At 39.5% G+C, this 115,343-nt stretch carries 101 protein-coding genes and 1 riboswitch (2 of these 102 cut by a window edge); of the genes, 65 read left to right on the forward strand and 36 right to left on the reverse strand.

The genetic code is table 11. The features are described from left to right. On the reverse strand, positions 1-1,053 hold the 5' portion of the coding sequence (locus tag LU635_RS13375) for a YncE family protein (protein WP_240099997.1). It extends 21 nt beyond the left edge of the window; 1,053 of the gene's 1,074 nt are visible here — the first part of the coding sequence; the start codon lies at positions 1,051-1,053; its stop codon lies off the left edge, out of view. A gap of 2 nt (positions 1,054-1,055) precedes the next feature. Next, entirely contained in the window at positions 1,056-2,885 is a 1,830-nt protein-coding gene (locus LU635_RS13380) for a TonB-dependent receptor (RefSeq protein ID WP_240099998.1), read from the reverse strand. A gap of 33 nt (positions 2,886-2,918) precedes the next feature. Then, positions 2,919-3,232, reverse strand: a riboswitch (cobalamin riboswitch). 70 nt (positions 3,233-3,302) lie between these two features. Here LU635_RS13380 and LU635_RS13385 point away from each other — a divergent pair. From LU635_RS13385 to LU635_RS13420, 8 genes are all read left to right on the forward strand, one after another. Continuing rightward, positions 3,303-4,436, forward strand: coding sequence for an ABC transporter substrate-binding protein (locus tag LU635_RS13385; RefSeq protein WP_240099999.1), 1,134 nt, complete (start codon positions 3,303-3,305; stop codon positions 4,434-4,436). After that, a complete protein-coding gene (locus tag LU635_RS13390; protein ID WP_240100000.1) occupies positions 4,436-5,467 on the forward strand; it encodes an iron ABC transporter permease in 1,032 nt (343 codons plus the stop codon). The genes LU635_RS13385 and LU635_RS13390 overlap by 1 nt, the downstream gene beginning before the upstream one ends. After that, positions 5,468-6,259: an ABC transporter ATP-binding protein gene (locus tag LU635_RS13395; protein ID WP_240100001.1), complete on the forward strand. Its 792-nt coding sequence runs from the start codon at positions 5,468-5,470 to the stop codon at positions 6,257-6,259. A 110-nt stretch (positions 6,260-6,369) separates the two neighbouring features. Next, positions 6,370-7,797: a DNA recombination protein RmuC gene (locus LU635_RS13400; protein ID WP_240100002.1), complete on the forward strand. Its 1,428-nt coding sequence runs from the start codon at positions 6,370-6,372 to the stop codon at positions 7,795-7,797. After that, a complete protein-coding gene (locus tag LU635_RS13405) occupies positions 7,794-8,936 on the forward strand; it encodes a serine hydrolase domain-containing protein (RefSeq protein ID WP_240100003.1) in 1,143 nt (380 codons plus the stop codon). Before LU635_RS13400 ends, LU635_RS13405 begins: the two co-directional genes overlap by 4 nt. Further along, a complete protein-coding gene (locus LU635_RS13410) occupies positions 8,937-9,302 on the forward strand; it encodes a 6-phosphogluconate dehydrogenase (protein ID WP_240100004.1) in 366 nt (121 codons plus the stop codon). It begins immediately after the preceding gene. A gap of 2 nt (positions 9,303-9,304) precedes the next feature. Beyond that, positions 9,305-9,856, forward strand: a complete 552-nt coding sequence (locus LU635_RS13415) for an acyl-CoA thioesterase (RefSeq protein WP_240100005.1) — start codon at positions 9,305-9,307, stop codon at positions 9,854-9,856. Then, the gene (locus LU635_RS13420; RefSeq protein ID WP_240100006.1) at positions 9,853-10,815 is read left to right on the forward strand and encodes a bile acid:sodium symporter family protein; all 963 of its coding nucleotides are present in this window, start codon (positions 9,853-9,855) and stop codon (positions 10,813-10,815) included. Before LU635_RS13415 ends, LU635_RS13420 begins: the two co-directional genes overlap by 4 nt. 13 nt (positions 10,816-10,828) lie before the next feature. Here the strand turns inward: LU635_RS13420 and LU635_RS13425 are convergent, their stop codons facing one another. The 3 genes from LU635_RS13425 to rpmH form a co-directional block, all read right to left on the reverse strand. Further along, positions 10,829-11,227, reverse strand: coding sequence for a DUF423 domain-containing protein (locus LU635_RS13425; RefSeq protein ID WP_240100007.1), 399 nt, complete (start codon positions 11,225-11,227; stop codon positions 10,829-10,831). A gap of 261 nt (positions 11,228-11,488) precedes the next feature. Continuing rightward, positions 11,489-14,341: a carbamoyl-phosphate synthase large subunit gene (gene carB, locus LU635_RS13430; protein ID WP_240100008.1), complete on the reverse strand. Its 2,853-nt coding sequence runs from the start codon at positions 14,339-14,341 to the stop codon at positions 11,489-11,491. Between the two features lie 101 nt (positions 14,342-14,442). Further along, positions 14,443-14,601: a 50S ribosomal protein L34 gene (gene rpmH, locus LU635_RS13435; protein WP_011708966.1), complete on the reverse strand. Its 159-nt coding sequence runs from the start codon at positions 14,599-14,601 to the stop codon at positions 14,443-14,445. 151 nt (positions 14,602-14,752) lie between these two features. Here rpmH and LU635_RS13440 point away from each other — a divergent pair, with 151 nt between their 5' ends. Then, positions 14,753-15,268, forward strand: coding sequence for a tetratricopeptide repeat protein (locus tag LU635_RS13440; RefSeq protein WP_240100009.1), 516 nt, complete (start codon positions 14,753-14,755; stop codon positions 15,266-15,268). Between the two features lie 119 nt (positions 15,269-15,387). Then, a complete protein-coding gene (locus LU635_RS13445) occupies positions 15,388-16,089 on the forward strand; it encodes a TlpA family protein disulfide reductase (RefSeq protein WP_240100010.1) in 702 nt (233 codons plus the stop codon). A 17-nt stretch (positions 16,090-16,106) separates the two neighbouring features. Here the strand turns inward: LU635_RS13445 and LU635_RS13450 are convergent, their stop codons facing one another. Together LU635_RS13450 and LU635_RS13455 are read right to left on the reverse strand one after the other, a co-directional pair. Beyond that, positions 16,107-17,072 carry a lytic transglycosylase domain-containing protein gene (locus LU635_RS13450; RefSeq protein ID WP_240100011.1) on the reverse strand — a complete coding sequence of 322 codons (966 nt, stop codon included), beginning with the start codon at positions 17,070-17,072 and terminating at the stop codon, positions 16,107-16,109. Positions 17,073-17,078: 6 nt separating this feature from the next. Next, the gene (locus tag LU635_RS13455; RefSeq protein ID WP_240100012.1) at positions 17,079-17,786 is read right to left on the reverse strand and encodes an alpha/beta hydrolase family protein; all 708 of its coding nucleotides are present in this window, start codon (positions 17,784-17,786) and stop codon (positions 17,079-17,081) included. 100 nt (positions 17,787-17,886) lie between these two features. Between LU635_RS13455 and LU635_RS13460 the strand changes: the two genes are divergently transcribed. After that, a complete protein-coding gene (locus tag LU635_RS13460) occupies positions 17,887-18,600 on the forward strand; it encodes a pirin family protein (protein WP_240100013.1) in 714 nt (237 codons plus the stop codon). A gap of 10 nt (positions 18,601-18,610) precedes the next feature. Then, positions 18,611-18,907 carry an N-acetyltransferase gene (locus LU635_RS13465; RefSeq protein WP_240100014.1) on the forward strand — a complete coding sequence of 99 codons (297 nt, stop codon included), beginning with the start codon at positions 18,611-18,613 and terminating at the stop codon, positions 18,905-18,907. Here the strand turns inward: LU635_RS13465 and mtaB are convergent. Next, a complete protein-coding gene (gene mtaB / locus LU635_RS13470) occupies positions 18,904-20,235 on the reverse strand; it encodes a tRNA (N(6)-L-threonylcarbamoyladenosine(37)-C(2))-methylthiotransferase MtaB (protein WP_240100015.1) in 1,332 nt (443 codons plus the stop codon). The two genes, LU635_RS13465 and mtaB, sit on opposite strands and share 4 nt — an antisense overlap. Positions 20,236-20,395: 160 nt before the next feature. Here mtaB and LU635_RS13475 point away from each other — a divergent pair, with 160 nt between their 5' ends. Beyond that, positions 20,396-20,656, forward strand: a complete 261-nt coding sequence (locus tag LU635_RS13475) for a hypothetical protein (RefSeq protein ID WP_240100016.1) — start codon at positions 20,396-20,398, stop codon at positions 20,654-20,656. On the opposite strand, the gene LU635_RS13480 is transcribed toward LU635_RS13475, so the two are convergent. Both LU635_RS13480 and LU635_RS13485 read right to left on the reverse strand, forming a co-directional pair. Next, positions 20,653-21,825: a GlmU family protein gene (locus LU635_RS13480; RefSeq protein ID WP_240100249.1), complete on the reverse strand. Its 1,173-nt coding sequence runs from the start codon at positions 21,823-21,825 to the stop codon at positions 20,653-20,655. The genes LU635_RS13475 and LU635_RS13480 overlap by 4 nt on opposite strands. Positions 21,826-21,950: 125 nt before the next feature. After that, on the reverse strand, positions 21,951-22,205 hold the full coding sequence (locus tag LU635_RS13485; protein ID WP_131395043.1) for a type B 50S ribosomal protein L31: 255 nt from the start codon (positions 22,203-22,205) through the stop codon (positions 21,951-21,953). Positions 22,206-22,354: 149 nt separating this feature from the next. Between LU635_RS13485 and LU635_RS13490 the strand changes: the two genes are divergently transcribed. From LU635_RS13490 to LU635_RS13505, 4 genes are read left to right on the forward strand one after another with little or no spacing between them, the layout of a single operon-like run. Continuing rightward, positions 22,355-22,885 carry a DUF4199 domain-containing protein gene (locus LU635_RS13490; RefSeq protein ID WP_240100017.1) on the forward strand — a complete coding sequence of 177 codons (531 nt, stop codon included), beginning with the start codon at positions 22,355-22,357 and terminating at the stop codon, positions 22,883-22,885. Between the two features lie 2 nt (positions 22,886-22,887). Then, complete coding sequence (locus tag LU635_RS13495) at positions 22,888-23,847, forward strand: glycosyltransferase family 2 protein (RefSeq protein WP_240100018.1); 960 nt, start codon at positions 22,888-22,890, stop codon at positions 23,845-23,847. Between the two features lie 50 nt (positions 23,848-23,897). Then, positions 23,898-25,628 carry a phospho-sugar mutase gene (locus tag LU635_RS13500; protein WP_240100250.1) on the forward strand — a complete coding sequence of 577 codons (1,731 nt, stop codon included), beginning with the start codon at positions 23,898-23,900 and terminating at the stop codon, positions 25,626-25,628. Between the two features lie 11 nt (positions 25,629-25,639). Then, positions 25,640-27,463 carry an ABC transporter ATP-binding protein gene (locus tag LU635_RS13505; protein ID WP_240100019.1) on the forward strand — a complete coding sequence of 608 codons (1,824 nt, stop codon included), beginning with the start codon at positions 25,640-25,642 and terminating at the stop codon, positions 27,461-27,463. A gap of 53 nt (positions 27,464-27,516) precedes the next feature. On the opposite strand, the gene LU635_RS13510 is transcribed toward LU635_RS13505, so the two are convergent. After that, complete coding sequence (locus LU635_RS13510) at positions 27,517-27,882, reverse strand: hypothetical protein (RefSeq protein WP_240100020.1); 366 nt, start codon at positions 27,880-27,882, stop codon at positions 27,517-27,519. Positions 27,883-28,276: 394 nt separating this feature from the next. Between LU635_RS13510 and LU635_RS13515 the strand changes: the two genes are divergently transcribed. The 3 genes from LU635_RS13515 to LU635_RS13525 are packed head-to-tail and all read left to right on the forward strand — an operon-like array spanning position 28,277 to position 29,846. Continuing rightward, the gene (locus tag LU635_RS13515; RefSeq protein ID WP_240100021.1) at positions 28,277-28,822 is read left to right on the forward strand and encodes an RNA polymerase sigma factor; all 546 of its coding nucleotides are present in this window, start codon (positions 28,277-28,279) and stop codon (positions 28,820-28,822) included. Positions 28,823-28,853: 31 nt separating this feature from the next. Continuing rightward, positions 28,854-29,390 (forward strand): hypothetical protein, encoded by a 537-nt coding sequence (locus tag LU635_RS13520; RefSeq protein WP_240100022.1) that lies wholly within the window; start codon positions 28,854-28,856, stop codon positions 29,388-29,390. Between the two features lie 3 nt (positions 29,391-29,393). Then, positions 29,394-29,846 (forward strand): hypothetical protein, encoded by a 453-nt coding sequence (locus LU635_RS13525; RefSeq protein ID WP_240100023.1) that lies wholly within the window; start codon positions 29,394-29,396, stop codon positions 29,844-29,846. A 79-nt stretch (positions 29,847-29,925) separates the two neighbouring features. Here the strand turns inward: LU635_RS13525 and LU635_RS13530 are convergent, their stop codons facing one another. After that, the gene (locus LU635_RS13530) at positions 29,926-30,993 is read right to left on the reverse strand and encodes a WD40/YVTN/BNR-like repeat-containing protein (RefSeq protein WP_240100024.1); all 1,068 of its coding nucleotides are present in this window, start codon (positions 30,991-30,993) and stop codon (positions 29,926-29,928) included. Positions 30,994-31,065: 72 nt separating this feature from the next. Here LU635_RS13530 and LU635_RS13535 point away from each other — a divergent pair, with 72 nt between their 5' ends. Beyond that, complete coding sequence (locus tag LU635_RS13535) at positions 31,066-32,277, forward strand: RsmB/NOP family class I SAM-dependent RNA methyltransferase (RefSeq protein WP_240100025.1); 1,212 nt, start codon at positions 31,066-31,068, stop codon at positions 32,275-32,277. Positions 32,278-32,301: 24 nt separating this feature from the next. On the opposite strand, the gene LU635_RS13540 is transcribed toward LU635_RS13535, so the two are convergent. Continuing rightward, positions 32,302-32,811 carry a DUF4377 domain-containing protein gene (locus tag LU635_RS13540; protein WP_240100026.1) on the reverse strand — a complete coding sequence of 170 codons (510 nt, stop codon included), beginning with the start codon at positions 32,809-32,811 and terminating at the stop codon, positions 32,302-32,304. 201 nt (positions 32,812-33,012) lie between these two features. Here LU635_RS13540 and purL point away from each other — a divergent pair, with 201 nt between their 5' ends. The 6 genes from purL to LU635_RS13570 all read left to right on the forward strand — a co-directional run bounded on the left by purL (position 33,013) and on the right by LU635_RS13570 (position 44,776). Beyond that, the gene (gene purL / locus LU635_RS13545) at positions 33,013-36,678 is read left to right on the forward strand and encodes a phosphoribosylformylglycinamidine synthase (protein WP_240100027.1); all 3,666 of its coding nucleotides are present in this window, start codon (positions 33,013-33,015) and stop codon (positions 36,676-36,678) included. A gap of 115 nt (positions 36,679-36,793) precedes the next feature. Then, the gene (locus LU635_RS13550) at positions 36,794-38,575 is read left to right on the forward strand and encodes an AMP-dependent synthetase/ligase (protein ID WP_240100028.1); all 1,782 of its coding nucleotides are present in this window, start codon (positions 36,794-36,796) and stop codon (positions 38,573-38,575) included. 161 nt (positions 38,576-38,736) lie between these two features. Continuing rightward, the gene (locus LU635_RS13555; protein WP_240100029.1) at positions 38,737-39,189 is read left to right on the forward strand and encodes a MarR family winged helix-turn-helix transcriptional regulator; all 453 of its coding nucleotides are present in this window, start codon (positions 38,737-38,739) and stop codon (positions 39,187-39,189) included. Between the two features lie 43 nt (positions 39,190-39,232). Continuing rightward, positions 39,233-41,638: a 3-hydroxyacyl-CoA dehydrogenase/enoyl-CoA hydratase family protein gene (locus LU635_RS13560; RefSeq protein ID WP_240100030.1), complete on the forward strand. Its 2,406-nt coding sequence runs from the start codon at positions 39,233-39,235 to the stop codon at positions 41,636-41,638. A 64-nt stretch (positions 41,639-41,702) separates the two neighbouring features. After that, positions 41,703-42,893 (forward strand): acetyl-CoA C-acyltransferase, encoded by a 1,191-nt coding sequence (locus LU635_RS13565; protein WP_240100031.1) that lies wholly within the window; start codon positions 41,703-41,705, stop codon positions 42,891-42,893. 68 nt (positions 42,894-42,961) lie between these two features. Beyond that, positions 42,962-44,776 (forward strand): acyl-CoA dehydrogenase family protein, encoded by a 1,815-nt coding sequence (locus tag LU635_RS13570; RefSeq protein ID WP_240100032.1) that lies wholly within the window; start codon positions 42,962-42,964, stop codon positions 44,774-44,776. Between the two features lie 98 nt (positions 44,777-44,874). On the opposite strand, the gene LU635_RS13575 is transcribed toward LU635_RS13570, so the two are convergent. Further along, a complete protein-coding gene (locus LU635_RS13575) occupies positions 44,875-45,768 on the reverse strand; it encodes an SMP-30/gluconolactonase/LRE family protein (RefSeq protein ID WP_240100033.1) in 894 nt (297 codons plus the stop codon). A 157-nt stretch (positions 45,769-45,925) separates the two neighbouring features. Here LU635_RS13575 and LU635_RS13580 point away from each other — a divergent pair, with 157 nt between their 5' ends. Further along, a complete protein-coding gene (locus LU635_RS13580; protein WP_240100034.1) occupies positions 45,926-46,972 on the forward strand; it encodes a mechanosensitive ion channel family protein in 1,047 nt (348 codons plus the stop codon). Here LU635_RS13580 and LU635_RS13585 read toward each other — a convergent pair whose 3' ends face one another. Continuing rightward, entirely contained in the window at positions 46,973-48,769 is a 1,797-nt protein-coding gene (locus LU635_RS13585; RefSeq protein ID WP_240100035.1) for a glycoside hydrolase family 15 protein, read from the reverse strand. 93 nt (positions 48,770-48,862) lie between these two features. On the opposite strand from LU635_RS13585, the gene LU635_RS13590 reads away from it, so the two are divergent. From LU635_RS13590 to LU635_RS13620, 7 genes are all read left to right on the forward strand, one after another. Further along, entirely contained in the window at positions 48,863-51,076 is a 2,214-nt protein-coding gene (locus LU635_RS13590) for a bifunctional alpha,alpha-trehalose-phosphate synthase (UDP-forming)/trehalose-phosphatase (RefSeq protein WP_240100036.1), read from the forward strand. Positions 51,077-51,214: 138 nt separating this feature from the next. Further along, a complete protein-coding gene (locus LU635_RS13595) occupies positions 51,215-51,502 on the forward strand; it encodes a YtxH domain-containing protein (RefSeq protein WP_240100037.1) in 288 nt (95 codons plus the stop codon). 107 nt (positions 51,503-51,609) lie between these two features. Then, a complete protein-coding gene (locus tag LU635_RS13600; protein ID WP_240100038.1) occupies positions 51,610-52,965 on the forward strand; it encodes a M28 family metallopeptidase in 1,356 nt (451 codons plus the stop codon). 15 nt (positions 52,966-52,980) lie between these two features. Continuing rightward, entirely contained in the window at positions 52,981-53,832 is an 852-nt protein-coding gene (locus tag LU635_RS13605; protein ID WP_240100039.1) for a dienelactone hydrolase family protein, read from the forward strand. 163 nt (positions 53,833-53,995) lie between these two features. Further along, entirely contained in the window at positions 53,996-54,205 is a 210-nt protein-coding gene (locus tag LU635_RS13610; RefSeq protein WP_240100040.1) for a hypothetical protein, read from the forward strand. 19 nt (positions 54,206-54,224) lie between these two features. Continuing rightward, positions 54,225-55,076 (forward strand): hypothetical protein, encoded by an 852-nt coding sequence (locus tag LU635_RS13615; RefSeq protein WP_240100041.1) that lies wholly within the window; start codon positions 54,225-54,227, stop codon positions 55,074-55,076. A gap of 142 nt (positions 55,077-55,218) precedes the next feature. Next, the gene (locus LU635_RS13620) at positions 55,219-58,509 is read left to right on the forward strand and encodes a VPS10 domain-containing protein (protein ID WP_240100042.1); all 3,291 of its coding nucleotides are present in this window, start codon (positions 55,219-55,221) and stop codon (positions 58,507-58,509) included. 51 nt (positions 58,510-58,560) lie between these two features. On the opposite strand, the gene LU635_RS13625 is transcribed toward LU635_RS13620, so the two are convergent. Beyond that, positions 58,561-59,526: an App1 family protein gene (locus tag LU635_RS13625; RefSeq protein WP_240100043.1), complete on the reverse strand. Its 966-nt coding sequence runs from the start codon at positions 59,524-59,526 to the stop codon at positions 58,561-58,563. Positions 59,527-59,597: 71 nt separating this feature from the next. Here LU635_RS13625 and LU635_RS13630 point away from each other — a divergent pair, with 71 nt between their 5' ends. Further along, positions 59,598-60,470 carry a diacylglycerol/lipid kinase family protein gene (locus tag LU635_RS13630; RefSeq protein ID WP_240100044.1) on the forward strand — a complete coding sequence of 291 codons (873 nt, stop codon included), beginning with the start codon at positions 59,598-59,600 and terminating at the stop codon, positions 60,468-60,470. Positions 60,471-60,476: 6 nt separating this feature from the next. Here the strand turns inward: LU635_RS13630 and LU635_RS13635 are convergent, their stop codons facing one another. From LU635_RS13635 to LU635_RS13675, 9 genes are all read right to left on the reverse strand, one after another. Further along, a complete protein-coding gene (locus LU635_RS13635; RefSeq protein ID WP_240100045.1) occupies positions 60,477-61,400 on the reverse strand; it encodes a GyrI-like domain-containing protein in 924 nt (307 codons plus the stop codon). Between the two features lie 3 nt (positions 61,401-61,403). Next, positions 61,404-62,750 (reverse strand): vanadium-dependent haloperoxidase, encoded by a 1,347-nt coding sequence (locus LU635_RS13640; protein ID WP_240100046.1) that lies wholly within the window; start codon positions 62,748-62,750, stop codon positions 61,404-61,406. Between the two features lies 1 nt (position 62,751). Next, entirely contained in the window at positions 62,752-66,033 is a 3,282-nt protein-coding gene (locus tag LU635_RS13645; RefSeq protein ID WP_341482139.1) for a VCBS repeat-containing protein, read from the reverse strand. Next, complete coding sequence (locus tag LU635_RS13650; RefSeq protein ID WP_240100048.1) at positions 66,014-69,379, reverse strand: VCBS repeat-containing protein; 3,366 nt, start codon at positions 69,377-69,379, stop codon at positions 66,014-66,016. The genes LU635_RS13645 and LU635_RS13650 overlap by 20 nt, the downstream gene beginning before the upstream one ends. Beyond that, positions 69,376-72,684, reverse strand: a complete 3,309-nt coding sequence (locus LU635_RS13655; RefSeq protein WP_240100049.1) for a VCBS repeat-containing protein — start codon at positions 72,682-72,684, stop codon at positions 69,376-69,378. The genes LU635_RS13650 and LU635_RS13655 overlap by 4 nt, the downstream gene beginning before the upstream one ends. Before the next feature lie 101 nt (positions 72,685-72,785). Further along, complete coding sequence (locus LU635_RS13660) at positions 72,786-74,384, reverse strand: RagB/SusD family nutrient uptake outer membrane protein (protein WP_240100050.1); 1,599 nt, start codon at positions 74,382-74,384, stop codon at positions 72,786-72,788. A 10-nt stretch (positions 74,385-74,394) separates the two neighbouring features. Next, the gene (locus LU635_RS13665; RefSeq protein ID WP_240100051.1) at positions 74,395-77,487 is read right to left on the reverse strand and encodes a SusC/RagA family TonB-linked outer membrane protein; all 3,093 of its coding nucleotides are present in this window, start codon (positions 77,485-77,487) and stop codon (positions 74,395-74,397) included. A gap of 360 nt (positions 77,488-77,847) precedes the next feature. Next, positions 77,848-78,492 (reverse strand): gluconate 2-dehydrogenase subunit 3 family protein, encoded by a 645-nt coding sequence (locus LU635_RS13670; RefSeq protein ID WP_240100052.1) that lies wholly within the window; start codon positions 78,490-78,492, stop codon positions 77,848-77,850. Positions 78,493-78,502: 10 nt separating this feature from the next. Next, positions 78,503-80,206 carry a GMC oxidoreductase gene (locus LU635_RS13675; protein WP_240100053.1) on the reverse strand — a complete coding sequence of 568 codons (1,704 nt, stop codon included), beginning with the start codon at positions 80,204-80,206 and terminating at the stop codon, positions 78,503-78,505. 180 nt (positions 80,207-80,386) lie between these two features. Between LU635_RS13675 and LU635_RS13680 the strand changes: the two genes are divergently transcribed. The 9 genes from LU635_RS13680 to LU635_RS13720 all read left to right on the forward strand — a co-directional run bounded on the left by LU635_RS13680 (position 80,387) and on the right by LU635_RS13720 (position 89,052). Beyond that, positions 80,387-81,358: a sugar phosphate isomerase/epimerase family protein gene (locus LU635_RS13680; RefSeq protein ID WP_240100054.1), complete on the forward strand. Its 972-nt coding sequence runs from the start codon at positions 80,387-80,389 to the stop codon at positions 81,356-81,358. Between the two features lie 22 nt (positions 81,359-81,380). Beyond that, positions 81,381-82,619 (forward strand): nucleoside permease, encoded by a 1,239-nt coding sequence (locus tag LU635_RS13685; RefSeq protein ID WP_240100055.1) that lies wholly within the window; start codon positions 81,381-81,383, stop codon positions 82,617-82,619. 14 nt (positions 82,620-82,633) lie between these two features. Next, positions 82,634-83,770, forward strand: coding sequence for a Gfo/Idh/MocA family protein (locus LU635_RS13690; RefSeq protein ID WP_240100056.1), 1,137 nt, complete (start codon positions 82,634-82,636; stop codon positions 83,768-83,770). Positions 83,771-83,786: 16 nt separating this feature from the next. Next, on the forward strand, positions 83,787-84,848 hold the full coding sequence (locus LU635_RS13695) for a sugar phosphate isomerase/epimerase family protein (protein ID WP_240100057.1): 1,062 nt from the start codon (positions 83,787-83,789) through the stop codon (positions 84,846-84,848). A gap of 4 nt (positions 84,849-84,852) precedes the next feature. Then, the gene (locus tag LU635_RS13700) at positions 84,853-85,608 is read left to right on the forward strand and encodes a 3-keto-disaccharide hydrolase (RefSeq protein WP_240100058.1); all 756 of its coding nucleotides are present in this window, start codon (positions 84,853-84,855) and stop codon (positions 85,606-85,608) included. Positions 85,609-85,704: 96 nt separating this feature from the next. Further along, positions 85,705-86,919: a bifunctional alpha/beta hydrolase/OsmC family protein gene (locus LU635_RS13705; protein WP_240100059.1), complete on the forward strand. Its 1,215-nt coding sequence runs from the start codon at positions 85,705-85,707 to the stop codon at positions 86,917-86,919. Positions 86,920-87,032: 113 nt separating this feature from the next. Then, positions 87,033-87,632 (forward strand): superoxide dismutase family protein, encoded by a 600-nt coding sequence (locus tag LU635_RS13710; RefSeq protein ID WP_240100060.1) that lies wholly within the window; start codon positions 87,033-87,035, stop codon positions 87,630-87,632. A 91-nt stretch (positions 87,633-87,723) separates the two neighbouring features. Then, on the forward strand, positions 87,724-88,254 hold the full coding sequence (locus LU635_RS13715; protein ID WP_240100061.1) for an RNA polymerase sigma factor: 531 nt from the start codon (positions 87,724-87,726) through the stop codon (positions 88,252-88,254). Positions 88,255-88,257: 3 nt separating this feature from the next. Further along, positions 88,258-89,052, forward strand: coding sequence for an anti-sigma factor (locus LU635_RS13720; RefSeq protein ID WP_240100062.1), 795 nt, complete (start codon positions 88,258-88,260; stop codon positions 89,050-89,052). Between the two features lie 242 nt (positions 89,053-89,294). On the opposite strand, the gene LU635_RS13725 is transcribed toward LU635_RS13720, so the two are convergent. The 3 genes from LU635_RS13725 to LU635_RS13735 are packed head-to-tail and all read right to left on the reverse strand — an operon-like array spanning position 89,295 to position 91,714. Further along, positions 89,295-90,047, reverse strand: a complete 753-nt coding sequence (locus LU635_RS13725) for a LytR/AlgR family response regulator transcription factor (protein WP_240100251.1) — start codon at positions 90,045-90,047, stop codon at positions 89,295-89,297. 27 nt (positions 90,048-90,074) lie between these two features. Next, a complete protein-coding gene (locus LU635_RS13730) occupies positions 90,075-90,389 on the reverse strand; it encodes a 2TM domain-containing protein (protein ID WP_240100063.1) in 315 nt (104 codons plus the stop codon). Then, entirely contained in the window at positions 90,389-91,714 is a 1,326-nt protein-coding gene (locus tag LU635_RS13735) for a 2TM domain-containing protein (RefSeq protein WP_240100064.1), read from the reverse strand. The genes LU635_RS13730 and LU635_RS13735 overlap by 1 nt, the downstream gene beginning before the upstream one ends. A 185-nt stretch (positions 91,715-91,899) precedes the next feature. Here LU635_RS13735 and LU635_RS13740 point away from each other — a divergent pair, with 185 nt between their 5' ends. Next, positions 91,900-92,334 carry a hemerythrin domain-containing protein gene (locus LU635_RS13740; RefSeq protein ID WP_240100065.1) on the forward strand — a complete coding sequence of 145 codons (435 nt, stop codon included), beginning with the start codon at positions 91,900-91,902 and terminating at the stop codon, positions 92,332-92,334. 49 nt (positions 92,335-92,383) lie between these two features. On the opposite strand, the gene LU635_RS13745 is transcribed toward LU635_RS13740, so the two are convergent. Then, positions 92,384-93,691 carry an NAD(P)/FAD-dependent oxidoreductase gene (locus LU635_RS13745; RefSeq protein WP_240100066.1) on the reverse strand — a complete coding sequence of 436 codons (1,308 nt, stop codon included), beginning with the start codon at positions 93,689-93,691 and terminating at the stop codon, positions 92,384-92,386. Positions 93,692-93,817: 126 nt separating this feature from the next. Between LU635_RS13745 and LU635_RS13750 the strand changes: the two genes are divergently transcribed. Next, positions 93,818-94,312, forward strand: coding sequence for an RNA polymerase sigma factor (locus LU635_RS13750; RefSeq protein WP_240100067.1), 495 nt, complete (start codon positions 93,818-93,820; stop codon positions 94,310-94,312). 6 nt (positions 94,313-94,318) lie between these two features. Beyond that, positions 94,319-94,954 carry a hypothetical protein gene (locus tag LU635_RS13755; protein WP_240100068.1) on the forward strand — a complete coding sequence of 212 codons (636 nt, stop codon included), beginning with the start codon at positions 94,319-94,321 and terminating at the stop codon, positions 94,952-94,954. Between the two features lie 36 nt (positions 94,955-94,990). On the opposite strand, the gene LU635_RS13760 is transcribed toward LU635_RS13755, so the two are convergent. Further along, complete coding sequence (locus LU635_RS13760; RefSeq protein ID WP_240100069.1) at positions 94,991-95,809, reverse strand: lysophospholipid acyltransferase family protein; 819 nt, start codon at positions 95,807-95,809, stop codon at positions 94,991-94,993. A 76-nt stretch (positions 95,810-95,885) separates the two neighbouring features. Further along, complete coding sequence (locus LU635_RS13765) at positions 95,886-96,524, reverse strand: NUDIX hydrolase (protein WP_240100070.1); 639 nt, start codon at positions 96,522-96,524, stop codon at positions 95,886-95,888. On the opposite strand from LU635_RS13765, the gene LU635_RS13770 reads away from it, so the two are divergent. Further along, positions 96,523-97,296, forward strand: a complete 774-nt coding sequence (locus LU635_RS13770; RefSeq protein ID WP_240100071.1) for a peptidylprolyl isomerase — start codon at positions 96,523-96,525, stop codon at positions 97,294-97,296. The two genes, LU635_RS13765 and LU635_RS13770, sit on opposite strands and share 2 nt — an antisense overlap. Here LU635_RS13770 and LU635_RS13775 read toward each other — a convergent pair whose 3' ends face one another. Continuing rightward, complete coding sequence (locus tag LU635_RS13775; protein ID WP_240100072.1) at positions 97,297-98,010, reverse strand: RDD family protein; 714 nt, start codon at positions 98,008-98,010, stop codon at positions 97,297-97,299. A gap of 33 nt (positions 98,011-98,043) precedes the next feature. Here LU635_RS13775 and LU635_RS13780 point away from each other — a divergent pair, with 33 nt between their 5' ends. From LU635_RS13780 to LU635_RS13815, 8 genes are all read left to right on the forward strand, one after another. Next, on the forward strand, positions 98,044-99,024 hold the full coding sequence (locus LU635_RS13780; RefSeq protein ID WP_240100073.1) for a stage II sporulation protein M: 981 nt from the start codon (positions 98,044-98,046) through the stop codon (positions 99,022-99,024). Further along, positions 98,999-99,859 carry a YciC family protein gene (locus LU635_RS13785; RefSeq protein ID WP_240100074.1) on the forward strand — a complete coding sequence of 287 codons (861 nt, stop codon included), beginning with the start codon at positions 98,999-99,001 and terminating at the stop codon, positions 99,857-99,859. Before LU635_RS13780 ends, LU635_RS13785 begins: the two co-directional genes overlap by 26 nt. A 2-nt stretch (positions 99,860-99,861) precedes the next feature. Beyond that, complete coding sequence (locus tag LU635_RS13790; protein WP_240100075.1) at positions 99,862-100,623, forward strand: DUF4129 domain-containing protein; 762 nt, start codon at positions 99,862-99,864, stop codon at positions 100,621-100,623. Then, entirely contained in the window at positions 100,616-101,830 is a 1,215-nt protein-coding gene (locus tag LU635_RS13795) for a DUF4350 domain-containing protein (protein WP_240100076.1), read from the forward strand. Before LU635_RS13790 ends, LU635_RS13795 begins: the two co-directional genes overlap by 8 nt. Further along, the gene (locus tag LU635_RS13800; protein ID WP_240100077.1) at positions 101,805-102,809 is read left to right on the forward strand and encodes an AAA family ATPase; all 1,005 of its coding nucleotides are present in this window, start codon (positions 101,805-101,807) and stop codon (positions 102,807-102,809) included. The genes LU635_RS13795 and LU635_RS13800 overlap by 26 nt, the downstream gene beginning before the upstream one ends. Further along, a complete protein-coding gene (locus LU635_RS13805) occupies positions 102,809-104,140 on the forward strand; it encodes a DUF58 domain-containing protein (RefSeq protein ID WP_240100078.1) in 1,332 nt (443 codons plus the stop codon). The genes LU635_RS13800 and LU635_RS13805 overlap by 1 nt, the downstream gene beginning before the upstream one ends. Positions 104,141-104,240: 100 nt before the next feature. Next, positions 104,241-104,657, forward strand: coding sequence for a DUF2141 domain-containing protein (locus LU635_RS13810; RefSeq protein ID WP_240100079.1), 417 nt, complete (start codon positions 104,241-104,243; stop codon positions 104,655-104,657). A 162-nt stretch (positions 104,658-104,819) separates the two neighbouring features. After that, positions 104,820-105,779, forward strand: coding sequence for a hydrogen peroxide-inducible genes activator (locus LU635_RS13815; protein ID WP_240100080.1), 960 nt, complete (start codon positions 104,820-104,822; stop codon positions 105,777-105,779). Between the two features lie 28 nt (positions 105,780-105,807). Here the strand turns inward: LU635_RS13815 and LU635_RS13820 are convergent, their stop codons facing one another. The 3 genes from LU635_RS13820 to LU635_RS13830 all read right to left on the reverse strand — a co-directional run bounded on the left by LU635_RS13820 (position 105,808) and on the right by LU635_RS13830 (position 107,483). Next, a complete protein-coding gene (locus LU635_RS13820) occupies positions 105,808-106,005 on the reverse strand; it encodes a hypothetical protein (protein ID WP_131394933.1) in 198 nt (65 codons plus the stop codon). Between the two features lie 134 nt (positions 106,006-106,139). Then, positions 106,140-106,940 carry a TIGR00266 family protein gene (locus LU635_RS13825; RefSeq protein ID WP_240100081.1) on the reverse strand — a complete coding sequence of 267 codons (801 nt, stop codon included), beginning with the start codon at positions 106,938-106,940 and terminating at the stop codon, positions 106,140-106,142. A gap of 72 nt (positions 106,941-107,012) precedes the next feature. After that, positions 107,013-107,483: a DUF4442 domain-containing protein gene (locus LU635_RS13830; protein WP_240100082.1), complete on the reverse strand. Its 471-nt coding sequence runs from the start codon at positions 107,481-107,483 to the stop codon at positions 107,013-107,015. A 308-nt stretch (positions 107,484-107,791) separates the two neighbouring features. Here LU635_RS13830 and LU635_RS13835 point away from each other — a divergent pair, with 308 nt between their 5' ends. The 5 genes from LU635_RS13835 to LU635_RS13855 all read left to right on the forward strand — a co-directional run bounded on the left by LU635_RS13835 (position 107,792) and on the right by LU635_RS13855 (position 111,872). Continuing rightward, the gene (locus LU635_RS13835; protein ID WP_240100083.1) at positions 107,792-108,331 is read left to right on the forward strand and encodes a DUF4870 domain-containing protein; all 540 of its coding nucleotides are present in this window, start codon (positions 107,792-107,794) and stop codon (positions 108,329-108,331) included. Continuing rightward, positions 108,328-108,672 (forward strand): PadR family transcriptional regulator, encoded by a 345-nt coding sequence (locus tag LU635_RS13840; protein ID WP_131394925.1) that lies wholly within the window; start codon positions 108,328-108,330, stop codon positions 108,670-108,672. The genes LU635_RS13835 and LU635_RS13840 overlap by 4 nt, the downstream gene beginning before the upstream one ends. Then, positions 108,665-110,425 (forward strand): PspC domain-containing protein, encoded by a 1,761-nt coding sequence (locus tag LU635_RS13845; RefSeq protein WP_240100084.1) that lies wholly within the window; start codon positions 108,665-108,667, stop codon positions 110,423-110,425. Before LU635_RS13840 ends, LU635_RS13845 begins: the two co-directional genes overlap by 8 nt. A gap of 223 nt (positions 110,426-110,648) precedes the next feature. Then, entirely contained in the window at positions 110,649-111,491 is an 843-nt protein-coding gene (locus tag LU635_RS13850; RefSeq protein ID WP_240100085.1) for a GIN domain-containing protein, read from the forward strand. 81 nt (positions 111,492-111,572) lie between these two features. After that, positions 111,573-111,872, forward strand: a complete 300-nt coding sequence (locus tag LU635_RS13855; protein WP_240100086.1) for a hypothetical protein — start codon at positions 111,573-111,575, stop codon at positions 111,870-111,872. A gap of 178 nt (positions 111,873-112,050) precedes the next feature. On the opposite strand, the gene trxB is transcribed toward LU635_RS13855, so the two are convergent. Next, positions 112,051-113,043 (reverse strand): thioredoxin-disulfide reductase, encoded by a 993-nt coding sequence (trxB, locus tag LU635_RS13860; RefSeq protein WP_240100087.1) that lies wholly within the window; start codon positions 113,041-113,043, stop codon positions 112,051-112,053. A 158-nt stretch (positions 113,044-113,201) separates the two neighbouring features. Here trxB and LU635_RS13865 point away from each other — a divergent pair, with 158 nt between their 5' ends. The 3 genes from LU635_RS13865 to LU635_RS13875 all read left to right on the forward strand — a co-directional run. Continuing rightward, entirely contained in the window at positions 113,202-113,834 is a 633-nt protein-coding gene (locus LU635_RS13865) for a trimeric intracellular cation channel family protein (protein WP_240100088.1), read from the forward strand. A gap of 72 nt (positions 113,835-113,906) precedes the next feature. Further along, positions 113,907-114,620, forward strand: a complete 714-nt coding sequence (locus tag LU635_RS13870; protein WP_240100089.1) for a LytR/AlgR family response regulator transcription factor — start codon at positions 113,907-113,909, stop codon at positions 114,618-114,620. 136 nt (positions 114,621-114,756) lie between these two features. Further along, a protein-coding gene (locus LU635_RS13875) for a hypothetical protein (RefSeq protein ID WP_240100090.1) crosses the window boundary here: on the forward strand, positions 114,757-115,343 show its 5' portion. Its footprint extends 181 nt past the window's final position; 587 of the gene's 768 nt are visible here — the first part of the coding sequence; the start codon lies at positions 114,757-114,759; its stop codon lies beyond the right edge, outside the window.

Below are 115,343 nucleotides of genomic sequence, written 5' to 3' on the forward strand. Positions count from 1 at the left end.
ATTCGGATTGATCCCCGCTGAAAACTGATCCGTTAAATTACCATCTGAAAGGTTGTAGACATAAAGCATCCCGTCCCCGGTAAAATCGGCATTCGGTGAGGCTACATATATTTTTCCGTTATGGATCTCAAAACCGTATAACAAAGCCGGTTCCTCAAGTTTAAATTCAGAAGATGGCTGCATGGTACTCATGTTATAACTATATACTGTTTTGCCTATGGTAAGATATACATCACTCCCTTCCAGGCTCAAATTATTTGGATGCATTGAACTATCCGGAAAATCGAATTCTTCCACGACCTGGTTATTGCTAACATCTATATTTGATAGTTTACCAGCAGTCTCTGTTTCGGCATATGAAGGCTTTCCTCCTGATAACACCCAAAGATTACTTCCATCAACTACCATAGAATTAGGAAGGTCTCCCACCTCTATTTCATCTTCTACTTCATTATTTCCGGTATTGATTACGGAAACGATATTATTAAATGAAAACCCACCTGTATGGGCCACAAAAAGTTTTTCATTTACAGCCAGGACTTTCTCAGGACCCTCTGCAACCGAAATCGATTTTATAAATGAAAAGTCTGCCAGATCGAAGACAGCCACAAAATCATCATCAGGGTCCATCCCGTCTCCCCAGTTACTAACATAGATCTTATTCCCCGTAACTTCAGCATAACGAGGATTCATTAATTCTGTGTCTATTGTGGCCAGGCTTTCAAAAGTATACCGGTTCACCACCTCGATCTTATTGGAAACATTTACCACTATAATGGCGAAATCTTCATATAATTCAATACTCTGAGCGGTATCTCCCAGTTCACTTCCATTGATGTTCATAAAAACCTTGCTTTCCATCTGCTCCATATCCTTGTCAATAAAGCTAACAGAAGCATTGCCGGAGCCAAAATTACCTTCGTTCAACACAAAAATTCCGGATTCGAATTCAGCTTCCTCTTCAGGCAGCGGCGGGCAACAATCGGTATCATCATCACAGGAATTAAAAAAGAAGACTAAAGAGAGTAACAGTAATAAGTGTTTGTAGTTCATAGTTAAAATTTGATTATTAGTGAGGTATTAAAGGACCTTCCAGGCATAATGCGGGAAGGCATACTTTGATATTCTTCGTTAAAAATGTTATGTAATTGGAGTCGCAGACTGGTTTCTGGACTTTTAGCAAAGGCATATTCGGCTCCCAGATTTACCAATTTGTATGAGTCCAGTTCATAATTATTATCGGAAGAGGTATATATACTCCCGTTATAAAGTGACTGAAAAGAGAAAACAAGGCTATCTAGCTCATAAGCTCCTGAAAAAGTAATCTTATGTTGCGGTGTATAGATCAGCTGCTTTTTGGTTTCCTGGTCTATAGACTTGGTAAAGGCATAATTCCCGCTTAGGCTTAAAATATTTCCTCCTATCGCTCCGGACCAGTTGGTAAATAGCTCTAGCCCATAATTATGCACATTGGAGGTGTTCACAGGTCGCCACGTCCCATTTTCCTGGGGAACCCAGCGAATCAGGTTATCAATATCCATGAAATATGCCGTAAGGTTGATCTGAAATTTCTGAAGCCTGATCTCATTCCCTATCTCTCCCTGTAATGAAGTTTCGGGATCCAGTTCTTTATTTCCTCCTGACTGCCAGAAAAGATCATTGAAAGTGGGGATCCTGAAATTCCGGGAAGTATTAATGCGAAGAAGATAGTTTTCAGAAAAGCGATAATTCCCCCCTGCAGAGAATAAAAGGGGAGGATTATAATTATCTGTGATCTCCTGCCTTAAACTGAATTCGTAAGTAAGTTTTTCCAAGTCATGATTCCACAATGCCGAAAATCCTCCGATTTTCCTTTCCGCATTATCAATTCCTGAACCATCTCCCCTGATAATGTTGTAATCTGCTATCAAATTCAGTTTCATCCCTGGTAAGAATTCGTAACCCAGATCATATTTAATGATTCCTGTTTCGGCCTCTCCAAAACTGAAATTTTCGGAATCCCTGTTCTCAAAATATTTGAATTCCTCTTTTATCCAGGCAAGCTTCAGACTGCTGGTGAGATTCGCAGTAAATGATTTCCACTCAAGTAGATTTCTCGAATTTCTATCCTCATATTTACTATTGGAAGGCAGATTCAAGGTTCCCGAAAATCCGCGATCTCCCTGGTAATAGTTGGAATAAAACTTTATAATATTGGCATCATTAAGCCATCTGGCCAGGGAGGCATTCAGCGAAATATTGTAAAAATCGCCATTTTCATTCTGCTTATCAGTTCCCAAATACTTATAATCATTCTCTGAACTTATCCCGGAAACACCAATATTCAAACTGGTTTTTTCACTGGAAAAATTTCCATTATAAGCCGCCTGATAGGTTTCAAAACTTCCATTACCAATCTGCAGATCATTATTCGAACCATCTTCAAAACTAAAGTCATTGTTCAGGTGAATAGTTCCTCCAATGGCGCCGCTGCCATAGACCACACTCCCTCCTCCCGGTCTAAGACTGATGTTGTCAAAAACCTGGGTGTTAATAGTATTAAAATCTGTTTGTCCTGTAAATTGTGAATTGATATTGATACCGTTCCAAACCACAGCTGTCTGGGCAGCTCCGGTACCACGAACCGAGGCCGAAGAAACCATTCCATAGCCATTTTCACGAAAAAAGAAAGGAGAATTGAATTTAAGCAAAGAAGTAAGCAATGGCTCATTTTGCTGAATTAAGGAATCGCCCAGTTCCTTTACAAATTGTCCTTCAGAATTCTGTTTCAGCTTCACGTCGCTCAAACGAACCTCCTCCAGCCAGTTTATGGAATCATTCTGTGCCTCCACACCCAGGCAGCCACAAAAAAAGATTAGAATAAGATGAAATAAGTTTCTGTTCATAATCTGCCGACCTTTATCCCGAAAGTCACTCGATATTAGTTTGAAACTCAGGCAGGTCTCCTGGCTCGCGTACTGCAATTCACCTTCCCATCTACCAAGGCAGACAGTGGTTTGAAGAATTATTGCAGCCATCCACCACAGGCGGACAAAGCTTACAGTTGCGGGAACAGCTCAGGCTTATGAAGTAAGAAATAAGAAGGTAGAATTACGAATTCCAATTTTCTTATAAGGGGCGATTCAGTTATTTGAAAAATTTGTACTTCCAAATTCGTAAATCGTACTTCCCTGATTCCCTTTTAATCCACGCAGAATTGAATCGGCGCTGAACCAAAATTTCAATGCGAAAATAAACAAATATGTTTAGCAATAAGATCAAAAAGTTAAATAATCTTACTTTTGATCTCCAAACAACCGATTTTGATAAGAGTAATTTCCATTTTTTTAGTACTGGGATTCCTGTCCTGCAAAAATTCAAAGAACACTGATTCGTCTGAAATTCAGAAGGGTGAAGAAGTTGAAATTGAAGATGCTAAAGGTTTCAGTATCATCAAATTTGAGAATTACAGTATTCTGAAGGTCAATACGCCCTGGCCCGAAGCTGAAGATCCTTTTATATATCTCCTGGCAGAAAAGGATGCTGAGATCCCGGAAGATCTGAAATACGATCAGAAAGTTGAAGTCCCGGTAGAAAGTATGGTTGTGACTTCCACTACTCACATTCCCGCTCTCGAAGCTTTGAATGAAGAAGAAAAGCTAGTAGGATTTCCAGGTCTTAATTATATATCTTCAGAAAAAACCCGGAAACTGATCGATGACGGAAAAGTTTCAGAATTAGGCCAGAACGAGAACATTAATACCGAAGTCCTGATAGATCTTTCGCCTGATGTAGTGATTGGTTTCTCCATAAATGCTTCTAATAAGAGTTTTGAGACCATTCAGAAAACCGGAATTCCGATGATTTACAATGGAGACTGGACAGAGGCCACCCCACTGGGAAAGGCGGAATGGATAAAATTTTTCGGTGCTTTATCTGGTAAAGAAAAAAAGGCTGAAATAATATTCAGTGAAATCAAGAACGAATATCTGAAAGCCAGGGAGCTGGCAAAAACCAGTGAAAAAAGACCTACTGTGATTGCGGGATCCATGTACAACGACAAATGGTATATGCCTTACGGTAATTCCTGGCAGGCCCAGTTCATAAAAGACGCGAACGCCGATTATCTTTATTCAGACACTAAGGGAGACGGAAGTTTATCCCTTGCATTTGAAAGTGTTCTGGAAAAAGCTGAGGCGGCTGAATACTGGGTAAGCTCAGGTCAATTCACCTCCTACGAACAACTTTTCAATGAAACCGAACATTATAAAAGGTTTAAAGCTGTTAGAGAAAAGAATGTTTATAGTGTAAGCCTTTCCACGGGAGAAACGGGCGGAGTCACGTTTTACGAGCTTGGTCCTCAAAGACCCGATCTTATTCTAAAAGATCTTATTTCCATATTTCACCCAACACTTATAGAAGATTACGAACCAGTATTCTATAAACCGCTAAAATAATGCTGAGTCAGAAAAAATATACTTTTTCCATCATTCTGCTTTTTCTGGCGGTAATACTTACAGCCTTGTTCAATATAAGTTTAGGGTCGGTGAATATCCCGGTTTCAGATGTTACCTCAGCCTTGCTTGGGTTTGAAGTAGATAAAGATACATGGAGGTATATCATTCTCAATTACCGACTTCCAAAGGCCATTACCGCCATTATCACGGGTTCCGGGCTGGCAGTAAGCGGACTTTTAATGCAGACCCTTTTCAGGAATCCTCTGGCAGGGCCTTATGTACTTGGCCTAAGTAGTGGTGCCAGCCTGGGTGTTGCAATTGTATTTATGGGCGCCTCTATATTTGGTGCGTCATTCGCAGCTATCCTTTTATCAGAATGGAGCCTGGTGATCGCATCCAGCCTTGGAAGTTTACTGGTCCTGTTTGCCGTTATCCTGGCTTCTATACGTCTAAGAGACACCATGGCTATACTTATCATTGGATTGATGTTTGCTAGCCTTACAGCGGCTATTGTGAGCGTACTGGCATATTTTAGTCCGGCATCTCAACTTCAGCAATACGTTTTCTGGTCCTACGGAAGTCTTGGAAATCTTAGCTGGAACGAAGTTTTAATACTCGGGCTGTTCTGGTTGATTGGAATCTTAATAAGCATTGGCAGTATAAAGAACCTCAATTCCCTGTTGCTCGGCGAACAATATGCCAGAAGTCTCGGTACAAATATCAAAAAGAACCGGTTAATGATCATAATCGCAACCAGCTTACTTGCCGGAAGCATAACAGCATTTGCAGGTCCTATAGCCTTTGTTGGGCTGGCTGTGCCTCACCTGGTAAGACAGGTAATTCCCTCGGCTAACCATGTAAGCCTGGTCCCTGCGGTGATTTTTGGTGGAGCCATTTTAATGCTGATCTGTGATATCATTGCCCAGCTTCCGGGAAGTGAATTCAGTTTACCTATAAATGCCATAACTTCGCTAATCGGAGCTCCGGTAGTGATCTGGTTACTGGTGAGAAAAAGAAAATTCAATTTTTAAGTGAGCCCTTCAACTTCAAATATCGTTCTGAGAACCGATGATCTTAGTATAGGTTATAAGAAGAAAAACAATGTTCAAATTGTGGCTTCTGGAATCGATATTGAAATTAAGGAAGGGGAACTTGTAGCGGTAATAGGAGTAAATGGCGCTGGAAAATCTACCTTGCTTAGAACTTTAAGTGGTATACAGCAAATAATTAAAGGTGAGGTTTTTATATCTGAAAATAATCTTTCAAATACAGATCCTTCTGAACTTTCAAAGAACATAAGCCTCGTATTAACTGAGCAATTAATTTCAAAGAATTTAAGTGTTCTCGAACTGGTAGCCCTCGGGAGACAACCTTATACTAACTGGATAGGAAGACTAACCAAAAATGACCTGAAAAAGGTGATGTATGCGATTAAACTGGTTAATATTGAAGATATAAAAAACAAAAAATGTCATGAATTAAGTGACGGCCAGTTTCAGAAGGTTTTGATAGCCCGCGCCTTAGCCCAGGACACTTCGCTCATTATTTTAGACGAACCCACCACTCATCTGGATCTTTATCATAAGGCTTATGTTCTGAAGCTACTTCAGCAGCTTAGCCGTGAGACCAACAAGGGGATCCTGTTTGCTTCGCATGAAATAAATCTCGCACTACAGCTTTGTGACAAACTTCTTATCCTGAAAGATAAAAAAGCTTTATTTGGAAAACCCCTCGAGCTAATTAACTCTGACGCTTTCAGTGACCTTTTCCCCAGCCATCTTATTCAATTTGATAAGGAATCTTCCAGCTTCAAAATAAAATAAGTTTACATCCCGACACGGCTCGATATAGCAATTGGTTCCTTTTATAAATTTTCACTGACTCCCTTCTCCAAAATTCTTAATTAAGTATCTTTGGAAAAATCGCCAGTTTCATGAACGAATATCTCCTCATTAGTCTAATCTTTATTATTGCTTTAGGAATCGGAATTTATTTAGGGAAGCTTATTTCAGGTCTTAAATCCAAAAATGAGACCGGAAGACTCGAGGAACGGAATTCTCAATTATCGCTCCAGATTGAAGATCTCAAAAATCAGATTAACAGTGAATTAGAAAATCACAAATTAGAGATCCAGCAACTTAAAAATGAGGCTCATGGCGACATCGAAAAGATCGAAAATGAAAGGGAAGAGATAAGGAAGGAAAAGGAAAATATCAGCCTGGAGCTTACCCGGAAAATTTCGGAATTCAATAATCTGAAAGAAAGAAACGAGGAGCAAAAAGCCGAAGTTGAAAAGCTTCAGGAAAAATTCACCAAGGAATTTGAAAATCTGGCAAACAAGATCCTCGATCAGAAATCGGAGAAATTCACAAATCTCAATAAACAGAATATTGAAAACATACTCGACCCGCTTCAAAAGAAGATCAAAGAATTCGAGGATAAAGTAAGTAAAAGTGATTCGGAATCTGTAAAAAGACATGCGGAACTAGGAGAAAAACTGAAATCACTTAATGAACAGAGTCTGAAAATAAGTGAAGATGCGACTAATCTTACCAAAGCTCTGAAAGGTGATACTAAGATGCAGGGGAACTGGGGGGAAATGGTTCTGGAAAGGGTGCTGGAACGAAGCGGACTTCAGAAAGACAGCGAGTATTTCGTTCAGCAAAGCTTCAATACCGATGAAGGCAAAAGAGTAATGCCCGATGTGATTATTCATCTTCCCGGCGATAAGAAAATGGTAGTGGATTCCAAGGTTTCCCTGAATGCCTACGAGCGCTACATCAATGAAACTGAAGAAGATGATAAGAGAGCACATCTTAAAAACCACCTGATTTCCGTTAGAAATCGTGTGAACGAGTTAAGCAATAAGAACTATCATTCGCTTTACGAGATGGATAGCCCGGATTTCGTGTTGCTCTTCATCCCGATAGAAGCAGCATTCGCTATTGCTTCCAACGAACATCCAGGCCTTTACAGTGATGCTTTTGAGAAGAATATTATCATAGTAACCCCTACTACTCTGCTTGCTGTATTAAAGACCATTGACAGTATGTGGCAGAATGAAAAACAAAAACAGAACGCAATACAGATCGCAACTCAGGCCGGAGCACTTTACGATTCATTCACAAATCTTACCGATGAACTACTGAAAATAGGCAGACAGATCGGGACCGTTCAAAACACCTATGAAGGTGCGATGAAAAAGCTCACCGGAAAGGGAAATCTTATAAGAAGGGTTGAAAAACTGAAAAAACTTGGTGCCAAGGCAAGCAAACAGATCGATCAAAAACTTATGAATCGGGCCGAAATTGAAGATGAAGAGGAAGAAGAATCCAAAAACGAAACTTTAAATCTTAGATGAGAAAAATTACATTTTTAACCACCCTATTATTAATCAGTTTTCTTTGTCAGTTAACCGCACAGAAGCTCTATTTCCCAAAAGCGGGAGAATGGCAGGAAAAACAGGCCTCAGAATATCAACTTGATCTTTCAGAAGCTGTTGAATTTGCCAAATCCAACGAATATTCCGGGTCAAGGGATCTGAGACAGGCCATTTTAAAAGGCTTTCAACACGAACCCTATCATAAATTGCTCGGTCCAACCAAAAGAAGGGGTGGTCCCGCAGGAATGATATTAAAAGATGGCTACTTGATCGCCAAATGGGGCGATACAAAAAGGGTTGATATGACCTTCAGCGTGACCAAAAGTTTCCTTTCAACCACAGCTCTGGTGGCCAGGGATAAAAATCTCATTACAGGATTCGATGAACCGGTAGTGGATTATATATGGGATGACACTTTTGAAGGTGAACATAATTCCAGAATTACCTGGACACATCTGCTCCAGCAGAATTCTGACTGGAGTGGTCAGCTTTGGGGTAGTTTTGACTGGGCCGACAGACCTCCGCAGGATCAGGGGATAGATGAATGGAGATCCAGGGAATTACACGAACCGGGAACTTATTTTAAATACAATGATGTTCGAGTGAACGTGCTGGCATATTCATTACTGAATGTATTTAGAATGCCCTTGCCAAAAGTCTTGAAACAGAATATCATGAATCCTATCAATGCTTCTCAAAGCTGGAGATGGTTTGGGTATGAAAATTCATGGACTACCATTGACGGGCTTAAAATGCAGTCAGTAAGCGGTGGAGGACATTCCGGTGGCGGAATGTTCATCAACACCGAAGATATGGCGAGATTTGGCCTTTTATTTATGAATAATGGAGAATGGAATGATAAGGAACTAATTTCCGAAGAATTGATAACCGAGGCTATGCAAGCTTCTGCACCTAATCCTAATTATGGTTATATGTGGTGGCTGAATTCTAAAGGTGACCGGCATATGGAAAATATCGATACCAGTATTTTCTATGCCGCTGGGTTTGGAGGGAACTTTATAATTGTAGACCAGAAGAATAATATGGTGATTGTGACCCGCTGGCTGGAACCTTCTAAACTGGAAGATTTCCTTAACCTTATCTACAGGAATATTTAAATGAAAAAGACCTTACTCTATATACTAGGTGGAATTTTCATTTTATGGCTGCTTTATTTCGCCTTCATCTATTTTGTGCCCTACAGCGAGGGTACCCGAAGTGGAGAACTTATTAAATTCAGCCGGAAAGGAGTGATCTCCAAGACCTGGGAAGGCGAAATAAGCCAGGGAATCAGTGGAGCACAGATATTTCAGTTCTCAGTCCTGGACAAAAACGACAAAGTGATTGAAAAGCTTCAGGAATACGAAGGCAATTATGTAAAGCTTACCTATATTGAACGATTCGATACGTTTTTCTTTTGGGGAGACACAAAATATTTTATAACCGATGTGGAAAAATCAGAAAGTCCGCATTTTAGAAGATAGACATGCAAAAAGATTTTAAGACCGTAGAAGAGAGCCATGTGATAATTTCAGAATTGATGCTTCCCTCCCATTCCAATTTTAACGGAAAGATACATGGGGGCTATATTCTTTCATTAATGGACCAGATCGCTTTTGCCTGTGCTTCTAAACACTCAGGAGCCTATTGTGTTACTGCCAGTGTTGATACGGTAGATTTCTTAAGACCTATCGAAATTGGAGAGCTTGTAACTATGAAAGCATCGGTTAATTATGTAGGCCACAGCTCCATGGTAATAGGCATTCGGGTAGAAGCTGAGAATATTCAGAATGGAAATGTAAAGCACTGTAACTCTTCCTATTTTACAATGGTAGCCAAGGATAAAGCAGGGAGATCAATAGAAGTACCGGGCCTAATTCTTAAAAATGATAACCAGATAAGGCGTTTTGCAAAAAGCATAAAAAAGAAAACCATGAAAAAGAAAAGGATACAGGAGTTCCTGATAACCGACTTCTCTTCAGACAGGTATTTGCACATTCTTGAAGAACATAAAGTAAAATTAGAAAAAGAAGCTTGAGGTCCCACGGATTTATATTAGCGATTTTCATAGCGATAGCAATCGCCTATTTTTATCCTGAAGGCACACAGTTACTGCCATTAAAAACGATAACCGATATTGGGATTGCCCTTATATTCTTCTTTTACGGATTAAAACTGGCACCAGCAGAATTTAAGGCAGGTTTGCTTAATTACCGGGTGCATATCATTATTCAGGTCACCACATTTGTAATTTTCCCTTTATTGTGTCTTCTTTGCATACCTCTTTTTGAAGAAGGGCTTAGATCTGATCTCTGGATCGCTTTGTTCTTTCTGGGAACGCTTCCATCCACGGTTTCTTCCTCGGTAGTGATGGTAGCCCTGGCGAAAGGAAATCTACCAACCGCCATCTTCAACGCTAGTCTTTCCGGACTGATAGGGATTGTAGCAACTCCTTTATGGATCGGTTTTATTTTGGAAAAAACCACCGATTTTGATTTTCTTGAAGTACTCCAAAAACTTTTCCTGCAAATAATCGTACCACTTGCGATAGGCTTGTTTCTTCAGAGGTATTTTGGAAAAATGGCCAGAAAATACGGGAAACAGCTGAGCCTGTTCGATAAAACAACAATTATTTTAATTATATACTCAAGTTTCAGCAATTCTTTTACCTCAGATCTCTTTAATACAGTGAATTTAGAAGAGCTGATTAAAATGGTGGCTATTGTGCTGGTACTTTTCTTTTCAGTCTTCTTCGGTTTGGCTTTTTTCAGTAATCTTATAGGTTTAAATACTGAAGACAAGATCGCAGCTCAGTTCTGCGGCACCAAAAAATCTCTGGTTCATGGTTCGGTAATGGTAAGGGTTATCTTCGGTAATGCTGCAAGTTCAGGTTTATTATTGCTCCCCATTATGCTCTACCATTCGGCGCAATTAATACTGGTGGCCTGGTTCGCAGAAAAATACCGGAAAAGAGATCTGGAAAAAACGGGAATTTAGAAACCTGAATTGATTAAGGCCTCAGGTAAAGAGCAATTTCCGTAATATTATAAGTGAATAGAATCCAGCCAATGATCAGAATAAGTCCGCCTACCGGAGTAACAGGTCCTAAAATCTTAATTTTCTTACCCCTGGAATCACTATAGGTTAATCCATAGATACTGAAAGAAAATAATATGGTTCCAATAATGAAGCACCAGGCGGTAAGGCTCTGACCGGTTTCTGCAAACGGAAAAACGATTCCGCAAATAATCAGCATGATGGCATGATACATTTGGTACCGCACTCCTACCTCATAACTTCTTAACTGATCATCATTGAAAGACCTTCTTAAAGCATGCGCCCCAAAGGCCCCAAGGATAACAGAAAGGGTTCCAAACACACCACCAAATATCAAAACCAGTTCCTTCATAACGAAATATATAATTTTGAGATTATAAAATAAAAAAACATGAATCTCTATTGAGACACACAAAACCAAAGTATTCGTCACCCTGGGCAGTCGAAAGGTTAAAAACGTCTCAACCCCGGTGGACGTGACAATTTAAACTCAGGCTAACAAAGAAAAATTTCCTGATCTAAAATAAAAAAAGTCATTTTGAATGAAAAAAGATTTCCGAAATTACAGATTTCAATTTTCAGTCAAAATGACTTTATGTTTATTTTAATGTTTCTATTTACTCAGATACATCTTTCTTCTGGAGTAAAGATCATAGAAATCATCATCTTTTAAGCTATCAATAAACAGGATGCTCTCTCCAGTACTCTTCATTTCAGGCCCTAACTGCTTGTTAACTTTATGGAACTTATTGAAAGAGAACACTGGTTGTTTGATCGCATAACCTTCCAGCTGAGGATTGAATTGGAAATCTTTAAGCTTTTTCTCACCGAGCATCACTTTTGTCGCGTAGTTCACATACGGTTCTTTGTATGCCTTTGCAATGAAAGGAACCGTTCTGGATGCTCTTGGATTCGCCTCAATGATATAAACCTTCTCATCCTTGATCGCAAACTGAATATTGATCAATCCTACAGTATTCAAAGCAAGAGCGATTTTCCTGGTGTGGTCTTTAATCTGCTGCATTACAAGATCCCCTAAATTGAAAGGAGGAAGCAAGGCATTAGAGTCTCCGGAGTGAATCCCACAAGGCTCTATATGTTCCATAATACCGATGATGTAAACATCTTCTCCATCACAGATAGCATCAGCTTCAGCCTCAATAGCACCGTCCAGATAATGATCCAGAAGAAGCTTATTGTTAGGTATCTTTCTAAGAAGATCCACTACATGCTCTTCTAATTCATCTTTGTTGATAACAATCTTCATCCCCTGCCCACCGAGTACGTACGAAGGTCTTACCAGGATTGGGAAATCAAGTTCATCAGCTAAAGCAAGTGCTTGTTCCGCATTTTCGGCAGTTCCAAATTCAGGATAAGGAATATCATTTGCCTGAAGAAGTTTTGAAAAGCTTCCACGATCTTCTGCAAGATCCAGAGCCTCAAAACTTGTCCCCATTATTTTGATCCCATATCTGTCGAGCTTTTCAGCAAGTTTAAGAGCGGTTTGCCCTCCAAGCTGAACGATTACACCTTCGGGCTTCTCATGCCTGATAATATCATAAATATGCTCCCAGAATACCGGTTCAAAGTATAGTTTATCGGCAACATCGAAATCAGTAGAAACGGTCTCCGGATTACAATTGATCATAATAGTCTCATAATCACATTCAGAGGCAGCTAAAACTCCGTGCACACAGCTATAATCGAATTCTATCCCCTGCCCTATTCTGTTTGGCCCTGAACCTAAAACAATGATCTTCCTGCGATCTGAAACCTTGCTTTCATTATCTAAATAAACTTTTCCATCCTTGGATCGTATCTCATCTTCAAAGGTGGAATAGTAGTAAGGCGTTTCCGCCTTAAATTCTGCCGCACAGGTGTCTACCAGTTTATAAACTCTGTTCACGCCCAGGTCTTCCCTCTTTTTATAAACTTCACTTTCCCAGCAATCAAGCATATGTGCTATCTGCCTGTCAGCAAATCCTTTTTGTTTTGCTTCAAGAAGAAGGTCTTTTGGCAATGAATGTATATCGTAAGTAGAGATTTCTTTATCCAGGGCATATAGCTCCTCATACTGTTTTAAGAACCACATATCTATCTTTGTGATCTCATGAATTCGGCTTAACGGAATACCAATCTCAATCGCATCATAGATCACAAAGACCCTATCCCAGCTTGGGTGTGTCAATTTATCAATGATCTGATCATAGTCTGTATAACCTTTTCCGTCAGCGCCAAGTCCATTCCTCTTGATCTCAAGGGATTGGGTCGCCTTATGCAGGGCTTCCTGAAAAGATCTTCCAATTCCCATAACTTCCCCAACAGACTTCATCTGGAGACCCAGGGTGCGATCTGCACCTTCGAATTTATCAAAATTCCATCTTGGGATCTTCACGATTACATAATCCAGGGATGGCTCAAATAAAGCTGAAGTAGATTTAGTTATCTGGTTATCAAGTTCGTCAAGGTGATATCCTAAAGCCAGTTTTGTAGCTATCTTGGCAATTGGATATCCGGTTGCTTTTGAAGCCAGTGCTGAAGACCTGGATACCCTTGGGTTGATTTCGATCGCAAATATATCTTCCTTTTCATCTGGACTTACCGCGAACTGTACATTACATCCGCCAGCAAAGTCTCCAATACTACGCATCATTTTGATAGCCATATCCCTCATTCTCTGGAAAGCACTATCGCTAAGCGTCATTGCAGGAGCCACAGTGATAGAATCACCAGTATGGATTCCCATAGGATCCATATTCTCCACGGTACAGATGATAACCACGTTATCATTCTTATCACGTAGCAGCTCTACCTCATACTCTTTCCAGCCCAAAAGAGCCTTATCGATCAACACCTCATGTATAGGCGAAGTTTCAAGGCCATAAGTAAGCATTTCATCAAAATCCTCAGCCCGGTGAACAAAACCTGCTCCACCTCCTCCGAGGGTAAAAGAAGCTCTTATCACTAGCGGATATCCAAACTCCTGAGCCACTTCTTTTCCCTGTAAATAAGAGGTGACAGTTTTCGCAGGAGCAACAGGCACACCTATTCTCCCCATCAACTGTTTGAACTGCTCACGATCTTCACAAATATTGATCGCATCGATATCAACACCAATAAGTTTTACTCCGAAGTCGTTCCAGATTCCTTTTTCATCTGCTTCAATGCAAAGGTTTAAAGCTGTTTGCCCTCCCATGGTTGGCAATACTGCATCAATCTCCGGGTGATCCTTTAATATTTCAACTATTGACTTTGTGGTAAGAGGTTTTAAGTATACATGATCGGCCATGGAAGGGTCGGTCATAATGGTTGCAGGGTTTGAATTTATCAGAACGGTCTTAATCCCGTCTTCCTTCAAAGAACGAAGGGATTGAGTTCCTGAATAATCGAATTCACAGGCCTGCCCTATAATAATGGGGCCCGAACCTATAATTAAAACGCACTTGATGTCTTTGTTTTTCGGCATGATATTATGTTGTGTTCGTTGTAAAAATAAGAAGCGTGTGGATATAAAAAAAGGCGTTACTTAAAAAGTAACACCTTTATTATTTCGAATAACGTGATTCATTAGTGTTTATGTCTGTTTTCAGAAGATACAGATAATTTCTTTCTTCCTTTAGCCCTTCTTCTAGCAAGGACCTTTCTTCCGTTTGCACTGGCCATACGCTCCCTAAAGCCGTGCTTATTTTTTCTTTTCCTTTTAGATGGTTGAAACGTTCTTTTCATTGTGAATATCTTTTATCTTCTGTAAATTCGTTTTTGGCTGTCTTTAAAACTGCGTGCAAATATACAAAGCTTTTTAAGTACTGCAAATACTAATTTAAAATAATTTTTAATTGTTTTTATTACCTTTGCCGCCTGGAAAATCAAGATAAAAATGTTCAATAAGAATATCAAGTTAGTTTTAGCCGGTTTAATAATCGCTGCAGCCATCTGGCAATTCATCGAAGGTAATATAGGCAACGGCATCTTTTTAATCCTGCTGTCAGGTATTTTCATCTTCCTTTATTTCAAAAATGAAATGATCTTACTGGCCTTTCTTCGTCTAAGAAAACAGGATTTTGAAGGCGCTAAAAAATGGCTCGATAAAATTAAGGACCCGGAGAAAGCCCTTACACAGAAACAACAGGGTTATTACTGGTACCTTCACGGACTTATGGTTTCCCAGACCAATATCACCCAGGCCGAAAAATTCTTCAAACGCGCTATTAGGTTAGGACTGTCCATGGACCATGATCTTGCTATGGCCAAACTTAATCTGGCGGGCATTGCCATGACCAAAAGAAGAAAAAGAGAGGCAACCATGCTGCTAAATGAAGCTAAAAAACTTGATAAGCATGGAATGATGAATGATCAGATACGAATGATGAAAGAACAAATGAAGAAGATCTAGTTTATAGCTCTTTTGAGAAAAGTCTATTTTATCTAATATATCGGCACTTAAACGATAATATTTTTCTGCAGCTTTAAGTCGCGTTACCTTTACAGGGTAACAGCCCCACTAGACGTTGCATGAAAAAACTATTATTAGTTTTACTACTTATCGGCCCCTCGGTATTTTCCCAGCAGAACCTGCAGGACAGGACATTCTTCTCTGAAGCTCTCTTTAATCACCTTTCAGATTATAACAAAAAAGCCGATCTCGCTTATCGATTTAACCAATATGATATAGCAAAGGAGCTTTTTGAAGATTTCACCAATAATCATCTTGAAGGCTCATATATGGATAATTTTAAATTCCATAATCTAAAAAAGAAAGAAGTCCAGCTATATGATTACAGTAAACCAGTTTTTCTCATCACTTATGCTTCCTGGTGTGTTCCCAGTAAAGGTGAGGTTCCGGCTTTAAATGAACTGGCTTCACAATTCAAAGAAAAGATTGATTTTGTAATACTTTTTTGGGATAAGAGAGAAAAAGCTAAAGAACTCGCTGAACAATTCTCGTCAGACATTTCTATTGTATATGTTGACGAAACCGAAAATAATGGAGCATATGTGGTAAGGCAGCTCAAACACTCCCTTGGCCTTCCAACCTGTTTCCTGCTATCTGATGACAAGAAGATAATGGAAATTAGAAGAAGCGTATTTCCATATCTAAATACTGAAGCCGAAACAGCTTACAGGGAAAATTACATCGCCCTGGAAACTTCCATCTCCAAAAACCTGATCAATCAGTACGAGGAAGTATACGCTGAAAATATCTCCCTCGAATAATACCGATTAATTTCAATCTATTTCGCAGGCGGATAATATCCTTCCTCAGGAATATCTATATAATAAGTCTTTCTCGAAGCATTCTTAAGATGATCATCTCTTAGCCAGGGATTATGAACTTTCAATATCTTGTAATTGATCCCAAATTTTTCAGCAAAATCGGGGAAATCCTTGACCACCGTATCAACTTTCACCTTGTTGACAGGGATTGGCTGGTAAAGATCATCTTCGTCAAAATTAAAACCATACTTTTCCGGATGATTCATTATTTCTTTTACCGCAAGTATTCTAAACACATATCTTCCAGTCTCCTCTCCCAGCAATAAATCGTAGTAATCTGACACCTTTTGTCTCTCCAGCTGCTTATCAATTCCATACTGCCCTGCATTGTAGGAGGCAGCGGCAAGAGTCCAGGATCCAAATCTCTCTTTAGCTTTTTTCAGATAATCACTGGCAACACGCGTAGATTTTTCAATATGATATCTTTCATCTACATTATCATTGATCTCCAGGCCATATTCCTTTCCAGTCCCTTCCATTATCTGCCAGAAGCCAATAGCCCTTGCAGGAGATACGGCCTGAGTTAAACCGCTTTCTATCACTGCCAGGTATTTAAAATCTTCAGGCACACCTTCCTCTTTAAGAACCTGCTCGATCAAAGGAAAATATTTGTGTGCGCGCTTCATTAAAAGCAAAGCATTAGACTGCCAATAGGTATTCACGAGTAATTCACGATCCATTCTTTCATGAACATCGGGATCTTCAAGAGGCACAGTCTCTCCTGCAAACTCCAGATTATCTGGCATTGGTAATGCTTCAATACGATAAGAAGCTGCCACGCTCTTATTAGAATTTCCTTTGGTAATTGTATTCTTCTTTTCTCCGTTCGACGCTCCTTCTTCATCCTGTTGAACCGCATTTATACTTACTGCACAAACCGTGATCAATCCAACAACCAATAATGCTCTTTTTAAAATCTTCATAGCTGATCAATTTACTTTTTCTTCTTGTTTCTTATTTTTAAGTTTACCCGAAACAATCAGTTTCGGTAAATTCTCATTAAACCAACGGAATCTATTTATAATCATTATATGGGTCCCTCCCTTTACGATTATCGCATTCCGAATATTTTTAATTGGAAACACTTCATCCTTGTCTCCATGAATATGTATCACTCTTTCGTCCGGTTTCTCACATTTCCAGTTTACCATGTTCTTAATAGCCCAGTCCAGATACTGTTTATCTTTGATAGTAATAAACTTCTTATAAAGCTTCGCTCTGGTTTTAAGAAAATCACCAATAGCAATCTTCTCGAAAAAGTCTACATAATCTGCCAGCCTGGTCGGGATAAGCTTAAACAATCCTGTTTTTGAAGCGAACCTCATACGGGGCGGCAATTCATCACTACATTTTACACTGGAAATAATAATAAGACGTTTCAGTGTTATGAACTTCGCCATTTCCTGCACAATTACCCCGCCAAAGGAAACACCAATTAGAACGGGGTTCTCATGTTTTACGTATTTGAGAATTCTTTTGGTGTAATTTTCAAGACTCTCATTCTTTTCCGGAATCTCCCATTTAAGATAATGGACCTTAAACCTCTCAGGAGGTAATGATATATTCTCAAAAATAGCCCCGTCAGTTGCCATTCCGGGCATTAGATATACATGTATAAGCCCTGAGTCCTGTTTCATTTTAACATGTATATAACAAATAATGCTGCCATTTAATCGTAAATTTAACAATCAAAATTACTGCTTAATACTCGACTTTCAAATTACCAAGTCACAAAAAATGGAGAAAGTAATACATCCCGCTAATTCACGGGGTACAGCAAATTTTGGATGGCTTAATGCCAATTATTCATTCAGTTTTGCAAATTTTTTCGATCCCAATAAAGTACAATTCGGTCAGTTAAGAGTACTAAATGACGATTTTATCAAAGGGGGCATGGGATTTGGCACCCATCCTCACGAAAATATGGAGATCATAACAATCCCGTTAAAAGGAGAATTGAGGCATAAGGATTCTATGGATAATTCAGGGGTTATCAAAGCCGGGGAAGTACAGGTAATGAGTGCTGGCACCGGTGTTGAGCATAGCGAGTTCAATTCTTCACAAGATGAGCTCAATATGCTGCAAATATGGATATTCCCGGAGGAAAATGGCTTGGACCCCAGGTATGAACAAAAAAGTTTCTCCGGTTTATTGGAAACAAATGAACTCACTACAGTAGTTGCTCCAAAATCTGATCAGTCTGAAGGCTCATTATGGATAAACCAGCAGGCATATCTACATCTGGGGGAATTTGAGACAGGCACGAAAATTGAATATCCACTTAAGAATGAGAGTGATGGAGTATATGCTTTTTTGATCGAAGGTGAAACTGAAGTTGCAGGAACAATTCTTAAAAAACGTGATGCTGTGGGAATTTGGAATACTTCCTCTATTTCTCTAGAATTTAAAAAACCCTCAAAGGTTCTTTTAATTGAAGTGCCTATGAACTAAATTTACAGGTATGAATGATGTAGAATTAATAATTACAGACAATGAGTTTCTAAGACAATTTGAAACCCGTATTAATGATGAACTGGCAACTATAGAATATTCTCAACAGGAACGAAAGATTTTCCTTACCAAATTAATAATGCCAGAGAACACTGAAGACCGCCAGGAAGATTTTATAAAGGCGGTTCTTGGTGAAATTAAAGAAAGAAATACCCGTGTTGTTCCAACTAGTCCCGAGATCGCAGGTTTTATGAGAAAAAACCGTAGAAAATATAAAGATCTTCTTCCTGTTGGAATAAATATTTAAACCACCTCGGCTTCTGGTACTGTTTCGAACCTTACCAGACCATCAACGTCAATTTCAGTGAGTTTTATTTTCTGAAGGGTATTAACTTTTGCCGGATCCCAGGGAGCTTTAACCTTCACGTAATTTTCGGTAAATCCATGGATATAACCCTCCTTGTTCTCACCTTCAAATAATACCGTACAGGTATTACCTATCTGGCTTTCGTAAAAAGCCCTTCTTTTCTTAGCCGAAAGACCTCGAAGCATTTTACTTCTTTTCTTTCTCACTTTTATCGGCACTACTCCATCCATTTCCGCTGCAGGTGTATTATCTCTTTCGGAGTAAGTAAATACATGCAGATAGGAAATATCAAGTTCATTCAGGAAATTATAGGTTTCAAGGAAATGCTCCTCAGTCTCTCCAGGAAATCCTACTATAACATCAACCCCAATACAGGCATCAGGCATCATCTTCCTTATCTGATTCACCCTGTCTACGTAAAGATCACTCAGATAACGACGACGCATCAGTTTCAGAATCTCATCGCTTCCGCTTTGCAATGGTATATGAAAGTGTGGCACAAAGGTTTGGCTTTGGGAAACGAAATCTATCGTCTCATTCTTAAGCAAATTAGGTTCAATTGAAGAAATTCTAAGACGTTCTATACCTTCTACATCATCCAGGGCCTTTACAAGATCTAAAAAGGTGTGCTCATGCTTTTTATTCCCGAATTCGCCTTTTCCATAATCCCCAATATTCACACCTGTAAGAACGATCTCCTTTATCCCCTGATCTGAAATTTCAGCAGCGTTTTTAAGAACGTTCTCCAGTTTATCACTTCGGGAGATACCACGTGCCAAAGGAATAGTACAATAAGTGCACTTATAATCACAACCGTCCTGAACTTTCAGGAATGCCCTTGTACGGTCTCCAATTGAATAGGAGCCCACATAAAAATCAGCTTCATTAATCTCACAGGAGTGCACCTCCCCGAAATCGTTCTTGGTAAGATCGTTGAGATAATCTGTAACCTTGAATTTCTCAGTAGCCCCCAGCACCAGATCCACCCCGTCAACTGAAGCGAGTTCTTCGGGTTTAAGCTGGGCGTAACAACCTACAGCAATAAGAAAAGCATTTTCATTAACCTTTTGAGCCTGCTTTACAATAGTCTTGAAACGCTTATCGGCATTTTCGGTAACCGAACAGGTATTAATCACATAGATATCAGCTTTTTCAGTAAACTCCACTCTCTCAAAGCCCTCATTTTCAAATGATCTGGCAATAGTGGATGTTTCTGAAAAATTGAGCTTACAACCCAAGGTATAAAAGGCAACTTTCTTCGCGTGCATAGGTCAACTTTTAATTTACAAACCCATTTTGGGGCTGCAAAGATACCAACTAAAAATGTTTCTATAAAATGTTCCTGGATTTGTAATTTACAGATTTGCTGAAGGTTATTAGATTATTGGCATTATTCGTATATTTCAATCCTTATATTATTTCATTGCTATGAATTTCGGGAACACCATGGGAACCACGGCAAATTATAATGAAAACCAGCGCCATAAACGAATAAGCGATCCCGATGGATCAAATTCAGGTAATAGCATTCGCAGAATTATGAATAGAACCCGCCTTACCGATGAAGATCTTGAGCAGTTGAGACTTAGCATTATTAAATCCCACAAAAAGAAGCATTACAGAGTACTTGTTATTTCAGCCTTACTTTTTATTATTCTGGGATTAGTTTTATATTATTTTGCTTTTTAGCCTCTTCTCCATTTGGCCGTATGATCAAATACATACTTCAGGATATTTTTGTCTTCCTGGGTAAGGTCCTTATTACGCCTTCTTAATACATGTTCTGCCGTCTCATAGACTTTTTCAAGTTTATAGGTGCTTGTACCGGCACTTCCTCCCCAACTGAAACTGGGAATAAAGTTTCTAGGGAAACCACTGCCAAATATATTTGCACTCACCCCCACCACGGTTCCCGTATTGAACATCGTATTGATCCCACATTTACTGTGGTCGCCCATTATCAGGCCACAAAACTGAAGTCCGGTTCTTGCAAAACTTTCAGAGTTATAATTCCAGATCCTTACCTCGGCATAATTGTTCTTCAGATTGGAATTATTTGTATCAGCGCCTATATTACACCATTCACCCAGCACGGCATTCCCAAGATAGCCATCATGGCCTTTACTGCTGTTTTCAAATAACACAGAATTGTTTATTTCTCCTCCAGCCTTGCAATGGGGGCCTATGGTAGTAGCTCCATAGATCTTGGCCCCCATTTTAATTACAGCATTATCACATACCGCCAAAGGACCTCGTACCAGAGTTCCCTCCATTACCAGGGCATCTTTACCTATATAAATAGGACCCGAAGAAGCATTTAAAGAACAGTTCTCTACTACAGCTCCCTCCTCTATGAAAATGTTCTCGCCAGCTTTTACAAAGTTTGAATCATGTATCTTCTGGGAAGTTCTTCCAGTGGTAAGAAGATCAAAGTCCAGTTGAATAGCCTCGGCATTCTTCGAAAAAATATCCCAGGTATGTGAAATTTTAAGAAGATCACCTTTTGCCTGTATCTCTTTTAATTCAGAAAAATCTGGTTCCGCATCTCCATTCTGAAAATAGGCCACCATTTCCTCACCGGAAAACAGGCTTTCATATTCATTTAGACCTTTAATTTGGTCAACCAGATTAGAACTAGGCAGGAATGATGAATTGATGATTACATTTTTATCTTTAAGATCTACCGGCCACTTGCCACTTAGGTAATCTTCGGTTTTAGTGGAAACTGTAGTACCCAGAACTTTTTCCCATTTCTCCCGGATGTTAAGAATACCGAATCTAATATCAGCGACAGGCCGTGTAAAAGTAAATGGCAGGAGATCATTTCGAGAGGGACCATCAAAAAGAATATAATTCATCATTTCGCAATTTGCATCAAAATTAATAGTTCCTGAATAACAGGAAAGTAATTATCATAAATTTCACATAATCAAAAGAGCCGCTAAAAAAGCGGCTCTCAATATATTTTAATAAACAGGAAAAATTATTTTTTCTTGAATTTTGAGTATTTGTTCTTGAATTTATCAATTCTACCCGCACTGTCAACAAGCTTGGTTTGACCAGTATAATAAGGGTGAGAAGTTCTGGAAATTTCCAGTTTCACCAACGGGTATTCAGTTCCGTCAACTTCAATAGTTTCTTTTGTTTTGGCAGTAGACTTGGTAATAAATACATCTTCGTTAGACATATCTTTAAATGCTACTAATCTATAATTTTCCGGATGGATTCCCTGCTTCATCGCTTTGATCTTTTAATTTTCGAGGTGCAAATTTAAGTAATAACTCTACAACTACAAACAAATTTCAAAAAAGTTTTTGTTATATATAGATGTAACGTTTTACTATATTTGTTAACTAACTGCTAAATTAATCAAACTTCTACTAACCAATGGAAAAACCAGCAAAAAAAATCTCCACATCTTACGGAGTGTATTTAGGATTATCACTCATCCTGATCGTAGTTTTGGCATACGCTTTTGATCTTTCTCTTTTTACAAAATGGTGGTTTGGGGTCTCATTACTAGCCTTTGTTGTCATCATGGCCAGTATGGCGACAAGCAAAGCTAAAAAAGTCAGCACCAGTTTATTTAAATTTAAGGATGCTTTCGGCGCTTATTTTTTAACTGTATTTCTTGGAACGCTTATCTCTTTGTTTTTCGGAATTATATTATTCAATGTGATAGACCCAGAAGCTGCAGAAACGCTTACCGAACTCACCATTGAAACCACGAGGGATATGATGGAAGGTTTTGGCGCTCCGGAAGCTCAGATTAATGAAGCTCTTCAAAAAATGCAGGAAGAAAATCAATATTCTTTAATTAATCAGCTAAAAGGATACGGATTCCAGTTAATTTTGTATGCTCTAATTGGATTAATCGTAGCTCTTATTTTTAAAGAAAAAGAGCCAACTAACGTTTAAAAATGCAGATATCGGTTGTAATACCCCTTCTTAACGAAGAACAATCTCTGGTAGAATTATATGATTGGATCGCAAAGGTATTGCGGTCCAATTCCTTTTCTTATGAGATCATATTTATTGATGATGGCAGTACTGACCATTCCTGGCAAACCATTGAGTCTCTTTCCAAAAATGATGAAGCCGTAAAGGGTATACGCTTCAATAGAAATTATGGAAAATCTCAGGCCCTCCATGCTGGCTTTCTCAGAGCACAGGGTGATGTGGTAATCACAATGGATGCAGACCTTCAGGATAACCCCGAGGAGATCCCGGAACTTTATGAAATGATCACAAAAGATGGGTATGATCTGGTTTCAGGCTGGAAGAAGAAACGTTATGATAATGTAATCACTAAAAATTTACCTTCAAAATTATTTAATGCAGCCGCCCGCAAAACATCTGGGGTGAAACTCCATGATTTTAATTGCGGACTTAAAGCTTATAGAAAAGAAGTGATTAAGAACATAGATGTATATGGGGAAATGCACCGTTATATTCCGGTACTCGCCAAAAATGCGGGGTATTACAGGATCACTGAAAAGGAAGTTCAGCATCAGGCAAGAAAATATGGCAACACCAAATTCGGTATAAACCGTTTTATACATGGTTTCCTGGATCTTCTTAGTATCTGGTTCCTTTCTAAATTCGGCCGCAGGCCTATGCACCTTTTCGGCGCATTGGGTGTTCTAATGTTTATTATAGGTTTTGTAGCGGCAGGGTGGATAGGTTTTGCCAAGCTCTATAAATTATATCATGGCATTCCTAACACTCTTGTGGCCCTTAATCCCTGGTTCTATATTTCGCTTACTGTAATGATAATAGGAACTCAATTCTTTTTAGCAGGATTCCTTGGAGAACTTATACTTAGGTCAAAAAGAGATAAGGAACGCTACCTTATAAAGAAAACCACTCCTAATATTTAGGCGCTTTCCCGGATTAATGTTTATTTTTGCTAAGCAAAAAAAATTAAATGATGGCGACTGTTAACCCTGATATTCTTAAAAAAGCTAAAACCTGGCTTACCGATATTTTTGATAATGAGACAAAGTCTGAAATCAACAGGCTAATAGAAGAAAACCCCAAAGAACTGGAGGAAAGCTTTTATAAGAATGTTGAATTCGGCACTGGAGGAATGCGAGGAGTTATGGGTGTGGGTACAAACCGCATCAATAAATACACCCTTGGAAAGAACACTCAGGGATTATCAGATTATCTTAAAAAGTCTTTTCCGGATAAGGAAATAAAAGTAGCGATCGCATACGATTGTCGAAATAACAGCCAGAAACTTGCGAAAGTGGTAGCTGATGTTTTTTCGGCTAATGGCATCAGGGTTTTCTTATTTTCTGAACTAAGGCCTACTCCGGAGCTTTCATTTGCAGTTAGAAAACTTGATTGCCAGTGTGGAATTGTTTTAACGGCAAGTCATAATCCTCCGGAATACAATGGTTATAAGGTATACTGGGAAGATGGCGGACAACTAGTACCGCCTCAGGATACTGAATTGGTAGACACCATCAATAACCTGGAGTACAGTGCGGTGAATTTCAACGCAAAAGAAGAACTGATAGAAAAAATAGATACCGAAGTAGATCAGGCTTTTGCAGAAGCTTCGGTAGAAAATGGAAGCTTTGATATATCAGCCAAGGCCAGGGAAAATTTGAAAGTCGTTTTCACTTCTCTTCACGGTACTTCAATAACCATGGTTCCTGAAGTTTTAAATAAAGCCGGATTCTCAAATGTTTTCTTAGTAGAGGAACAAAAGAAACCTGATGGAAATTTTCCGACAGTAAAATCTCCAAATCCTGAAGAACCTGAAGCCCTAAAAATGGCCCTGGAACTTGCAGAAAAACAAAATGCCGATATAGTTATAGGAACTGACCCGGATTGTGACCGCCTGGGAGTTGCTGTAAGAGACCTGGATGGAAAAATGATCCTTTTAAATGGAAATCAAACCATGCTGGTCATGACCTGGTTCCTTTTAGAGCAATGGAAAAAAGAACGCAAAATAAAAGGAAAGGAATTCGTCGCTTCTACTATAGTTTCAACTCCAATGCTCAAGAATCTTGTTGAAGATTATGGCGTGCAGTATATGGAGGTGCTTACAGGTTTCAAATGGATCGCCAAACTGATCAAAGATCACCCCGAACTTGATTTCATAGGTGGTGGCGAGGAAAGTTTCGGATATATGGTTGGCGATTTTGTAAGAGATAAGGATGCCGTTACTGCTACACTGCTTGCCTGTGAGATCGCTGCACAATTGAAGGCCGAGGGTAACTCCTTTTACAATAAGTTACTAGAACTTTACGCTAAATACGGGCTTTACAGAGAAGAACTAATCTCTTTAGTTAAGAAAGGAATTGAAGGCGAAAAGGAGATCAAACAAATGCTGATCGACCTAAGAGAAAATCCGTGGGAAGAGATTGATGGAGAAAAGGTTGTTCTGGTAGAAGATTATAAAACTTCTGTAGCCAAAAATGTCCAGGATCATAATGAACAAAGAATCGATATTCCTAAATCCAATGTGCTGATCTATTATACCGAGAACGGGACAAAGATAGCAGCAAGACCTAGTGGTACCGAGCCCAAGATAAAATTTTACATAAGTGTGAACACCGAGCTTTCTTCAGCAGAAGATTATACTGAAGAAAATAAGAAATTGAGTGATAAAATTGCCCGTATTAAACAGGAACTAAAACTGGGCTAACAGCTTTTTAAATGACCTATTTCCGGAAAATACTCCAGTTCGCGATTCCCTACAAGCAGTTCGCGATACTGAATATTATTTGCAATATTTTATATGCGATCTTCAGTACCCTTTCTTTTATCGCGCTGATCCCTGTAATTCAGGTTTTATTTGATAAAACAAAAAGGGTTGCAACAAAACCAAAATGGGACGGGATTGGCGGAATAAAGGATTATGCCGTAAATCATTTCAATTATTATGTTACACAAAGGGTAAATGAAGATGAAGTAGCTGCCCTTGTATTTATTTGCGGGATCGTAGTGCTACTGTTTTTCCTTAAGAACATGTTTGGGTACCTGAGTTCCTTTTTCCTTACATTTTTAAGGAATGGGGTGCTAAGGGATCTTAGGGATGCTGTCTATAAAAAGATTCTTGAACTGCCTATCTCCTACTTTTCAGAAAAAAGAAAGGGAGATACCATTTCCAGGATAACTGCCGATGTAAACGAGGTTCAAACCTCCTTTTTATCGATCCTGGAACTAATCGTAAGAGAGCCGCTGACTATTCTGTTTACCATCATAGCCATGCTTATGATGAGTGCCAAGCTCACCTTGTTTGTTTTTATATTTCTTCCTATCTCAGGTTTCATCATTTCACTTATTGGAAAACAGTTAAAAAAACAGTCAAATCTTGCACAGGAAGAGAACGGACATTTTTTAAGTATCGTAGAAGAAACCCTTTCCAGTCTTAAGATCGTTAAGGGCTTTAATGCTGAAAAGAAGTTCTATGCTCGTTTTCAGGAATCTACCAACCGACTCAACTCTATCCTGAACAAACTGGTTAACAGGCAAAATCTGGCATCCCCAACAAGTGAATTCCTGGGAATATTTGTAATAGTGATCATTTTATGGTTTGGAGGGAATATGGTGCTTGTCGAAGGAACACTGGACGCAGCCACCTTTATCGCATTTCTGGGCCTTGCATACAATATACTTACCCCGGCCAAGCAGATCTCCAAGGCCTCGTATAGCGTTAAAAAAGGAAATGCAGCAGCCGAACGCATCCTGGATGTTCTGGAGACTCCTTCTAATCTGACTGATGCCCCAAATGCAATTGAGAAAAAGGATTTTGAAAGAGAAATCAGCATCGAGAATGTAAGTTTCAGTTATGAAAAAGAAAGGGTGCTTAAGGATTTCAGTATTAGGGTTCCAAAGGGACAAACCGTTGCTTTAGTTGGACAGTCAGGCTCCGGAAAATCTACCATTGCCAATCTAATAACCCGTTTTTATGATGTAAATAACGGAAGTATTAAACTAGATGGTACAGATATAAGGGATATAAAAAAAGCTTCTCTACGAGACCTGATGGGTCTGGTGACACAGGATTCCATCCTTTTCAATGACACTATAAGGAACAATGTTGCCCTGGGAAAGAATAATGCATCTGATGAGGAGATTATAGAGGCTCTGAAGATTGCCAATGCCTGGGAATTTGTTAAAGAACTTCCACAACAACTGGATACCAATATTGGTGATAGTGGCAACAAATTAAGCGGCGGTCAAAAACAAAGACTTTCTATTGCAAGAGCAGTATTAAAGAATCCGCCGGTAATGATCCTGGACGAGGCAACTTCTGCTCTGGACACCGAAAGTGAGAAACTTGTGCAAAAGGCCCTGGAAAATATGATGAAAAATCGTACCTCGGTAGTTATCGCCCACCGCCTTTCTACTATCCAAAATGCTGATAATATTGTGGTAATGCAGCGCGGAGAAATTGTTGAACAGGGTAAACACCAGGAACTTATCTCGAAAGACGGTACGTACCGGAAACTGGTAGAAATGCAGTCTTTTGATTAATAGAAAAAAGGCTGACAAATCAGCCTTTTTTAAATATACCATACTTAACTTATTTATTTTATTCTCCTAAGCTCTCCCGATTGTAAAGCTTCTTCATAATTTGCGCTTATCGCCGGAAAGCTTCCAAAGAATTTTTTTCCGTCTATACGCTTCAAAATCACCTTTGATTCACCATTATCATTGGTTTTCACCTCTGTCACCTCAACCTTAATTCCTTTCACAAGCTTAAAATCCGGCCTGCCTCCGGTTTTGATAATAAAATTGGGACGGGGAAAATTCACATGGGAATATCCATAACTCACGGGTTCATGGATAATAAGCACTTCACCTTTAGTGGCATCACTGGTATCAGATTGTGCTAAGGTTGGGAAACCAAGTGCAATAATGAAAAAAAATGTAAGAAAATATACAGTTCTCATATAAATTACCATTTTAATTATTTTTGGATGCAAAATTAAAAATATCTTAAAATACCGGCAAGAAAAATGAGAATAAAAAAATGGATAATACTGAGTATCATCCATTTTTTATCAAAATTATTTCCACTTTGGGGCAAATGGAAACAATGAGATCTAATTCGATTTTTTGGGGCAAAAAAAGATTAAATCGTTTTGTTATTGTAAAGATACAATAAACTTTAATTCAAACAAGAAAAAAATGCTTTTTATCAATGAAAAAAGCATTTAGTCGATTGATTTATATCATATTGAAGTTTTTTTCCTACAATAGTAATATGAAAATTTTCCTTTTTGAAGCTTTAAGCTTTTCAATACCTTTACGCGATCAATTTTACAACGTAGTAATTTCTGAAGCTTGCAATACTCCGAAGATCAATTTATAGAAAGGTTAAAAGACAGTTCCTCCTCCCAGGAAGCTTTCAGGGAACTTATTGCCCTGTATAAGGAACGCCTGTACTGGCACATAAGAAATATAGTAAAAGATCATGATGATACAGATGATATTCTTCAGAATACATTTCTTAAGATTTTTCGTAATATCGATAAGTTTAAGGGAGATAGCAAACTATATAGCTGGATGTATCGCATAGCCACAAATGAGTCTATTACTTTTCTAAATAAAAAATCCAGAAGACTTCAAATAACTTCTGAAGACCTTCAGAACCAAATAATAGATAATCTGGAGAGTGATGTTTATTTTGAAGGAAGCGAGATCCAGTTGAAATTACAGAAAGCTATTAGCACCTTACCAGACAGACAACAACAGGTGTTTAATATGAAATATTTTCAGGAAATGAAGTACCGGGAAATGGCAGAGATTTTGAATACAAGTGAGGGAGCTTTAAAGGCATCCTACCATCATGCAGCTAAAAAAATTGAAGAATTTTTAAAAACTAATTAAACCATTACGAAAATTTATAGTCAAAGAAGTGATGAAAACCAATAAACCGAAATATTCAGAAAATTCTGGTTTCAAGGTTCCTAAAGATTATTTTGAGAACTTTGAGGATAGAATGATTCGCAGGCTCGAAGAGCAGGAAGCTGTAAAGCTCCCTGTAAATGAGAGTGGATTTAGCGTTCCTGATGGATATTTTGAATCATTGGATGAAAAGATTCTTAAGAGAACTAAAGACAACACGCCAACTCGCGTGATAAATCTGTTCAAAAAAGAATACCTTTTCTATGCTGCTGCAGTAGCAGCCATTTTTATTCTAATGCTGGGGAACTTCTTCCAGACTGAATCAGATCAGCCAATAGGCTGGGACGATGTTGAAATTTCGGCAATGGAGAACTATATTGATGAAGGCTATGACATGGGCTTTATAGACCTGAACACATCAGACTATTCTGAGTTTATCCTGAAAGATGGTAAGCTTATTGATGATTCAGACTTCTATAGTGTAAATTCTGAAGCCGTTATCGACTATATTGATGAAAATATTGAGGACCCTACCTATATTTTAGAATAAATTATGAAAAAATTAGTATTGATATTGTTTGTTCTTTGCACTACACCCCACATGGTGGCACAGGACTCTGGAAAAGACAAATGGGAGCGTATAAAAGCTCTTAAAGTAGCCTATTTCACTCAGGAACTTAATTTAACTGATAAAATAGCCGAGAAATTCTGGCCTATTTATAACAGATATGAAAAGGCCAGGCACGAGTTGCACAAGCGTGAACATATAGACCTGGAAAATGTGGAGTGCATCAATGAATCAGAAGCCAATGAACTTTTAAATGAGCTCCTCAGTGTGGAAAATGAGGAATACAATATAAAAAAGAAACTCTTTAGAGATCTTAGAGAGATCATATCAGCTAAAGATATTATCAAGCTACATAAGTTGGAAGATGAATTCCATAAAAAGCTTATAAAAGAATATCGTTCGAAAAGGGAACGTGAAGATTCAAACAGCAGTGAGTAGTTTTGCTATTCATATTTAGTTTTTTGGTTAGTTAGTAGTTAATAATCCGGCAGATACTGAATCTGTCGGATTATTTCTTTTAATGAAATACCAGTTTTGCAATCCTGCTCTTACCAGCAGCATAAGCCGTAGAATCATTTACAAACCTTAGCGTATAGAAACCTTCATCTGAAATCTTTTTCCAGGTTTTTCCACCATCCTTGGTATAATGTATACCGCTAAATCCAGTTGCCACAATTTGCCGGCCTTCAGAATTCGGCAAATATCTTACACTGCTCTTGTATCCGGGATCTTTACCGTCCCCTACTAATTGCCAGCTTTTTCCTCCATCCCTGGTCACTGCCTTATTACTTAAATTCCCTTCCGGATTTGTATAATCGCCCCCGATGATTATACCATTTTCTTCATCATAGAAATCAATACTATATCCTCCCGTAGTGGATTTTCCCTGTACCAGAGGCGTCTCAAAAACTTCCCAGGTCTTACCTTTATCCGGAGAATATAATACTCTGGATTTAACACCACCGGTCAGGATCCAGGTCTTATTCCCCACCAGTGCAATATTCGAATTACTGGCCGCGAAGGCAGCTTCTCCTTCAGCAGCAACGGGCAAATTCTCACAATCTAATTTACTCCAGCTTTTCCCTCCATTCCTGGTAATGATTATCGAGATGCAGCCATCTGTGGGATCTCCCATAGCTATACCTTCATTATCATTCCAGAATGCCATAGCATCATAAAATACCTTTTCATTCTCTTCTTTATAAACAAGCTCCATTTGTCCAGAATCTCCTGTTTTATACAAAAGTGCAGGATTAGCCACACTCAGCATAAAAAAGTCATTCGCAGTGCTTGCAACCGCCCTGAAATCAGGAGTTATCGTATCAAATCTCTGAACATTTGTTTTCCATGTATTGTTAGCCGAATTATAAAGGCCGTATTTGCCATTATTTCCCGCAAAAGCAAGGTTCTCCCCTATTACTTCAATCGCCCTCACACTCAGCGAATCATCCACCAAAAGAATCTCGGTTTCAACCGACTCATAATATTTTGGTTTAGATGTATCAATGTTTTCGGCCCCGTTTTTCTTAGGATCGTTTTTGCAGGAAAAAACCAGTAAAACCAGTAAAAAGCTTATTCTTTTCATAATCGGAATTTGCACCAAATATAAATTTTTCCCGTTCAAAAAACCGTAACTTTGCCGCTTTAAAGGAAATTTATGCGCCTACACAGAAATCTGGTTTTCGCCACTATTGATGCTCTTGCCGAAATTTTTAATGAGGGAAACTATGCCGATAAAGTAATCGAAAAGACCCTGAAAAGAGATAAACGCTGGGGTTCCAGGGATAGAAGTTTTATCGCAGAAACCACTTATGATATTGTAAGATGGAAAAGGCTTTATGCTGAGATCGCTGAAGTGAAAGAACCTTTTTCAAGAGAAGACCTTTTCAGGATGTTCTCCGTTTGGTGTGTGCTCCGCGGTATAAAATTACCGGACTGGCCTCAATTTGATGGAACACCTGAACGCCGAATCAAAGGGAGATTTGACGAATTAAGCAAAGTAAGAAAGTTCAGGGAATCTGTACCGGACTGGCTGGATGAACTTGGAGCAAGTGAACTTGGGGATAAAACCTGGACTAAAGAGCTTCATGCACTTAATAATCAGGCACCGGTCGTTATAAGGGCCAATAAACTTAAAACCACTCCCCAACAACTTGCAGAAATTCTGAAAGAAGAAGGTATTGAAACTTCTAATCTCAGAAATTATCCTGAAGCCCTGGAATTAAAAGAACGAGCCAATATTTTCAGAACAAAGGCCTTTAAAGATGGTTTATTTGAAGTCCAGGATGCGAGTTCACAGAGAGTTGCTGAATTTCTTAACGTTGAACCCGGAATGAGGGTGGTGGATACCTGTGCCGGCGCTGGTGGAAAAACTTTGCACCTGGCAGCCTTAATGGAAAACAAGGGCCAGATCATCGCTCTGGATATCTATGGAAATAAACTTAAAGAATTAAAACGCCGGGCGAAGCGTGCCGGTGCGCATAATATAGATACCAGAAGTATCGAATCCACTAAAGTCATCAAAAAATTATATAACACTGCAGACAGGGTTCTTATAGATGCTCCCTGTAGTGGATTGGGTGTCTTAAGCCGTAATCCCGATGCAAAATGGAAGTTACAGCCGGAGTTTATTGAAAATATCAGGAATACACAGATCGAGATCCTTCAAAAATATTCTAGAATGGTAAAAAAAGGAGGCCAGCTGGTATATGCCACCTGCTCTATCCTCCCTTCAGAAAACCAGCAACAGGTACAGAGATTTCTGAAATCTGAAGAAGGAGCTAAGTTCAAACTTAAAAAGGAAAAAAACATCCTTTCCAGCGAAAGTGGTTATGACGGATTTTATATGGCCCTGCTGGAAAAAAAATGAATTAATGGAAGTCTTACCTGATTTTTAAAATTTAGACTCATAGCTGATAGATTGAAGTAAAAGACTTTCGTTTGGACCGTGAGTGAAGCTTCCCGTGACGTTTTCCTGAGTCTCTAAATCTTCCGATAGGGTTTCACATATACTACCGCAATCTATCTTATATTCATTAAGAAGATAGAGCTCATCCCCGGATTTAGTTACAAAATTTTCACCAAAGGATTTTAGATAAATCTTAAAGTTTTCTCCTTCAGGAGCCTTTTGTTTAGACCTAACGCTTATGAGTATGTATCTTGCTGAAGAAGCATCCTGAGGCGGATTTTCGACAGTTTCTTTCCTTACTTTCAGATCATAGATATAACCTGGTTCGTATTCAAAACCCAGAATTTCATCATACATATACGTCCATTTTTCCCCTCCTATTGCCTCATCTTCCTGCACAAGGTAGACCAGCTGAAGAGCTTCACCTACCCCGGTTTGTTTAAAATGATTGATCCTCATATCAAGATTCTCAAAGTCTGCATTGACGTCAATCATTGAACAGGATTTAAAGGCAAAGAACGTAAGCAATGCCAAAAGGATGATATGAAATTTAAGATGCATAGGATGATTTTTGACTGACATACAAAAGATAATCATTAATCAAGTAAAATAAAATTTAACTTTCTTAAATTATTTACTCTACCCAAGAAAAAATCATAAATTTGTGCCTTTCAAAAACAACACAAAATATAATAGATGATCCTTTTCTTCGGAAACCAAACCACGAAGGTTTTTGCTGTAGAGACCCACTCAGAACTTTCAGCTCAGGAAATCGCTAAATTGAACTGGCTTTTCGGAAATACTCAACAAATAAATAAATCTGCCCTGGCAGATTTTTTTGTTGGTCCCCGTGCCGCCATGATTACTCCCTGGAGTACCAATGCTGTGGAAATAACCCAGAATATGGGGATTCACGGACTTATTCGGATAGAGGAGTTTCTGAGGGTAGATGAGCATTTTCATGATTACGACCCTATGCTTTCACAGAAATATGAGGGACTGGATCAGGATATTTTTGATATACATATCAACCCCGCTCCTATTATTGAAGTTAATGATATTGAGGCTTTCAACCAGCAGGAAGGTCTTGCATTGAATATTGAAGAAGTGGCTTACCTGCAGGGTCTGGCAGACAAACTGGGAAGAAAACTTACAGATTCTGAAGTTTTCGGGTTTTCTCAGGTAAATTCAGAGCATTGCCGACATAAAATATTCAATGGAACCTTTGTGATAGACGGTGAAGAAAAACCGGTGTCCCTATTTAAACTTATCAGAAAGACTTCCGAAGAGCATCCCAACGAAATAGTTTCAGCCTATAAAGATAATGTGGCCTTTGTAAAGGGACCAAAAGTGGAACAATTTGCCCCTAAATCGGCAGATATTCCGGACTATTACGAAAACAAGGATTTTGATTCCGTGATCTCCCTGAAAGCTGAAACACATAATTTCCCTACCACTGTTGAACCTTTCAACGGGGCGGCAACAGGTAGTGGTGGTGAGATACGCGACAGGCTTGCCGGAGGAAAAGGTTCCCTCCCACTTGCAGGAACCGCAGTGTATATGACTTCTTACTCCCGTCTTGAAAAAGACAGAAAATGGGAGAATGGGATGAAAGAAAGGGAATGGTTATATCAGACTCCTATGGATATTCTGATAAAAGCATCCAACGGGGCTTCCGATTTTGGAAATAAATTCGGGCAGCCACTTATTTCCGGTTCAGTTCTAACCTTCGAGCATTCTGAACATGATCGTGCCCTCGGATATGATAAGGTTATTATGCTTGCCGGCGGTATTGGATATGGAAAGGCCAGCCAGGCTAAAAAAGATGTTCCGAATAAAGGTGATAAAATAGTTGTACTTGGTGGTGAAAACTATCGTATCGGGATGGGTGGTGCTGCTGTTTCTTCAGCTGATACAGGAGAGTTCAGTAGCGGAATTGAACTTAACGCCATTCAGCGATCCAACCCTGAAATGCAGAAACGTGCCGCTAATGCCGTGCGCGGAATGGTAGAAGCCGATGTGAACCCAATTGTTTCCATTCACGATCACGGTGCAGGCGGACATTTGAACTGTCTTAGCGAACTGGTAGAAGAAAAAGGAGGAAAGATAGATCTTGATGCTCTTCCTGTTGGAGACCCTACCCTTTCAGCAAAAGAGATCATTGGGAACGAATCGCAGGAACGTATGGGACTCGTGATAGGTAAGGCCGAAATTGAAAAACTGAAACGAGTTGCCGACAGGGAGCGTTCTCCAATGTATGAGGTTGGTGACGTGACCGGGGATTACCGTTTTACTTTTGAAGGTAAGAAATCAGGTCAAAAACCTATGGATCTTGATCTATCAGACATGTTTGGTAGTTCTCCCAAAACGGTAATGACCGATAATACAATAAAAAGGAAGTATTCAGAGGTTGAATACCAGACCTCAAAAATACATGACTATCTGAATCAGGTGCTTCAACTGGAAGCCGTAGCCTGTAAAGACTGGCTTACCAATAAGGTAGACCGGTGTGTTTCGGGAAGAGTGGCAAAGCAGCAGACTGCAGGGCCGCTTCAATTACCGCTTAATAACTGTGGTGTTATGGCGCTTGATTATAAAGGAAAAGAAGGAGTTGCCACTTCAATTGGCCACTCCCCTGTATCGGCTCTTGTAGACCCGGTGGCCGGTTCAAAGAATTCAATTGCTGAATCTCTTTCAAATATCGTATGGGCACCGCTTGAAAAAGGATTAAAATCCATCTCACTTTCAGCCAACTGGATGTGGCCCTGTAATAATGAAGGGGAAGACGCCAGACTTTATGAAGCCGTTGAAGGAGTTTCCAAATTTGCAATTTCCCTTGGCATAAACGTTCCCACAGGAAAGGATTCACTTTCCATGAAACAGAGGTATAAGGATGGAGAGGTCATCTCCCCGGGTACAGTTATTATATCTGCGGCAGGACATTGTGATGATATTCGAAAAGTAGTAGAACCAGTTCTACAAAAGAAAGGTGGAGATATTTATTATATCAACCTGTCACAGGATAAATTTAAACTTGGAGGTTCTTCTTTCGCTCAGATCCTGAATAAAGTAGGAAACGAAGTTCCAACTATCCAGAATAACAAAAAGTTCGCTGAAACCTTCAATACCATCCAGGAGCTTATCAAAAAGGATTTGATCCTTGCCGGGCATGATGTTGCTTCGGGTGGCCTCATAACTACACTGCTGGAAATGTGCTTTGCCGATGTTGATCTTTCCGCAGACCTTGATCTTTCGGCATTGAATGAAAAAGATATTGTAAAACTTCTTTTCAATGAAAACTGCGGAATAGTTTTCCAGGCGAAAGATGCTTCAGTTGAAGATATCCTGAAAGAAAAGAATATCGAATTCTATAATATAGGTAAGGTTACTGAAGGAAAAGAACTGAAAATAAGAAATACAGGCGCTAATCTGAGCTTCAATATACCTGAACTCAGAGATACCTGGTATAAGACCTCGTTCTTGCTTGACGAAAGGCAAAGCGGGATAGATAAGGCTACTGAGCGCTATCATAATTATAAGGAGCAGCCGCTTGAATTTAAATTCCCTGAACATTTCACCGGAAAACTGCCACAGATAGATTCTTCTAAACCTCGTATAAAGGCAGCTATCATCCGTGAAAAAGGATCAAACTCCGAAAGGGAAATGGCCCGTGCGATGCACCTTGCCGGCTTCGATGTAAAGGATGTCCATATGACCGATCTGATTACTGGAAGGGAAACCCTGGAAGATATTCAGTTCATCGCTGCAGTTGGAGGCTTCTCGAACTCAGATGTACTTGGAAGTGCGAAGGGTTGGGCAGGCGCATTCCTGTATAACGAAAAGGCGAAAACTGCCCTGGATAATTTCTTTGCCAGAAAAGATACCCTCTCGTTAGGAGTTTGTAATGGCTGCCAGTTGTTCATTGAACTTGGGCTGATCAACCCGGATCATGACCAGAAACCAAAAATGCTACATAACGAATCACATAAATTCGAATGTAATTTCACTTCTGTTGAAATTCAGAAAAATGATTCAGTAATGCTCTCGACCCTTGCCGGAAGCAAGCTTGGTATCTGGGCAGCTCATGGTGAAGGTAAGTTCAGCTTCCCTTATGAAGAGGAGAAATATAAGATCGTTGGGAAATACGGATATGAAGGATATCCTGCCAACCCTAACGGATCTCATTATAATACGGCTATTCTCACCGATGATACCGGAAGACATCTGGTAATGATGCCTCATTTAGAGCGATCTACCTTCCAGTGGAACTGGGCTTATTATCCCAAAGGAAGAAAAGATGAAGTCTCGCCATGGCTGGAAGGATTTGTAAATGCCAGAAAATGGCTGGAAAAAAATAAGTGATATTTTATCTAATAAATTGAAGGGATGTTAAAAACATCCCTTCTTTTTTAAAAGATCGATTTGAAGTAGCCCTCTTTTTTGCTATTTTGCAAGGGATATTTAATTGATCAACTTCATGAACGATATAAAAAGACTCTTTGACTTTCCATATTTTCAACTTGAGAATCATCCTTTAGAGGAAGCATTCGGAACTAAATATAATGGAGAGTGGCAAACTATTTCCACACAACAATACATTGACCAGGCAAATACAATAAGCCGGGGGCTTTTGAGATTAGGTGTTAAACCTAATGATAAGATAGCGGTGATCTCCACAAACAACAGGACAGAATGGAATGTGATGGATATTGGGATCCTTCAGATAGGTGCTCAAAATGTTCCTATCTACCCTACTATTTCAGAAGAAGATTATGAGTATGTCTTAAATCACAGTGAGGCTATCTACTGTTTCGTTTCAGATGAAGAAGTACTTAAAAAAGTAAATAGTATCAAGGCGAATACGAAATTAAAAGAAATATACAGCTTTGATAGTTTGAACGATTGTAAAAACTGGACTGAAATACTGGATGAAGGAAAAGACAAGGCGAACCAGGATGAGGTAGAAAAGTTGAAAAAATCAGTGAAGCCAGATGATCTTGCTACGCTAATATATACTTCAGGAACAACAGGAAGACCAAAAGGGGTAATGCTTAGCCATGAAAATATCGTGAGCAATGTGCTTGGAAGTGCGCCCCGTGTTCCATTTGAAACTGGAACATACGTGTCCCTGAGTTTTCTACCCGTTTGCCATATCTTTGAAAGAATGATCCTTTATCTGTATCAGTATTATTCGGTTTCGGTCTATTTTGCCGAATCTATAGATAAGATAAGTGACAACCTTAAAGAGGTAAAACCCCATGTTATTACTGCAGTTCCGAGACTGCTGGAAAAGGTATATGATAAGATCGTGGCCAAAGGTTCTACCTTAAGCGGAATAAAACAAAAATTATTCTACTGGGCTATTGAACTGGGGCTGGAATATGAGCCTTATGGAGCGAATGGATGGTGGTATGAATTCAGACTGGGCATTGCGCGTAAGCTTATATTCTCCAAATGGAAAGAAGGCCTTGGAGGAAATATAGAGCTTATTGTATCTGGAAGTGCCGCTTTACAACCAAGACTCGCGAGGGTTTTCGCTGCGGCGGGAATTCCGGTTATGGAAGGCTACGGATTGACCGAAACTTCTCCCGTTATAGCTGTAAATGATGAACGTAATCATGGTTTCAGAATTGGAACAGTTGGAAAACCTCTTGACAATGTAGATGTCAAAATTGCCGAAGATGGTGAGATCCTGGCAAAGGGACCAAATATCATGAAGGGATATTATAAGGACAAAGAAAAGACTGATGAAGTCCTGGAGTCTGATGGTTTCTTTCATACCGGAGATATAGGTGAAGTTGATAAAGACGGTTTCCTTAGGATCACCGATCGAAAAAAAGAGATGTTCAAGACCTCGGGAGGTAAATATGTTGCCCCGCAGTTAATCGAAAATACTATGAAGCAGTCCCGTTTCATTGAACAGATCATGGTTGTGGGTGACGGGGAAAAAATGCCTGCGGCCCTCATACAGCCAAATTTTGAATTCATTGAAGAATGGGCCCGCCGTAAAAATATAGATCTGGGTGATGGTAGTGAAGAGAATATTGCCAGTAATGATCTGGTTAGAGAGCGCATTCAGGAAGAAGTTGACTTCTACAATCAGAAGTTCGGTAAATGGGAGCAGGTTAAAACATTTGCATTGACACCCGAAGCATGGACTGTTGAAGGAGAACACCTCACTCCTACTATGAAATTGAAACGGCGTAATATTCGGGATAAATATCACGACTTATATGAAAAGCTGTACGACCGCTTTTAATTGAAGCTTTGAAATTTTAATAATAAAAACTCCTCCCGACCAGAGGAGTTTTTTTGTTTTAACAAATTCTGAAGCATTAAATAGGAAAATTAATAATTTTAAATAATTTTATTATGCATGCATAATATTTTTTCATAACTTTGGATTCATTGATATTTAAAATGAAAGAAAAGACAATAGACTATGTGTTACGAGCCACCTGGATGGCCGTTTCAAAAATGTACAACGAAGAAGCCGGTAAGGCCGGGAGTACAATGGCAACAGGTTTTGCCCTTTTAAGCATAGATCCAGAAGAAGGAACACCTTCCACTTCACTTGGCCCTAAAATGGGGATGGAAGCTACAAGCCTGTCAAGGATCCTTAAGTCCATGGAAGAAAAAGGACTCATTATAAGGAAGAAGAATCCACATGATGGCCGCAGTGTTCTTATTCATCTCACTGAATTCGGCAAAGAGATGAGGGATTATTCCAAGCGGGTGGTACTTCGCTTTGACGAAGCAGTAAAAGAAGCGGTTTCAGAGAAAGACCTGCATACCTTTATTGAAGTGGCCAATACCATAATGAACCTCATCAACGAGAAAAAGGTATATACCGAAGAGATCAAAATAAAATAGTCTCATAGAAAAATGAGAGTAAAAAATAAATTAAAACCAACAAATGAAAAGAAGGATTAACAAAGTTGCAGTTATCGGTTCCGGTATAATGGGAAGTGGTATCGCCTGCCATTTTGCCAATATTGGCGTGGAAGTACTACTGTTGGACATTGTACCAAGAGAACTGAATGAGAAAGAGCAAAAGAAAGGTTTAAGTTTGAAAGATAAGGTGGTTCGTAACCGTATTGTTAACGAATCGCTTCAAAGTTCTTTAAAATCCAAACCCTCTCCTATCTACCATCAGGATTTTGCAAGCAGGATAAAAACCGGAAATCTTGAAGATGATATTTCAAAGGTTTCCGAAGTTGACTGGATCATTGAAGTTGTGGTTGAACGGCTTGATATTAAGAAGCAGGTCTTCGAAAACCTGGAAAAACACAGAAAAGAAGGCACTCTAATTACCTCCAACACCTCTGGAATACCGATTAATTTCATGACCGAAGGCCGCAGTGAAGACTTCAAAAAACACTTCTGCGGTACTCATTTCTTTAATCCACCCCGGTATTTAAGATTGTTTGAGATTATTCCGGGAAAAGAAACATCACAGGAGGTATTGGATTTTCTTCATATGTACGGGGAAAAATTCCTTGGTAAAAAACCGGTTCTTGCGAAAGATACTCCTGCATTTATAGGTAACCGAGTAGGGATCTTCAGCATTATGAGTCTTTTCCATATGGTGAAGGATATGGGAATGACCATTGAAGAAGTAGATAAACTTACCGGACCGGTTATTGGCCGTCAAAAATCGGCCACTTTCAGAACCGTGGATGTGGTAGGCTTAGATACCCTGGTGCATGTTGCCAATGGACTACACGAAAATGTTCCGCAAGATGAACAGCATGATCTTTTCGCATTACCTGATTTCATCGATACCATGATGGAAAATGAATGGTACGGAAGCAAGACAGGACAGGGATTCTATAAAAAAATAAAAAAAGAAGATGGTTCCAGTGAGATCAAATCTCTTGATCTGGATACCATGGAATATCGTGACCGAAAGAGCGCTTCTTTCGCCACTCTGGAACAAACAAAATCTATAGATAATGTAGAAGACCGCTTTGAGGTTCTTGTTAATGGGAAGGATAAAGCAGGAGAGTTCTACAGAAAGACTTTTTCTGCCCTTTTCGCCTATGTTTCTAACCGTATACCAGAGATCTCAGATGAACTTTATAAGATAGACGATGCCATGAAAGCCGGATTCGGATGGGAACACGGACCCTTCCAGATCTGGGATGCCATAGGAGTTAGGAAGGCTATTGAAATGATGAAGGAAGAAGGTCATGCACCAGCCAGCTGGGTGAATGAGATGCTTGAAAATGGTAATGATAGTTTCTATACCGTAAAAGAAGGTGAGACCTATTATTACGATATAGATGCAAAAGAACAGAAGAAAGTTCCGGGTCAGGACGCTTTCATTATTCTTGACAATATCAGAGAGTCCAAAGAGGTATTCAAGAACAGTGGTGTGGTTGTAGAAGATCTGGGCGACGGAATCCTTAATGTGGAATTCAGAAGCAAGATGAATACTATTGGCGGAGACGTTCTTGATGGAATTAATAAAGCCATAGATATGGCCGAAAAAGAATACCAGGGACTGGTAGTGGCCAATAACGGAAAGAATTTTTCTGTAGGTGCAAACATCGGAATGATATTCATGATGGCCGTTGAACAGGAGTATGAAGAGCTAAATATGGCTATCAAGTACTTCCAGGATACCATGATGCGTATGCGCTACTCCTCTATTCCAACGGTAGCTGCTCCCCATGCAATGACTCTTGGTGGTGGTTGTGAGCTTTCACTTCATGCCGATAAAGTGGTTGCTGCAGCTGAAACATACATCGGTCTGGTTGAATTTGGAGTAGGTGTGATACCAGGTGGTGGCGGAACCAAAGAGATGACCGTTAGAGCTTCAGACACTTTTGAAAAGGACGACGTAGAATTAAACCGATTAAGAGAACACTTTCTCGCCATAGGTATGGCAAAGGTTTCAACATCAGCATATGAAGCATACGATCTGAACATTCTTCAAAAAGGAAAGGATATCGTAGTTGTGAATCCGGACAGGCAGCTTGCAATTGCCAAAAAACATGCCCTTTTAATGGCTGAAAACGGATACACCAAACCAATACACAGAACAGATATCAAGGTGCTTGGAAAACAGGCACTGGGAGCATTCCTTGTAGGAACCGATCAGATGAAAGCGGGTAACTACATTAGTGAACATGACCAGAAGATCGCCAACAAACTGGCCTATGTTATGGCTGGAGGTGATCTTTCAGAAAATCAATTGGTAAGCGAGCAATACCTTCTGGACCTGGAAAGGGAAGCATTCCTTTCCCTTACCGGAGAACGCAAGACCCTGGAAAGACTTCAGCACATGCTGAAAAAAGGAAAACCGCTTAGAAATTAAAAATGGTAAATGTTGAATTTTAGATGAATTGGCATTTAAAATTTCTAATTCAAAATATAAAATAATGAAAAAGACAGCATATATAGTAAAAGCATACAGGACGGCAGTAGGAAAGGCTCCGCGCGGAGTGTTCAGGTTCAAAAGACCCGATGAACTGGCGGCAGAGACCATACAATACATGATGGATAAACTTCCTGAATTCGATAAAAAGCGAATCGATGATGTTATAGTAGGTAATGCAATGCCTGAGGCAGAACAGGGACTGAATGTAGGACGTCTAATCTCTCTAATGGGATTAAAGATCGAAGATGTTCCGGGAATGACGGTGAATCGTTATTGTGCTTCAGGATTGGAGACCATCGCTATTGCCACTGCCAAGATCCAGAACGGAATGGCTGATTGTATCATCGCGGGAGGAGCTGAAAGCATGAGCTACATCCCGATGGGTGGTTACAAACCTGTACCCGACTATGAACTGGCAAAACAGGGCCACGAAGATTATTACTGGGGAATGGGACTTACAGCGGAGGCTGTTGCAAAGAAATATAACGTTTCACGAGAAGACCAGGATGAATTTGCTTATGGTTCCCATCAAAAGGCTATCAAAGCTCAGGAAGAAGACAGGTTTCAGGACCAGATCGTCCCTATAAATATCGACGAAACTTATGTAGACGAAAACGGTAAAAAACAAACCAAATCTTATACAGTAAATAAGGATGAAGGTCCCAGAAAGGATACCTCTATAGAGGTTCTCAATAAATTAAGGCCCGTTTTTGCCGAAGGAGGCAGTGTAACTGCCGGAAATTCCTCACAAATGAGTGATGGAGCTGCTTTCGCAATGATAATGAGCGAGGAAATGGTAAAAGAACTTAATCTGGAACCGGTTGCCCGACTGGTAAGTTATTCAGCAGTTGGTGTAGAACCCAGGATCATGGGAATAGGTCCGGTTTATGCCATTCCCAAAGCCCTTAAACAGGCAGGACTTAAGAAGGAGGATCTTGAGCTCATAGAGCTTAATGAAGCTTTTGCCTCACAGTCCCTTGCAGTTATCAGAGAGCTGGATCTTGATAAGGATAGACTAAATGTGAATGGCGGTGCAATCTCCATGGGTCACCCTCTTGGATGTACCGGAGCAAAGCTTTCTGTTCAGATCTTTGATGAAATGAAAAAGCGTAACCTGAAAGATAAATACGCCATGGTAACGATGTGTGTAGGTACAGGACAGGGTGCTGCGGGAGTTTATGAGGTTTTTTAATTCTTGTAAACAAACAACTAGAACTAAATACAATATAGAGAATCCATTCTCACCAAATAATTACAAAAATGAGTACAGATACAGAAAAAAAAGATATGCTTCGTGGAGGTCAGTTCCTTGTGAAGGAAACCAAAAGTGAAGATGTTTTCACTCCTGAAGACTTTAATGAGGAGCAGAAAATGATGAAAGATTCGGTCAAAGAATTTGTAGACCGCGAGATCTGGCCAAAGAAGGAAGAATTTGAAAAGAAGAATTATGCTCTCACTGAGGAGGTCATGACCAAGGCTGCAGAGCTTGGTTTCCTGGGTGTAGGAGTGCCTGAGGAATATGATGGCCTCGGAATGGGATTTGTTTCCACCGTACTGGTGTGTGATTATATTTCAGGGGCGACTGGCTCTATTGCCACTGCCTTTGGAGCACATACCGGAATAGGAACCCTTCCTATTCTTCTTTACGGTACAGAAGAGCAAAAGAAAAAATATGTTCCTAAGCTAGCTACTGGAGAATGGTTTGGGGCATACTGTCTTACTGAGCCAGGTGCAGGTAGTGACGCCAATTCAGGGAAGACAAAAGCTGTACTTTCTGATGATGGTAAAAGCTACAAGATTAGCGGACAGAAAATGTGGATCTCCAATGCAGGATTTGCGTCGGTGTTTATTGTTTTTGCCAGGATAGAGGATGATAAGAATATAACCGGTTTCATTGTGGAATATGATAAAGAGAATCCAAACGGAATGTCTTTTGGCGAGGAAGAGAAGAAACTTGGTATCCACTCCTCCTCCACTCGCCAGGTATTTTTCGATGAGACTGAGGTACCTGTGGAAAATATGCTCTCGGAGCGTGGAAATGGATTTAAGATCGCCATGAATGCTCTTAATGTTGGCCGAATCAAACTTGCAGCCGCAACACTGGATGCTCAGAGAAGGGTAACCGATGTAGCCGTGAAATATGCTAACGAACGTATTCAGTTTAAGACTCCAATCGCGAAGTTTGGGGCTATCAAGTCTAAACTGGCAGAAATGGCGACTTCAGCTTATGTTGGCGAAGCGGCCAATTACCGTGCAGCCAAGAATATCGAAGAGCGTATTGAAATCAGGCAGCAAGAAGGAAATTCTCACGCAGAAGCAGAACTCAAGAGTTTTGAGGAATATGCTATCGAATGTTCCATATTAAAGGTTGCTTGTTCGGAAGACGTTCAAAACTGTACCGATGAAGGTATACAGATCTTTGGAGGAATGGGCTTCTCAGCCGATACTCCTATGGAATCTGCCTGGAGAGACGCCAGGATTGCCAGGATTTATGAGGGAACCAACGAGATCAACCGTATGCTGGCTGTAGGTATGCTGGTCAAAAAAGCAATGAAAGGTCATGTAGATCTTCTTGGACCTGCTATGAAAGTAGCCGATGAGCTTACCGGTATACCTTCAATGGAAAAACCTGATTATTCAGAGCTTTTCAGTGAAGAAAAAGAAATGATAGGCAAGCTTAAAAAAGTTTTTTTAATGGTAGCCGGTAGTGCAGTTCAGAAATTCGGGCCCGATCTGGAAGAACATCAGCAACTGTTACTTGCAGCGGCAGATATACTTATCGAAGTCTATATGGCAGAATCAGGAATTCTCCGTGCAGAAAAGAATGCTAAAAAATTCGGTGCTGAGACTCAGAAGGAACAGATCGCCATGGCTAAACTATATCTGTACAATGCCGTTGATACTATATCAATAAAGGCCAAGGAGGGAATTGTTTCTTTTGCCGAAGGTGATGAGCAGCGTATGATGTTGATGGGACTTAAGAGGTTTACCAAGTATACTAATATGCCAAATGTGGTGGAATTGAGGAATACAATTGCGGAAAAGTTAACCTCAGAAAATAAATACTGTTTTTAATTAAGTATTCTGTAAACTGAAAAAGCCTGAGGAGTTTTTATCACGCTAAGCTGAAACAAATTCAGTTTAACGATAAAATGCTTCTCAGGCTTATTATTTTAATTATTTCCTTTTACATCCATCTGTAGAATATATACTGCATCTGAAGCTGTGATAAAAAGCTGGTCGAAATTTTCTCCACCGAAAGTAACATTTGATGTCCAATTCCTATCTACTGGAATATGGGCCATCTTTTCACCCTTCTTATTGAATACAGTTACACCTTTCCCGGTTAGGTAAACATTACCTTCCTCATCCATTGTCATTCCGTCAGAACCCATTTCTGTAAAGAGTTTTTTATCGGTTAAATTACCATTTTTAGATAATCTATAGGAATAGGTCATTCCAGCTCCAATATCGGCGATATACAAAACAGCATTTTCCTTGGAACCTATAATTCCGTTAGGCTGAACCAGATCATCAGCGACTATTTTAACTTCTCTTTTATCAGGAGTAAGGTAATAAACTCGTTGTTTATCGATATCAGGGTTTTGCCTTTTCCAATAACCGCGCTGATAATAGGGATCTGTAAAATAGATTCCGCCTTTAGCATCAACCCAAAGATCGTTGGGACCGTTCAATCTTTTGTTTTGATAATTATCAACCAGAACTTTCACTTTTTTATCAATGTTAATCTGCCATAATTCTGATTTTTCATCGGCTGCCGCAATAAGTCTGCCTTCATTATCGAAATACAATCCGTTAGCCCGGCCTGCATTTTCCATATAAACTGAAATTTCACCGGTTTCTGCCGACCATTCCAGAATACGATTGTTTGGTTGATCGGTGAAATAAACATTCCCTTCTGCATCAGCAGCGGGACCTTCGGTAAATTTGAATTCATCAGAAATTAAAATGGGTTTGGTGTTTTCTTCAATTATAGATTGATTTTTTGAAGTCTTACACGATAACATAATTATCCCCAAAAGGAATAGAAAAAGTTTCTTAAGCATGTGTTCCAAAATTTTAAAGATATTAAGTTAACTTATTTCGAAGAAAAGCATGCTTTGTTTCGAAATCCTTTTCGGTTAAATTTATTTAAATATTAAGAGCATTTATATTACAAAGTATTCATTTTTAGTAGCTTTAGGGATACCAACCAATCAGAACATGCTCGAACTGGAAAAAAATACTACCACCTATGTTATCGGTGGAATCATTATTCTAATTCTTACTTTCTCCCTGGCTTTCTACATTCTTAGACGTCTTGGGAAAGATCCACGAAACATACTTCCGGTAAATTTCGCACAAAAAATACGTATCCCTTTACTGATCTTTCTGGCCTCACTTATTGCCCAGGTTGCAGTAATAGCCGATATTTTCATGTTTGAAACCTCGAAAAAGATCATAGGCCATATCAGCATTATCGGGATCATTTTAAGTATAGCCTGGTTTCTGATCCTACTTTTCAAAGTAGTCAAAAAAAGAATGCTAAGAAAATATGATGTGGAAAGCACCGATAACTTAAAAGCCAGGAAAGTATATACGCAGTATATGATCCTGGAGAATATTATCATCTTCATTATTGTAATTCTGGCTCTTGGAATATCTTTAATGAGTTTTGACAGCATTCGATCTGTAGGTATAAGTTTACTTACCTCGGCGGGGATCGCTGGAATTATTATAGGTCTGGCTGCTCAAAAGGCAATAGGAACTTTACTGGCGGGTATCCAAATTGCAATTACCCAACCCATAAGACTGGATGATGTGGTGATCGTTGAAGGTGAATGGGGCTGGATAGAAGAGATCAATCTTACCTACGTGGTAGTGAGGGTATGGGACAAAAGAAGACTTGTGGTCCCTACTACGTACTTCATAGAAAAAACATTTCAGAACTGGACGAGGACTTCCGCGGATATTCTGGGAACGGTCTATATCTATGCCGATTACGGACTGCCAATAGACGCTATCAGGAAAGAACAGACCAGGTTGCTGAAGACCACAGATCTTTGGGATGGTAATGTGAATGTATTACAGGTTACCAATACCACGGAAAAATCTGTTGAACTAAGGGTACTGGTAAGCGCACGCAATTCACCCACAGCCTGGGATCTAAGAGTGTTCCTAAGGGAAAAGCTCTTGGAATTTATTCAGAAAGAATATCCCGAGTACCTTCCAAAAGCCAGGATCACGATTAATAAGAATTCCCAGGAATAATTACTCCTGAAAAATCATTCCGTCGGTGGCGATACCTTTACTGAAATTGGCTGCAGTTTCTATAAGAGCAAGATGGGAATATGCCTGAGGGAAATTACCTAGCAATCGCTTGGTTTTAAAGTCTATATCTTCACTAAATAATCCCAGATGATTGCTATAGGAAAGCAACTGATCGAACATCTGTTTCGCTTTCTTTTTTTCCCCTATTTTATATAAACTATCTATAAGCCAGAAAGTACAGATGGTAAATGAAGAGGATGGCTCCCCAAAGTCATCACTATTCCTGTATCTATACATCAACCCATCTTCACAAAGTTCTTTTTCTGTTGCCTCCACTGTGCTGATGAATCTTGGGTCATCGGCTTCAATGAATCCATAGGACTGCATTAATAAAGTAGAAGCGTCCAGATCTTCTGAGCCATAATACTGGGTATAAGCCTGTTTTTCCTCATTCCAGCCGTTCTTATAGATATCCTGATATATCTCTTCTCTAAGACTCTTCCACTTGGTATCATTGATACCCATACGCAAAACCTCCCCTATTTTTATGGCCCTGTCAACCGCTACCCAGCATAGAAGCTTGGAGAATATAAAATGGCGGTCTTCGGTTCTAAGCTCCCAGATACCTTTATCGGGTTTCTTCCAGTTTTCCTGAACAATCATCACAATTCCTCTCACTACAGTCCATAAAGCTTCAGAGTTCTCCAGGGAGGTTTCGAACATCAGGAACTGCTGATAGATCACCTCCATCAAAATTCCGTAGATATCGTTCTGCTTCTGTATATAGGCGGCATTCCCGGTACGAACGGGATGAGAATTTTTATAACCTTTAAGATGATTCAGGATATGTTCCGTAAGCTCTTTTTCTCCATTAATACCATACATTATCTGTATCTTCTCATCTTTATGAGGGATGATGTCGATAATGAACTGGAGAAAATCCTTGGCCGATTTAATGTGTCCCAATCCGGCCATTACCTTAATCACCATTGAAGCATCCCTAATCCAGCAAAAACGGTAATCCCAATTTCGCTCCTCCCCAATGGTTTCAGGAAGCGATGTAGTGGCTGCAGCCAGAACAGCACCCGATTTCTTATAACTCAGCGCCTTGAGGACTAAAGCACTTCGCATAATCTCATTGCCATAATGAGTATAACGAGTACTCTTGTCACTCCAGTTCATCCAATACACCTTAGTTCGCTGAAATTTGAGGTAAGACCTGTCTAAAGTCTGTTCAACAAGTTTTTCATGATAACCAACTAGGCAGTATTCATTACCCTTTAGGCTTATTTCTTTTCTATTCATGATACTATTCAGATTCATGCTAGAATAGAGATACACAGAATCGTATTTTCCTTCTTTGGTAAAGCTTTTTATGTAATCACCTTTATTCTCATTGTGAGTTTTTTCTTTGGCAAAATCAAGTTTCGGATCATATTTTATCCTAAACTTCGGTTTCCCCCCGATAAGCCGGAAAAACCTTATAATGTCTGGTGGAGCATAATAAGAGCCATCTTCCCGGGCATACCTAGGCATGAAATCTATAAGCTGGAAAGAGTCTTTCCCATTGTCAAAAACAGTGCTTAGAATATTGGTTTCCCAGAGATATTCCTGCGTTATTTCGTAATCATCGCTTACTTCTATTTCAAAACTTCCGCCAATCTCCTCATCCAGTATCTTTGCGAAAACGGCAGAGGAATCAAAATTGGGCATACAGCACCATTCCAAAGAACCGGTTTTTGAGATTAATGCGCAGCTTTTGCAGTTACTTATGATACCGTAATCAAGGTTATCCATATCTTAAAAATCTTATAAATCAATGGCTGTCTAAAATGATTTTCGGAAATTTAAGAAAAATCAAATTCGTCGCAACAGCATTTACAATTAATTATGAGTAAAACGATCATTATTTCCAACCGACTACCACTTCAAATTTCCATTGAAAACAACCATCTAGATGTAACTCCGAGCGTAGGAGGACTTGCAACTGGCTTGAAATCATTCCATAAGGATGGAGATAGTATCTGGATAGGATGGCCCGGCCTTACCGAAGAAGAAATTCCAGAAAATCTTAAAGATGAAGTTCAAAAAAAGGCACGTGAGGAAAATTGTGTAGCTGTACATCTCACTTCTGATGAAATTGATGGTTTCTACTATGGATTCAGTAACCGTACTATCTGGCCGCTTTTCCATTATTTTATGGAGTATACTGAGTCTGATGACCAGTTCTGGAAATCATACCAGGAGGTGAACCAAAAATATGCTGACGAGATCCTTGAACATTATGAAGATGGTGATGTGATCTGGGTACATGACTACCAGTTACTCCTTGTTCCTAAAATGATCAGGGAAAAAGCACCCGAGGCGGTTATAGGTTTCTTTAATCATATTCCTTTTCCTTCCTACGAGGTTTTCAGAACATTACCATGGAGGGAAAAAGTTCTTGAAGGTGTACTGGGTACAGATCTAATTGGCTTTCATACTTACGATTATGAACGTCATTTTCTAAGTTCTGTAAGCCGTATCTTAAGACACCAGGTGGATTTTAATGAAGTTACCCTCCCGGACAGGATTGTGAAGGTGGATTCATTCCCAATGGGGATCGATTATAAGAAATTTGAACAGGCAGCATTAGATCATTTTAAAAGCACTTCCGAAAATCAGTCAGAACTTCAACGCAGGTTGGACCACCATCTGGAAGCCACTCCGGAAGCTAAGATGATCCTGAGTATAGACAGACTGGATTATACCAAGGGAATTGCGCATCGAATTAGGGCTTATGAGTATTTTCTTGATAAGAACCCTGAATATATTGAAAAGGTAAGACTGGTTATGCTTGCTGTTCCTTCACGCTCCAATGTGCCTCAATACAGGAGGCTGAAGCGGGAGGTCGATGAGTTGGTTGGTAGGATCAACGGGAAATTCTCTACGGTAAGCTGGACTCCCATCTGGTATTTTTATCGTTCTATGCCTTTTGAAAATCTTATTGATCTTTATACCACATGTGAGATCGCTTTACTGACGCCTATACGTGACGGTATGAACCTTGTTGCCAAAGAATATGTTGCTACCAGGACCGATCGTACCGGCGTACTTATTCTTAGTGAAATGGCTGGTGCGGCCCATGAAATGAACGAGGCATTAATCATTAATCCGAATAATTTCGAACAGGTGGCTGAAGCCCTAAAAACTGCCTTCCACATGCCCAAAGAAGAACAGATGGAAAGGAATAAAATGCTTCAGAAGAGACTTAGAAGGTACAGCGTGGAAAAATGGGCCCAGGACTTCATGAAAGCCCTCAGAGGTACAAAAGAGAACAGAGATAGCTTCAAAGCGACCAGGATCACCTCTGAAATTTCAGAAGAGATCATGGAGCAATTCAAAAAAGCCAAAAAGAAGATACTTTTCATAGATTATGACGGAACCCTGGTGAATTTTGTAAATAAACCCGAAGATGCCGAACCAGATGCCGACTTAAAGGAACTGATAAGAACCCTGAATTCTTCCGAAGATACCCATGTTATACTCATAAGTGGTAGGGATAAAAACACCCTCGGAAGCTGGTGGAGAGATATACCTGTGGAACTCATCTCAGAACATGGGGTATGGATGAGACAGATAGATGGCGAATGGGAACTCTCTGAAAATGTTAAAAGTGAGTGGATGGATGCCGTAAGGCCCGTGATAGAGAATTTCGTTGACCGTACTCCCGGTACCTTCATTGAGGAAAAAAACTATTCTCTTGCCTGGCATTATCGTAAAGCCGACCCTCAACTTGGAGAGATTCGAGCCAATGAATTGAGCAATGTTCTTAAAGAGCTTATTTCCAACCGTGGTTTAAGTGTTCTTGAAGGAAACAAAGTTCTGGAAATAAAAAGTAGTGATGTAAATAAAGGAAAGGCCTGTACCAAGAAACTTGTCGGTGAGAACTATGACTTTATTTTTGCAATTGGGGATGACTGGACAGATGAATACATGTTTCAGGAATTGCCTGAGACTGCCTATACGGTAAAGGTAGGGATCAGAAAAACCAGTGCAAGATACTATGTGGAAGGTACTCCCAAAGTGAGAACCCTGCTGGAAAAATTCCGGGATAATTTGTAGATAAACATCATTGTTAAAATTATTGGCAATTCCTCAGAAAGTTTAAAAATACATTAACTAGCTCAGTGTGGCATCAGGTATTTTTCTGCTTAATTTTATCTTATGAATTTAAATCGAACCAATTTAAAACCAAATTCTATGAAATCAGGAAAATTGTTAGTAGGGCTTCTATCAGGAGCGGTTGCTGGAGCAGTTGCAGGTATACTGTTTGCACCCAAAAAAGGTAAAGATACAAGAAAGGCTATCTCCCAAAAAGGAGATGATTATATCAAAGGAGCAAATAAAAGTATCCATGATTTTACCGATTCTATCAACCATAAAGTTGAAGCACTGAAGGCCAAAACAAAAGCCAATTTGGCCAGTACCAAATCTAAAGAAAAAATCAACGAGGCTAAGGCAGAAATGCATGAGATGAAAGCCAGTTAATTTATAACAAATTGATTATAGATAAGACCCCGGGAGTTTCCCGGGGTCTTATTTTTTTATATATCCCCGAAACTTACGTATTTTAGGAAGCTAATAAATACAAAACCATGAATAGATTTTTCCCCCGATTTACCTTTATTCTTATTGCTTTACTGACCTTGAATATTTCCATTCATGCCCAGGATACCGATCAACGCCTTTATGAAATTATAGAAAAGGTTTCGGCAGATAGTATTGAGCATGATATTAAAAAACTTGCCGGATTTGGAACAAGAAATACTTTTAGTGATACAGTTTCTGATACCCGCGGTATTGGAGCCGCAAGAAGATGGATAAAGTCTGAATTTGAGGATATCTCCAATAAATGTGATAATTGCCTTGATGTTTTCTATCAGAAGGATTATGTGACTCCCGAAGACGGTGAGCGAATTCCAAAAGAAGCATGGGTGGTCAACGTCGTGGCGATCCAAAAAGGTACCAGATACCCTAACCGCTATGTGATTATGAGCGGGGACATAGATTCCAGGGCTAGCAATACTATGGATTTTACTACCGATGCTCCCGGTGCCAATGATAATGCCAGCGGAATGGCTGGTACTATTGAAGCTGCAAGGGTGCTTTCTCAGTACGATTTTGAAAGTAGTATCATTTATGTTGGACTTTCGGGTGAAGAACAGGGATTGTTTGGCGGAAAAGGTCTAGCCGAATATGCCAAAAAGAATGGCTGGGATATTATAGGTATATTAAATAATGACATGATTGGTAATATTGAAGGCGTAGATGGAGTGATAGACAATCGAAGTTTCAGAATATTTTCAGAACCCGTCCCTCCTACCGAAACAGAACAGGAAAGGAGAATGCGAAGGTTCTATGGAGGTGAGGTAGACGGAATTTCCCGTCAGCTGGCCCGGTATATTCATAAGAATGTAGAAACCTATATGCCGGAGATGAACCCTATGATGATCTATCGTCTTGACAGGTTTGGACGTGGCGGTCATCACCGACCGTTTAACGATATGGGTTTTGCTGGCGTAAGGATCATGGAAGCCCACGAGAACTATAACCGGCAGCATCAGAATATAAGGACCGAGAACGGGATCAAATATGGGGATGTTATTGAAGGGGTTAATTTTGATTATGCTAAGAAATTAACGGCTGTAAACGCCATCAATCTTGCAAGCCTTGCCTGGGCTCCACCGGCTCCTGAAAAAGTAGAGATAGGTGGTATTGTAGAACCAAGCACCAGGTTGAGATGGGAACCGGTTGAAGGAGATATTGCCGGATATAAGATCTACTGGAGAGATACCACGGCTCCTCAATGGCAACATTCAAGATTTGTAAAAAATGTTACCGAATTCACTTTGGAAGGTATTGTTATAGATAACTATTTATTTGGAGTTGCAACGGTTGGTAAAAACGGTCACGAAAGCCTGGTTGTTTTTCCTTCAGGCACCTTCAGATAATCAATCCTCGATATTATGAAAAACTCAAAACTGTACTTTATTTTATTGCTGAGCATCAGCCTGATGTTTTCCTGTAAGAATAACAGGGAACAAAAAGAGGTAAAAACTGAAACCCTGGAAAAGGCTACCGGTAAATCGACCGAAACCGGTGAACTATCCCAATCTCCCAGGCATCATGAATGGGTAAGTCTTTCTCATGAAGATCGGGAATTTGAGGCTTTCGTTGTCTATCCCGAAAGTGATGAAAAAACAAAATCTGTGATCGTGATCCATGAAAACCGGGGTCTTAATGACTGGGCAAGGTTATTTGCAGATAAACTGGCAGCCCAGGGATATCTCGTAATCGCTCCCGACCTTATTTCAAATACGGTAGAAGGAAAAAAACGTACTACAGATTTTGAGAATCCCGATGCTGCAAGAACAGCGATATACGATCTTGATAAGGATCAGGTCACGGCCGATCTTAATGCAGCGTATGAGTATATAAAGAACGATGCTGCTTCGACGGGAGAGGTGGCCGTGGTTGGTTTTTGCTGGGGTGGTTCCCAGACTTTCAGGTATGCTACCAATAATCCTAATATAACTTCGGCACATGTCTTCTATGGAACAGGGCCTTCAGAGGCTGCTTTAATAGAACAGATTTCAGCTCCTGTCTATGGATATTATGGAGGAAATGACAACCGGGTTAATTCAACTATCGAGGATACAGAGAAATTGATGAAAGAAGCCGGTAAAACCTATGAATATGAGATTTACGAAAATGCGGGGCATGCTTTTATGAGAAGTGGTCACGAGCCCGATGCTCAGCAGGGGAATAAAAATGCTCATGATAAGGCCTGGAAAAGACTGCTTGAATTACTGAAATAAAAAGCATCCGATAAGATAGAAAAGCCCCGCCTAACAGTGGGGCTTTTTTTATTCCCGAATATTAAACAAAACGCTAATTAACAATACTTTACACTAACCTTAGAATAAATTAGCATTGCCTATAAGTACTTTAGGTATGATCAAACCAATAAAAACTAGAGATATGGCAGATATAAGAGTTGAAAAAAAGAAACCCGTATGGCCGTGGTTATTCCTGATAATAGTGCTGGCGGTAATTATCTTCCTCTACTTCTATGGAAGTATGGATACTGAAGATACCGATGATACCACCATTGAAACCGAAGAGATAGATGAAGTGACAAATATTAATTCAGATTTAAAATTACTTAAAATCAAAAATATCACAGTTTAACCAAGTAAAAGACAATGTTATGACCAAGAAAGAGAAACACTTGTATCAAATGAGTGAATTGAAAGGATATAAAATAAACCCAAAGGATCCTGACATACGAGGATGGAGTGTTAAAGACCTGGATAACCGGACAATAGGGAAAGTAGATAACTTGCTTGTAAACAAGGAACTAGGAAAGGTAGTTTATGTAGATGTTGAAGTAGATCAGGCCATTATAGATGCCAATCACGATCCATATGCAGCGCATCCAGACCCCGAAGTCCATGAGTTTATAAACAAGGAAGGAGAAAATCATATTATTATTCCAATAGGTATGGTAAGTCTTAACAGGGATGAAAAATATGCCTTTACAGAAAGTATCAATTACCGGACATTTGCTGAGACCAAACGCTATAAATCCGGAACTAACATTAGCAGGGATTATGAACACCATGTGCTAGGTTCATATGAACGTAGAAGGAACCATCCTGAAAGAGGGCTTTCGGATGCCGAACTTAAGGAAAGAGAATTAAGAAGACGTGAAGAAGCCAGATTAGCTGATGAAAAAAGAAGAGAAAGAGAACTGGCAGATGAAGAGCGGTTACATGACCGCCCAGCCGCTACAGAAGAAGAGCGTATTAGAAGAGAAAAAACCAATCTAAAATATAGTTCTGACAGTGATAGAGGACTACGGGACGATTATGACGAAGAACGTTCCTACCGGGACGAAGTAAGGGATCTACGCCCAGAGCGCAGCCTGGACGAGAGCACTGAATGGGAAAGGGATCACAGTAGAATTCCAGATAAAGAAGCCTACAGGAACCGTAAAAGACGTAGCGTAACAGAGGATTTTTATAATAGAAAGGAATTTCATGACCGGGATTCCAGATAAAACTGGCAATTATATCTATAAAAGGGAGATCAAATTTGATCTCCCTTTTATTTTTATATGGATAAAGTATACTCTAATTTTTCTTTCAAAAATGGTATATTGAGGCGCTTTTAAAAAATTCATTTATACAATCAATAATTCTATGCGCAAACTTTTTTTAAGTCTGTCTCTACTATTATTTACTTTTTTGGTAGTGGGACAGAATGTTGACTTATCTCTTTTAAAAAATAAGACCCCAAGAAATATTGGCCCTGCCGGTATGAGCGGCCGGGTAACATCGATCGATGTTGTTACTTCTAATCCTGACATTATGTATGTTGGTACGGCTTCCGGAGGCTTATGGAAATCTACCAGCGGCGGAGTTAAATGGGAACCCGTTTTTGAGGACCAGGTTACTGCTTCGATAGGTTCTGTAGCTATACAGCAATCTAACCCCTCTGTAATATGGGTTGGGACCGGTGAAGGAAATCCACGTAACAGTCTGAATGGGGGATACGGTATATATAGGTCTCTTGATGGTGGCCGTACCTGGACGAATATGGGGTTAGAAGAAACCCGCCATATTCATAGGGTGGTTGTCCATCCTACAAACCCGGATATCGTATATGCTGCTGCTATAGGCTCGCCCTGGGGTGCTCATGAAGAAAGAGGAATCTATAAGACTACCGATGGAGGAAAGACCTGGAAGAAAATACTGTATGCTAATACGCTCACCGGAGCTGCTGATCTTGTAATGGATCCTAATAACCCTAATAAACTTATTGCGGCTATGTGGCAGCACAAAAGGGATCCCTGGTTTTTCAATTCTGGTGGTGAAGGCTCAGGTATGTATATAACTCACGATGGCGGAGAAACCTGGGAAGAAAGAACTTCTGACGACGGCCTGCCTGAAGGAGAGCTGGGTCGTATAGGTCTTGCTATCGCACCGAGCGATTCCAATATCATTTATGCACTGGTAGAGTCTGAGAATAATGCATTATACAAATCTGAAGATGGAGGCTTTAGCTGGAAAATGATCAACGATAAGGATGAGATAGGAAACCGTCCTTTCTATTACAGCGATATTTTCGTAGACCCCCAAAATCCTAATCGTTTATATTCTGTTTTTACTTATGTGAATGTATCAGAAGATGGAGGAAAGAGTTTTGAATCCCTTATGCCAGCCTATGGGGTGGATAATGGAGTTCATCCGGATCATCATGCATGGTGGATACACCCTGAAGATGGTAGCTTTATGATGGATGGGAATGACGGCGGACTGAATATTACCAGAGACGGCGGAAAGACATGGAGGTTCGTGACCAATCTTCCAGTTGCCCAGTTCTATCACATTGCCGTGGATAACGAATTCCCATATAACGTTTATGGCGGAATGCAGGATAACGGAAGCTGGAGAGGCCCGGCCTATGTTTGGAAATCCCAGGGAATAAGAAACTCTTACTGGCAGGAAATCTCCTTTGGAGATGGCTTTGATGTGGTTCCAGATAAGGATGACAGTCGCTATGGCTGGAGTATGAGTCAGCAGGGCTATGTTAGTCGATATGATTACGTAACAGGTAACAATTATACCGTTAAACCAACTCATTCCGATCCTGAAGTAAAACTAAGGTTCAACTGGAATTCGGCGATCAATATCGATCCTTTCGATAACAATACCCTTTATTTCGGAAGTCAGTTCGTACATAAAAGCACGGATAAAGGGCTTACCTGGGAGGTAATTTCACCTGATCTTACTACCAATGATCCTGAAAAACAAAAACAGGAAGAAAGCGGCGGACTTACCATTGATGCTACCGGAGCTGAGAACTACACCACAATCCTGGTTATAGAACCCTCTCCCGTCGAGAAAGGAATGATGTGGGTTGGAACCGATGACGGAAAAGTTCATTATACCACAGACGGGGGTGAAAACTGGAATGATGTATCAGGTAACCTGCCAGGACTGCCGGAAGGAAGCTGGATAGTTCAGATAAAAGCCTCTAATAAAAATAAAGGGGAAGCTTTACTGGTTGCCAATGACTACAGAAGATACAACTATGCACCTTACGCCTATCGTACCACTAATTATGGAAAGAGCTGGACCCGTATAGTCGAGGAAGGAGAAACTGAAAGCTACGCTTTAAGCATAGTGGAAGATCCTGAAGAAAAGAACCTGATGTTTCTGGGTACAGATGATGGATTATATGTTTCATTCAACGCCGGAAAAGACTGGCAGAAATACACTAACGGCTTCCCTACTGTTTCAGTAAAAGATCTGGTGATCCATCCAAGAGAGCAAGATCTGATAATTGGAACTTTCGGAAGGGCTGCATGGGTCCTGGATGATATCAGGCCTTTCAGGGCTATTGCACGCAATCAATCTTTGCTTCAGAATAAAGTGGAATTATTTGAGCCACCTACGGCTTATCATACCGCCTATCAGCAACCAACGGGAAGCAGGTTTGGAGCAGATGCGACTTATCACGGTGAGAATCGTCCAGGTGGTGCAAGGATATCCTATTTCATAGAAGTACCTGAAAAGGTGGAAAAAGATGCTGAAACCGATGAGAAGAACCCTAAGAAAAAGTCTAATAAGCGAGGTCGAAAAGATCGTGAAGGTGAATCCGGAGACCTAGAGCCTACAGATAAAGATTCAGACACTACAAAAACTGAGACTGCTGAAGTTAAATGGGATTCCATTAAGCTGAATATCTATGATGGTGACCGCCTCATAAGAAGCCTTAAACAGAAAGCTCCAGACACCGCGGGAGTACATACCATGATCTGGCGTCTTAATGAAAAGGGAGTTGACCGGCCTTCAAGAGAGATCAAGGAATCTAAAAATGAACCTGCTGGAATAGATGTTAAGCCTGGAACATACAGGCTTGTCTTGCACTTTGGGGATAAGACTTCTGAGGAAATGATAAAAGTAGAGTCAGATCCACGATTGAATGTTTCCAACGAAAACATTGAAGAAGCATATGCAAGCCTTAAGGAACTGGAGAAAATGACACAGACTGCAGCAGATGCAGTGACACAGCTGGTAGAAAGCAGGAACATAGCTGAAGGTTTCCAAAAAGACCTTAAGGCCCAGGAAAATGGCGAAGAAATGTTTGAAGAAGAACTGGAGGATAGCGAGGAAATCCTTAAATCTATTGATGAAGTAATCGCCTTATACCTTGGCAAAGAAGACAAGAGACAGGGGATTGTTAGAAACAATGAGATGACGGTCATGGAAAGAATAAGCAATGCTAACTGGTATGTAAGCAGTAGACAAAACGGTCTTACAGAAACCGAGCATACTCTTATTCAGCATGCCAGAGAAGAACTAAAAGCAGCTCTGGAGAAAACCAATGAATTCTTTAATGAAGAATGGTCTGAATACAGATCGGAAATGGAAAACATTGAATTACCGGTTTTTAAGGAAGTAAAGACCTTTGATCTGGGCAATTAATGAATATATCTGATTAAGTGAAAGCCCCCTGTTTTTTAGCTGGGGGCTTTTTTATATGAGGCCTTCTCTTTCCGAATGCATAATGGCTTTCTCACTATTTCTGAAGTAACAGGTATGAACATTCATACTTTCAAGATTGGCCATTACCCTTTGTACCTTCTTCTTTTGTTTATGAGTGGTTTGTCTTACATACACTGCCTTTATATTCATCGGAAATGTTTTACATATTCTTTCATATAAAAATGGGTCATGCTGAGAGTCATCTCCAAGTAAAACATATTGCAGGTGCGGATAAAATGAAATGATGTCTTTTATCTTGATGAACTTATGATCATGGTTTCCCCTACCCGAAGTAATAAAATCTCTGAGTCCGGTTTTTATCTTCTTCAATTTTATAACCGCTTTGGGAAGGTCATGCAAGTTGGAGAATTCTGAGATAAAGTCGTAAAGATTCCATTCACTACTGGAAACATAGAAAAAGGAATTAGAAGCCTTCTCACTATCCTGTCCCGCTGAACTAAGCCTTTGATAATGTTTTACCACATCATCAAAGACCATTCTTTTATTAATATTCTTGGAGAGCATCACATATAACTTCTTAAAGAAACTTCGGCTGTGGGAAATAAGAAATGTGTCATCAATATCAGAAATAACCCCAAGTTTACTAGGAAAAGGCTTTAAAAGTTCTCCTTTTTCGATCATACCGAAATCGTACATCTTACAGGTAACAACGTACTCATGCCAGCCTGGTTCGAGATCAGCATCATAGGGCACGGTGAATCTAAAATAACCATCCTCCATGGTCTTGGTGGTTATATCAAGATTCTTAAACTGTAAACGCACCTTAAAATTACTAAGAGGTTTAATGCGGAATTTATGCAGGATAGCATAAGCATGCCTGATCCCCCGCTTATCGATACTGTACTTATCAGGAGCCCAGGATTCAAACAAATGACCAAACACTACCAGTTCCTCCTCATTAACATATCCTCTGTATAACTTTAGATCGAGTTTCAAAATATTGGCCTTTTTTTAAAATTCCTTCATTCCAAAATACTTAATTTTAGGCACTTCATAAATACTACTGTATGAATTTTAAGGAAGTTTTATTGGTTGTAAATCCAATTTCAGGTAATACAGACAAAAAAGGAATAATTTCTGAGGTTCAGAAAGAACTGGAAATGCATGATATAGGTTTTCACCAGTATACCACAACGGGGGAAAACGACAGGGAAGAAATAAAATCAATCATTGATAAAAAGAATATAGACCGGGTTATTGTAGCCGGTGGTGATGGTACCATAAACCTTGTTGCCAAAGTCGTTAAAAAATATAACTTCCCCATAGGGATCATACCTGCCGGTTCAGCGAATGGGCTGGCGGTCAACCTTAAACTGCCAGATGAGTTAAGCGAACAGATAGAAACGGCAATGGGCGATAATCATATAGATCTGGATATACTGTGCCTTAATAATATTATATGCCTTCATATGAGCGACCTGGGAATTAATGCCGAGTTGATAAAGAATTATGAGACCTCTTCCATCCGCGGTAAATTTGGATACCTCATCCAGTCCATACCAACGCTCATTCAAAGCGAATTTCCTTTTAAGTTTAAGATAGAAACTGAAAATTGCTCAAAAAATGCTTCGGCAGTTCTACTTGGGTTTGCAAATGCCAGTAAATATGGAACAGGAGCCAATGTAAATCCTAAAGGGGAACCCAATGACGGGATTTTTGAAATCCTGATATTTAAAAAATTAAGCCTTTCAGATATACTAAAAACCCTTAGAAATGAAACAGATCCTGATCCCGACTTTGTAGAAATTATTCCGGCAAAAAAGGCGAAAGTTACCTGTGTGAAACCGGTATCTTTTCAGGTTGATGGAGAGTATATAGGGAAAGAATCTGAAATAGAAATAAAAATACTTCCAGAAAAATTAAGGATTGCCATTCCTTAACCCAAATCATTCTATAACCGGTAGGTAGATTTCAGCTTTCCACTCCCTTGCAGATTTAGTTTCTACTTTGGGGTTATTAAAAAATATCTCCAGCGGGAGTTCATTAGTGACCTTCCCGGCCTTTTCGGTCTCTTCAACCAGGTCATACCATGCCAGGTGGGAGTCTCGGTAATTTCCATTAAAAATAGCCCTGAAGGAAGAAAAGGATTTAAGCTGTTTAAAATCTACATTAGTAGTTGGTCTTATATCCTGGGCAAGATTAACAGGGAAACAGAAGTCAAAATCTATAATATCCTCCTCTCTGTCCCATCTTGTAACTTTTACAAAAGGATTTCCGGTTAATTCCAGTTCTCTTTGCAATACATAATTCTCAAGAAAAAAAATCGTTTTTAGCATCTCATTCGCCTTTTCAGTTAATGGGATATTTGTTGAACTATGGCAAATACAATCTATTTCGGGAGAAGTCGTTATCTTATCCTCTATTTTTATGGCATAAAGACTCTGTTTTTCATTTAATTTTTTTTTGAAATCAAGGATCCTTTGCTTTAAGGTGTCTATATAGATACTCTTTTGAAACGGATTAACGATTGCCAGGCGGTTGCTTAGCTTATTTTCAGAAGATCTTACGTTCAGGATAACCTCCGTTACAGTGTCATTCTCTTTTTCAAACTCCCAGTGCAATTCAAGTGGAGGATGAATTCCATTATCTACCAGCTGGGTCAAACTTCTAAACGAATCTTTATCGGTAATAGTGATATCCTCTTTTACCGATTGGGGGGAGAAATTCTTCCACCCGCTTATCTCATAAAATACAGTGCCGGGTCCATATTTGGCCTCCATATGGAACTGATAATCATATTTCTTGAAAAATAAATACCAGCTAAGTCCGGCCAGCAGCAGGAGTAGAAAAATTGATAAGAGTTTTTTCATAAATTATTTGGAAGCAATTTCTGATTCTGGCCTGACCATTTTCAAATTATCCACTACAAAGTTACCAAGCGACTGTCCCTGATCCAGACCAACCTCAATTGCGGCCCTGTAATGGATACCTCCATATAATCTACTGTTTGCCGCCTCCATGGAAGCTTCTTTAAATGAATTGAAATTCCTTACCGGGAGACCATATTCTACTTCAGTATCATCTTCAAAACTGAAGTTATCTCCGAATATATCTGTTAATGCAATGGCCGCGGCTCCTGATATAACCGAGTGCCCACTGGTATATTCAGGAAACGGAGGTGTTTGAAGTACCGAAGTCCAGTTCTCATCAATGTATTTATTGATAAGGGTTTCAGGTCTTACCAGATTACTACGGTATTTTTCATCCCAACAGCTAATAAAACCATCTGCAATGGCCACCGAGGTCTTTGCATAAGCATAAACAGACTTATCAAAATCGGCATCTGATTTCTTACAGGCAATTTTTGTGATGCCTATCCAGTGTCCCCCTGGAGTGATTTTTTTAGTGGCAAACATAAGATGACCTCTTGTTATTGAAACATAAGGATTGCAATCCCAGAATTTTGCGATCGCCATCTTCTCACTATTCTCTTCATCCTTTGAGATTTCTTCCCTGATATTATAAACCTCCATCAGTTCAGTATGGAACCTACTTCCTGGCTCCATGGAAAATTCAGGAGGAGGAGCGGGTTTAAACTGGTTGGCAGAATCTATCACGAAAGGCCTTATTTTCATCCAGTGCGGTTCGATTCCGTCCATATATGCTGGAGGAGTAGGCTGCCATCTGCTCTCGTCTTCGGTTCTAATTGTAAATTTCGGCATTGTGCGGGTCTCAGCATAATTATCCTTACTCATCCAGTCCCTGATATGTGCAGCAACCTTCAGCCCATATGCTTCAGATACTTTAAAACTTCTCTCGTCCTTCTTTTTCCAGATGTTGAACAGACTATCTCTTTTTACGATCAATCTATCCTCAGAAAAAACAAGGCCTCGGCCAATATCGTAAAATGCGACCATAGCCGCGATCCCCGGGTTGGTTATTTCTGATTCAGATTCTGGTGCAGGTCCTAGATCGGTGAGTTGTCCTGCAAGGCTTTTATATTCAGGGTTGAACTGGGCCATAACCTCATAGGCTGCAATATTGGAATAGGCGTATACCCTGCTTGCCACTGGTGGAGAAAAAATATCGTGAACCATGGTTTTGCTCAAATTATCATTTGCATCATGAAAATCATCGCCGGTGACCACGATTTTTTCTGGCTTTTTCTCACAGGCACTAATGCTTAAAATTGTGATTAATAAGAGAAGTGTCCTTTTCATCTTAAAAGTTGATTTTATATAATTCAGCTTTTTCATTATTTATGGTTACTAACAGGTAAGGTTTACCTGCAATTTTAATTAAGGAAAATTCTTTAACAGATTTTTGGGATAAATTTAATCCAATTATACTGGAATTCAGAATTTTATCCCGGTTAATTAGAATAGATCCACCCATAGCATCAAATTTCCCATGATATGGGGTAACTCCAAAATAATTACCTCCTATGAGTACTTCTTCCTTACCGTCTTTATTGAAATCATAATTCAACATTGCACGAATAGGGGCGGTTTGTAAAGAATGTTCAAATTCTCTGAAGGTGAAATTTCCGTCATTATTTTCAAGGTAGCCTGAAGCAAGGGTATGAACCTTGAACTTTTCAGCACTTTTAAGTTCTTCAGGCTTAAAGATTTCGTTCACTTTCTTTCCGGCAAATTCCCGGTAAGTAGTAAATCTTTTCCGTATCATTTGACTTAGCTGTCCTGAAAGTTCATCCATTCCATACAAGAAATAATAATCTCCATTCTTTTCGCTGGCCAGTAGTGTCTCTGTAAGTCCGTTAGAATCAAAATCCTTATAGTACATCAGTAAAGGATAATCCTTCGAAGCCTTCAATTTGGAATTAAGCCCCCAGTTTCCCAGTAAATAGTCCGTATCTCCATCATGATCCACATCAAAAGGAAGTATCTTTTGCCAGAGACCATTCATGTTTTCAGGTAATTTGGTCGAAGAAACATCCCTGAATTGTCCATTGTTATTTTCCAGAAATTTAGGCGACATCCACTCTCCTACCACTATCAGATCCAGATCTTTATCATTATCAAAATCATCCCAAATGGCATCATTAATCATACCTAGATTATTGAATAGATCAGTCTGGGACACTTTTGTAAACTTACCATTCTCATTTTTCAGCAAATAAGATTTTGGTATGGCTCCATAATCATAATTAACAGAATTTGATCCAATAAAAATATCCGGATCTCCATCATTGTCATAGTCAGCCGAGCGGATTACCGAAGAATTTCCATACATCTCCGGAAAAAGTGAGTCTTTTTTAAAACTTCCGTCTGAAGTTCCCAAATAAAGCCTGTCAAGTAACCACTGATCTTTTCCTACAGATTCTCCTCCTCCGGAAACTAAAACCACATCTTTTATATCATCATTATTAAAATCATCGACCAGGATATCTGTATCTTCTGCTAATGAATCATTTTGCGCTCCCTTTAGTTGTTCAGATACAAATCCATCTTTATTTTGATAAAAAACCATAGCTGATTTATAACGGGAAGCCCCAAAAATAACATCCTCCATACCGTTTCCATCGAGGTCTGTAACTTTAACGGCCGGCCCAAAGTCTGACATCTGATGAGGGATAAGCTTCTGCATATCAAAATCGATAAAAGCATTCTCTTCATGAACATAGTTCAAACCAAAGTCATTTTGCTCCTTTGAAAACCAGGCTTTGGTATCCTTGTAAAACAGTTCTTCTACATCTATTTTTTTATCTGTTGCTTCTGGCTTTAACTTCAGTACAGAATTTGGTTTTACCGAAGTAAGAGTTTGTATAGTTTGATCAGGCCAGATAATGCTTAATGAATCGATTTGTGCTTTCTTAGATATACCGAAATAAATGATTGGTTCTGATGAGGACTGGTATGCCCTGGTTGTATATAACTGACGTACCTGGCGGCCTTCACTGGTATACAGGATCGCTTTTGAACCTATAGCGAAGCTATTCTTACTTTCTGCCAATAATTGTATCTTAAGATAATTACCTTCTGGCTGTTCATTAATATAGATACTTGCCGGAACATTTATGTTATTGGTCACAATATCCAGATCGCCATCATTATCCAGGTCTCCATAAGCCACTCCTGTTGAGATGATGGAATCATTCTCTATCCAGATTCTGGACATATCCTCAAACAATCCGTCCGGTTTTCCCTTAAAGACATAATTAGTGACGGCTCCCGACGGCATGAGTTCCAGGACTTCGTTGTCAACAAGAGTTGTTTTATCTAGCTTTTGCTGTATCTGTTCATTGGAAGTATATTTCACATAATCCAGGTCATTGGGACGTTTTGGAATTCCATTGCTCACAAAAAGATCCTGTTGCCCGTCCTGATCCAGATCTGCGAAAAGAGCACCCCAACTCCAGTCGGTTGCTGCAACGCCACTCATTAATGCGGTCTCTGAGAAGAATTTGCCTCCCTGGTTGAGCTGTAACATATTACGGGTATACTGCGGATGATATCCCAGACGTTCTATTCTGAACTTATGAAGGTTAACATTATCGTCTCCTGCCGAAGATTTTAGTACCTCTTCATCCTCGGGCAGCATATCCAGGGTTATCAGGTCAATAAAACCGTCATTATTGATATCTGCCGCGTCATTTCCCATGGAAAACCTGGAAACATGTCCAAAATTGGATTTCAGGCTTTCAGTAAAGGTACCGTCCTGGTTATTCAAATAATAGTAATCGTCCTCATGGAAGTCGTTCCCCACATAAATATCGGTATAACCATCATTGTTAAAATCGGCCGTGCTTAAGCCGAGACCATAGCTATTAGCTCCACCATATATCCCAGCTTTTTCGCTTATATCGGTAAATTTACCGTTCTCATTAAGGAAGAGTTTATCACCACTTTCATAGACCCTGTTATTCCTGATATCGGCCGGTCCGAAAGATTCGGTGGTATGGACTGCATGGTTAAGAATATATACATCCAGATCGCCATCATTTTCAAGGTCGAAAAAAGCCGCCTGCGAAGAATAGGTGTCAAGATCCAGACCGTATTCTGCCGAACTTTCGGTAAACGTAAGGTCTCCGTTGTTGATAAAAAGTTCGTTATGACCAGTGAAGCCATTTACACCCACCACCGCAGATACATAAATATCTAAAAGCCCGTCGCCATTCACATCGGCCATGGTAGTTCCAGTATTCCAGCTGCTATTACCTTCTACTCCCGCCTTTTTGCTTATATCTTCAAATTTAAGATCTCCCTTATTCAGATAAAGTTTGTTCTTTACCTGATTACCCGTAAAATAGATATCCGGCAAGTCATCATTATTAATATCGCCAATACTAACTCCGCCACCATTATAAAAATAGAGGTAGTCCAGAATATTCTGATCACGGTCCTCGGTTAATTTATTGGTAAAGTCTATTCCAGAAACTTTTGCCTGAGGGTTCGAGAAAAATTTCTCTTCCTTTTTTGTACAACCGCCCAGGCTAAGAACCAGAATTTGAAAAATGAATACTCTATAAATTACTAACTTCAAAAATCCTAGGTTTTTCATTATTGATTGCGGCTATAATAAAGGTATTCCCCTTCCTGTCTTTAAATTTTCGCAGATACTTCACTTCGCTTTTTATGTTGAATCCGCTTTTCATGTAGTCCTGCCATTCAAAATTCATATTTCCATCACCCAGTAATACATTTCCGAAACTGGCATCCAGCCTGGAGAACTGTGGCTTAAATTCGAAATTATTTCCTCCCATTACGAGATCCAGATTTCCATCATTATTTATATCCATACATGAAATCCCACAAACACATGAAAACTGAACTCTTCCAGGCAGTTCCTTTATAGTGAAATTTCCATTACCCTCATTCACTGCGATAATGGTTTCTGAGATTACAGCCTGCTTCATTATGGCATTCTTCAATTTATCCTTAGGCAAGAGTTCATCAATAGATTTTACAGCATATTCAGAAGCTTTAAGGTTTTCTTTTTTAAGTGAAACCAGCTGGCTCGTCATCTCTTTCTTCATATGTAAAGGATAATCTTTACCATTCTTTTGCTTGGTAACTATCTGCTCTATCGTACCATTGTTATCAAAATCATTCACCCACATTTTCATGGGGTCTTTAAACGAAGTCTCATAAGGTATATTAGAACCTTTATTGCCAATTATAAGATCCTGATCCCCGTCATTGTCCAGGTCGGCAGCTTCTACCACATTCCACCAGCCCTCATATTTGCTGAGGTTGGTTTTATAATTGGCAAGCCTTCGGCCAGAATTCTTAAAGATCTTTGGAGCACCCCAGTCTGAAACCGTAATAAGATCCATTTTACCGTCCCCGTCAATATCCTGCCAGATAGCATCGGTGATCATCCCCGCATACTTAACGTCATATGCAATCCTTTCCGTTGAATTCACGAACTCTCCATTTCCCTTGTTTTCAAGGAAAAGATGTTCAGGGTCCAGGCCATAGTTTACAGAAACACTTCTGGACCCCACAAATACATCCATATCTCCATCTAAATCGAAATCCTGAGGAGAAATTACTGCAACGTTCTGATTTACCGCAGGTATTATTTTAGTAGATGGTGTAAAATTACCCTGACCGTCATTTAAATATAGTCTGGGCCTGTAATTTTGTTCTTCACCAATTTCATTCCCTCCAGATCCTACCATCAGATCCTGATCTCCGTCACCATCGGCATCCAGGAACGCCGCGGCCGTATCCTCAAAGAGAAAATCGGTATCCAGAGCGTCCTGCCTGCTTTTGACCAAATTTCCGTCTCCTTTGTTAAAGTAGATCACTCCGGGTTGCTCTTTGGCTCCGCCCACGAAAACATCCTCACTGCCATCGCCATTTACGTCGGCCACGGCAAGCGCAGGACCTTCCTGAGACAGCTTTTTATAGATCATTCCCTCGTAATCAAAATCGGTATAACTATTCTCCTTATGAGTCTCAAATTTGTCGTTAGATAGCTCGGTTAACAAGGGTTCAGGTTTCTTGACCGGCTGTGGTTTGAACTTTTCTTTCGCCTCCTTTTGATCTAATACCAGCGTCTGGTTCACAGCTACCTCTTTGAACAGTTGCGTAGCACTGTCCGGCCAGATTATCCTTAAGGAATCTATCTTATTAACCTTACCAAGACCTATATTCATGGTATAATCCATGGAGGACTGAAATCCACGGGAAGGATTCTGCTCCTGGAGTACTACCGAATTGCCATAATAAAGTCGCACGATACTTCCGATTCCAAATTTATTCTGTTCGGCTCCCATTAGTTGTATTCGCAGATAATTCCTGTCTTTAAGTTTATCAGAATTATTGCGGTAAACGAATGAGTTCATATTCACATTATTTACCACCAGGTCCAGGTCACCATCATTATCCAGGTCACCATAGGCACATCCATTAGACAAACTTGGTGTACCAAGCCCCCATTCTTCAGCTGCATTACTGAATTTCAGATCTCCTTTGTTTCTAAAAGCGTAATTTGGAAGAGGTGTTACAGGCATTTTACTGATAATAGAATCCACAGCTTCTTTTTTTCCGGTTAATGCCTGCTTCTGAATGATCTCATTGGCAAAAAACTCCACAAAATCGAGATCGGTAAGATCATGGTTGATACCATTGGTCACGAATATGTCGCGGTTTCCGTCATTATCCATATCAAAGATAAGGCCCGCCCAGCTCCAGTCGGTACTTTCAACACCACTAAAATGAGCTATTTCAGAAAAACTGTTATTGCCATTATTCAGCTGAAGTGTATTATGAATATATTGTTGAAAGAAATCTTTGCTCTGCTTAAGCTTGAATACATTATAACCTTCAAATTCCATTACTGACTTGGTACGTTCTTCAGAATCTGGAAGCATATCAGTAATAAAAATGTCAGCATAACCATCATTGTTAATATCAGCCATATCGATTCCCATGGCTGAGAGGCATAAATGAGAGGTCCAGTTTTCAATGTCTTCAGTAAAAGTACCATCCTGATTATTTATATAAAGATAGTCCCTCTCGTAAAAGTCATTTGAAACATAGATATCCGGATACAAATCATTATTGAAATCACTCACCATAACCCCTAAACCGAAACCTATAAGACTACCATAGATATTCGCCTCTTCACTTACATCCACAAATTTACCGTTATCATTTCTCAAAAGCATATCTCCCACGCCCCTGAATATCTTTGGCACGCCTTCCCAGTCCTGTGCCCTTACCTCACGCTGTTCGGCATATCCCAAACTACTTACAGGTATATTACTATTGTTAAGTATATAGGCATCCAGATCTCCATCCTTGTCATAATCAAAAAATGAAGCATGGGTACTAAAACCGGTATTGGCAAGATTAAATTCCTGTGCCTTTTCAGTAAAGGTAAGGTCGCCGTTATTAATATACAGGTCATTATTATGATTATCACCTTCCATATTTCCGGCATTGCTCACATAAATATCCAGTAAACCGTCGTTGTTTATATCTACCATATTCACGCCTGTAGACCAGGGCTTGTTACCCTCCACGCCAGCTGATTTGGAGATATCTTCAAACTTAAAGTTCCCTTTGTTCAGATAAAGTTTGTTTGGCTTCATATTAGCGGTCATATAAATATCAGGCAAGCCATCATTATTAACATCGCCAATCGCCACTCCTCCACCATTGTAAAAATTACGGTATTTGAAGATATTGAAATCAGGTCGGTTCTTTATCTCATTGAAAAAATCAACTCCTGTTTCTTCCGGAGTTAAAAGAGTGTACAGTGTATTCTTATTTTCTTTTGAAGCCTTTTCTTCCTCTGATTTTTCATCAGAATTACAGGAAGAGAAAATTATAAAAGAGCTTACTGAAAGAAGGAATATTAATGATCTATATCTCATTGTGTTTTTGAATTATTTCTCTTTATAATAACAGGTTTACCATTATTAAAAGTGATTATAAAGTGTGTATCACCATTTATTTTTATTTTTTCTATATCCCTGGCAGGTCCAGAAATATCAGGTATTATCTTTTCGGAAGCATTAAAATTACCCTTAGTGTCATTTAACAGGACAATGCCATGCAATGCATCTAATCTACCCAATTGGGTGCTAATTTCATAATCGTTTCCCACAATAAAAAGATCTAAAAAACCATCATGGTTAAAATCATGTTTTGCTATATCAAAAACCTTGGAAACCTGAGCTTCAAAAGGTAGACGGTGTTTCTTAAATCTATTGTTCCCAATATTCTCAAAGTAGCAACTTCCCAGTTCATAAACTTTTAATACACTTGCCTTCTTCACTTTATCCGCTGGTAATACTTCCGAAAATGGGGCCTTGGCATAATCGCTATAATTCGGGAATTTTTTCTTTAGGAAAGGCATCTGCTTATCCAGTTCATCCTTGGATGAAAAAGCCGTTTCGGTACCCTTATAAAAATAGGTCATCACGGGATCTATGGATCCATTTTCATCAAAGTCGTTCAGATACATTTTAACAGGTTCATCTTCATTTGCCTGGAGACGGGAATTTAATCCCCAGTTACCTGCGATTATGTCTATATCTCCATCTTTATCAAAATCGGCTGCATCTATTGAATTCCACCAGCCGTGGGAATTATCAAGATTTGTTTCCAAAGGACTAAGCTTTTCCCCATCATTCAGATAGATCGTTATGGGCATCCAGTGGCCTCCAATCAATGCGTCCTTAAAGCCATCATTGTTTATATCAATCCATTGAATATCCTGAACCATTCCTGCCTCCTGAAATGCTACTGAAAACTCCCGTGTTACATCCTTAAAGTGGCCGTTGCCATCATTTAGATATAAGTACTGTAATGGGATTTTTCCATATTCATTTGGAACTATACTGGCAGAAAAAGAAACATCGCTGTAGCCATCATTGTTCAGGTCTACAATCCTTACCCTGGAAGCATTCAGGTTAAGATCGTTAAATTGATCCGGTTCTCTATTAAAAATCCCATTGTCATTTATATACAAACGAGGCTGTAAAGCTTTTCCCGTACTAAATTCATTTCCTCCACTAACAACGATGAGATCCAGATCTCCATCATTCTCGATATCTATAAATGCCTGGTCCGTATCTTCTGAAATAGAGTTTTCTTCAAATATTTCTGAATTATAGCTATCGAAACCACCTTCTTTATTTTGCGTCCATAAACTTAAAGACTGTGATTTCCCACCACCTATCACAAGATCCTCCAGAGTATCATTGTTTATATCTCCTACACTTACTGTGGGTCCAAGGTTGCTATAAGCAAAAGGGATCAATGGTTCTTTATTAAAGTCAAGACTGCTTTGTTCTATATGCTTATGGTTTATCAAAGAGTCTGCTAGTATGTACATGGTTTCTTCAGGTTTAGCCCTGTATAATGGTTTTACTGCATCCTTTATATCGAATAAAACCGAAGAATTAGCTTTGATATTGTATTTGGTTTGGATTGCTGAATTAGGCCAGATCACTTCTACAGAATCTACTTTATCCAGTTGCCCCAGACCAAAATGTACACCTGGCGCAACCGAAGATAAATAGCCTTTAGTGAGATACTGCTCCTGGAATTGCATTTGCCCATCGTGATAGAGTTTTACTTTTGCCCCTATGCCATAGAAGTTTTCCTTATGTCCCCGTAACTCAACTTTTAAATACTTATTCGGAGATTTCAATCGTTCAGAATTATTTTTAAAGACCCCTGCAGCTTCTTGCATATTATTCACGACAAGGTCCAGATCACCATCATTATCAAGGTCGGCATAAACAAAGCCATGGCTGAAGCTTTCCTCCGGTTTCAACCAGTGATCCTTTTGATCTATAAAACTATTATCACCCTGATTCTGAAATATATAATTCTGAACCTTCTTTTCGGGAAGGTCCTTTATAAGGTTGGTATAATCTGAAAACTCTCCCTCACTAAGCTTCTTCTGGATCCTGGAATTGGAAATATATTTTATAAAGTCCATATCATTCGTAGCTCCCTTGATCCCATTGGATATAAAAAGATCCTTATGGGTATCATTATCAAAATCAGCGAACATAGCACCCCACGACCATTCAGAAGCAGCAATTCCGCTAAGAAAGGCAGTCTCTGAAAAATGAAGATCACCAGAATTTATATGAAGCGTGTTTTGCATGTATTGTGGCGCATAACCATTCTTTAAGTAATTGGAATACGTCTGATAAGGATATTCCACCCCTGAGGCCTTATAGGTCTGCAGATCTTCAGGTAACATATCAAGGGATAATATATCGGGCCGGCCATCATTATTCATATCTGAAATATCATTTCCCATAGAAAAATGAGTGGTATGACCTATTTTTCCAGGGCTGCCTGTAATCATTTCTGAAAAGCTTCCATCCCCATTATTAATATACAGATAGTCATTTTCAAAGAAGTCATTACCCACATACATATCCGGATATGAATCCCCGTTAAGATCTCCTACAGATAATCCAAGACCATAACCTATTTTTCCCTGGAAGATCCTGGCTTCTGAAGAAACATCTTTATAAAAACCATCGTCATTTCTAAAAAGACGATCGCCAGATTTTGAATCGAACCCCTTTCTGTTACTTCCCCTGCCATAGTTTTGGTTAGGATGAACGGAATGATTCAGTAAAAACATGTCCAGATCACCATCAAGGTCGTAATCAAAGAATACAGATTGGGTTGAAAAACCGGAAAAATCAAGGCCGTATTTACCTGACATTTCTTCAAATACGGGAATTCCATTATTGTTATTCCCCTTATTTACATACAGTAGATTATGCCCTGTCAAGTTCTGAAAACCACTAACTTTAGAAATATAGAGATCAAGTAAACCATCGCCATTTATATCTACATTGGTGACACCTGTAGTCCAACCCGTAGAATTCTTTATTCCAGCTTTAGAGGTGATTTCCTCAAATCTAAAATTTTCCTTATTTAAATAAAGCATATCGGCTCCTTCATTTGAAGTGAAATAAAGGTCAGTAAGGCCATCAGAATTATAATCCCCAGCTGCTACACCACCCCCATTAAAATAATAAAGGTAATTGAGAATATTTAGTTTGGAATCCGGATCCAGATCATTGGAAAAATCAATATTAGAGTAGCCCGGATCAATTTTTTCAAAAAGAACCCTATCCTTTTCACAAGCCAGGCTAAGTAACATAAGAATAACAATAAAGGCAGGGCTTCTATTCATCATCAAATATTATTGTTAGACCTTTAGATTTAAGATAAAGTTAACAATATGAAATAAAATAAGAGGGCGACGCCGCCCTCTTATTTATTAAAATACTTTAAATATTAATAACCCGGATTCTGAGTTAGGTTAGGATTAGAAATAATAGCTGAAGCTGGAATTGGGAATAGAACTCTGAACTCTTCAGTGTTATCTTTAAATTCCCAGCTTGAAGTATATTTACCAAACCTAATAAGGTCATTCCTTCTCCAGAACTCACTATAAAGTTCCCTTCCTCTTTCATCCAGAATATCATCAGCTGTTACACTTGAAAGAGGGGATGCATCACGGATTGTTCTTAACTGGTTAACCAGTTCAGTAGCATCACCACTTGCTCCGTTAAGCGCAGCTTCCGCTTTCATCAATAAAGCATCTGCATATCTGAATATAATCTTATGGCCGGTATAAGAACCATTTGACGGGTGGTATTTAATAACTCTCACTCCTGTACCCTGAGAATTACCCAACAGCCCAGGTAGTTCTTTTGTAAATTCAAGATCTTTTCCGACTTCAGCCTCTAATTTTGATCCATCATAATCATATTGCTGACCTATCAACATACCAAAGCCAATCTGAGACCCATCCAACAGTCCATCTCCATCTTCATCAAGATCGTCCGTTTCACCATCACCGTCAAAATCAACCCCAACAGGACTGGCTGCTGTAGGTACAAAACCTCTTCGCTCTTCCTGGCCATCCCCCACAAAATTCGTATTAGGATCACCTTCGAAAAGATCATAAAAGTCAGCTAAAGTTGTAAAACCATTCCATCCTCCACCGCCATTTGCAGGAGTGGTTTGGTTATAATGGAGTCCATGCCAAATAACATTTCCTACACTTGAACCAGTATACCAAATGGTTTCATTATCTATTTTAGGAGAGAAAATTCCGAAATAACCATCTTCCAAACCAAATCCTAAAGCTTCGATAGCCTCAACATTGTTAACAACCTGTTGCATATCTGCAGGATCAGCAGTTTCATTTCCATAATAAATATGCTTGTTCAGATATAATTTAGCTAAAAGAAAATGAACAGCGGCTTTAGTCACTTTATTGGTTCCCGCACCAGGTCCAGTGGAAGAAATATTTGTTACGGCAGTATTAAGATCCTCTAAAATGAAATCAAATGCTTCGGTTCTGGATAAAATAATAGGATCTATTTCAATTCCTTCATCAGGTTCTCTAAAAGGGACCTGTCCATATAAATCCATCACCCAGAACATACTAAAGGCTCTTAGAAATCTGGCTTCCGCTTCCTGTTGAGGAGTAGGATTACTTCTTTCATCGATAACCTCTGTAGTTCTGAAAACATTCGAGTTCTGTTCATTCCAAACGTCTCGTACATATGGGTGAATAGGAGACCAGGAATGCTGATGAAGCGTTCTCCATACTCCATTGTCTCCCCAGTCAGTTCCCCTTGTTGGAACTAAAAATTCATCCGAAGTTACTTCATTCAATGCATAAAGATTAGCCTGATTTTCAAGTTGTCCCCTTACAGCATCATAAATACCACTTAAAGTAGCGTCCACATCACTAACACCGGTGAATTCTCCGGTTTGATTTACAATTATCGAATCTGTTTCTTCGATCTCGAGATCAGTACACGAGCTTATAGCCAGTGTCCCAAATACCGCGATTATTAAATTTAATTTATAATTTTTCATCATCAATTTTTTAGAATTTAGCATTTAATCCAAAAGTGAATGTTCTCGGTCTGGGAAAAGAAGTATAATCAATACCCGCTGTTGGCAAACCGTTTAACGGTGTCTGAGTGTTCACTTCTGGATCCAATCCACTATAATCTGTTATAACAAACAAGTTCTGTCCATTAAGATATAATCTCAAATTATCCAAAAACGAATCATCACTTAGATCAAAAGTGTATCCAACACCAGCATTCTGTAGTCTTAAAAAGTCTCCTTTTTCGAGGAATCTTGTAGATACATCCGGTGCGTTTGCAATTGACTCTCCACTTGTTAATACATCTGGAGTTACGTTTTTTCCACTATTTATACTTCCTGCAGTAAAGAAAGCATTGGCAGTATTATTATAGATATAATGTCCGAATTGTCCTGAGAAGAACAACGACGCATCGAAATTTTTATATTCTGCTCTGGTATTTATTCCCAGGTTGGTCGTGGGCAGTGCACTTTTGCCTACAAACTCCTGTTGGTCACCATTAGGGTAAATGGAAAGACCATTTTCGTCATATCCCGCAAATTCTCTAAGGTAATAAGAAAATAAAGGTCTTCCTTCAGCTAATAACTGAGCAAAGGCACCAGTTAATCCCTGACCTGAAATCTGTGCAGTTTCAATTAGACCGTCAAAATTTTGAAGTTCATTATCGTTGTATGAAATATTGAAACCAAAATTCCAGAAAAAGTCTTGATCGTTAAAAATGTCATAATCTATAGCGAATTCAATTCCTTTATTAATTACATTTCCATCAATATTGGTAAAAGAAAATGGCACAGGACTCGGTTGGGCATTCTGGGCTAATAGCAATAGATCCTTAGTGTCTTTATAATAAATGTCCAGACTACCTGACAGGCGATCGCTAATAAATCCAAAATCCAATCCAAGGTTAGCTTGAGAGGTTTCTTCCCATTTCAAGTTAGGATTTGCAAAACCAGCAGTACCTAAACCACCACCATTAATATTACCTCCATTATCAATACCGTAACCATTAAGAATTCTCCTGGTAGTAAAGTTACCATATCCTAACCCTTCCTGGTTACCGGTTATACCATAACCTAAACGAAGTTTAAGGGTAGAGAAGGTTAAAGGAATAAAATCTTCCTGATCAATTTTCCATGCAAAGGCTCCTGAAGGGAAATATCCATATTGATTTTCAGGACCAAATCTTGATGAACCATCAGCTCTCATGGTAAAAGTAAATAGGTACTTATCCATTAAAGAATAATTAAGTCTTGTAAAGAAAGACTGAAGCTCATCAGTATTATCAAAACGTCCACTAGTAATTACTCTGGTACTAATATTACCCGGGCTGGTTAATTCTATACCTGTTTGAACTTCGGGAAATAAGGCATCTATTAAAAAGCCAGCGTCACTATATCTTAATTGCTGGTAGGAACGGTCTATACTTCCTTCGAGTGCTCCTAAATCGCTTCTAAACTGACTCATCATTTCACTCATATTCGTAGAAGCAAATCCGAATGCACTTCCATATCTTCCTTCTCTCTGGAAATCCTGGAATGAATATCCAACAAGAGCTGAGAAATTAGAATTACTAAATTCCTTCTCATAATTCACCACAAAATCTAACAGCCTGTTAGTAGCTTCAAGGTCATTAAGAAGTCCTCTACCGTTTCCTGGAGCACCGTTTGCAAAACCTACCACATCACCTGATACAACAGCGGTTTTTTCAGATTTAGACCTGTCATAACCAAATGTGATTTTCGCGTTAAGGTTTTCGATTATATCATAATCGGCTGAAAAATTCAATAGAACTCTGTTGGTTTCGGTTTCATCCTGAACATATTCAAGGATCTGCAATGGGTTAATTGCATTACCTACCGGGTCGAAATCAAGTTCAGCCGGCCATGTTGGATTGGCGTAATAGGCGGCTCCTAATAAATCTCCGGTAGAACCGGCATTATTACTAATTGGAGCGGCAATATCTTCTACTCGCGATAATGTTGCCTGCAATGCCAGATTTAATTTATCATCAAAAAAACGATGATTAGCATTTAATCGTCCTGTTAAACGTTCTAACTGGGAGTTTTCAACAACCCCTTCAATATCATTATAACCTAAAGAAGCCCTAAGGTTTCCATTGGTATAACTATTCATATAAGATAAAGCATGATTTTGGGAAAAAGCAGTTCTAGTTACCTCATCCTGCCAGTCAGTGTCAGCTCCGAAATCCTGAGCTTCCCGGTCTCCTCCAAATTGCTCCACCGCATCTAGAAATTCTTCTCTATTTAGAAGATCATATTCATTTGCCGGACTGGCAGCACTTACAGAAGCATCATAAGTAAATGCTCCTCCACGCGTTCCCCTACCAGATTTGGTTTCAATAATCACGACCCCATTAGCTCCTCTGGAACCATAAATAGCAGTGGCAGAAGCATCTTTTAGAATACTTATGCTCTGGATATCACTTGGGTTAAGGAAGTTTAACGGGTTTCTTGCTGAACTCGATCCAACCCCCAAGTCTCCGGTTCCTGCAGCGGTATCATCACCTGCCAGAGGCACACCATCCACCACAAATAAAGGGTTATTATTAGAACGCACTGAAGTGGTACCACGAATACGAAGTGCAACACCTGCTCCCGGTTCACCACTCGCCTGAGTAATTTGCACCCCAGCAGTCTTACCCTGAATAAGCTCCTCAGGAGAAGAGATATTACCTTTGTTGAATTCTTCTGAAGTTACCGAGGCCACCGCTCCCGTCGCATCCTTAACTGTTGTTTGTCCGTACCCAATAAGTACGACCTCTTCCAGTTCGGAAGCATCTGTTGTAAGGTTGACATCTATGACAGACCGCCCATCAACGGCAATTTCCTGAGTCTCATAACCTACAAAACTGAAAACCAGTACCGCATCTGTTGGAACATTATTAAGGCTATAGTTTCCATCAAAATCTGTCGTGGTCCCGGTTGATGTTCCCTGTATGGCAACAGTCGCACCCGGCAGCGGACCACTTTCATCCGTCACTGTCCCGGACACTGTTTGTGCATTAGCCATACTGTAAAACAGAAAAGCCATGGCACACAAAAAGCTCCTGAAAATAATTTTTTTCATAAGAAATAGTTTTAGTTGGAATTGTTTTTAAAATAAGATCAAAACGCTGGTAAATTTATATAATATATTGTTAATAAAGTATGCATGTCGCAACAAAAATGCGAAAACGTTTTCGATAAAATTCACTAATACATCATAATTATAACGGAGTATTTTAAGTATCAATAATTTTACCTATAGAGATTATATGCTCCTTTAACATATTCTCAATAAAATTTAAATTAGTCCGCATTTTTTAAAATAAGTAAATTTTCAGAAAGAAGCGGTAATTGTTAACAAAAATTAAAAACTTACTACTTAATATTTAACTAAAAAACCTCAAAATTTGAGGTTTTTTGAGGTTTTTTGAGGTTTTTTAGTCTACAATGACATAGCTTTTCCATTGCCAAGTTCTTCTACCGGGCCACATGGAATATATTCTCCAGGAACAGGGTCATACCATAATACATTTTCTCCTATTTCCTCACTGGTTTTCCAGGCCCAGACAGCCATATCCCTAACATTAGAAAGGTATGCATAGGCTCCGGCATCGGCATCTAATTCCATTTCCGCTTTCTGATCCTGGGCATCCTGGGTTTCAGAATTACGCTTCATATATTCTTCTCTTTTGGCAGGTGATGCCTTAAGATATTTCTTTACAATATTCTCAAATTCCTCATCATTTCCTTCTTCCTGTGCCTTTTCGTATTCATTCTCAAATGCTCTTGAAAAAGCCGCTGCCGATTGTTTAAACCGATCCCTTCGATCCAGATCGGCCACTTCTTCCATATATGAATCGATAAACTGAGCGATATTCAGATCGGAGGCCCCTGGCGTATCGGAAGCAGGAATAATAATATCAAGAATCTTTTTAAGTGCAAATCCGTGAGAGGCGCTAAGGAAAACCGGCTGCCAGTCATATTCTGGTTCATTCTTACAGCTTTGTAGTAAACTAAGTGTGGACGGACCAACTACCAGTATTCCTGCCCCAAGGCCTAGATTTTTTAAAACTTGTCTCCTATTCATAATTCTATTTTTAAGCGTTGGATTTTTTAAAATTTTTGGATGCATGATCAGCAGCCCTGGCTGTTAAAGCCATATAAGTAAGAGAAGGGTTCTGGCAACCAGAGGAGGTCATACAGGCTCCATCAGTCACATACACATTAGGGACCTCATGTAGCTGGTTATTCCCGTTTAGAACTGAAGTTTTAGGATCCCGACCCATTCGAGCCATTCCCATTTCATGAATTCCCAGACCCGGAGCCCCAATATCATCATATCCCTGAACATCTCTAAAGCCTGCCTTCTCAAGCATATCGACTGCCTGCGAAATCATATCCTTACGCATTTTCAGTTCGTTTTCTTTAAATTCAGCATCAAATGTTATGGTAGGTAATCCCCAATCATCGAGCTTATCATAATCCAATGTCATTTTATTTTCATGGGCCGGCAGGGTTTCTCCAAATCCCATAAGTCCCATCGTCCAGCCTCCAGGCGCCGATACTGCTTTCTTCAGCTCTTCACCATAAGCTGCCTCAGCTATACTTTCAGACCAGTTCCCTCTGCTGGCTCCACCCTGATAACCATAACCTCTTAGGAAATCAACATCACTATCCTGTCCTTTTAGATTCCTAAACCTTGGTAAATAAATTCCATTTGGCTTACGACCTTTATAATAGGAATCTTCAAATCCGTCATATTTCCCTGAAGCACCAGCTTTAAAGTGATGATCCATCACATTATGCCCAAGCTCTCCACTATCATTCCCCATACCATCAGGGAATCTGTCAGATTTTGACTGCATTAAAATACCTGTTGAGGCTACCGCTGAAGCACATAAGAATATTACATTTGCCTTATACTCAAACTCCTCTTTAGTCTCGGTATCTATTACTTTAACCCCCGTTGCTCTTTTTGTATCCGGATCATATAACACCTCAGACACAATTGAATAAGGTCTCAGATCCATATTCCCGGTTCTGCTAGCAGCAGGTAAGGTAGACGAATTACTGCTGAAGTATCCTCCATAAGGACAACCTCTTATACACCTGTTTCGAAACTGACATTTGGAACGGCCTTCGAATTTCTTATCACCTGTTATATGAGCAACCCTGCCGGAAGTCATTATCCTTCCATTAAAATTCTCAGCTATGCTTTGCCTAACATAATCTTCAACACAGTTAAGGTCCATCGGTGGTAAGAATTGCCCATCTGGTAACTGACTTAGTCCCAATTTCTCTCCGCAAACACCGATGTAAGACTCCACATGGTCGTACCAGCGTGCAATATCCTTATACCTTATTGGCCAGTCTACTGCAATACCGTCTTTTTTGTTGGCTTCAAAATCGAGATCGCTCAACCTATAACTATGCCTTCCCCACATTATTGACCTTCCACCTACATGATAACCACGCATCCAGTCGAACCGCTTCACCTCATTGTAAGGGTGTTTTATATCATCTACAAACCAGTGTTTGCTTGGTTTGCTTGTAGTATAACCTGTTCGGGCCTGTTTGATTTGCCTTTCCTTCTCCTCCCTGGTAATATGTCCTTTATATTTATAATCCCAAGGATCGTCGTTCATGGTAGGATAGTCCTTTACATGTTCTACCATTCTCCCCCTTTCCAGTACCAGGGTTTTAAAACCTTTTTCACATAATTCCTTGGCGGCCCAACCACCACTTATGCCTGTTCCTACAACTATGGCATCATAGTTCTCATTTTCATAAATATTACTCACAATTATTTGTTTTTTCGGTGAAAATATAGTTCGAAGTGTGTCAAATATATAAATTTAAGCTTATAATTTTACATCTTTAAAAAAAAGCCTACATTTAAATTTCATTTTTACTAATCATACATAATCTCTCACTTTTTAGCACTTACAATGAACTTTACAACTTTTAAATTACCAAAATTATTGTTTATCAGCTTATTACTGATAACTACAGGTTTACTTTCCTGTAAGAACAAATCCGAAAATACTAATGAAACTTCAGAGAAAAATGAAGTCACAGAAAAGAAAAATTCCCTATTCTTCAAAATTTCTCTTGCCCAATGGTCTTTGAATAAGCAAATATTTGCTGGAGACCTGGATCCTATGGACTTCGCAGAAAAAGCCAGCTCAATGGGATTTGATGGGATTGAATATGTCTCCGGATTCTATGCTGAAAGAATTAAAAGCGCTGATGATCCGCAGGCAGAACTAAAAATTGTTCTGGATAGCTTAAAAGCTAAGAGCGAAGAATTTGGCGTAAAAAACGTTTTAATAATGGTAGATGGTGAAGGAGATCTTGCTACAACAGATTCTATTGTGCGTAATAAAGCAGTAGAAAACCATAAGAAATGGGTAGACGCAGCCAATTTTCTGGGATGTCACTCTATTCGGGTAAATCTTTTTGGAGCTGAAGATCCTGAAAAATGGAAAAATGCAGCGGCCGATGCACTCTCCAAACTTTCAGAATACGCCGCAGGAAAGAATGTGAATGTCCTGGTAGAGAATCATGGATACCTGTCTTCAAATGCCGACCTTCTGGTAGAGGTCATGGAATTGGTAGATATGAAAAACTGTGGCACCCTTCCCGATTTTGGTAATTTCTGCCTTAAAAGAGAAGATGGTGAAAGGTGGGAGGCAGAATGTATAGAAGAATATCCTAAATATGAAGGCGTAGAAAAAATGATGCCCTATGCCAAAGCTGTGAGTGCCAAGTCTTATTCATTTAATGAGCAAGGGGAGGAAGAAGTGATAGATTATAAAAGAATGCTTCAAATTGTGAAAGATGCAGGATATACCGGCTACATTGGTATTGAATTCGAAGGAGAAAACATGGAACCGGAAAAAGGTATCATGGCTACCAAAGAACTGCTCGTAAAAGCCGGAAAACAATTATAAACCAAATACCAATCTATTTACTATGACTAAACTTGTTAGATTTCAACTTTCCCTGATGATGTTTCTTGAATTCTTCATCTGGGGTGGTTGGTTTGTAACCCTTGGAACATTTCTTGGCTACAACTTAAATGCCACAGATGTACAGATTTCAACAGCTTTTTCTACTCAGTCCTGGGGCGCTATTATCGCCCCTTTTATTATAGGATTAATCGCCGACCGATTCTTTAATGCGGAAAGGATATTGGGCTTTCTCCATATTATTGGAGCCATTCTTTTATATATGATGTATATAAGTACTGATTTTGCCGAATTCTATCCGTTGGTTCTTGGGTACATGATTGCCTACATGCCAACACTGGCCCTGGTAAATTCAGTAAGTTTCAATCAAATGAAAGATCCTGCAAAAGAATTCTCTTTTATCAGGGTTTTCGGAACTATTGGCTGGATAGTAGCCGGATTGGTTATAAGCTATATCTTTTTCTGGGATGCTCCAGGAGCCCGTCAGGAAGGAATGTTAAAATATACTTTCTTAATGGTTAGTATTGCATCAGCTTTCCTGGGATTGTTCAGCTTCACCCTTCCAAAAACCCCACCTTCGGTTGATAAATCGAAAAAGGTGAGTATCGTTGAGACTCTAGGTCTGGATGCTCTTGGACTTTTGAAAGACAAGAACTTCCTGATGTTTTTCCTTGCTTCAGTCCTTATATGTATTCCACTTGCATTCTATTATCAGAATACCAATCCCTTTCTTTCTGAAATTGGCGTGGAAAATCCAACGGGGCTAATGACCATTGGCCAGGCATCTGAAGTATTATTCATGTTATTACTTCCTTTCTTTTTCAAAAGATTTGGTTTTAAAATGACTATAATAGCTGGAATGCTAGCATGGACACTCAGATACCTGCTTTTTGCATATGGTGATACCGGAGAGCTTATCTTTATGCTTATCACCGGGATTGCATTACATGGTATATGTTATGATTTCTTCTTCGTTTCGGGACAGATCTATACCGATTTTAAAGCAGGAGACAAGTATAAGAGTTCAGCGCAGGGATTAATCACCCTTGCTACTTATGGTGTTGGGATGTTAATTGGCTTTTATGTTGCCGGACTCATCACCAACGCCTATCTCACAGGAGATAAAATGCACGACTGGGAGACCATATGGCTTTATCCATCTGCCTTTGCGTTTGCCGTAATGCTGCTTTTCTCGATATTTTTCCGGAACGAGAAGATCGATAAAAAAGATATTGAAATATAAAATCAACTTTATTTATGAGTAAAATAAAACTGGGCATCCTGGGAGGTGGAGAAGATTCTCTAATCGGAATACTTCACAGAGTCGCGGCCAATATGTTTGACCAATATGAAATAGTAGGAGGTGTTTTTGATGTGAAACATGAAAAAAGCCTGAAGTTCGGAGAAAAACTTCAGCTTGACCAGTCCAGAATATATAAGGACCTGGATGATCTTATCCAAAATGAAGCCCGATTACCTGACACTGAAAAGATGCAGGTAGTATCGGTGCTCACTCCTAATTTTCTTCATTTTCCCATGGCCAAAAAATTGCTGGAGAATGGCTACAATGTGATTTGCGAAAAACCGCTAACCACTACTTACGACGAAGCTAAGGTTCTGGATGAACTTCAGAAAAAGAACAATTCGATATTTGCCGTTACCTATACCTATACCGGGTACCCAATGGTGAGACAAATGAAGACCATGATCCAGAATGGTGAAATTGGACAGGTACAAAAAGTGGACGTCCAGTATTACCAGGGATGGATAAATCCGCTTATACATGATAAGGAGAAAAGAGCGGCTACTTGGAGACTCGATCCTGATATATCTGGTATTAGTTGTTGTATAGGAGATATAGGAACTCATGCGTTCAATATGGCTGAATATGTGACCGGAATGCAGATAAGTGAGATCCTGGCAGATCTTAACTATCTTTATGAGGATAACCCTATGGATATTGATGGTACTGTGCTTTTAAGATTTTCAGATAAAATCAAAGGCGTTCTTAGAGCCAGCCAGATTGCCACCGGGGAAGAGAACAATTTTACCGTAAAGGTCTACGGTGATAAAGGCGGACTCAAATGGGAACAGGAAAACCCTAACTATCTTTATTTTTTGAAAGAAGATCAGGCATTGCAGGTTCTAAAACCCGGCCATGCTTATAATAGTGATTTTTCACTGGAAGGCACCAAGCTTCCTCCCGGACATCCGGAAGGTATCTTCGACTCGATGGGCAATATTTACTTTGGTATTGCCAATGCCATAAAGAATGAGATAAAATTTGATGGTGCCTATCCTCAGTTGAAAGATGGATTAAAAGGAATGAGCTTTATTGAAAAAACAGTTGCTTCTCACAAGCAGGGCAACGTTTGGGTAAAAATGCAAGATTAAACCAAAAAATTGAATTATGAAGACTATCAAAGGACCGGCAGTTTTTTTAGCCCAGTTCATGGATGATAAAGAACCTTTCAATTCGCTGGAAGGGATGTGTAAATGGGCTTCATCTTTAGGTTATAAAGGAATACAGATCCCAACCTGGGAAACCAGGCTGATAGATCTTAAGAAAGCTGCTGAAAGCAAAACATATTGTGATGAATTAAAGGGAAAAGTTGAATCTTATGGATTAGAGATCACCGAGCTGAGCACTCACCTGCAGGGCCAACTTGTGGCGGTGCACCCTGCTTATGACATCATGTTCGATAATTTTGCACCAGATGAATATAAAAATAATCCAAAGGAGCGCACCAAATGGGCGGTAGACCAGCTTATGTATGCTGCAAAAGCCAGCAGAAACCTTGGTATTGATGTGCATGGGACCTTCAGCGGTTCATTATTATGGCATACGGCTCACCCATGGCCACAGCGGCCTGAAGGTCTCCTTGAAATGGGATTTTCTGAACTTGCCAAACGCTGGATACCGATCCTGAATGAATTTGATGAACAGGGAGTGGATGTTTGTTATGAGATCCATCCTGGGGAAGACTTGCATGATGGGGTCACTTTTGAGCGTTTTCTGGATCATACCCACCACCACAACCGTGTAAAGATACTTTACGACCCCAGTCATTTTATTCTTCAGCAACTGGATTACATTGAGTATATAGACTATTACCACGATTATATAAAAATGTTTCATGTAAAGGATGCCGAATTCAATCCTACCGGTAAGAAAGGAATGTTTGGTGGCTATGGTGACTGGCGTGACAGAGCCGGAAGATATCGCCACCCTGGAGATGGACAGGTGGATTTTAAGACCATCTTTTCCAAACTTACCGAATATGGTTGTGACGTATGGGCAGTTCTGGAATGGGAATGCTGCATAAAATCTCCTGAACAGGGAGCAAAAGAAGGAGCCCCTTTCATTCAGAAACACATTATTGAGGCAACCCAGAAAAGATTTGACGATTTTGCAGGATCTGAGATCGATGAAAACAAACTAAAACGAATTCTAGGACTTAACAACGATTGAAAACATGAAGAAAACACTTTTTATATTAACCTGCTCTGTACTTGCTCTAACGGCATGTAAGAATGAAAAGAAAGATTCAGCGGAAACAGATATAAAGGAGACTGAAGAAATGGCTGCAAAAGAAGAAAAAGAACAAAGCGAATGGGAGGAGCTCTTTAACGGCGAAAATCTTGACGGTTGGAAGGCCTATAACAAGGATGAAATTTCTGACCAGTGGAAGGTTGAAGATGGTGTAATCGCCTTTACTCCTTCTGAAGAAGTGGAAGGCTCAGAAAATCTTATCACAGAAAAAGAATTTGGCAATTTCGAATTATCGATTGAATGGAAAATCTCTGAAGGAGGTAATTCAGGAATTATGTGGGGGGTACAGGAAGATGAGAAGTACAATGAACCTTATCTAACCGGACCTGAGATCCAGGTACTTGATAACAAGAGACATCCCGATGCCAAGAATGGGCTTAACCGAACTGCAGGAGCTCTATACGATATGGTTCCACCAAGTGAGGATGTAACCAAACCTGCAGGAGAATGGAATAAACAAGTTATCCATATAGATCATGAGGAAAATATAGGCTGGGTACAGCTTAATGGAACAAAAGTGGTTGAATTTCCGGTTCATGGTAAAGAATGGGAAGAGATGGTCAGCAATTCAAAGTTCAAGGACTGGGAAAGCTTCGGTACCAGTAAAAAAGGTCATATCGCCCTGCAGGACCACGGTAATAAAGTATGGTTCAGGAACATTAAAGTTAAACAACTATAGAACTAACACTAAACTGAAAGAGCTGCCTGCAATGGCAGCTTTTTTTTTCTTTAGTAATTTTTCAATAAAATCTTACCTTAAACTAAAAATACAGTCATGCAGAAGATCGATGTAAGTTTTAAAAATTCCGAATCCCAGACTTTAAGAGGTGTACTTGAACTGCCTACAAACAGAAAGCCTCATAACTTTGCCATTTTTGCCCATTGCTTTACCTGTAATAAAAATTTTCATGCGCCAACCAATATTAGTAGAAGTATGGCTTCCAAGGGTTACGGAGTGTTAAGGTTTGACTTTACGGGACTTGGAGAAAGCGAAGGTGAATTTGCCGAAACGAACTTTTCGGGAAACGTGGAAGACCTTATGGCCGCTTCAGAGTTCCTGGGAAAAGAATATAAGGCTCCGAGCCTGATTATTGGACATTCGCTGGGCGGTGCGGCAGCATTGTTCGCATCTAAAAAGACACCTTCAATAAAATGCATAGCGACTATAAACTCTCCTTCAAGTTTATCTCATGTTCAGAAACATTTTGAATCGAGCATGGATGAGATTGAGGAAGAAGGGTTTGCGACTGTAAATATAGGCAGCAGAAAATTTAAAATAAAAGAGCACTTTGTGGAAGATCTAAAGGCAAATGAAAATGCCACCGCTCTGAAGGATATTAGAAAGTCGATTCTTATCCTGCATTCTCCCCAGGACAATATAGTATCTATAGATCATGCAGAAGAATTATACCGGGCAGCCCGGCATCCAAAGAGTTTTATATCTCTAGATGGTGCAGACCATTTGCTTAGTAGGGAAAGCGATTCCTATTATGTGGCAAATGTGATTGCGGCCTGGGCATCCAGGTATATTGAAGAACCGGAAGTACAGGAACTTAATACCGATCATGAGGTTATGGCTAATCTTGGAGCTGAAGGCTTCTCCACACAAATGATCGCCGGTAACCATCATTTCATAGCAGATGAACCTAAGAGTGTTGGAGGAAACGATTTTGGGCCTAACCCTTATGAACTAGTTTCCAGTGGTCTTGCTGCCTGTACCTCCATGACCCTGCAAATGTATGCTCGCAGAAAAAAGTGGAAAATAGAAAATGTGGAAACCCACGTAAGTTATTCAAAAAAGCATTCCGTAGATTGTGAGAATTGTGAGAAAGATTCTGCGAAAATAGATCATTTTGAAAGAGAGATCATTCTAAAAGGAGACCTGGAAGAATCTCAGAAAGAACGACTTCTGGAGATAGCAGACAAATGTCCGGTTCACAGAACCTTGTCATCAAAGGCCGAGATAAGCACGCAGTTAAAGAATGCCTAACAGCGCAAAGGAGCTGAGCAGAGCTTTGTTAAGCAATCCTTAAATCTTTGGTGATACCTGTGAATAGGCTTAATTTAGAATATTAATTAGATAATTAAACCAATCGAGACATTATGAAACGTATTAGTTTATCCCTTATTTTTTGCACAAGCCTTATACTTTTTGGCTGCAAGAATGAGAACAAAGAAAATGAAGAAATGGATGACATGTCAGAAACTGAAATGACTTCTGATATGGAAACCGAAACAGAAATGGAAGAAGTTAAGAAGGTAGAGGTAGAGCTTCAGGCAGTTAGTGATTCTAACCTTAGCGGAAATGTTGTTTTCACAGAAGAAGACGGTGAGGTTTCCATGACGGCAATCATCAGTGGCCTTTCGGAAGGTACACACGCCATTCACATTCATGAAAAAGGTGACTGCTCTGCTCCTGACGGGAAATCAGCAGGCGGCCACTGGAATCCGACAGATGAGCCTCATGGAGAATGGGGGCATGCTGAAGGATATCACAAGGGTGATATAGGAAACTTTGAAGTAGACGCCAATGGTAATGGTACCGTTAATATGAGTACAGACGAATGGTGTATTGGTTGTGGTGACGAGAAAAAAGATATATTGGGAAAAGGGATTATAGTTCATGACGGAGTAGATGACTATACCTCCCAGCCATCTGGTGCAGCAGGTACCCGTGTGGGTTGTGGTGTAATCCAGCAATAATATTATCTATTGTTTTTAATTGAAGAGCGGCCTCGCAGCCGCTTTTTTTATTTGTTATTTAAAACTATATTTAATTCAATAAATAATATTCATGCAGCAGGACGGATTAATTCTCGAATTACAGAAGGGTAATCAGAGAGCTTTTGAAAGGATCTACGAGTTCTATTCCGAAAGTATTTATGGGATAATTTACAGCATAGTCCATGATGAGAAGGTTGCGGAAGAAATATTACAGGACGTATTTCTGAAAATATGGGAAAACTCAGCTTCTTACAATTCTGATAAGGGAAGATTCTTTACCTGGATCCTGAATATTGCCAGAAATGCCTCTATAGACCAGATTAGGTCCAAAAGCCATAAGAACAAGCAAAAAAACCTAAAAGCCGATAATTTCGTAGATATTTTAGAGAACAAATCTCACTTTTCTGCAAAAACTGACGCCATTGGAATTAAAAAATATATTGATATTCTAAAACCTGTCTGTAAGAAATTAATAGACCTGCTTTTCTTTAAAGGCTTTACCCAAAAGGAAACAGCCGAAGAACTTGAAATGCCCCTGGGAACAGTAAAAACCAAGAACAGGGCTTGTATAAATAAACTTCGGGAAATGCTAGTTGAATAAGAAATGGATATAGAAGAATACATCTCATCTGGAATACTTGAACTTTATGTTTACGGGGCTCTCACCGAAGAGGAAAGTCGTGAAGTTAGCAAAGCGCTAAAAGAGCATCCCGAGATTCGTAAGGAAGTTGAGGAAATTGAGCATGCATTGCAGCAACTTTCTTCTGCAGCCGCTCCTTATAACCCTGATGTTCTCCTTTCAAGTATCAAAGAAAAACTGGCTGATAAGGATGTAATAAGAATAGAACGCAAAAGTAAAACTAAATGGGTTTCCTATATCGGCTGGGCTGCATCTATCGTTCTACTTATTGGTCTGTTCTTTTTGATAGGTGATAATAATGAGCTTAGAGAGCAGCTGAATTCAGAAAAGGCACGCACAGCAAGAATGGAACAGCAGATCGCCGATGCACGGGACGATGCTGAAAAGACGAGGGAGCTCCTTGCCGTTTTGAGGGATAAAGACGTTTCCAGGATCCAGCTGCAAGGCCAGAATGTTGCGCCCGAAGCTTATGCGACCGTTTACTGGAACAAAAACGAAAATAAAGCCTATATAGATGCTAAAGATCTTCCTGAGCCTCCAAGAGGAAAAGTTTACCAGGTTTGGTCATTAAAACTTGAACCGCTTACTCCAACCAGTATTGGTCTCCTCGATGAGTTCAGTAGTGATGAGAATAAGATTTTTACCCTGGAAAATGCGAACCAGTCTGAAGCATTTGGAATAACACTTGAGCCTGAAGGCGGCAGTGAATCTCCAACCATGGATCAGCTCTATGTACTGGGTGCTGTTGCAGCTCCCTAATTTAAATTTTCATACTGGAAAATAAGAAGGCCCTACGCCTTAGCGTGGAGCTTTCTTTAGTAAATACCGGGAGAGTATTCCAGGGGAATTTGAACTCTCCGGGCATCTAACCAACCAAAAAATCAAATCGACATAATTTGACCAAAGAAATTATTCAAACAAAAATTTAAGGTTCTGTAACTAGATATACGGAAAGAAATGGAAAGCGGTTTTTTAAAGGAACAATTTTAACAATTTCGATCTTAGTTGTTCAACCAGACCTTAAAATCCTTTACGCGCTCCCGGCTAACAATGAGCTGAAATTCATCGAAGTTATTGAGTTTTATTTCAAGTCTTGAATTCGTATAGGAAACTATATCCCTGATGGCATCGATATTCAATAGGCACTTCCGGTTGATTCGGAAGAACTTTTCCGGGTCCAGTTCTTCGTCCAGCTGCTCCAGAGAGACCTCAACAGGATAGTTCCTGCCGGAATAACAGTGCATATAGGTGGTTTTGTTCTCGGAAAAAAAACAGGCAATATCCGAAGTTTCCACAAGTTTTAAATGCTGCCCCACCTGCGCCGTGAACCTGTTTTTATAATTTTTACCGCCGGAGAGATTCAGTAACGATCTTAATTCCTTTACATTAATATTTTCAGCCTGATGCTGCGTGTGCCTGAATTTTTTGATGGCTGTTTCCAGCTCTTCCTCATCTATGGGTTTCAGTAAATAATCAATACTATTCAGTTTAAAAGCCCTTAATGCATATTCATCATAGGCAGTGGTGAAAATAATGGCGCTATCGGTCTTTATATGGTCGAATATCTCAAAAGAAAGTCCGTCGCTTAACTGGATATCCAGGAAGATAAGATCGGGATGTTCATGTGAACTGAACCATTCTACCGCTTCTGCAACCGAATGTAACATGGTTTTTGTTTCTATACCTAATTTAGAAAGCATACGCTGCAAACGTCTTGCTGCAGGCTTTTCGTCTTCAATAATTATTACTTCGATCACGTCAAGCTTAATAAGTGAATAGTCCTATTTCCAGATCTTCTTTTTGTCCTGTTCCATAATCTCTTTAATCTTCTTTTCTTCCCACTTTTTGGTAAACAGGAAGTTGGGACCAAAAACGCTTGCCCAATGGGCTATAATTCCGATCCCCCAAAAGAAAACAGTTGAGTAATTAGAAATATCCGTAAGTCCCTCAATAAAACCATCGCCCCTTGCATTAACGATAAAAATAGCAATATTGATGAAGATATAAACGGTTAAATGAACATAGAAACCTTTAATGTCCTTAACTCTTTTTTGAGCTGCCTTATACCTTATGTTCTGCTTATAATTAGTTTCCATTATTTCCATGAGTTTGTTTGAGCATTATCTTTTTCCATTAGTTCCCTTATCTTACGTTCTTCCCAGTCTGATCCATATCCAAAAACCGAGAAACCGTGAATGGTAAGTCCTATACCCCATCCAAAGAGCGGGAACCAAAACCATTGAAATTCCCAATAAGTATAATAGTTTATAAAGATAAGGAACGGAATTACCACACAATATGAAATTAGATTGCCGTAAAATTCCTTGATCTCCTTTACCCGCTGTTTAGCCTTGAAATAGGCATTTTCCTGATTGTTTTCGTTCGTGTTCATAATTGAAATTTGTTTAGTTAATACAGGTAATTTAACTCTGAAGTACTCTTCAGTTTGTTCTATGATGACCTCGCGTTTGGTAATTTCATTATAGCGGTTCACTATATTTTGAAGTCCTACTCCTTTTCGGGTACCGAGAACTTCTTTCTTCTGAAAATTGTTTTCTATAACCAGGCAACCATCTTCTTCATAGATCCTTATATGCAAAGGTTTTTCTTCACTAACAATGTTATGCTTGATGGTATTTTCAAGCAGTAATTGTAATGATAATGGAACCACTTTTGCTTCTTCCGTTGAGATAGCTTCCGGGATCTCAAAGGAAATACTATTCTCAAAACGCATTTTCAGCAACTTCATGTAGGTCTGGGCAAAGGCAAGTTCCTCTTCCAGGCTTACAAGCTCCTTATCTTTTTGTTCCAGTACATATCTGTATACTTTAGAAAGGGACGTAGTAAATCGTTGGGCCTGTTCAGGGTTCTCATCGATTAATGAAGCCAGCACATTAAGGCTATTAAAAAGGAAATGCGGGTCAAGCTGATTCTTCAAGGCATCGAATTTTGCCGAAGCCGTACCTGCTATGATCTTCTGTTCCTTTACCTTTTTTTCCTGAAGCGCCTTGTAGAAATAAATAAGGTGAAAGAAAAGCGATATTATGGTGGTGAACAGCAAAGGGAAAAAGTAAAACCCGATACTTTCATTCTCGAAAAATGTTTGCAGTTCCTTTCCCTCAAAAACCGTCTCATCCACCATCCGACAAAAAAAGAAACCTATAAGGGTAACAACAATAGATCCGCCAGAAGCCATAGCCACCCTCTTTAAATCGGCTCCCTCCCAGCCTATCTTCTTGCTGAAGAATTTAAAATAGAAAATGTTGATGGCGGTAAGTATAAAAGTGTAGAAAAAATGGATACCCCAGTATTTGAAATCCAGCATTTTTTGGAAATGCAATCCGCTAAAGGTTATATCCAGCAGAATAATAATAATTGAGATCGCAACGCTGATCCTTAATATTTTATAAAAGTATTTCATCAATTTCCTTTAATCTTCTGCTAAGATGGATTCCTTTAATAAATTCCGGAAATTAAACTTTCTGAATTGTAGATTCTCTTTCCTGAATTGTAGTCTTGTCTCAATTTTGGCTTTTCAACCTGAAAATTAAATAATCTTTAACATTAAAATGAATAACTTGGAATCAAATCAAAAAAAATTAAATAATGACCATATTTGAAGCCTTAAGACAGGAACATGAAATTCAGAGAGATCTGATTGACAAACTCATAAAAACTGAAGGAAAGACCGAAGAAAGAAAAAAGATATTTGCAAAACTGAAGCACGAATTAAAGATTCATGAAGATGCCGAAGAACGTCATTTTTATGTACCGCTAATGGAGAAGGATCTTACCCAGGAAAAGGCTCGGCATAGCGTGGCGGAGCATCATGAAATGGATGAACTGGTAGAGCAACTGGAAGATACCGAAATGGATGCTTCTAACTGGTTGAAGATCGCCAAAGATTTGGAACACCAACTCATACACCACCTGGACGAAGAAGAACATGAGGTATTTCAAATGGCGGGAAAGGCGCTAACCGAAAAGCAAAAGACCGACCTGGCTTCAAGTTATAACAAGGAAATCAGGGAAAATAGATAAAAAAAGAGATTGTCTGGAAAGTACTTAAGTACTTTTTAGACAGTTTTTTCTAAACCTTATCCCTTTCAATGGTCATGGTCTCTTCTTTTCCCTTGAAAGGACGTATAATCAATCTGGCTGCTTTATCATAATTTATATAATTATAGATCCAGTTAAAGAAAGTCACGGTTCGGTTTCTAAAGCCTACAAGAAACCATAAGTGCACAAACATCCATACGAACCAGGCAAAGAAACCTGAGAACCTCCATTTTCCAAGGTCTACCACCGCCCGGTTTCTTCCTACTGTAGCCATAGTACCTTTATCGTAATATTCAAACGGCTCTAATTTTTCGCCCCTTACAAGATGTTTGATATTCTTTGCCAGATGCTTACCCTGTTGTATTGCAGGTTGTGCAACCATGGGATGCCCTTTTGGAAATTCCTCGGTTTGCATAAGGGCTATATCTCCTATCGCGAAGATATTCTCATAACCCTGTACCTGATTAAAAGCATTTACCTCATAACGCCCGGCTCTTTCAACCATAGCAGAAGCATTAAGGCCAGCTACAGGCGCTCCTTTTACACCGGCTGACCAGATAAAGGTTTCCGATTTAATGGCAAGTTCTGTATTGGTCTTTACAATATGACCATCGTAACTCTCCACCATGGTATTAAGATGTATCTTCACACCCAGTTCTTCCAGAAATCTATGGGCTTTCCTGGAGGCATGCTCACTCATTGGCGGCAATACCCTGTCCAGACCTTCCAGTAAATGTATGTTCATCTCATTGGGATCAATATCAGGGTAATCCTTGGGCACAATGTGATTTCTGAGTTCTGCAATAGCTCCACTCAATTCCACTCCCGTGGGTCCTGCTCCTACAAGTACAAAATTGAGCAGGGCTTTCCTTTCTTCGGGATCTTCAGTTATGGTAGCCTGTTCAAGGTTTTCCAGAATAAGACTTCTAATATTGAGGGCCTGCGGAACGGTTTTCATCCACATTCCATGTTTCTCTATACTTTCATTTCCGAAGAAGTTGGTCTTGGAGCCCGTTGCAATTACAAGGTAATCATACACGAGATCACCAATGCTGGTATGAATAGTGTTGGAATCAGCTGAAATAGAAGAGACCTCAGCAAGCCTGAAAAAACATTTCGGGTTGTCTCTGGTGATCTTTCTAAGCGGATAGGCAATGGAATCAGGTTCCAGTCCTGATGTTGATACCTGATAAAGCAAAGGCTGAAAGGTATGATAGTTATGCCTGTCCAGCATTACCATTTGCATATCTTCCTTCAGGATTTTTCGGGCTAAGGCCATTCCGGCAAAACCACCACCTATGATTACAACTCTGGGTAATTCAGTTTTTGGAATATTCATACTCTCGGCTGGTTTTAGCCAAATTTAAGATTTATGTAAGGAATTGGGGATGGATTAACTTTAAATTAAAGTTTTTTGTAACATAGCATTCTGTTTGGCTACCTATTAAATGCTAACCAAAGTTTCGTGAACAAGGAATTAGAACATCAGTTTGTAAAAAATCTGGAGAAACACCAGAATATAGCACATAAAATCTGTCGTATCTATACCCATGATCAGGAATCACATAACGATCTTTTCCAGGAAATTACTATTCAGCTTTGGAAAGCCTATCCAAAATTCAGAGGGGATTCTAAATTCAGTACATGGATGTACCGGGTAGCCCTGAACACGGCAATTACGCTTTACCGAAAGAAGAAAAGAAGCATAAAAACCCAGGATTATGATAATGTGCATTTTAAGATTAAGGCTGAAGTATACAACGATGAAGCCGAACAGCATTTAAAGCTGATGTATGAGGCTATACGCCAGTTGAACGATATTGATAAGGCCCTGGTATTTCTTTATCTCGAAGACAAGAATTATGCAGAGATCTCAGATACCCTTGGGATCTCTGAAGTAAATGCAAGAGTGAAAATGAACAGAGTAAAAACCAAATTGAAAAATATTATTAATCCTTGATAAACTATGGATAATTTAGATCTGTTAAAAGAGGATTGGAAAAAGCAGGAAAGAAACCTGCCTCATCTAACCTATGATGAAATCTATAAGATGATTTGGAAAAGATCCCATTCTATTGTTAAATGGATCTTCATCATCAGTATTCTCGAATTTTTGCTGGGAACGGTGCTCAATATCGTCCTGGCCGATGATGATTACTGGAACAGGATGAAAGAATTCGACCTTACTGAATTCACCATAGGCGCCTATATTGTGAGCTACTCGATCACGTTCTATTTCATCTTTAAGTTTTATAAGAACTACAGGCGTATCTCTACCACAGACAGTGCTTCGAGACTTATGAAGAATATACTTAAGACCCGGAAGACGGTAAAATACTATATTGCTTTTGTTCTTATTTCCAGCGGAATAACCTTTCTGGTAGGCCTTTTTCTAATTATCAGGAACCATATGCTCACCATAGAACCCACTTCCACTGATATGCAATTTGACACCATGCAATGGTTACTTTTTATAGGTGCAATACTCCTTATACTGGGAATATTCCTGGCCGTAATATGGCTTATCTACCGTGTGATATACGGAATTCTTTTGCGAAGACTGAATAAGAATTATAAAGAATTGAAAAAACTGGAAATGTAACCTGTCACTTCTAAGAGACTGGTACTAACCGGTAGTTTAAGACTCCGGTTCTTTATAGCTCCAGCGTCTTTTTTCATTGAGTTCTTCCATGACCTCGATCTCCTCTGTCGGGATTACCTTGAGGAAAGAAGGATGTTGTTCTATGGCATACTCAAGCTTTTCGACAATCTCTTCCACGCTCTCATTTTCATAATCTATCTCTAAAGGTTCCTTTATTTGAAAAGTCTGCAGAATCCCTCTCTTCTTGATCCTTAGGCCTTTTTTATCGAAAGACCTTCTAAAACCATCTATTACAATGGGAATTACTATAGGCTTATGTTGCTTGATAATATAAGCTGTGCCTTTGCGAATTGGTTTAAAAGGTTTGGTGGTTCCCTGAGGAAAAGTGATAACCCAGCCATCTCGAAGAGCTTTTCCAATATTTTCCGTGTCATTGGGATTTACCTCCCGTTTTATTTCCTTACCCTTGGCTCTCCATGTACGCTCCACGGTAACCGCACCGGCATAAGCCATTATCCTGGCAAGCAATCCGGCCTTCATGGTTTCCTTTGCCGCTACATAATAAATATTGAGCTTAGGCTGCCATAGATATCCCACATTCTTGATACTGTCTACCCTTCCACTAAGACTTGCATTGAAAACATGGAACATGGCGGTAACATCGGCAAAATAGGTTTGATGATTACTAACAAAAAGCACATTGGTACCGGGAAGGTTCTTGATGATCTCAGAACCTTCTATCTGCAGTTCATTGAATCCACGATAACGTCTGTGTGTCAACACACCAAAAATACGTATCAACCACTTTTTCAGAATCAAATAATGTCCAAATGGATTCTTTTTTAGTAATCCCATTCTCCTAGTTTGGTTTTTGTTGTTTTGTCAGCCAGTGATACAAAACCGGCGGCTAATATAGCAATTTAGTTTGCGACTAAATCTTCAAAATCAATTCCCTTATCTCACTTAACATCATTCCTGTGGCGCCCCACACAACGTGTCCGTTAAGCCTGTAGGCCGGCACCTCAATATTACTGGCATAAGACGTGCTCAAATTTTGAGAGATGATATTCTCATCGTTCAGAAAATCGGTTAGTCTTACTTCAAGTATTTCTTCAACTTCAGATTCCTCAGGTATTAGAACCGGTGTCTTTTCCATAATTCCCAGAAAAGGCTGTACCCAGAAATTGGAAGGCGGGATATATAAGCGGGAAAGCTTTTTGATCACCAGAATTTGATCCTTTGGGATTCCCACCTCTTCTTCGGTCTCTCTTAATGCGGTATCCCGTATATCTCTGTCCATCTCTTCTGCCCTTCCGCCGGGAAAGCCGATCTGATTGGAATGCACCCCTTTATAAGTTTTTCTGAGAATTAGAACAAGTCTTGTTTCCTGGCTCTCATCAGGATAGAAAACAGCCATAACACCGGCCTCCTGTGGGTTCTTTTCGGAAATATTTATCTCTGAAAGTTCCCTTAATCTGATTAGGGGTGCCAGTTTTCTATGTGCCGCCTCTCCGGGAAGCTCCATTTTTTTTAACTTTGAAATCCTGTTTTTAAAAATTTCGAATTCCATGTTTAGAAAGCTTTCTTTTATAGCAATTGCCCTTATTCTAATTTTTGCAAGTTGTGAAGATAAGGAATCTTCATCGAAAGATACCAAGGGATTATCACCCGAAGAACTGAAAGCGCAAAAAAAACAGGACTCCATAGAACGGGCCAGGGACAGTATTTTTGAACTTAGAAAACGGGAACTTGCAGATAATAAAAAGGAAAGTAAGATCGAACAGAATCCGATGTTCCCTATTACCCAGGAAGAGTTTATCCCCACGCTTACAGAATACGGAAAGAAGAATCCCGAGACAAAGGTCAGGATCAAGACTAAATTCGGAAATATAGATGTTCAGCTATATCGAGACACCCCCCTGCACAGGGCTAATTTTATCATGCTGGTGAAGAATGAATATTTTAATGACACCTTCTTTCACAGAGTGGCGCCCGGTTTCGTTATCCAGGGAGGTAATGCCGATAACCAGACCACTGCCAGCAACCGCGGCGACGTTGGGAATTATCTTATCCCCAGTGAGTTTGATGCCGGTCACAAACATACCTACGGTGCATTTTCAGCAGCTAAATATGCCGAACAGAACGTAAGTAAAGCATCCTCGCCCTTTGAATTCTTCATAGTGATGGATAAAGGAGGTACTCCTCACCTGAACAATGATCATACGGTCTTTGGCAGGGTTATTTCCGGAATGGACGTTGCTGAAAAGATCTCCCAGGTAAAAACGGGCAATTCAGAATGGCCCATAGACAATGTGGAAATGGATATTGAGATCCTGGACTAATTATTTTTGCGTGTAATAGTTGTAATCAGTAATAACCTGCTGTACAAAATCCAGAGGTCTTTCTTCCATATTAACATCCATCAGTTCGGCAAGCTTTTTACTTAATGAAAGTATGATGTGGTGCTGACCTTCCCTCCTGGCATTCTGGTATAGATTTTTGATCTCCTGCATATCCTGGTCGCTCAATACCGTCACCTGCGGGTATTTTGGCTGATAATTTTCGGGAACATCCACCTGCAGGGTATTATCAATACCAACTATTCTTCTTTCAGATATGACGGTCGTGCCCGCTGCGATGTCCCCAAGTCTCTGTCCCTTTCCATTAAGAAGTATGGTAACCACAGCCACTCCTCCACTGCTAAGGCTTATATCTATGATCCTTAAAAGCCATCTGATGAGATAATTTGAAAAGGTTGGCCTTAATCCATCACTTTTCACAACCCTTATCTGCATGAGGGCTTTTCCCGGTGTTCTTCCATCCCAGAATGTTTCCCAAAGTAAATAATACAGAAAAGTAGGCAAACCCAGCACCAGGTAATACATCATTTCACCACCCAAATCGGTATCCAGACCTGCCATTATTAGTCCAGCAAAGATCATATAGATAACCATGATAACCAGGTCTATAAGGAAGGCCAGTATCCTCTCCCCGATTCCCGCAACATTCTGTTCTATGCTGATATTTTGAGCGGTTTCAATTTGAAAGTTATCCATTAAATATGTTACTTTGGGTTATATTCTAGAACAATGCGCGAGGCTGCTTTTGTAAGGCAAAATAAAGATAAATGGGTTAAGTATGAAAGCCTCCTTCAAAATATTAGAAGCCTTTCTCCCGAACAGCTTTCAGATATCTATGTGGAGCTAAGCGATGATCTTAGCTATTCCCGAACCTTTTATCCCAAAAGCAATACTACCAGGTATCTTAACGACCTGACATCTGCAGCCCATCAGAAGATCTACAGATCCAAAAAGGAATCCGGTAACAGGATCATCAACTTTTTTATCAGGGAGTTTCCGTCAGAATTTCACAAATATCAGAAACAATTATTACTGAGCTTTTTGATATTTGCAGGCTTCTCGTTGATAGGAGCTTACAGTTCATCTGCCGATGCTGCCTTTGTACGTTCCATCATGGGTGATGCCTATGTGAATATGACTCTTGAGAACATCGCTAATGACGATCCTATGGCGGTTTACAAGAAAGCTGCGGAAACCGATATGTTCCTGGGGATCACTATCAATAACATCAGGGTTGCTTTGATGGCCTTTGTATTTGGAATCATGGCCGGGATAGGAACGGTTTTTATGCTTATGCAGAATGCGGTAATGCTGGGTAGTTTTCAGTATTTCTTTTATGACAGGGGGCTGTTGTGGGAATCGGCCAGGACGATCTGGATCCACGGTACCATCGAGATTTCGGTGATCATCGTAGCCGGTTGTGCAGGCCTTGTGGTAGGGAAAAGCATTCTCTTTCCCGGGACCTATTCCAGGTTGAAATCTTTTACTATGGGAATAAAAGACGGTTTAAAAATTGTGGTAAGTACCATACCCTTTTTTATCATAGCAGGCTTTCTGGAAGGCTTTGTAACCAGGATCACCTCAATGCCCGACTGGCTTGCGATTATAATCATTATCGGCTCTTTGGCTTTGATATTGTTTTACTATGTTTACTATCCGTTATATCTTTTAAAAAAATCCAAAAATGAGTCAGGAGTTCATCCAGTTTAAAAAACAACGAGAGCTTGGAGAAATTTTGAGCGTCACCTTTAAATTTCTCAGAGAAAATTATAAACCGGCTGGCAGGATTTTTTTAAAACTTGTGGGTCCAGTATTTATACTTCTTATTGCATCTGTAACCTATTATGCATGGGCCACACTGGACTTTTCATTTATGTCTGCTTCCGGTTTTGACAGTTCAGGTTTTGTAATTTCGGCTGCCTTGATGTTACTGGCCTACCTGCTCTATATTACCACCATGACCGGGACTGTTTATCATATAATTAAGTCCTATATGACCAATCAGGGAGAGATCATTTCTACTGAAGTGGTAAACGGTATGAAAAGTGATTTTGGCAAACTGCTACTTCTAACCTTCATTTCCTGGATACTCATTTTTGCCGGAATGCTTTTATTCATACTGCCCGGGATCTATTTAGCCATTCCTCTCAGCCTCGCATCAGCAGTTCTGGTTTTTAGAAGAGAGGGAGTAATGGATAGTATCTCTGACTGTTTTCAACTGGTAAAAAACAACTGGTGGATGACCTTTGCCACCTTACTTTGCATAGGTCTCATCGTTTACCTCATAGGTCTCATTTTCCAGCTTCCGGTTCTTTTCTTTTATATGATCAAGGCATTTATTATAGCCAGTGAGGGTTCGGCTGCAGACGTGTCTGAAGTATTTGGGCCGGGATATATCATTCTGAATGTTATCACTTCCATATTCCAGTACCTTATTTACAGCATTACTCCCATTGGAGTAGCCTTTGTATATTTTAATCTGAACGAAAAACAGAACTTTACCGGGGCCTACGAAACCATCCAGAAACTGGGAAATAACAATTAGTTTTGAAGAGCAGGATCCTTATCATCTTTCTTTTTCTTTTCTGCGGAAGTGTTTACCCGCAGGAAGTTGATTCCGTAGCTGAATTCAAGGAAGTGAGATATGATGAGTCCTCCGGCCTGGAACCAGTTAAATTCGATAGATCCAGAATAGATAACTATAAGAACAGTAAGGATTTTGAATACCTGCAAACTTCCGAAAAAGATAACTGGTGGACCCGATTTAAGAAATGGGTGAACGAAAAATATAAACAGTTCCTCAACTGGCTTTTTGGAGATTATAAGGCAAGTCCGTTACTGGCCTTCATAATTGAGATTATTCCCTTTGTATTGCTTGTTCTCATGCTGGCGCTTATCGCCTGGCTCTTCTCCAGATTGAATCCGGGCGGGCGAATCCTTCAACAGCCTAAGACCAGCCAGGTCTTTTTATCAGAGGAGGAAGAACTGGTAAAGAATGAAGATCTCCCTGCACTTATAAAAGAAGCCGTAAGGAATGGGCAGTTCAGGCTGGCAGTGCGTTATTACTATCTGAATGAGCTACGAAAACTGGATAATCTGGATCTTATTGAATATGAATTCCAGAAAACCAACAGGGATTATAATTCCGAATTAAAAGATGAGAACATCAGGAAACATTTCGCTGAGATCACTATGTTATATGAATTTATCTGGTACGGCAGTTTTCAGGTTTCGGAATCAGATTACAGACTTGTCGAAAAAGGCTTTTTAAGAATGGAGCAAAGCCTTAATTCTTTAAGCCATGAATAGGACCTATAAAATCGCCTTTGGCCTGTTCCTTTTCCTGGTGATCTCTCTGGCATGGCTGGAAAGTTCAGAGCCCGAACCTATAAACTGGAACCCAAGTTATACGGCTGGGGACAAAATCCCGTTAGGAAGTTTCGTTTTCTATGAAAACCTGAAAGACCGGTTTCCTGATAGTATTCAAAAGATCAACATCCCTCCCTATGAATATCTGAATGGTAATGCCACAAACGGGACTTATTTTTTCCTTAATAATCAGGTACAATTCGATAAGGACGAACTTGAGGATCTTCTGGATTGGGTAGCTCAGGGCAACCGCCTTTTTATTTCTTCCTATGGTTTTGGTGAAAACCTGGAAGACACGCTGAATATCAGCCTTTCATCTTTTATGAGCGCCGATGATTTCCAGTCCAGGCCGGCCCTCAATTTTGTAAATCCAAAGTTGAAATTTGAAAAGGATGTAGAATTCGACCAGGACCTTCCTGCTCTCTATTTTAATAAAATAGATACTTCTAAACATGTAATTCTTGGCACTTCTACTTTTGGTAAGAATAAGCCGCAGGAAAAGGTAAATTTCATCAAATCAGATTTTGGGGATGGGGAGATCTATTTACATTCCACTCCCCAGGTCTTCAGCAATTATTTTTTATTAAAAGAGCTGAACTACAGCTATGCAGAAAATTTGCTAGCATATCTTACCGGAAATAATCTGCTCTGGGATGCCTACTACAAATCAGGTAAGAGCTTTTTCACTTCACCGCTCTATATCTTCATGAATAACCGGTCCCTTAAATGGTCCTATTATTTTGTGATCATCGCGGCAATACTGTTCATACTTTTTGAAGGAAAAAGAAAGCAACGGGCCATCCCTGTGGTAAGTCCGTTAAAGAACAAATCTTTTGAATACACGGAAACCCTATCGCAGTTATACCTGGAAAAAAAGAAGTTTCATGAACTCGGATTAAAAAAGATCGCCCTTTTTATGGAATACATAAGGACGAATTTAAGGCTGGATACTTCAAACCTGGATGAAGAATTTTATAAAAGCCTTTCAGCAAAAACTGAAAATAGTATTGAAAATACCCGAACGCTCTTCGAAAGAATCATTAATTTTCAGAATAATCATGAGAATGATAAAGATGAATTCTTTGAACTGAGCAAAAGCATAAACTCATTTAAAAATAAGAATGGAAAATCCCGAAGTGAATCATAACGAAGAAGAACTGAGATTCGAGAACAGGATCCCGCTTGAGGGCCTGAAGCAATCTGTGGAAAGCCTGAAAGAACAGCTATCAAAAGTGATCGTGGGCCAGGAGAATTTTGTAGAATTGCTGATCGTAGGATTGCTCTCCAATGGGCATGTACTGATAGAAGGAGTCCCGGGAGTGGCAAAGACCATCACTGCCAAACTTTTCGCCCAATGCCTGAAAACCAACTTCAGCCGGATTCAGTTCACACCAGACCTTATGCCCAGCGATGTACTGGGAACCTCTGTCTTCAACATGAAAACTTCAGAATTCGAGTTCAAGAAAGGACCGGTATTTTCAAATATCATCCTGATCGATGAAATAAACCGGGCGCCGGCGAAAACTCAGTCTGCCCTATTCGAAGTGATGGAGGAAAGACAGGTTACCATAGACGGAAAAATGTATAAAATGGAGGCTCCTTTTATGGTCCTCGCCACCCAGAACCCTATTGAACATGAAGGCACTTATGCATTACCAGAGGCTCAGTTGGACAGGTTTCTTTTCAAGATACAAGTGGACTATCCGAACTTTGAAGACGAAATAAAAATTCTTCAAACTCATCACGAGAGAAAGGGTAAACTTCCTGAAACTGAAGTAGAACCTGTACTCAGCCCGGAAATGATAGCAGAGCTAAAGTCTCAGATCCATGAGGTCATTATTGAAGAGAAGCTGCTTGGTTATATCGCTGAACTGATCAATAAGACAAGAAACCACCCCCATCTGTATCTTGGGGCAAGCCCAAGGGCGTCGATTTCAGTAATGAACGCTGCAAAGGCCTTTGCTGCCATAAACGGACGTGATTTTGTGATCCCTGAAGATATTCAGAATTCCCTGAAACCTGTACTTGGTCACCGTCTTATTTTGTCGCCAGACAGGGAGATGGAAGGTATGACTACGGCGGCCGTTATAGATATGATAACCCATTCTGTTGAAATCCCCAGGTAGTGATTAAATTTCTCAAATCATTATATTTTGGAAGAAGGCTGTTCTATTCACTTTTTGGGATCGCCATACTCTTTTTTCTTTCTTTCTGGTTCGAGATACTCTACAGTATTACCTGGATACTGGCTTCCATTCTCCTGGTCCTGCTTTTTACTGATATAATCACACTTTATACCGGATCTAATATTGAAGCCGACAGAAAGCTTCCGGAAAAATTCTCAAACTCAGACGAGAACAGAGTTGAAATAAATATAAAGAACGCATATGGCTTCAAACTGAATGCTGAAGTGATCGATGAAATACCGGTACAGTTCCAGAAACGGGATTTTTTAAGATCCCTGCATTTACCTCCTTACAAGAGCCTAAGTTTCGAATATTTTTTGAGACCTCTTAAAAGAGGTGAATATATCTTTGGAAATCTGAATATTTATATTTCCACTTTTCTCAAACTTGCCAGAAGAAGATACCTCTTCAAAAAAGATCAAATGGTCAAGGTATATCCTTCATTTGTTCAAATGAAAAAATTAGACTTCCTAGCTTTAGACCAGAAGATAAGCCTGCAGGGCATAAAGAAGATAAGGCGTATTGGACATACCATGGAATTTGAGCAGATCAGGGAATATGTTCGTGGTGATGATGTTCGTACCATCAACTGGAAAGCTACCGCCAAGCACAGCGATCTTATGGTCAACCAGTTCCAGGATGAAAGGGCACAGCCGGTTTATTCAGTCATAGATTGCGGAAGGGTAATGAAAATGCCCTTTGCAGGCCTTAGCCTTTTAGATTATGCTATAAACAGTTCACTGGCGTTTTCTAATGTCGCACTTAAAAAGAAAGACAGGGTAGGAATGCTGGCATTCTCGAATAAAATAGACAGTCTTAAAAAGGCAACCGCGAAAATGAGTCAGCTTAACCAGATCATGGAGGCCCTTTATAACATAGACACCCGCTATTTGGACAGCGATTTCAGCCTGTTATATTCAAGGATAAATAAGAGTTTAAACCACCGTAGTCTGCTTATGCTTTACACCAATTTTGAGCATATGTCCGGCCTTAAAAGGCAACTGCCTTTTTTAAAGGCCATGGCAAAGAAACATTTACTGGTAGTGATCTTTTTCGAAAACACAGAAATAAGCAAACTTACAGGCCAGTCTCCATCTAATGTAAGTGAAAGTGCTCATCAAACTGTGGCCGAGTTGTTTTCTCATAGCAAAACACTTATGGTGAAAGAACTTCAGCGGCACGGAATACAGACGGTGCTAACAGCTCCAAAGGACCTTAGCATAAATACAATCAATAAATATCTTGAGATCAAGGCACGCGGACTTCTCTAAAATTACAATTCGGTTTTAAATATCTACAGTTCAGTTAAAAGCTTTTTCAAAATCTGACTTTTGAAGATATGTTTGTTTCATAATCAAAACAGTATAAATTATGAAAACAATCGCACTTCTACTCGCAATGCTGGTTGGATCTTTTATGCACGGACAAAAAGAAAATACAGGAACAATAACTACCGTGGTCCCAAATGTGAACGGAACCGAAGGTGAGGTTCTCTTCGCACTTTACACTCAGGATGATTTTATGAAACGAGAGGCCGACTTCTCTGCCGTGAGTAAAATTGTTGATGAAAGCGCAACGTGTATCTTTGAAAATGTACCTGCAGGGACCTATGCCCTGGTGGTAATGCACGATAAGAACAGTAACCAGCGTATGGATTTTGATAACAGTGGAATGCCTCAGGAAGATTACGGCACCAGTGGAAATACCATGAGTCCTGGACCACCGAACTGGATGGAATCTAAATTCGAATTTGATGGTACCGACAAGAAGATAGAAATCAGGTTTTAATTATAATATTCAGTACACCATCAGTCCAGGAACGAACAGATCATCAATGGAAAACTTAAACCTTTCTACCTCAGAAGGGTTTTTTCTTATAGATAAAACAAAGTTTACAGTTAATTTAAATAAGAAAAACTTATACCTTTGTAATAAGATAAATCTGTTTATATGACAATTACCCAATTGCATTATGTACTGGCAGTTGCCGAGCATAAAAATTTCACAAAAGCCGCCCAGAAGGTTTTCGTAACCCAGCCTACTTTAAGTATGCAGATCCAGAAACTGGAAGAAGAACTTGAAGTGACTATTTTTGACAGGACCAAAAAGCCTATTCAGCTTACCGAAGTAGGGCAAAAGATAGTTCAGCAGGCCAGGAATATTGTAAATGAAAGCGACAGGATACAGGATATTGTAGACCAGCAAAAAGGCTTTATAGGTGGAATTTTCAGACTTGGGGTAATCCCCACGGTAATGCCCACATTACTGCCGATGTTCATCGGAAACTTTCTAAAGAAATATCCCAAGGTAAAACTGAAGATAGAGGAACTTCATACGGAAGCAATTCTGGAAAAGTTAAAGGAAGGCCATTTAGATGCCGCCATAGCAGCTACTCCACTTGAGGTGGAAGGAATCAAGGAAAATGTTCTTTATTATGAACCATTTGTTGCATATATACCAGATGATACCGAACTATTAAAACAAGAAAAACTGGATGTTGATGAACTTGACATCAACAATATGCTTTTGCTGGAGGATGGTCACTGTTTCAAAGATGGTGTAATAAATTTATGTAAGGCTTCCAGGAATTATGAAGATGATCAGCTGCAATTGGAAAGCGGAAGTTTTGAAACGCTGATAAAACTGGCCAATGAGGGGCTGGGGATGACCCTTCTACCCTATCTGCATACTCTAGACCTGAAGGAGTCTGAAAAAAAGAACCTGAGAATGTTCAAAGATCCGGTTCCGGCACGAGAAGTAAGCCTGATCTATAATCGCAGTGAATTAAAGATGCAGATTATAGAAGCCCTGCGCAATACGATTGCGGGCGTTATAAAAGGCGCAATCACCTTCCAGAATGTGAAGATAATCAGTCCGCTTAATAAAAAGAAAGAATACCAGGTTAATTAGAAAAGCGGCCTTTTGAGCCGCTTTCTTGTTAGGTATTTAAATAAATTAAACATTGATTTAATTCGGGATTCTGCCTGGTTAAAGAGATAATCCAAAGTCTTAATTCCTCTATTTCATGAGGAAGTAAACGCTGAAGTGCCTTTTTAACCTCCTTGCAGAACAAGTTCGCATCAAAACTCACCTTGTCAAGTACAGTTTTGGTGTATTCAAACATCGCTCTCGCCATAATTTGAAATTGATTTAAGTTAAAGTTAGGTTGATAAATGCGTAGAAGTACTCTATAGGCAGATAAATTTTTTGGTTATCTAAATATAGTAAAATCAAATGTGTTTTAACACTTATCTTAAAAATTTAACAATATTAAAATCGGTTATCACCACTTAAAACATCACCAATTCCCCCTAAAATACTGCCTTCCCCTTTATCTTTTCCTCCCTGCTGAGGGGCAGCCTGATGAATTCTGCTGGCTAACCTGCTAAATGGTAAAGACTGAATATAAACAGTTCCCGGTCCTGTGAGAGTCGCAAAGAATAAACCTTCTCCTCCAAACAAAGTATTTCTTATCCCTCCTACAAATTCGATATCATAATCTACAGTTTGGGTAAATCCGATAATACAGCCTGTATCTACCTTTAATTTTTCTCCCGGTTGTAATTCCTTTTTAGCCATGGTACCTCCGGCATGAACAAAAGCCATCCCGTCTCCTTCAACTTTTTGCATGATAAAACCTTCGCCACCAAAGAATCCTCGCCCTAATTTCTTACTGAATTCGATGCCTATTGACACTCCTTTTGCCGCACACAGAAAGGCATCCTTCTGACATATAAATTTTCCATTGAATCTTGTAAGGTCTATTGGGATCACTTTCCCGGGATATGGCGAAGCGAAACTAATTTTTTTCTTGCCCTGAACTTCGTTTGAAAAGATGGTCATAAAAAGACTCTCACCGGTAAGAAGGCGTTTTCCGGCCCCGAGGACCTTTCCTAAAAAACCTTCATTCTGTTTGGAGCCATCGCCAAAAATTGTATCCATCCTAATACCGCTGTCCATCATCATAAAGTTACCTGCCTCAGCAATAACCGCTTCCTGGGGATCCAGCTCCAGTTCTACATACTGCATCTCCTCCCCAAAAATCTGATAGTCTATTTCGTGTGCATTCATTTTTATAAGCTTTAGGCTTAAAGCACTAAGCTTCAAGCATGTTTATTTTTTATTATTTTCATATAATAAGCTTTAAGCAGATGGCTTAGTGCTTTTTACTTTTACTGTCCATTCGAATTCAAAGACCGAAACCTCACTACCCTCTTCATCGGTTCCCACCGACTTCATCCAGAAGATTTGTCCTTCTCCTGTTTGTAAGGCCTTTTCTATATATGTAGCAGCTTTCTCCCCATCGTAACAGTTAAAACTGATTTTTCCGGTAGCTTTTTTTGCGAATACCGATTTATTCTGGGCTACCAGCATGGAAATTTTTACTCCGGATTGCTGGATCTTTTCCATAACAAGTGCCCCCGTACTTAATTCAGCAGCCATTCCCTGCACCGCCCAGTACATAGATCTGAAGGGATTCTGATTTATCCATCGGTGCCGGACTCCTACTTCACATTGAGACTGGTCTATATGTTTTACCCTTACCCCACATAACCAGGCACTTGGTATTTTCGTGATCAAAAAAGAATTGAGTTTTGTGGGAGAGAGCTTCATTTTAAAGGGTTTTGGTTGATTTTTCTATAAAAATAGCAAATAAACATGACTCTATAATTCCTAAATTTTTGTTAAATTTTAGTACTGTGTTTTGCATAATACCTTCTTTTAGATATATATTTGTATAAGAATCTAATAGGTTATGTAATCATCAAAACAAAATCATCATGTATCAATCAACTAAATCACAAGGAATTGCATTAAATGCAAAAAGAATTAAGATCTATCTGGCAGTAGCATTTATTTACATCTACTTTATAACCACGATATTCTTATAAGAGAAGATTAGAAACTTTAAAGAATTTAAAATGACCACAGAAACCATCAATCAAAACCAAACGCTGGCTACCGTACTTCATCTATCGGTATTTACACAGTTCTTTATCCCGTTGGGGAATTTCATCTTTCCCACCTTGTTATGGCTAAGCCGCAAACAGGATCCTTTTGTAGATCATCATGGAAGAAACGCTCTGAATTTTCAGATAAGCATCTTTCTCTACTCGGTCTTTTTGCTTGCGGCCGGAGCTGTAACCTTTATTTACTTTGGCATAAAGTTCAGCATTAAAGAACCATTGTTTTTGCATGAAGACTCTTTTATAATAGAAAGTTTTACGGATGCCCTGCCCTTTTTCATCATCATAGGGGTATTTGGATTACTACTATTAGGTCTTTTCATTCTTGAGCTATTTGCGGTTATCAACGCAAGTATCAGGGCAAGCGAAGGCAAACTATATAATTATCCTCTAACCATCAATTTTATCGGTGCAAGTACGCCCGATGATAATAACCATCAAACAGATCAATCAAAAAATGAACAGTTTAATGACACCCAAAAACAAACAACATGAAGATCGAAAATACAAAAGCACAGATGCGTAAGGGTGTACTCGAGTACTGCATACTCTCCGTTCTAAAGGACGAAGATGCCTATGTTGCAGAAATTCTGGATACACTGAAGGACGCCAAGTTGCTGGTTGTTGAAGGGACCATTTACCCCCTTCTTACCAGGCTGAAAAATGCCGGACTTCTCAACTACCGGTGGGAAGAATCCACCAGCGGGCCGCCAAGAAAATATTACGGCCTTACCGAAACCGGGAAAATTTTCCTCAGGGAACTTACAGGTACCTGGGAGGAACTGCAATCTGCAGTTAACATCGTAACCACTCAAAAAAAGAAGAATCATGAATAAGACAGTAAATATAAATCTTGCCGGCATTTTCTTTCATATAGATGAGGATGCGTATGCCAAGCTACAGCGTTATCTGGACGCTATCAGGCATTCCTTTTCCAATACACAGGGGCGTGATGAGATCATCTCAGATATCGAAGCTCGCATTGCTGAATTATTTAATGAAAAGGTTAAAAATGAACGTCAGGTAATAAGCATTAAAGAAGTAGAAGAAGTCATTGCCATTATGGGACAACCCGAAGATTATATGGTAGATGAAGAGATCTTCGAAGACGAACCCAAGAAGACTCAGTCCACAAAAACCGTTGGAAAAAAGCTATTCAGGGATCCTGAAACGGGCTATGTAGGTGGTGTATCATCAGGGCTGGGACATTATCTTGGAATTGAAGCCATATGGATAAGATTGTTATGGATCTTATTAACCATTTTCTCCACCGGAGCTTTTGTACTGATATACATCGCTTTCTGGATCTTTGTCCCTGAAGCCAAAACCACAGCAGATAAGCTGGCAATGCGCGGAGAGGAGGTTACCATCAGCAATATCGAGAAAAAGATACGCGAGGGTTTTCACGAAGTTTCAGATAGTATAAAAAATGTAGACTACGACAGGTATGGCAAACAGGCTAGTGCCGGTGCCAGCTCTGCCGCTACAACCCTTGGTAATATCATCAAGTTCTGTCTGAAACTATTTGTAAAATTCGTAGGTATATTATTGTTATTAATCGCAGGGTCAACCCTGATAGCTTTATTCGTGGGGCTGTTTGCCGTTGGAACCTTTGGAATCATTGAAGCTCCCTGGACAGATTATGTAGACATGGTCAACACCGGGGCACCACTCTGGGTACTATCACTGCTATGTTTCTTTGCAGTAGGAATCCCATTCTTCTTCCTTTTTGTACTTGGATTGAAGATTCTGGTGAAAAACCTGAAATCGATAGGCAGGATCGCGTTGTTAACGCTACTAGGAGTCTGGTTAATATCCATTATAGGCTTAAGCGTAATCGGTATTTCACAGGCTACTAACAGGGCCTTTGACGGAGATGTTGCAAGCACCGAAAAACTGAACATCATGCCTACCGATACGCTCTTTCTGCGTATGCGCAACAATCCTGAATATACCGGGAGAACCTGGCGAAGTTCAGATTTCAGGATAGCTTATGATAACGGTAATAAGGTGATCGTTGGAAATGATATTCGCTTGATTGTGAAGTCTACCAAAGATTCTCTTGGGAAAATTGAAGTGGTAAAGTCGGCTGAAGGAAAGGATATTCAGGATGCACGGACAAGAGCAGAGAATATCAAATATTCCACCAGTCTTATAGGAAATGAGCTATTATTAGATAGTTACTTTACTTCAGACTCCGGTTACGGATACCGCGATCAGGAAGTACAGGTAACTCTTTTCCTGCCTGAAGGAACCACTTTGTATGCAGATGAGAACACCTCCTCTTTTCACAGAAATACCGATTATTATGGTGATATTCTTATAAGCGGTGAAGAAGGACATTTTCTGAAAATTATTGAAAATGAAACTTCCTGTGAAGACTGTCCGGAAGATACCTGGGAAGATTCGGAAGACGACACCTGGGATGAAAACAGTGAAGACTGGGACAGTTCAGATGATTTCAATGCGAGGGTTAATATAAATGGAGAAGAACTTAATATAAAAGTGAATGACGAAGGTCTGGAAGTGAACGATCAAAAAGTTGATCGTGTAAGAATAGACAGTAATGGAATTGAAATAAACAATTAATCATGGGCACTCTCATCAATCTATTAATAAGTTTCATCATGAGTGTGTTATTCGGACACCAGATAAAAGAACCGAATACCGCTCACAACGAATTGCAGAAAGATAAAATAGAAGTCTTTCAACAACTCAAGGCCCAGCAGCAATTGCTGGAATGCTAACCGACCATCAAAAAAGCCTCCTTTGGGAGGCTTTTTCTATATTTGATATATTTCAATCAATTCTTATGATAAGAAAACTACCCTTTTTACTACTCATTATCCTTTGTTCCTGCAAAGCTCAGGAAAAAATAAAAGGAAGCAGGAACGTAAAAACCGAACAATATAACCTCACCTCTTTCCACTCAGTCCAGCTGGCCGGAGAATTTGAAGTAGGAATTCTAAAAGGTGGCCGACCCATGATTGAGGTTACGGCCGATGACAACCTTCATGACCTCATACAAAGTGAGGTTGTGGATGGTATACTCTATATCAAACCTGTCAAGGAATTCAGCAGGACCAAATCCCAGGAGATCAGGATCACTTTTTCGGATACACTTAGAAATATAAAAATTTCAGATAAGGTTGTATTAGAATCTCTCCAGGACCTGTATTTCGGTGATTTCCAATTAGAGACCAAAGATGGCTCGCAGGCATATATGACCCTAACCGCGAAAAGCTTTAATCTTATTCACGGAGATGATTCCAGAGCCGAGCTCAATGTCACTGCACAGGAAGTGTATTATCAGTTAAACCAGTCCTCTAAAGTTGAAGCACTGGTTAATTCATCTGTTTTCAAAGTTGATATTTACGAAAAAGCTGCTGCCAGGATAGATGGTGAGATTAAAGAATTTGAACTCAGAGCAGACCAGTCTGCAGAATTCGATGGTGAAAACCTCACCTGCATCAATGCTGTTGTACTTGCTCAGGGTGATTCGGAAAATAAGCTTAACATTACCGAAAATCTTCAATTAAGAGCCAAGGATAAAAGTGAAACAGAGATCTTCAACGATCCCCAGATAGATTTGATCGAGTTTACAGGCGAAGCCGTTATTGCTAAAAAGGATTTTGGTAAAGGCCTTTTTAGATAGCATTATCCTAAAGTTTTCAAAATTCTGAATGCTTAATTCTAGGATTGAATAGTTTTACAGTGAATTTTTAAATCAAATATTATGAAGTATTTATTTAAAACCAGCTTATGTATCCTGGCTCTTAGTATAGGATTTGTTTCATGTAGAGATTCCGAAAAGGAGGATGAGAAAACCGAAGTCCAGGAACTTATGGAAGATCCGGACAATAAAGTTGAAGTGAAGGACGATGGTAATAAGATAAAGATCGAGACCGCTGAAGGCGATGAGATCAAAATAAAAATGGATGATGGTGAATACAAGAAGAAAGTAGACAGAGCTGATGGCAGCGAATCTAAACTAAAAATAGAAGACGGAGAGGTTAAGAAGAAAACAGATAACTGATCCTTCTATATCTATTCAAATAAAAAGAGGCCGTCTAAAAAGTCTTTGATGCCGTCATTGCGAGAAACGAAGTAATCTATTCATAATGACCTCCAACGAGGAGATTACTTCACTTTGTTCGGAATGACCTCTATATCTGACTTTTTAGACGGCCTCTTTTATCTTTATTTCAATGTAATTAAGCGTTGATCTGCTTTTCTTCCGCATTTTCTTCTTCCATATGGCTATCTTTTTCAGCGAGGTAACGCTCAGCATCAAGTGCTGCCATACAGCCAGTTCCAGCCGCAGTTACCGCCTGGCGATATTCCTTATCCTGAACATCTCCTGAGGCAAACACGCCAGGAATATTTGTTTTTGTGGATTTTCCCTTAGTGATAAGGTATCCGGTATCGTCCATATCCAGCTGGCCTTTGAAAATCTCAGTATTAGGTTTATGACCAATGGCCACAAAGAATCCTGTAATTTTGATCTCTTCCTTCTCCCCGGTCTGATTATTTACCATTCTAAGGCCTTCCACAACCTGATCTCCAAGGATCTCTTCAGCTTCAGTATTATACCTTACTTCAAGGTTCCTGGTATTATCTACCCTGTGCTGCATGGCTTTAGAAGCCCTCATATAATCTTTTCTAACCAGCATTGTCACTTTGTTACAGATATTTGCCAGATAAGTAGCCTCTTCTGCTGCGGTATCACCACCTCCTACGATGGCAACATCCTGACCTTTGTAAAAGAAACCGTCACACACGGCACAAGCAGAAACCCCGCCTCCTCTTAGTCTTTGCTCACTTGGCAATCCAAGATATTTTGCCGTAGCTCCGGTAGAGATAATAATAGTTTCAGCTTCCACCCATGTTGAGTTATCTACACAGGCCCTGTGAATACCACCCACTTCTTTAGAGAGTTCCACTTCAGTAACCATCCCTATTCTAACCTGGGTTCCAAAACGCTCTGCCTGTTGCTGAAGATCCATCATCATTTTTGGCCCATCGATACCCTCCGGATATCCCGGAAAATTATCAACCTCGGTAGTGGTGGTAAGTTGTCCTCCCGGCTCCATCCCGGTATATAAAACTGGTTTAAGGTCTGCACGGGAAGCATAGATCGCAGCCGTATATCCGGCAGGGCCCGACCCGATGATCAAACACTTAATTCTCTCTATAGTATCACTCATTTTTTTTAATTTTTGGCTTCTGTAAAAGTAGGGAGTTTAGGTTAAAACTTACACCTAATGTTATTAAGATAGTTTATTTGTTGATAAACCCTAAAAATAAAGGCAGAAAACTGCCCGGGTTCCAGCAAATTTAAAAGATAAATTTACCTTTGCCAAGGATGGAATTGAGTTTATTTAACATACTGGATATACTGGGAACCATTGCGTTTGCTATTTCAGGAGCGCTTTCTGCAATGAACCGGCGGCTGGATCTTTTCGGGATTTTCATCATAGCTTTTGTGACGGCCATTGGCGGAGGTACACTTAGAGATTTACTTATAGGAAGTACACCGGTGACCTGGATGGAAAATATAGTATACGTATATCTTATAGGTTTGGTTACCATACTGGCAATTGTATTCAGAAATAAACTATTCTATCTTAGGAAATCGCTGTTCCTCTTTGATACCATTGGTCTCGGTGTGTTTACCATTACCGGAGTGGAAACAGGTATACAAAATGATCTTAACCCAATCATTTCCATCGCACTGGGAGCGATGACGGGGACTTTTGGCGGGGTGATAAGAGATATTCTTTGTAATGAAATTCCTGTGATATTTAGAAAAGAAATATATGCCACCGCCTGTATTATAGGTGCCTTTACCTATGTGGTTCTTTATGATCTGGGAGTGAACTCCGACATCATCTACCTGGCAACCACTCTAATTGTAATAAGTATTCGACTCGTTGTAGTAAAATATCATATCTCTTTACCATCATTTTACCTTTCTTCCGAGAGGAATTCCGATTAAACCCTCGTTAATTTCAAATGTACATACCTGAATATCAATAGTTTCAGTATCTTTATAAAAAGCTTCTCGAAAATGAAAAGGCACGCCGAAATAGTGATCGTGGAAAATGATATTCCCATGGCGGCGAAATTATCATTGACACTTAATGAACTTGGTTACAGGATTACAGGAATATTCTCGCGAGCCAAAGATGCGCTTTTCTTCATCGAACAGGAACCTCCAGACCTTATTCTTCTGGACGATAGCTTAAAAGGACAGCTTAATGGAATGGAATCTGAAGGAAGCGATCCCAAAAAAGAAACCTCTATCATTTATTTTAATAAAGAACAAAGTTCTCAGAGCATACATAAACTACTGCCCTCCGGAAAAAACATAAGTAAAGGAATTCTAAAAAAAGAGATCAGGGAATCTTTTAAGAGACTAAGAAAGAAATACAGCCTAAAGAAATCTCCAAAGGCTGAACATTCATTTCTAAATGATCGGATCTTTGTAAGATATAAAGATACAATGGTTAAAATTTCCCTCAATGAAATTCAGTTCATTGAGGCTGACAGGAACTACTGCAAAGTATTTACAAAAGATCGCCAGTATCTTCTGGTTACAACTTTAAAAGAAGTCGCCAGTAAGCTTCCTAATAAACGCTTCTTAAGAATACATCGATCCTATATCGCTAATCTTTCACATATCGATGAGATTGGTGGTAATCACGTAGTGATCTCAGGCCGGTCATTACCAATGAGCAAAAACATGAGAACTGAACTCTTCAAACATCTTCAGGTCATCTAATAATCCTTCTAAATCCTTTCGGTAAATAATTATTGCCTTTCGGAAAGTATTCCGGCATGCCTGTCCTTTTTGGATTGGCCTGCCTCAAAATACTTCCTAAATTCTCCTCTTATTTATTAACCAAAAAATGGAAGTGATGAAATCAACCAAACAAAATTTAACAGCAATTATACTGATGCTGTTTATCTGTATTTCGATCTATGCTCAAAACGACAGGTACCAATTATATGTGGTGCATGAAGATCATGTTAAAGACGGGATGCAAAGCATGCATGATCAGGCTGACAAGGTGCTTATGGAAGCCGCAAAGGAGCATAACATGAAAGGTATGAACTGGATAACCTTTCAGACAGATGATAACAGGGTAATGTACCTCTCTCCTATTGAAAATATGGCCGAGCTGGATAAAAACCCCTTCGAGGATCTTGAAAAGAAAATGGGGAAGGATAAGTTTGAAAAGCTTTTTGAAGATTATCAGGGCACCTATACCAAACATGGTGATTATATTCTAAGATTAGACAAAGAGCTTTCTTATATGCCAGATGGTATTACACAAACGCCTGCAGGTCAGAATTACAGGGAACTCACCTATTACTGGATTCCGCCGGGAGAAGGTGAAAAAGCCGAACAGTTAGCCCGGGGAGTAAAAGAGCTTTATTCTAAAAAAGGTTCCAAGATTCATTACCGGGTCTATAAAAGTGGTTTCGGGAATATGGGGAATTA

Source organism: Christiangramia crocea (assembly GCF_022410465.1).
In the GTDB taxonomy this organism is placed as follows: domain Bacteria; phylum Bacteroidota; class Bacteroidia; order Flavobacteriales; family Flavobacteriaceae; genus Christiangramia; species Christiangramia crocea.

Excerpts from the sequence above, each read along its gene's own strand:
- LU635_RS13380 (WP_240099998.1), bottom strand. The coding sequence starts at position 2,885 with ATGAACAGAAACTTATTTCATCTTATTCTAATCTTTTTTTGTGGCTGC.
- LU635_RS13390 (WP_240100000.1), top strand. The coding sequence starts at position 4,436 with ATGCTGAGTCAGAAAAAATATACTTTTTCCATCATTCTGCTTTTTCTG.
- LU635_RS13400 (WP_240100002.1), top strand. The coding sequence starts at position 6,370 with ATGAACGAATATCTCCTCATTAGTCTAATCTTTATTATTGCTTTAGGA.
- LU635_RS13405 (WP_240100003.1), top strand. The coding sequence starts at position 7,794 with ATGAGAAAAATTACATTTTTAACCACCCTATTATTAATCAGTTTTCTT.
- LU635_RS13410 (WP_240100004.1), top strand. The coding sequence starts at position 8,937 with ATGAAAAAGACCTTACTCTATATACTAGGTGGAATTTTCATTTTATGG.
- LU635_RS13415 (WP_240100005.1), top strand. The coding sequence starts at position 9,305 with ATGCAAAAAGATTTTAAGACCGTAGAAGAGAGCCATGTGATAATTTCA.
- LU635_RS13425 (WP_240100007.1), bottom strand. The coding sequence starts at position 11,227 with ATGAAGGAACTGGTTTTGATATTTGGTGGTGTGTTTGGAACCCTTTCT.
- carB (WP_240100008.1), bottom strand. The coding sequence starts at position 14,341 with ATGCCGAAAAACAAAGACATCAAGTGCGTTTTAATTATAGGTTCGGGC.
- rpmH (WP_011708966.1), bottom strand. The coding sequence starts at position 14,601 with ATGAAAAGAACGTTTCAACCATCTAAAAGGAAAAGAAAAAATAAGCAC.
- LU635_RS13440 (WP_240100009.1), top strand. The coding sequence starts at position 14,753 with ATGTTCAATAAGAATATCAAGTTAGTTTTAGCCGGTTTAATAATCGCT.
- LU635_RS13445 (WP_240100010.1), top strand. The coding sequence starts at position 15,388 with ATGAAAAAACTATTATTAGTTTTACTACTTATCGGCCCCTCGGTATTT.
- LU635_RS13450 (WP_240100011.1), bottom strand. The coding sequence starts at position 17,072 with ATGAAGATTTTAAAAAGAGCATTATTGGTTGTTGGATTGATCACGGTT.
- LU635_RS13455 (WP_240100012.1), bottom strand. The coding sequence starts at position 17,786 with ATGAAACAGGACTCAGGGCTTATACATGTATATCTAATGCCCGGAATG.
- LU635_RS13460 (WP_240100013.1), top strand. The coding sequence starts at position 17,887 with ATGGAGAAAGTAATACATCCCGCTAATTCACGGGGTACAGCAAATTTT.
- LU635_RS13465 (WP_240100014.1), top strand. The coding sequence starts at position 18,611 with ATGAATGATGTAGAATTAATAATTACAGACAATGAGTTTCTAAGACAA.
- mtaB (WP_240100015.1), bottom strand. The coding sequence starts at position 20,235 with ATGCACGCGAAGAAAGTTGCCTTTTATACCTTGGGTTGTAAGCTCAAT.
- LU635_RS13475 (WP_240100016.1), top strand. The coding sequence starts at position 20,396 with ATGAATTTCGGGAACACCATGGGAACCACGGCAAATTATAATGAAAAC.
- LU635_RS13480 (WP_240100249.1), bottom strand. The coding sequence starts at position 21,825 with ATGAATTATATTCTTTTTGATGGTCCCTCTCGAAATGATCTCCTGCCA.
- LU635_RS13485 (WP_131395043.1), bottom strand. The coding sequence starts at position 22,205 with ATGAAGCAGGGAATCCATCCGGAAAATTATAGATTAGTAGCATTTAAA.
- LU635_RS13490 (WP_240100017.1), top strand. The coding sequence starts at position 22,355 with ATGGAAAAACCAGCAAAAAAAATCTCCACATCTTACGGAGTGTATTTA.
- LU635_RS13495 (WP_240100018.1), top strand. The coding sequence starts at position 22,888 with ATGCAGATATCGGTTGTAATACCCCTTCTTAACGAAGAACAATCTCTG.
- LU635_RS13500 (WP_240100250.1), top strand. The coding sequence starts at position 23,898 with ATGGCGACTGTTAACCCTGATATTCTTAAAAAAGCTAAAACCTGGCTT.
- LU635_RS13505 (WP_240100019.1), top strand. The coding sequence starts at position 25,640 with ATGACCTATTTCCGGAAAATACTCCAGTTCGCGATTCCCTACAAGCAG.
- LU635_RS13510 (WP_240100020.1), bottom strand. The coding sequence starts at position 27,882 with ATGAGAACTGTATATTTTCTTACATTTTTTTTCATTATTGCACTTGGT.
- LU635_RS13520 (WP_240100022.1), top strand. The coding sequence starts at position 28,854 with ATGAAAACCAATAAACCGAAATATTCAGAAAATTCTGGTTTCAAGGTT.
- LU635_RS13525 (WP_240100023.1), top strand. The coding sequence starts at position 29,394 with ATGAAAAAATTAGTATTGATATTGTTTGTTCTTTGCACTACACCCCAC.
- LU635_RS13530 (WP_240100024.1), bottom strand. The coding sequence starts at position 30,993 with ATGAAAAGAATAAGCTTTTTACTGGTTTTACTGGTTTTTTCCTGCAAA.
- LU635_RS13535 (WP_240100025.1), top strand. The coding sequence starts at position 31,066 with ATGCGCCTACACAGAAATCTGGTTTTCGCCACTATTGATGCTCTTGCC.
- LU635_RS13540 (WP_240100026.1), bottom strand. The coding sequence starts at position 32,811 with ATGATTGACGTCAATGCAGACTTTGAGAATCTTGATATGAGGATCAAT.
- purL (WP_240100027.1), top strand. The coding sequence starts at position 33,013 with ATGATCCTTTTCTTCGGAAACCAAACCACGAAGGTTTTTGCTGTAGAG.
- LU635_RS13550 (WP_240100028.1), top strand. The coding sequence starts at position 36,794 with ATGAACGATATAAAAAGACTCTTTGACTTTCCATATTTTCAACTTGAG.
- LU635_RS13555 (WP_240100029.1), top strand. The coding sequence starts at position 38,737 with ATGAAAGAAAAGACAATAGACTATGTGTTACGAGCCACCTGGATGGCC.
- LU635_RS13560 (WP_240100030.1), top strand. The coding sequence starts at position 39,233 with ATGAAAAGAAGGATTAACAAAGTTGCAGTTATCGGTTCCGGTATAATG.
- LU635_RS13565 (WP_240100031.1), top strand. The coding sequence starts at position 41,703 with ATGAAAAAGACAGCATATATAGTAAAAGCATACAGGACGGCAGTAGGA.
- LU635_RS13570 (WP_240100032.1), top strand. The coding sequence starts at position 42,962 with ATGAGTACAGATACAGAAAAAAAAGATATGCTTCGTGGAGGTCAGTTC.
- LU635_RS13575 (WP_240100033.1), bottom strand. The coding sequence starts at position 45,768 with ATGCTTAAGAAACTTTTTCTATTCCTTTTGGGGATAATTATGTTATCG.
- LU635_RS13580 (WP_240100034.1), top strand. The coding sequence starts at position 45,926 with ATGCTCGAACTGGAAAAAAATACTACCACCTATGTTATCGGTGGAATC.
- LU635_RS13585 (WP_240100035.1), bottom strand. The coding sequence starts at position 48,769 with ATGGATAACCTTGATTACGGTATCATAAGTAACTGCAAAAGCTGCGCA.
- LU635_RS13590 (WP_240100036.1), top strand. The coding sequence starts at position 48,863 with ATGAGTAAAACGATCATTATTTCCAACCGACTACCACTTCAAATTTCC.
- LU635_RS13595 (WP_240100037.1), top strand. The coding sequence starts at position 51,215 with ATGAAATCAGGAAAATTGTTAGTAGGGCTTCTATCAGGAGCGGTTGCT.
- LU635_RS13600 (WP_240100038.1), top strand. The coding sequence starts at position 51,610 with ATGAATAGATTTTTCCCCCGATTTACCTTTATTCTTATTGCTTTACTG.
- LU635_RS13605 (WP_240100039.1), top strand. The coding sequence starts at position 52,981 with ATGAAAAACTCAAAACTGTACTTTATTTTATTGCTGAGCATCAGCCTG.
- LU635_RS13610 (WP_240100040.1), top strand. The coding sequence starts at position 53,996 with ATGGCAGATATAAGAGTTGAAAAAAAGAAACCCGTATGGCCGTGGTTA.
- LU635_RS13615 (WP_240100041.1), top strand. The coding sequence starts at position 54,225 with ATGACCAAGAAAGAGAAACACTTGTATCAAATGAGTGAATTGAAAGGA.
- LU635_RS13620 (WP_240100042.1), top strand. The coding sequence starts at position 55,219 with ATGCGCAAACTTTTTTTAAGTCTGTCTCTACTATTATTTACTTTTTTG.
- LU635_RS13630 (WP_240100044.1), top strand. The coding sequence starts at position 59,598 with ATGAATTTTAAGGAAGTTTTATTGGTTGTAAATCCAATTTCAGGTAAT.
- LU635_RS13635 (WP_240100045.1), bottom strand. The coding sequence starts at position 61,400 with ATGAAAAAACTCTTATCAATTTTTCTACTCCTGCTGCTGGCCGGACTT.
- LU635_RS13640 (WP_240100046.1), bottom strand. The coding sequence starts at position 62,750 with ATGAAAAGGACACTTCTCTTATTAATCACAATTTTAAGCATTAGTGCC.
- LU635_RS13650 (WP_240100048.1), bottom strand. The coding sequence starts at position 69,379 with ATGAGATATAGATCATTAATATTCCTTCTTTCAGTAAGCTCTTTTATA.
- LU635_RS13655 (WP_240100049.1), bottom strand. The coding sequence starts at position 72,684 with ATGATGAATAGAAGCCCTGCCTTTATTGTTATTCTTATGTTACTTAGC.
- LU635_RS13660 (WP_240100050.1), bottom strand. The coding sequence starts at position 74,384 with ATGAAAAATTATAAATTAAATTTAATAATCGCGGTATTTGGGACACTG.
- LU635_RS13665 (WP_240100051.1), bottom strand. The coding sequence starts at position 77,487 with ATGAAAAAAATTATTTTCAGGAGCTTTTTGTGTGCCATGGCTTTTCTG.
- LU635_RS13670 (WP_240100052.1), bottom strand. The coding sequence starts at position 78,492 with ATGAATAGGAGACAAGTTTTAAAAAATCTAGGCCTTGGGGCAGGAATA.
- LU635_RS13685 (WP_240100055.1), top strand. The coding sequence starts at position 81,381 with ATGACTAAACTTGTTAGATTTCAACTTTCCCTGATGATGTTTCTTGAA.
- LU635_RS13690 (WP_240100056.1), top strand. The coding sequence starts at position 82,634 with ATGAGTAAAATAAAACTGGGCATCCTGGGAGGTGGAGAAGATTCTCTA.
- LU635_RS13695 (WP_240100057.1), top strand. The coding sequence starts at position 83,787 with ATGAAGACTATCAAAGGACCGGCAGTTTTTTTAGCCCAGTTCATGGAT.
- LU635_RS13700 (WP_240100058.1), top strand. The coding sequence starts at position 84,853 with ATGAAGAAAACACTTTTTATATTAACCTGCTCTGTACTTGCTCTAACG.
- LU635_RS13705 (WP_240100059.1), top strand. The coding sequence starts at position 85,705 with ATGCAGAAGATCGATGTAAGTTTTAAAAATTCCGAATCCCAGACTTTA.
- LU635_RS13710 (WP_240100060.1), top strand. The coding sequence starts at position 87,033 with ATGAAACGTATTAGTTTATCCCTTATTTTTTGCACAAGCCTTATACTT.
- LU635_RS13715 (WP_240100061.1), top strand. The coding sequence starts at position 87,724 with ATGCAGCAGGACGGATTAATTCTCGAATTACAGAAGGGTAATCAGAGA.
- LU635_RS13720 (WP_240100062.1), top strand. The coding sequence starts at position 88,258 with ATGGATATAGAAGAATACATCTCATCTGGAATACTTGAACTTTATGTT.
- LU635_RS13730 (WP_240100063.1), bottom strand. The coding sequence starts at position 90,389 with ATGGAAACTAATTATAAGCAGAACATAAGGTATAAGGCAGCTCAAAAA.
- LU635_RS13735 (WP_240100064.1), bottom strand. The coding sequence starts at position 91,714 with ATGAAATACTTTTATAAAATATTAAGGATCAGCGTTGCGATCTCAATT.
- LU635_RS13740 (WP_240100065.1), top strand. The coding sequence starts at position 91,900 with ATGACCATATTTGAAGCCTTAAGACAGGAACATGAAATTCAGAGAGAT.
- LU635_RS13745 (WP_240100066.1), bottom strand. The coding sequence starts at position 93,691 with ATGAATATTCCAAAAACTGAATTACCCAGAGTTGTAATCATAGGTGGT.
- LU635_RS13755 (WP_240100068.1), top strand. The coding sequence starts at position 94,319 with ATGGATAATTTAGATCTGTTAAAAGAGGATTGGAAAAAGCAGGAAAGA.
- LU635_RS13760 (WP_240100069.1), bottom strand. The coding sequence starts at position 95,809 with ATGGGATTACTAAAAAAGAATCCATTTGGACATTATTTGATTCTGAAA.
- LU635_RS13770 (WP_240100071.1), top strand. The coding sequence starts at position 96,523 with ATGTTTAGAAAGCTTTCTTTTATAGCAATTGCCCTTATTCTAATTTTT.
- LU635_RS13765 (WP_240100070.1), bottom strand. The coding sequence starts at position 96,524 with ATGGAATTCGAAATTTTTAAAAACAGGATTTCAAAGTTAAAAAAAATG.
- LU635_RS13775 (WP_240100072.1), bottom strand. The coding sequence starts at position 98,010 with ATGGATAACTTTCAAATTGAAACCGCTCAAAATATCAGCATAGAACAG.
- LU635_RS13780 (WP_240100073.1), top strand. The coding sequence starts at position 98,044 with ATGCGCGAGGCTGCTTTTGTAAGGCAAAATAAAGATAAATGGGTTAAG.
- LU635_RS13785 (WP_240100074.1), top strand. The coding sequence starts at position 98,999 with ATGAGTCAGGAGTTCATCCAGTTTAAAAAACAACGAGAGCTTGGAGAA.
- LU635_RS13795 (WP_240100076.1), top strand. The coding sequence starts at position 100,616 with ATGAATAGGACCTATAAAATCGCCTTTGGCCTGTTCCTTTTCCTGGTG.
- LU635_RS13800 (WP_240100077.1), top strand. The coding sequence starts at position 101,805 with ATGGAAAATCCCGAAGTGAATCATAACGAAGAAGAACTGAGATTCGAG.
- LU635_RS13810 (WP_240100079.1), top strand. The coding sequence starts at position 104,241 with ATGAAAACAATCGCACTTCTACTCGCAATGCTGGTTGGATCTTTTATG.
- LU635_RS13815 (WP_240100080.1), top strand. The coding sequence starts at position 104,820 with ATGACAATTACCCAATTGCATTATGTACTGGCAGTTGCCGAGCATAAA.
- LU635_RS13820 (WP_131394933.1), bottom strand. The coding sequence starts at position 106,005 with ATGGCGAGAGCGATGTTTGAATACACCAAAACTGTACTTGACAAGGTG.
- LU635_RS13825 (WP_240100081.1), bottom strand. The coding sequence starts at position 106,940 with ATGAATGCACACGAAATAGACTATCAGATTTTTGGGGAGGAGATGCAG.
- LU635_RS13830 (WP_240100082.1), bottom strand. The coding sequence starts at position 107,483 with ATGAAGCTCTCTCCCACAAAACTCAATTCTTTTTTGATCACGAAAATA.
- LU635_RS13835 (WP_240100083.1), top strand. The coding sequence starts at position 107,792 with ATGACCACAGAAACCATCAATCAAAACCAAACGCTGGCTACCGTACTT.
- LU635_RS13840 (WP_131394925.1), top strand. The coding sequence starts at position 108,328 with ATGAAGATCGAAAATACAAAAGCACAGATGCGTAAGGGTGTACTCGAG.
- LU635_RS13845 (WP_240100084.1), top strand. The coding sequence starts at position 108,665 with ATGAATAAGACAGTAAATATAAATCTTGCCGGCATTTTCTTTCATATA.
- LU635_RS13850 (WP_240100085.1), top strand. The coding sequence starts at position 110,649 with ATGATAAGAAAACTACCCTTTTTACTACTCATTATCCTTTGTTCCTGC.
- LU635_RS13855 (WP_240100086.1), top strand. The coding sequence starts at position 111,573 with ATGAAGTATTTATTTAAAACCAGCTTATGTATCCTGGCTCTTAGTATA.
- trxB (WP_240100087.1), bottom strand. The coding sequence starts at position 113,043 with ATGAGTGATACTATAGAGAGAATTAAGTGTTTGATCATCGGGTCGGGC.
- LU635_RS13865 (WP_240100088.1), top strand. The coding sequence starts at position 113,202 with ATGGAATTGAGTTTATTTAACATACTGGATATACTGGGAACCATTGCG.
- LU635_RS13870 (WP_240100089.1), top strand. The coding sequence starts at position 113,907 with ATGAAAAGGCACGCCGAAATAGTGATCGTGGAAAATGATATTCCCATG.